We start from the raw sequence: 115,343 nt of genomic DNA on the forward strand, positions 1-115,343 counted from the left end.
TTTGCAGGCTTCGGTATTGCCGCGCCGGAAAACGGTATGACACCTGAATACGCCGATGGAGGTTATACCTGGTGGACAGATTTCCTCTTTCAGGGCATGTTTGCCGCCACAGCTGCCACTATCGTTTCGGGAGCTGTTGCCGAAAGAATTAAGATCGGCCCCTTTATGATTTTTACCATCTTTTATGTAGGCCTGGTATATCCTATAGTCGGATCATGGCAATGGGGAGGTGGATTCCTTTCAACACTAGGAGGTGATGACGCCGGATTTTATGATTTTGCAGGATCTACCCTGGTTCACTCCGTTGGAGGTTGGGGAGCGCTTATCGGGATTTATCTCCTTGGCGCACGAATTGGAAAATTTGGAGACAAGGGAGAAATAAAAGCAATTCCGGGACACAATATCCCAATGGCTACTGCCGGGGTTCTTATCCTGTGGCTGGGCTGGTTCGGATTTAACGGGGGCTCTGTTTTATCAGGTGATCCCGAACTTACTTCCCTTGTACTTGTCACTACCAGTTTAGCGGCAGCTGCGGGAGGTGTAGGCTCCCTTATCCTTTCAACCATACTCTATAAAAACCTTGACCTTACCATGTTCCTGAACGGAATCCTGGGCGGACTAGTCGGAATAACTGCCGGAGCAGATCTGATGTCTCCTAATGAAGCAGTTGTTATCGGTCTGATTGCAGGGTTTATCATCGTCCTTGGCGTTGCCCTTATCGACAGGCTCAGACTCGACGACCCGGTTGGTGCGGTAACTGTCCACTTAATCTGTGGTATATGGGGAACACTCGCCGTTGGAATGTTTGGTGCAAAAGCCGGAGGAGAACAATTTCTCTATCAACTGGCCGGTGTAGGTGCAGCAGCTACATTTTGTTCTCTAACAGCATTTATAATCTTTTACAGCTTAAAGAAAACTATTGGAATTAGAGTATCAAAAGAAGAAGAAATTGAAGGACTCGACCTTCACGAACACGGGATGGACTCCTATGCAGATTTCAGAATGAACCAACATTAATAAAAAGGTGACGGAGCGTTTGGCAGAACGCTCCGTCTATAACCTTTTCCAAAATTTCAACTTAAAAGAGTAATAACATCCTCTAAAGAGGACATACAAACACAGAAATATGAAAACGATTATAACAACAAATTTCGCAAAAAAAATAGTTTTTCTCTTTCTCCTGACCAGTACTTTTTCGGTTTTAGCTCAGGAAGAAGAGGCCGCGGAAGAAAAGAAATTCACAATTAGTGGTACCGTTGATGCCTATTACAGGGCCAACCTTAATTCAGCTAACTCAGGTGTAAATTATTCCGCTCCCGGCTCTTCATTTGCCAATCTTCCCGGCTTTGCCCTGGGCATGGCCAATGTAATTGCCAATTACGAAGGCGATGATGTAGGTTTTGTTGCCGATCTTGTCTTCGGCCCAAGAGGAACGGATGCCATTTTTGCATCTCCGCTGTATTCAGCTACAGGGAATATTGTCAACCAGTTATACGTATACTGGAACGTAAGTGAATCTGTAACCCTGACCTTTGGTAATTTCAACACCTTCCTGGGCTACGAAGTAATCTCCCCTGCAGGTAACTTCAACTACAGTACCTCTTATCTGTTCTCTTACGGACCCTTTAGTCATACAGGGCTCAAGGCCGATTTTGATCTGGGAAATGACTGGTCATTAATGCTTGCTGTAATGAATCCCACGGATATTACTGAGTTTAATCCCAACGGAAAATACGCCTACGGAGCCCAACTCGGTTACAGCGGACAATATTTGAACCTCATTGCCGACGACGGAAATTTTGAAATCGACTATACCGGGGGATTTGATATCGATGAAGATTTTTACCTCGGGATTAATGCAGCTTATTTTGACGGTGCAGACGACACCGGATTTGCAGGTGTTGCGCTATATCCTCAATACCAGACCTCAGACACTTTTACCCTGGGTCTGAGAGGAGAATACTTCACAGAAACCGGAAACTTCGGAGCTATCGGCACAGGAGTTGAGGATTCCAGCGTACTGGCCCTTACACTAACAGGAAGTGCTACAATCGGAGACCTGGTTATCAAACCAGAACTCAGACTGGATAACGCTTCTGACGATGCCTTCCTGGACTCAGATGGAGCAAGCATGAAAAGTTTGTCGTCTTTTGTCCTCGCAGCAGTATACTCTTTCTAAACAGGGAGTAATTATTAGTTTTGTTTAGTTCGTTGATAAGCCCTGGCAACCTTGCCAGGGTTTTCTTTTTGTCTATTTAAACGCCTTTACGCCGGCTAAAATCCGGGTGCTGATATGATTCTGACTGGGTACGAGCGGACAGGAGTATTTTTTGTTGTAAGCACAGTAGGGATTGTAGGCCTTGTTGAAATCAATGACCAGTGTATCTTCTTCCGGGATCGTAAGATCAATATACCTTCCTCCCTCATAGGTGAGTTCTCCGTTGGTTTCATCGGTAAAGGGAAGAAAGAGATAGTCTTCAAAACCTTCCTCCGATTTCAATTCTTCATTCTGATAAACCTCCAGTTGATACTCTTTTCCATTTAAGGAAAAGGTGACAACACCATAGACCACTTCCTCAGACAATCGATCTGTATTGGTTGGCATCATGAAGGGAATCGCATCTGGTGTCCTTACAAATTTGGCCCGAACACTGTAAAGCGTATCAGGCTCAAAAAAATCGAGTCCCTGAAAGTCCTTTCTGTATCGGTCTGGAAGAGGAGATACCTCTGGATCTGAGAATTCTTCATTGAGGGAATTCTGGAATTCAATGATCGAGGCCAGTTTTCGATCGGAAGGAATTTCCTTTGGGGCTGCCTGGTCGTGATATTTTTTTCCATCACCACAATTTACTGATAACAGAAGTGCACCAATAGAAAAACAGACTAAGAAGAAATCCTTCATGAGAGGTGGTTTTATGTCAAAAGTACAACTTAGGGCATTTTTTAGCTAGATTTAACACTATTTACTCGCGGAGCAAACCCTGCAACTAACAGGACCAAAGTAACCATCCATTTATGAAGCTGCTGTACACTTCCTATATGAATTCCTTTAAGGGTCTCTCCAGGGAAGTTTGGTGGCTGGCCCTGGTTACGCTGATCAACCGTGCGGGAACGATGGTGATCCCTTTCCTGTCGCTCTACCTGACACAGGATCGCGGATTTACCCTGGAAAATGTCGGTGTGATCATGAGTTGCTTCGGCTTGGGATCACTCGCAGGAACCTGGCTGGGTGGAAAGCTTACCGACAGAATTGGATATTATAAGGTAATGACAGGAAGTCTGTTGCTCACAGGCCTTTTCTTCTTCTGGCTTCAGCTCCTTGAATCATACTACGCTATTTGTGCAGGTGTTTTTGTACTTATGGTAATCGCAGATGCTTTCAGACCGGCTACCTATGTGGCCATGAGCGCCTATAGCAAACACGAAAACAAAACCCGTTCAGTCACGCTGATAAGACTGGCTATCAACCTCGGTTTTTCTGCCGGACCGGCAATTGGCGGAGCGATCATAGCCGCTGCCGGATACTCCGGACTATTCTGGATTGACGGCACCACATGCCTTCTGGCAGGGGTGCTATTGCTCTTTGTGCTCCATCCGGCTAAAGCAAAAGAACTAGACATCGTGTATAATCAATCGCCAAAATCTGCCTATCGAGATTCTTCCTACCTCCTTTTTATTGTTGCCATGATCCTGCTGGGCTTTATTTTTGTGCAGTATTTTTCTACGGTTCCACTGTTTTACAATGAGGCCAGATCATTAAGTGAATTCAATATTGGCTTGTTACTGGCGATGAACGGACTTATCATCTTTGTTTTTGAAATGCCCCTGATCAAATTCCTGGAATCCCGACCTATGTCACAACTTAGCCTTATGATCCTCGGATTCCTGCTTACCGTGCTGAGTTTTGTTTTCCTTACGTTTGGGAGCTGGACAGGCCTGTTGATCATTGGCATGATCCTGATGACCTTTGGTGAAATGATCATCTTCCCGTTTTCAAGCGCTTTTGCCATGAATAGATCCAGGACCGGGAAGCAGGGAGAATATATGGCGCTCTACAACATTGCTTTTTCTATTTCCCATATTTTCGCACATAACGGAGGTATGCTATCTATCTCAAAATTCGGATTCAAATCTACCTGGTTTATTGCCATGGTTATTGGAGTTTTAGGGATCCTGTTTTTAGTGATATTGCAGAACCGTTTAATTAAAAAATCATCGAAATGAAATTTAGGATCTTAATTCAATCACTCGCCCTGCCTCTGATATGCCTGATGTGCAACTGTTCGGGACCAGAAAGGAAGTCGAATCAAAAGTCTGCAGATAAAGAATCTCCCACAGCAGATCAATCTGAGTATTACAACGTCGCCTTTCTTCTTATGGAAGGCACCTATAATACGGAGTTTACAGCTCCCTATGATATTTTTCAACACACCGTATATCGCGAAGGCATACGCCCAATGAAACCCTTTACCGTTGCGAATACAAAAAATCCGGTGACCACTTTCGAAGGCGTCCGTATCCTTCCCGATTTTGACTATACCAAAGACTCCCTTCCCCCAATTGACATCCTGGTAGTTCCCAGTGCTGAACATCATCTGGATTCGGACTTAAAAGATGTACAAATGCTCGATTTTGTAAAAAAGGCTGCCAGGGAAGCAAAATTCGTAACCTCTCATTGCGACGGGGCATTTGTTTTAGCAAAAGCAGGATTATTAGATTCTGTGGTTTCAACGACCTTTCCTGATGATATTGTGGCCTACCGGAAGATGTTCCCTATGTTAGACATCAGGGACAGTGTTCTTTTTGTACATGACGGAAAATACATTACCTCAGCGGGAGGGGCCCGAAGCTTTGAAGCGGCCCTTTATCTATGTGAATTTCTTTACGGGAAAGAAATAGCGAAATCGCTGGCAAGAGGACTTGTCATAGAATGGGACCTAGAGCAGTTGCCTCACCTCATTCATCAATAATATCGTAACGGGCGTCTTTAAAATACTTTTCGATGATCTCATTAAACTCAGGTGTTATGCGGAGGAGAGCTGTATTTTCCAGACTGTAAAGTTCAGCCTTATCCGTATACCCGTTTTTCAGTAATTCTTCCAGATAAAACAGGGCCGTACCAAAATCTTCATATTTAGCACTGTCTGATATAATATTGAGATAATTCTTATACTCTTTGGGTGATGTAATCGTCTTCACCATCCACAAGTAGCTCAATGCTTCTTCATTAACGGGATTCTGAGCTTTTTCCAGCGCTATGTTATCCTCCACCAGAGCATTGATAAATCCTAGGAGGCGATTCCCCATTTCTTTTTCAAAAGGGTCAGCGCTTTTCATGAATTTTTTTATCTCCCCCATCTGGTAATTCCACCACCCCAGGTTGTTGTAATTGAGTGTCAGGACATCATCATTGAGGTTGAAGTCATATTCATTGCGGATAAAAAATTCTTTCTGCATATATCGCCTTTGCTTTCTCAACTGAAGGTCATATCCCTTTTCTCTTGAGATAACTTTTCGCCTTTTTTTCAATTCCTCCAGATCAATTAATCCTTTAAACTTGGTGACCATTTCTTCTGCCATATATGCGGCAGCCAGGTAATTATTCTCCAGGACGAAATTGTTCAGGGTTGCAAAATTACGGTTGTATATACTTCTGATATAATCATCGTCTTTTGGCACATTGCCTTTATTCATGGATTTCAAGGTGAGAATTTCGACTGCCCGCTGAAGGTAGGAGGCATCTGGCCATTCCTGCCCTCCCTCAAAAACCAGGAGGTTATCAATAAACTTTTGCTGACCCAGAGCCCGTCTGGCACTACCTGTCAGATTAAAATCTGCAATAAGGTCGTTAAAATGATAGTCGGATCTCCCCACAACACCTATATACTGAAATGGATTTTTAGGATCAAGCAACTCCTTAAAAGGCAAATCTGAACCAAATGAAATAACTCCTTCAATAGGTCTGATTACAGAGGGAAGTATAGATGCGAATTGGGCGCCCACACCCAGACCTGCGGTATACGTCCTTTCTTTATGGATAGGAAACAACGAAAAGACAGTATTGAACATTCTGCTCGTAATCAGCGTATTCTGAACAATAGACAGGCTATCATTGATGTTATTGGAAGCAGCAAGAATATAACCTTCCTTTTCTGCAATCTCGCGGAACATATGTACAATTTGCTTCCCCCTCCCCTGCATATCCATAGCAAAAAGTACCGGCCATTTCCCTCCCGGTTCATAGGAAGTAGGAAGATAAAGTGCGAAAGTTTCTGGAATGGAATCGTTGATACGGATAGAATCCCGAACAACTCCTTTTCTGATAGCAATTTCCTGTCCCTGTAAGGCGGAAATACAAGTTCCCACCATCACTAGAAAGACTAAAATCTTAAATTTCATAGCAATCTATTCCTCAAAAATCCGGCCAAAATTAAACACTGAGACCGCGAATCTTCAAATCATATGTCAAATTTCAGGAAAATGACGAAAATAAGAGATGAAGAATTACTTCTGATTCTAAATTACGGAATAATTCTTATCCTTTTCGCTTTTTTATCGGACCATCTGCAACCACATCAGACAGGATGATGTGTGTACGTGTCTCCCCATACAAAATGAGCCTGTCGATAAATTGTTCAAGGTGAAACTGATCCCTCAGGACCACTTCCATTATTATATTTTCATTTCCTGTGATTCTATAACAATTAACTACCTCATCAAGGGTTGTTACCATTTCAAGGAATGGTTTTAACTTCCCCATAAAGGCCTTTAAGGTGATGATAGCTTTTAATTGGTAACCAGCCATGGCATGGGAAACCCTGGCATAATATCCTTCGATTATTCCGAGGTCTTCCATTTTTTTAACACGTTCAGCAACTGCCGGGGGAGTAAGTCCTACCTTCCTTCCAATGCTGGCAAAGGATTCACGGGAATTTGCCTGTAATTGTTGCAATATTCCCCAATTGAGATGATCTATCTGTGATTTCAATTTTTTTAACGTTGAAAATTTAACTTTATTAAGCAAATATACTATTTCTCTTTATTTAGTAAAGCAATTTTGGGTAAATAGCATGTAATTTTAAGTTTCTAAAGCCTTGAAAAAGAATGATGTCCCAAAATCATCTCGGATCGCTACCGATCTACAAAAAAGCAATTGAATTAAGCACCCTTAGCAGGGAGTTGGGTTCTTTTGTGTGTTATAATAAAAACATATTGAGTTTATATCAATCTGATAGTTTGAGAGATCACATTGCAGATTCATTAATCACCGATGCAACTTTAATTCCTCAACAGATCGCAAGGGCTGAAACTTCCAACTCGGTTGAAGACAGAATGAAAAGCGCAACTTTCATTGGAATCATGCTCCGAAATATCAATTCGTATTGCAATGGCCTTGAGCAGGACGGTCTGAGAGAGAAGGAATACCTGAATTTATTAAGAAGGGAAATCCGGATTTTCCGGAGGTCATTTAAGATCTGGCGAAAGTCGATCGCCAAGTATGGCCATAAAAAAGAAACCTGGCACTTCCGGGAATATCTGGGGTAACGCCTCCCCTTGCTTCTTGCTCTGACGAATTTCTTTTAAAAACAACTGTTACATATTACGGCGGTATTGCCCCCCAACTTCAAAAAGGGCATGGGTAATCTGCCCAAGGGAACAATATTTGGTTACTTCAATGAGTTTTTCAAAGATGTTTTCGTTGTGAACTGCCACATCCTGCAATTCCTTTAATCCTTGCTCAGCCCTCGACTTATTTCTTTCTTTAAGGCCTTCAAGGGACTTTAACTGTCTTTGTTTCTCTTCATCTGTTGCCCTTATGACCTCCTTGGGAAGAATGGTTGGCGATCCTTTTGAACTCAGGAAGGTATTCACACCAATAATTGGGTATTGCCCATTGTGTTTTAGGGTTTCGTAATGCAAACTTTCTTCCTGAATCTTAGATCGTTGATACATTGTCTCCATGGCTCCCAGGACTCCTCCCCTTTCTGTTATCCTGTCAAATTCGAGCAATACGGCCTCTTCTACCAGATCAGTGAGTTCTTCTATGATAAATGACCCCTGAATGGGATTCTCATTTTTGGCAAGACCCAGTTCCTTATTGATGATCAGTTGTATGGCCATCGCCCTTCTCACCGATTCCTCGGTGGGTGTTGTGATCGCTTCATCATATGCATTGGTGTGAAGGGAATTGCAATTGTCATATATGGCATACAAGGCCTGCAGGGTGGTGCGGATATCATTAAAATCAATTTCCTGGGCATGCAGACTTCGCCCTGAGGTTTGGATATGATATTTGAGCATTTGGGCCCTTGAATCGGCCCCGTATTTCTCTTTCATAGCTTTTGCCCATATCCGCCTGGCAACCCTGCCGATGACAGCGTATTCCGGATCGACACCATTGGAGAAAAAGAAGGACAGATTGGGGCCAAATTTATTAATGTCCATCCCTCTGCTCAGATAATACTCCACGTAGGTAAACCCATTAGATAAAGTAAAAGCTAGCTGTGAAATAGGATTGGCTCCTGCCTCCGCGATATGATATCCGGAAATAGATACCGAATAAAAATTGCGGACCTTTTTCTGAATAAAATATTCCTGTACGTCGCCCATTAGCCTTAAGGCGAATTCGGTAGAAAAAATACAGGTATTCTGTGCCTGGTCTTCTTTCAGGATGTCTGCCTGAACGGTTCCTCGTACCTCCTTCAACGTACGGGTTTTGATTTCCTGGTACACCTCTGCCGGCAATACCTGGTCACCAGTTACCCCAAGGAGAAGAAGGCCCAATCCATTATTCCCTTCAGGGAGGTCACCAGCATAGGCTGGTCGCCTATTATTGTCATTCTTAAATATGGAATCAATTTTCTTTTCCACTTCTTTTAACAGGCCCTTCTCCCGGATATATTTTTCACAGTTCTGATCTATGGCGGCATTCAGGAAAAATGCCAGTAGCATAGGTGCCGGACCATTGATCGTCATACTTACCGATGTCATTGGGTTGGAAAGATCAAAACCCGAATAGAGTTTTTTGGCGTCATCCAGGGAGCAGATTGAGACCCCGGCATTGCCTATTTTCCCATAAATATCAGGGCGCTCTCCCGGATCATTTCCATAAAGGGTGACAGAATCAAAGGCCGTTGAAAGTCGTTTCGCCTTCATATCGAGGCTCACATAATGAAACCTTCGATTGGTACGTTCCGGTCCGCCTTCTCCGGCAAACATCCGGGTTGGGTCTTCTTCTGTTCGTTTAAATGGATAAAGCCCTGCTGTGTACGGAAATTTTCCCGGTACGTTTTCCTGAAGGCTCCAGCGCAGTAAGTCGCCCCAGGCTTCATATCTGGGTAGCACTACTTTTGGAATCTTCAAATGGGATAGCGACTCTGAATAAGTATCTATCTCCAGTTCTTTATCCCTTACTTTAAATTTGTAGACCGGTTGTTTGTAGCGTTGCACCTTGGCTTTCCATTCCACCAGGGAAACCCAGTGATGGGGATCAAGATTCAATTTCTGGATATTGAATTCAGAAATCAGCAGGTCTAATAAGGTGAGTTTATCCTCTTTGACATCTCCCTTCAAGCCCTTTTCATCAAGGCCCGATTCTAACAGGTAGGGCCAGGTCTCTCCATGGGTCGCTAAGGTATCTTCAGGAAGGAGGGTGAGAATAGACTTGTACAACCCATAAAGTGACTGGGCGGTTTTGCTCTGTGCCAGGGCCTCTTTATCATAAGCACGATTGCTTTCTGAAATCTCAGATAAATAGCGTGTTCTGGCGGGTGGGATGATGTAGCGCTTTTCAGGTTCATCTCCCGATACTTCGAAGGTAGAATTTAATAAGGCACCGGCCTTTTCGTGTAAAGCGTGCATCACAGCTTTATAGAGCGAATTCATCCCGGGGTCGTTAAACTGGGAAGCGATAGTTCCGTAAACCGGGAGCGAATCGGGATCTGCATCCCACAGGTTGTGGTTCCTGACGTATTGTTTTTTTACATCCCTAAGCGCATCCTGGGCACCCCGCTTATCGAATTTATTGATCGCCACCAGGTCGGCAAAATCGAGCATATCTATTTTTTCCAGTTGAGTGGCCGCCCCAAATTCTGGTGTCATCACATAGAGGGAAAGATCGCTGTGTTCTACGATTTCGGTGTCCGACTGACCAATACCGGAAGTTTCGAGAATAAGCAGATCGAACTGAGCGTGTTGAAGAATATCCAGGGCATCCCCCACGTATTTGGACAAGGCTAAATTAGACTGGCGGGTGGCAAGGGACCTCATATAGACCCTTTCGCTATTGATGGAGTTCATCCTTATCCGGTCTCCTAATAATGCTCCTCCTGTTTTCCTTTTAGAGGGATCAACCGAAATAATCCCAATATGCTTTTCAGGGAAATCAAATAAAAACCTCCTTACCAATTCATCCACAAGGCTCGATTTTCCGGATCCTCCTGTACCTGTGATCCCGAGGACAGGAACTTTCGTGCTTACTTTCCCAAGGGTGGTATAATGCTTTTCATATTCGTCCTGCTTGTTTTCGGCAAGACTGATCAATCGCGCGAGCGTGGTGATATCTTTATTCTTCAGGGAAGCAGCTAGATCTTTTCCCTCAGGCAACTCAAGTGGCAGGGTTGGGAAATCCGACTGTTCAACCAGGTCGTTAATCATCCCCTGCAGACCCATTTTACGACCATCATCGGGAGAATATATCCTGGTAATACCATAATTCATCAGCTCTTTTATCTCTTCAGGAAGAATGACTCCTCCTCCCCCTCCAAAGATTTTGATATGTCCCGCACCTCGTTCCTGAAGGAGATCGAACATATACCTGAAATATTCGTTATGGCCTCCCTGGTAAGAAGTCATGGCAATGGCATTGGCATCTTCCTGTATGGCGCAATCCACCACCTCAGAGACAGATCGGTCATGTCCCAGGTGGATTACCTCTACCCCGGTCGCCTGAATGATCCGCCTCATAATATTAATAGCCGCATCATGCCCGTCAAAAAGTGAGGCAGCCGTTACAATTCTGACCTTATTCTTAGGGATATAGGTTTTAATTTGCTCCATTTGTAATTATCAGTCCATTTATCGCATGCAATTTACGATAAATGCAAAAATTATTAGGTTCTATTTAGAATTTTATAATACTATGCCTTGCTTTTGAACGCCCATATGATTGTGGTATTTTTAATCTCTAAAACAGGAAGCCTTGAAAGCAACCTTTCTTATCCATTGTCCGGACCAGCCGGGAATTATTAGTACTGTAACGAGCTATATTCAAAATAAAGGGGGCAATATTGTTTACCTCGACCAGCATGTTGACAAGGAGGCTGAGGTATTCTTTATGCGATTAGAAGGGGAATTCCTAACAACCCTTAAAGCTAATTCTAATATAGAAGACGATTTTGAGAAGGAAATAGCGGTACCCTACGCAATGGAATGGAGTGTACATTATGGTGATAAAAAACCCAGGATGGCCCTTTTCGTCAGTAAATACAATCACTGTCTTTACGATTTGCTCATTCGATATTCTTCAGGGGAATTAGACGTAGATATCCCTTTTATTATCAGCAACCACGATGACCTAAGGTATATCGCCGATCAGTTCAAGATCCCGTTCCACCATATCCCGGTAACTAAAGAGCTCAAATCCAAGGCTGAAGAGGAACAGTTAAGGTTGTTGAAGCAATCTAGTGTCGACTTTATCGTCCTTGCCAGATATATGCAGATTGTAACCTCGAGATTAATTGCAGAATACCCCAATAAAATCATCAATATCCATCATTCCTTCCTCCCGGCTTTCGCAGGTGCCAAACCCTATCATGCAGCCTTTAACCGAGGTGTGAAAATCATTGGGGCTACCAGCCATTACGTAACAGAAGAACTGGATGCCGGGCCGATCATAGAACAGGATACCACCCGGGTTTCCCATGTCCACAAGGTTCGTGATTTTATTGAGAAAGGAAGGGATTTGGAAAAACTAGTTCTCTCCAGGGCAGTTCATCTGCATGTGAACAGAAAAACCATGGTCTACAATAACAAAACGGTCATATTTACCTAAGTCATTGAGCATAAACAGTATATCTCTCAAAGAATAAATTAGTTCTTTCCTAAGTTTATTTTTCATAAATTACTCTTGCATTGCTTAGTAAAAAAAGGTTTATATCCTGCCTGAATTCAGGATTTTAAGCTCAAAAGTTCCAGGAATCGAATGACAAAAATTGCCATACTCGGACCCATACCCAGAGACACCATTGTAACCCACCACAATGAAACGATCAGGAAATACGGTTGTGTGTCCCATCCGGTTATAGCCCTGGCCAAACTGTTTGGGGATGAGGGAACAGTATACCCCGTTTCCCATGTACACGAGAAGGACTACGAGAATATCATCGATCTTTTTAAAGCCTATCCTAATATTGATACCAGTCATATCTCGAGCAAGCACGACCGGGGAACCGTTATAGAACTGAAGTTTATCGACCAGAACAATCGGCTTGAGCGACAGACTGCCTGTATGAAACCTATCATACCAAAAGACATAAAATCAATGGACGAGATGGATGCCTATGTCTTTGTTCCGATCACTGATTTTGAAATATCCCTGAGAACATTAAAATACATCAAGAAAAACAGAAAAGGTTTGGTTGTATTTGATGCTCACGGCCCCACAACTTCTATGGGTATGACAGGGGACCGATACAGGAAATTCTGGGTTGATATGGATCAGTGGCTGAAGTATATCGATATTCTCAAAATGAACCTTGAAGAATCTCAGGCATGCTGGATGAAACACGAATATTCATCAGAGGAAATGACCAGCTACGACGAAGAAAGGACAGATCATCTGGATGAAATGGCCGCCCATGTTCTGAAAAAAGGAGTAAAATACTTTTATGTAACCCTCGATGCAAAAGGCTGTGTTTATTACTTTAAAAAAGGCAAGGACATTCAAAAACAATTCGTAAAATCTATCTATATGGAAAATGTGGTAGATACTACGGGCTGCGGAGATTCCTTTGCAGGAGGACTGGCGTATGGCTTTGCTGTTTACGGAGATCCTGAGCAAGCTGCTAAATTTGCCAATGCTCTGGGAGCCCTAAGGACCCAGGGCAAAACCTTCGAAGTCTTTAAATCTAAAGCAGAAACTGAAGCACTTATTTCTGAACACTACGGAGCATAACTATTTTGTAGTTGCCTTTCGCAAATGCTGCCTCTGATTGTCTACCAGGCCTTTATTCTACCCCTGTGTATTCCGGGCACCCAAATACAGCTGCAATAATCTCAAAAAAGTACCGTTTAATAAATAAGAATGTGGTAAGGTAACCTTCTGGTAATCTTTACTTAACCACAATAAGAAAGAAATAAAATATTTTTATACCCTTACTATTTGAGTTAGTATTTTTGAGTTAGTTAGTTTAAAAAACCGGTGTAGTGGCCGGTTTTTTTATGGTTAATTCTGAAGAAATTTCCAACTGCTCATTCTACTTTACTGTACAGGCCATCAAAAAGGACATTGACCGCAACCCCATTGCGCAATACTTCCCAAACCTGGCGCACCTTCCCATCCTCCAGCAAGGTCCATGTGATACGCTGTACCGTAATACTTTCGTCTTCATTAATGACCTCATCAGACATCAGGATCATTTGATTATCAATGCGTTTTCCGCTTAATTTTAAAATCGTTCCTGCCGTATCAAGCCAGAGTTGTTCCCATAAGCCGGTAGTCGTATTGTAGAAGTTATAACTCGTGCCTGTAAAGTTTCCATTAGCGCCTTTCCAGTTCTCTCTCAACACACAGTCACCCTGTATCTTTTCAATCACATTTTCGCCCGCAATGTTACCATTGGGCAAGGTAACTTCCCATTTTCCAAGCCAAAAATCAAAAGCAGCGTGATCTTCGGTGCAACAGGCGCAGGGATTATTCTGTGCCACAAGGGGAGAAACAAATAGCAAACCAACTGCAAGAATTGATATTATTTTTTTCATTTATAAAAAGATTGAAGGCAGAAGGTACAAAAAGGAGCCCATATTTTTAATTTCTAACTTTTCAGCCACGGTTTTGTGAAGAATTCGCTACTACAATGTTAATTTTTAGATAAATAACATCATTTTTAGCTGAATACCACCAGACCCAAAAACTATTGTGCCACTTGCAACGTATCTTTGTATAAAAGATTATTACTATGGAAAATCAGTACTGCAAGGTGGGATCAACCACGCATATAACCAGCGGATCTCAAGCTTCTACAAGATTGGTAAGCTACTATCAGACATTTGTCAATATGGCGGCAGACACCCGATATTCAGGGACCCAACTAGGTGACTTTTTTGAAAGGAAGGCCAGAATTCTGAAAAAGACAATGGAAGAATTGGCTTAGTCTCCGGTTTGAATTTTTTTAATCTCCCTGCCCATAGCCTGCTGCAGTAAAGTTGCTTGTGCAGATGCAGCTTCTGCAAAGTCCTTATCCCGCGAAGCGTAAATTATACCTCTTGAAGAATTGATCAACAAACCGATATCATCGGTAATCCCGTGTTTACAAACTTCCTCCAAGCTTCCTCCCTGTGCACCAACGCCGGGAACCAATAAAAAGTTTTTTGGCACTATTCTTCGTATTTCCTTTAAAAACTCTGCTTTGGTTGCTCCGACAACAAACATGAGTTGATCCGGATTTTTATAAGTCAGGGCTGTCTCCAGTACTTGCTTGTACAATTCTTTTCCATCGATTTGCTTCGTTTGAAAATCAAAAGCACCGGGGTTAGATGTCAGGGCGAGTAATATGGTAAACTTGTCTGTAAAGTTCAGGAAAGGTTCCACTGAGTCCCTACCCATATAAGGAGCTACTGTTACGGCATCAAATTTAAGGTCCTCAAAAAAAGCCTTCGCATACCTTGTAGCTGTATTTCCGATATCACCCCTCTTGGCATCGGCTATAGTAAATATTTCAGGGTAGTTGGCATTGATATAATTGATCGTCTTTGACAAGGATTCCCAGCCTTTTATACCGTTAGCTTCGTAAAAGGCCGTATTAGGCTTGTAAGCCACACATAAATGATGAGTAGCGTCAACTATAGCCTTGTTAAAAGCAAATACGGGGTCTGGTTCCTTCAGGAGATGAGGAGGTATCCTTTCAGGGTCTGTATCGAGTCCGATACACAAGAATGAATTCTTCTTCCTTATCTGGAAAACTAGCTCGTCTGTACTCATTGTATTTAGAAGATTTCTGAGGCCTCTTTTAACTTCTCGGTATTCTCCACCAGCATGAGTTCATCTATGATCTTCTGAATATCCCCGTTAATGATGTTTTGCAGATCGTAAAGGGTAAGTCCGATTCGGTGATCGGTTACCCTGCCCTGAGGATAATTATAGGTCCTGATTTTAGCAGAGCGATCCCCGCTACTTACCTGGGAATTCCTTTTTGCAGCATCTTCTTCCTGGCGTTTTTGTAATTCCATATCGTACAATCGGGATCGCAGTACTTTAAATGCCTTATCCTTGTTCTTATGCTGTGATTTTTCATCCTGGCACTGGGCGACAATCCCTGTAGGAATATGTGTAAGCCTGACGGCCGAATAGGTAGTATTTACAGATTGTCCACCAGGTCCTGAAGAACAGAAAAAATCTATGCGCACATCCTTGGGATCTATCTGTACATCAAAGTCTTCGGCTTCGGGCAAGACCATTACGGTTGCCGCACTTGTATGCACCCTGCCCTGGGTTTCGGTCTGAGGCACACGCTGTACCCTGTGAACCCCGGCTTCGAATTTCAGCGTTCCATATACGTCCTCTCCGGAGACCTCAAAATGAATTTCTTTATAGCCCCCGCTTGTTCCTTCACTAAGGTCGATGATATTGGTTCTCCATCCCTTTGACTCGCAATACTTAGCGTACATTCTGTAGAGGTCTCCTGCAAAAATGCTGGCTTCGTCACCTCCTGTACCAGCTCGGATTTCCATGACTACGTCCTTGGCATCTTCAGGGTCTTTTGGAATGAGCATAAACTTGATCTCTTCCTCCAACTCAGGTAAAGCTTCCTTAGCTTCCTCTAACTGCATTTTTGCCATTTCCACCATTTCCGGGTCTGCTCCCGCAGAAAGGATCTCTTCGGCTTCTTCCAGGTTGTTCTTGAGTTCGAGGTAGGTTTTTCTTTTTTCTACCAAGAGTTTGAGGTCCTTGTATTCCTTGGTGAGTTGTACATAGCGTTTTTGATCTGAAATGACATCCGGCTGGATGATCAGGTCAGACACCTCATCAAATCGCTGTTTTATAATGTTTAATTTATCTATCATGGTCTATCTCCCTTGCGAAGCGAATTTACAACATTTAAGGCCAATGCGGTAGAATAAATTATAGGTTCAACAGCCCGGGCCTCTTTCACCCTGGAGTAGTCTGACAAGGAGAAGCCGGGTGTAAAAAAAGTTGCCTGAGGGATAAAGCCTATTCGAAGACCCTCAGGATATCGCCGTTTAGTTCGGTATTAAAAATCTTAAGGGGATTGTTGGTGATGGCGTTTAATGGTGTTCCTGTTTGCGAAAATCTTGAACCATGTGTAGAACAGAAAAAAATTCCCCCATCATCTTCTATAAAACGAACCTGATCTGTTTGCTGGTGACTGCAGATTTGACTAGCAGCTATAAAGTTTCCCTCCAGGTTTTTCACAACCACCACATCATTCTTCAAAATAAAGTCGCCATTATTCTGAAGCATAGCTCCTTCACTAGAGGTAAGGTCTATCGTAAAATCAACTCCTGTAGGAACTGGAAGCCCGGGACCATCTTCTTTGGAGCATCCCTGGACACAGGGAAAAGTTAAGGCAAAGGCCGCTCCGGCTCCAAGGGTTTTTAAAAACGCTTTTCTTTCCATAGCATATCGGTTTTTCTGTATATAGAAAACGTCGTTTCAAAAAGAATCGTATATCCTAATACGTAAAGGAGCCAAATGGGCTTTCGATGGTAAGTTTTTTCTCCGGATGAGCCTCTATTCTGCCGATAACACGCGCATCGATCCCAAAGCTTTCCGAAATAGCGATTAAATCTGCTGCCATTTCCTTATCCACATAGAGTTCCATCCGATGGCCACAATTAAAAACCTGGTACATTTCTTTCCAGTCGGTTCCCGACTGACTTTGGATAAGTTGAAATAAAGGAGGAACGGGAAAAAGGTTATCCTTGATCACATGGTATTGATCGAGAAAATGCAGGATTTTGGTCTGGGCTCCACCACTGCAGTGTATCATGCCGTGTATTTCTGAAGCTGAATGCTCCTCCAGCATCTTCCTGATAACCGGGGCATAGGTTCTGGTTGGTGAGAGAACGAGTTTACCAGCATCCAGGGGTACATTATCTACTGTATCCAGAAGGTTCATCTTACCCGAGTATACTAACTCTTCAGGAACCGAGGGATCAAAACTTTCCGGGTATTTCGCGGCGAGGCCCTTAGAAAATACATCATGTCTTGCCGAGGTAAGTCCGTTACTGCCCATACCCCCATTGTATTCCTTCTCATAGGTTGCCTTACCATATGAGGACAATCCGACAATAACATCCCCCTCCCGGATATTGGCATTATCGATCACCCTATCGCGACGCATTCTGGCGGTAACTGTCGAATCCACAATAATTGTCCTCACCAGATCACCCACATCGGCCGTTTCGCCTCCGGTCGACTTTATATGAACACCGTGGGCAGACATTTCCTCTATGAACTCTTCGGTGCCGGAAATGATCGCTTCAATAACTTCACCCGGGATCAGGTTTTTATTTCTTCCAATGGTTGAGGAGAGGAGAATATTCTCTGTTACCCCAACACATAAGAGATCATCCAGATTCATGACAAGGGCATCTTGGGCAATCCCTTTCCATACAGACAGGTCTCCGGTTTCCTTCCAGTACATATAGGCCAGCGAAGACTTAGTGCCTGCGCCGTCTGCATGCATAACAAGGCAGTAATTGTCATCCCCAGTAAGGGTATCCGGGACAATTTTGCAAAATGCTTTTGGAAATAACCCCTTGTCGAGGTTCCTGATAGCCTTATGAACATCCTCCTTGGAAGCAGAAACTCCTCTTTGATGGTAGCGTTTACTAATGGGCACGTTGAATAGTTCTTAATTTATCGCAAAAATAAGGGAATGATACCACTTCCCCGCAAGGCTCGGGTAATATAGTCTCTTTTTATCGGATAAAGAGCAGTTCCCTGTATTTAGCCAGCGGCCAGCTCTGGTCTTCCACGAGTTGTTCGAGCTTGTCGCAGTGATATCGGATGTCATCAAAATAAGGTCGAACATCATAACAATAAGCCATTGCTTTTTTATGTACTTCTTTTTCTGCATTTGCCTTTTTCCTGGCTTCGGTCATGGCTTCCGACTTTTTCCTTGTAGCCTCGAGATGCCCCGAGATATCTTCCAGGATCGCCAATTGGGCCGAAGCCTGTTTTTTAAATCCTGCCCCGTATATTTCCTTAATACCCTTAATGTTATCGATTACCGAATTCTGATATTTGATAGTAGCCGGGATAATGTGGGTATTCACCAACTCATTAAAAACGCGCCCTTCTATCTGCGTCTGCAGGATGTATGTTTCCAATTCCACTTCCTGTCTGGCTTTGATCTCTACTTCACTCATTACCCCCATCTCATTAAATAATTCCAGTGTCGATTTGGAAGAGAGGACATTCAAGGCATCGGGAGTTGTTTTGTTGTTACTCAGCTTACGTTTTGCCGCCTCTTTCGACCACGCCTCACTATAACCATCTCCATCGAATCGTATTCGTTTGGAAGATTTGATATATTCCCTGAGGACATTAAAAATAGCCTCGTCTTTTTTAAGGCTCTTTTTATTGATCAATGCATCTACTTCTTTCTTAAAACTGATCAACTGCTTCGCCACTATCGTATTGAGAACAGTCATGGGTTTAGCGCAATTCGATTTCGATCCCACTCCCCTCATTTCAAATTTATTCCCTGTAAAAGCAAAGGGAGAGGTCCGGTTCCTGTCTGTATTATCAAGGAGAATCTCAGGTATCTTCCCCACCACATTGAGTTTTAGTTCAGTTTTTTCCTCAGGCGATAACTTGCCCTTGGACACCCCTTCGAGTTCATCGAGGACCTCACTGAGTTGTTTCCCTATAAAAATGGAAAAGATCGCAGGTGGAGCTTCATTAGCTCCAAGGCGATGATCGTTGCTTGCTGAAGCGATCGATGCCCTTAATAATTCCTCGTAAGAATCGACGGCTTTGATGGTATTAACAAAAAAGGTAAGGAACTGAAGGTTTTTCATAGGGGTGGAACCCGGACTCAGCAGGTTTACCCCGGTATCTGTAGCCAGCGACCAGTTGTTGTGTTTCCCTGAGCCATTGATTCCTGCAAAAGGTTTTTCGTGAAAAAGTACTTTGAGATCATGCCTGTCGGCTACTTTTTCCATAACATCCATTAGCAGTAGATTGTGATCAACCGCCAGGTTGGCCTCTTCGAAAACAGGAGCGAGTTCGAACTGATTCGGGGCGACTTCATTATGCCTTGTTTTGACCGGAATACCCAGTTTGGTGCATTCTACCTCCAGGTCCTTCATATAATTGATAGCCCGGAGCGGAATCACTCCAAAATAGTGATCGTCTAATTGCTGCCCCTTAGCGGCGGCCTGGCCTACCAGCGTTCGTCCGGCAAGTACCAGATCGGGCCTGGAACTCGCAAGGGTCTTATCAATGAGAAAGTATTCCTGTTCCCAGCCAAGAGTAGCCAAAACCTTATTCACAGTTTTATCAAAGTATCTAGCGACACCAGTAGCTGCCTCATCAACTGCGTGTAATGCACGTAACAAAGGAACTTTATTATCCAGGGCCTCTCCGGTATACGAAACAAATACAGTAGGAATACACAAAGTGGCACCGTAAATAAACGCAGGTGACGTAGGGTCCCATGCCGTATATCCCCTGGCTTCAAATGTATTCCGGATACCGCCACTTGGAAAGCTGGAAGCATCTGGTTCCTGCTGTACCAACTGGCTGCCACCAAATTTCTCAATAGCCCTGCCATTAGGCAGCAGATCAAAGAAGGCATCGTGTTTTTCCGCAGTTGCTCCTGTTAATGGCTGAAACCAGTGCGTATAATGAGTAGCCCCCATAGATAAGGCCCAGGCTTTCATCGATTCTGCAATCTGATCGGCCATTTTCCTGTCGATTTTAGATCCGGTAAATATGGCATTCTTAACACTTTGAAAGGCATCTTTTGTAAGGTACTGAGTCATTCGATCCTCATTAAACACATGCTTTCCGAAGATTTCTGATCTTCTGGTTTCTTCAACAATAGCTATAGCTTTTCTCTGAGCACTAAGGCTGATGGCATTCAATCTTTGAGTAGACATACTATGGAAGGATTTTTATTCCGGGAGCTAAATTAAACATTTCGCAGATATACCCCTATAATTAATAATAATTTACAATGAACCCCCATAAAAATAGGGGTGTTGATAATTATGTCGAAATTTTTGATAATTACCCCCTGTTTTTTTATGCATGTATGGAAAAAAAATTATTTTTGGGGGTCGAAAAAATTAACAAAGAAAGATTATGAGCAAGACAAAATTGGAATACATCTGGTTGGATGGACATGAGCCAACACAGGAACTGAGAAGCAAAACCAAGATTGAGAACGATTTTGGTGGAAAACTAAAAGATTGTCCTCTCTGGTCATTTGATGGAAGTTCAACGGAGCAGGCAGAAGGTGGATCTTCAGATTGTTTATTGAAACCTGTTGCTATTTATCCTGACCCGGAGAGAGCAAATGGATTTTTGGTGATGTGTGAGGTAATGAATGCCGATGGCACTCCTCACGAATCAAACCATCGTGCCCAGATTGACGATGATGACAATGATTTCTGGTTCGGATTTGAGCAGGAATATTTCTTAATGGACACTGAAACCGACTTACCACTTGGATTTCCAAGGGGTGGTTTTCCTGGTCCGCAGGGAAAATACTATTGCTCCGTAGGTGGAAGGTACACCTGGGGAAGGGATTTTGTGGAAGAGCATATGGATTTATGTATTGCCGCAGGAATCAATATCGAAGGAATCAATCAGGAGGTAGCGCCAGGACAGTGGGAATTTCAATGTTTTGCCAAAGGAGCTAAAAGAGCCGGTGATGAGATATGGATTGCCCGCTATCTGTTAAACCGGCTCACAGAAAAATACGGATACTATATTGAATTGCACCCAAAACCAGTGAAAGGGGATTGGAACGGTTCAGGTATGCACGCGAACTTCTCCAATACTACATTGAGAACCTGTGGTTCCAAAGAAGTTTATGAAGCCATTTGTGAAGCCTTCAGACCGGTTGCTCAGGATCATATCGGCGTTTATGGTGCCTATAATGATGAGAGATTAACCGGACTTCATGAAACTGCGTCCATCAAGGATTTCAGTTATGGTGTTTCCGACAGAGGAGCCTCCATCAGGATTCCGATCATCACCGTTGAGAAAGGTTGGAAAGGCTGGTTGGAAGACAGACGCCCTGCTTCTAACGGCGATCCCTATAAGATTGCAGGAAGAATAATTAAAACTGTGAAATCTGCCAATATAGGAGTTTCAGCATAAAAGTTTAATTAGCTCTTTAAAAATAAAAACCGTTTTCAGAGAAATTTGAAGACGGTTTTTTTATGCCTTAAAAAACTAAGTTACCCGAGCGTAAAGAATACAAAAGCAGCATACCCAAGAAGGAGTATTAATCCATCGCGCCATCCCAGCCTCAGGCCTTTTGGAAAAAAAACGAGTGGAAGTACTAAAAAAGCAAATCCCAGCATCCAGAATATATCACTGGTCAGCAATCCCCGATCGATAACATAAATCGGACTTACCATTGAAGTGATGCCCAATACGGCAAGTAGATTAAATATGTTAGAACCAAGGAGGTTCCCAAGACCAATCGCTTTCTCTTTTTTAAGAATCGCAACCACGGAAGCCGCAAGTTCAGGAATACTTGTACCTACCGAAACCACAGTTATCCCAATAATTCGCTCACTTACCTGGTAAAACGTAGCAAGGCCTACAGAACCGGTTATAAGAAATTCGGATCCCGCCCAAAGAGCCAGTCCTCCTATCCCAAGAAAAAAAACAGCTTTGTAAAGTGGCAATGGAATGATGTCCTTATCGAAATCCTCTACAACCGCCGGTTTCTGGAATCGGAGAAGAAATATAAGGAAGAGAAAAAGGCAAGAAAGCATAATTGTTCCTTCCACCGCACTTATCACACCATCGAAATAAACCAAAAAAAAGAAAAGAAGAGACGCTGCCATCATCACAGGCCAGTCTGTAGTGTAAAAACTTTTTCGCACCTCGATGGGGCCTAAAACGAGAATGATCCCCAATACTAAACCAAGATTGGCAATATTGGATCCAACAACATTCCCAATGGCCAGATCCGGAAATCCTTCCAGAGCGGCATTAACACTGACAATGAGTTCAGGGGTAGAGGTGGCAAAAGATACAATGGTCATGCCTATGATAATCCTCGGTATACTCAGTCGCAATGAAAGGGCCACGGATGCCTTCAGAAGCCAGTTTCCGCCAATAATGAGCAATGTCAGGCCGAGGACAATAAAAATAAAATTCTGCAAATGTGAGGTTTTAACAAATATAATAGAATCTCTGAGGAGACCAGACTCCTACAATATGCAATTTCAAAATATACCCATTTATGTCCTAGAAAATTTAAATTTCACTGTCACAGAAATGTTAAATAACTACAAAATTAGTTGTATAACTATTTTTTTAGTAGTAGGTTTGATTTAAGCAATTCTTCATCGCAATTAATCGGTTTATAGCAAATAAAACTTGTATGGTGAAAAAAGAAATATGGTACGGATTGTTCAGTTTTCTTCTGCTTTCAGCCTGTGAACAGAATCCATCAGCTAAGCAAACTGCTTTCGATAATGAAGAACAGAAAATCGAATTTGTATCCGAGATAGAGCCGATAATACAGGATTATATTTCCCTGGATATTTTTTCTGGCGTGGTGTTGGTAGCCGATAACGGCCAGAATATATTTCACAAGGCATACGGCCTTACTGACAGGGAAACGGGAAAACCCAATGAGCAGAACACCCTGTTTGATATTGGGAGTATGAACAAGACCTTCACCCGGATTGTGGTCAAACAACTTGAGGAAGAAGGCCGCTTAAAATTGACAGACAAATTGATCAACTACGTACCGGGTTTTAAAGATGAACGGGCTGGAGATATTACGATCAATCATTTACTGGAACATCGTTCTGGTTTCGGGGATTACCACAACCCGGATTATTTTGACCTGACCTTGGAGGAGCGAAAATTGAATGCCATTGTTGAACGGGCTAAGGACTATGAATTACTTTTTCCTCCCGGAGAAGACGACGCTTATTCTAATCTTGGGTATGTAATATTAGGTAAAGTCATTGAAGTAGTGTCAGGCGAGTCTTATTTTAAAAATGTTCAGGACCGCATCGTGGACAAACTGAAACTAGAAAATACCTACCTCAAAGATTTTAACGGATTGGAAAACAGGGTTGCCAAAGGCTATCTATATACTCCTCTCGGAATACTAGAGGAGAATTCCACCCTCCAGGACATTCCTAACCCAGATGGTGGGTTTTTATCCACAACAGAGGATATCCTGAAATTCTATCATTCCTATTACTACGATACCTTGTTGATGTCGGAAGCCAGTAAAGAGGCCGATCCGCATTTTCAGTATTTAAGGCAACTACCCTCAGGGAAAGCGGCCAGTGCTGCCGGTGGTTTCGATGGTTTTAACTCGGTATATCTGCAGGTCATGAACAAGGACCTTAGCATTATCGTATTCGCCAATATGGATGAACCGGTTGCTGAAAGGATAGGGCTCGACATCCTTGCGCTTTATCGGGGTGAAGATGTACGCAAACCTTCTTTGCCTGCCATACAGAACGTGAGGATAAATTTTGAAAAAAACGGATTTGAATATGTAGAGAAACACTTCGACTCTCTTACGGTAAACTTTCATCCCACAGATCCCAAAGATTTTATCCTCAATGATTTGGGCTATGCTTATCTTTATGGGGCCAACAATCCTGAATCGGCTCTACAGCTCTTTAAACTTAACACAAAACTATTCCCGGATGTTGCCAATTGCTGGGATAGTTATGGGGAAGCCCTGCGAATGAAAGGGTTAAAAAATGAGGCCATTGCTGCCTATGAAAAAGCATTGGAAATCAGGCCCGGCCTGGAATCGGCCCAGGAGGCTCTTAGCGAACTAAAGAAATAATTCGATTTACAAAAACATGAAAAAACTAACGAACAAGGAGGAAGAGATCATGAAGATTCTGTGGAGGCTTGAAAAGGCTTTTGTGAAGGAGATCCTCGCCGAAATGGAGGACGATCGACCTCACTACAACACCCTCTCCACTATAGTGAGAAACCTCGAAGATAAAAACTACGTGGGTCACGAAGCTTTTGGGAATACTCATCGTTATTACCCTCTGATTTCCAAGGAAGACTATCGCAAGCGATTTGTGAATGCCAGAATTGCCGACTTCTACGACAATTCCTATAAAAGTCTGGTGTCCTTCTTTGCTAAGGAAGAAAAAATATCAGTGGAAGAGCTGAAGGAAATAATTGAACTCATTGAAAAAAATAAATGATGGAAGCATTCTTTGAATACCTGTTGAAATCATCGGGAATTTTGCTCATCTTCTTTACAACTTATCTATTATTGTTGCAGAAGGAAACGCTTTTTAAAGAGAACAGAAGATTTCTGATTGTTGGCTTGCTATGTGCCGCTTTTTGCCCCCTGATCAGTATTCCGGTTTATGTAGAAATGACTCCGATAAGCATGGCATCGACAAGTTCGGGAATTGTGGGGGAAACTACTCCAATTTCAGAATCCAGGATCGATCCATGGATGATAGGCTTTCTCCTTTATCTCGGCGGTTTGATTTTCTGGCTGTCCAAATTCGGACTTCAATTGTGGTCACTGCGCGCAACCCTGAGCAAAGCTGTAACCATAAAGAAAGACAATAACATCCGGTTTATGGAAACCGATGAGCCCATTGCTCCCTTTTCCTTCTTTAATTATATCGTCTATAATCCGAAGTTGTACAATGGAACAGAACTCAAATCAATTCTGGCACATGAAAAAGCCCATTGTGAACAGAAACACTCCTTCGATATTCTGATCAGTCAGGTTTTCACCATCCTTTTATGGGTAAATCCATTCAGTTTTATGTATCACAACAAGATCCGACAGAATCTCGAATTTCTTGCTGATGCCTCTGCCATGAATCGTATCCCTTCAAAGAAAAGTTACCAGTACACATTGCTTAAAGTATCGGGACAGGAAATCCCTATTAGTATCATAAATCATTTTTATAATTCATTAATCAAAAAACGAATCGTCATGTTACAAAAATCACAATCAAAGAAAGCGCGAATTTTCAAAGCTGCGCTGGTAGTCCCGGCCTTAGCCCTCTTTCTCTTCAGTTTTAATACCAAAGAAATTTACATTCCTTCAAATGAGGCTTCTGATCTCAGTTGGTGGGAACTAAATACAAATAAGGAAATAAAAATCAAGATCGATAAGGACACGTCTGATGAGGAATTGGAAAAATTAAAGGCTAAGATGGCAGAGGAGGCTATCGACTTTTCCTATACCACAGTTCGAAATGAGAAAAAAGAAATTATCGGCCTCTCCATTGATATGAATGGAAAATCAGAGGATGGGAAGCAATTTAGCGGATCTTCCGATTTTGACAATGACGGTGAGCCAATTGACCCGGTTACGGTGGTTTTTGATCCCAAAGGTAATATGATGTTTATGGGGGGTGAAGGTGATATGGAATTTGGCAAAAACCATGGTAAGAATAAAATGACATGGGTGATGGATAAGGATTCTGAGATTTCAAAAGAAGATTTGGAAGAAATGGAGAAGGACGGAATTATCATCATCAATGTAACGGAAGATGAGGAGGAATGGACAGACAGCAAAGGGAATGTCACCAAAAAAATTAAAGTTCATAAAGGGAAGGGGGATAAGGACCACAAAATTATTATTAAGAAAATAGATGGGGATGATGATCTTGATGGTGAGATGAGAATTATCGAAAAGAAAATTATAAAATCCGGGGATGGTGAAATGGTGATCCATGAAGGGCACGAAGATTCTGATGAAAAACACATTGAGGTTCTAAAATCAAAGAGTGGGAAGGGCAAAAACGTGTTTATTATAAAAGATTCTGATGATGATGAAGATATCGAGGTCATGGAAGGGGATGGATTCTTCTTCGTAGATTCAGAATCAGGAGAAAAACCATTGTATATTGTTGATGGCAAAGTGGTGAAGGAAAAAGTAATCAAATCACTTTCCCCGAAGGACATCGCCACAGTAAATGTTTACAAAGGTGATAAAGCCATCGAAAAATATGGAAAAAAAGCAAAAGACGGAGTGGTAGAAATTACCACTAAAAAGAACTGATCTCAGATTATTTTCAATTAATTACTGACCAACATCAAACCGGCCTGTTTCAGGTCGGTTTTTTTTGGAAAAAAGATGAAACTGTCCAAAATCGGCCAAAAGGATCAATTATACGTCTACGTTATTTAATTTCAGCTCTAAAAGGCCCTACAATTATTACATATTATTACCATATATAAAATTTAATATTATTTACTATAACTTGTTTGTAGACATACACTTATAATATATTATATTATTTATTTTTTTTCTTACAATTGTGTATTCACTTTTATTAATATTTCAACTTTTCCTTGTGGGCATTTAACAGCCTGTATATCTTCTCGAAAAATTAACAAAACGAGGAAATTCTCCTCTTAAAAAAGAACATATGATTGCACTAGTTAAATTAGTATTACAATTATTTATTTTGCTTGTTGGACTATTATTATAAGTATTTAATGTTCAAGTGCTGAAAAAGGACTGGAGAGATAGAGAGTCTGAGGATTTACGAAGAGAATTGCTACATTTAGAGCATGAAAAAAATCTTTTTCAAAGTCCTGGCGTATATAAATCGAATGATACTGCCCTCCTTTTCCAGGAAAGCTATTGATCTTTCCAAGGCGAGCAAACTTCAACTAGCAATAATAGGATGGAGGTATTATATTACCACCAGGGCATTAGATTAGAACCGCATTAAGGATTTTACCTTATAACCAACCAACTTTGAAGCTCCATGTAGTGCAGTTAATTCCAACAGGAAATTACACTGTATGACATCCCCACCTAGGGCTTCAATAAGCTTACAGGTAGCCTTTGCGGTTCCCCCGGTGGCAAGTACGTCATCGTGAACTATGACCCTGTCTCCCTCACTGATAGCATCTGCGTGTATTTCAAGAGTGTCTGTCCCGTATTCCAGATCATAGGTATGGCTTATTTTCGTGTGGGGCAATTTGCCAACTTTTCTAACCGGTACAAATCCTGCTCCCAATTCCAGAGCCAGAACGGGACCGTAGAAAAATCCTCTGCTTTCCATACCCACAACTTTATCGATTTTTTGGTTTCCAATAAACTGCAACAGTGCTTCGGATGCTGCTTTAAAAGCCTCGGGATCCTTAAGTAATGGAGTAATATCCTTAAATCCCACCCCTTGTTTTGGAAAATTATCGATATCTCGCACATACTTTTTAAAATCCATATTTGGTTTTCCTTTATTTTGTCCATAAATGTAAAAAGAAATATATTTGCAACCCGAACTTGATCCCTGCTCCGGAATTCCGGGAATTCGTGTCTAGAGATCTAAAAAAATGGCCTCGTGGCGCAACTGAATAGCGCATCTGATTACGGCTCAGAAGGTTACAGGTTTGAATCCTGTCGAGGTCACTAGGAGGAAACTCCAAACGATTAAAAAACCTTGCAAAATCTATGATTTGCAAGGTTTCGTTGTTTTTGGACTGATAATGTTTATTCTTAACATTCAATCTGACTAAAGCATTCAGTGTTAAGAGTTGACAACAAGTACAAAGAGCCTTGTCAAAAAAACAAGACTCTTTTACAGAACACTATATAAAACTGATAAAATTTGGGTCTAAGTAATTATTATTATTTAATAATAGGTCCTTACTTTTACATTGAATAATTAATGTTGTGAAAGTTTAATAATGTGTAGTATTACTTGCTAATTTGTAATATTCCTATTGTCCAATAAAGGATTTGCAAAACATACTTCAACGATTTATTATAATGACCGTTTTATGACACGATTATATTAGAAATAAATTTTAATTGTCCAAAGGGACTCAATGTGTAACAAAAATTACTTAATGTAGACTTATTACCAAGTCCTTCAGACGCAATGAACCATTTTGCATTGAAGGAATCATTATCATCAAACAAGAACCGACCAAATGAACGATTATAAAAAAAAAGGAAGAATTGTAGGGTTACTTTTTTTGCTCATTTTTATTATCGGTGTCTCTATGTACCAATTTTTACAAGTTTCACTATATGGCGATGATTTCCTGTCTTCAACGGCATTAAACTCAGATAATATTATCTTATCGACCTTGCTGGGAATATTAAGTGGATTTGCATCTATTCTCGTAGCGATCATTCTACTACCCATTTTCAAAAGATACAGCTCTAATTTGGGATATTTATATGTTGCGCTTTGTATTATATATTCGGTAACTATTTTAATAGATAATATCAGTGTCCTCTCCATTTTGGAACTTGGCAAGGAATCTTTAAATAATCAAGGAGAAAATCTAGGCTCATTAGAGGTTATAGGAACTTTACTGTACGAAAGGCATATTTGGACACATTATTTAACCCTTCTGATTTCATGTTTCCCTGTATTTATTCTATACTATACCTTTTACATCTCCGGTTTAATTCCAAAGGCTATTTCTGTTTTTGGTATTATGGCCGTCATTCTGATGTTTATAGAAATATTACTTTCTATTTTTGGAAATAGTATTAGCATGAATATGCTACTTCCACTGGGACTCGTGCAATTGGTTCTTCCAATTTGGCTGATATTCAAAGGATTGAATCCTAATTCAGACAAGACTTCAGAATAATCCAATAAGATCAAATCCTGTAGAATTGAGAATTACTAATACGGAACTATGCACATTCCGGTAGAAGAAAAATAGTGCAGTAATTTATGGTCATAAAAATCTTTTTAAAGTTACAGACACATTTGTTGTCAGTTATTTATGATAATGTTGATTTCTGGGTACTAATTTTAGGAATGTACTCACAGGATGCTTTTTCTTCAGTAAGTCTGGACGCTTAAAAAAGTACTCTGGGGCCACAGCATAGAATTCCGCCTTATTTGTTCCGCCATATTTTCTTATATCGGATTTATTGGCGTTTATTGCCTCCATTTCCTTGTGGATTAATTTTAACCATGGGATGGTATATTGGCGCTCCAACAACCTCTCGGGAATTCCATTAGTAAAATCGTCCAATTTGTCTATACGGTGCACAAATTCATGAATGCCCGTGTTGCTTTTGTCACTGGTATTCTTGAAACCGTGGTATAGTGCTTTTCTGGATAGTATCATCTGTTTCTCGAACCTTCCATTACCAACGATTCCCCCGATATTTCGATCCTGCCCTTTACTATGAAATTCCAAAATTTCATTGAAATGGTCTGGACATAATAGTATTCCGGTCAGGTTGGTATAGTGCCACTCCTTAAATCCAAAAACTGGAATGACGGCACTTGCTGCAATCCGTATTCTATCGAGATCCTGTAACTCCAACTGTACTCCGTCAATATAGACCTGACTTAAAAATTGCATCATCCTTTGTTGAAAAATGGACTGTTTATCTTTCGAAAGATGGCGATAGAAGCGTACATTATCCTTTATCAAGGGATGGAATGCCTTGGAAAAGGCTTGACTTTTTTCCCCTATTCTAGAAACGAAAAAAATAGGAACAGAATAATGAGCCCAAAAATTAAGGTATAGATCATCTGGAGTACAGTTGGTACACCCCTTAGACTTTATTTAGGCTCTCTACCTTAAAACCAATCCTGCCTAAAGTATCCTTGACATCCTGCTCCGTGGCCCCGTTGCTTTCAATAGTGAGAATCTTGTTCGGATTTACAGTGTCCACTTCCCAAGAATCTATTCCCTCATGTTCGTTCAAAAAAGGGGTTACTTTTGATACACACCCACCACAATTGATATTTGTTTTAAATTTTAAAGTTTTCATAGTATTGAATTTATTTATTATTAAAGTTTTACTCGTTTAAGTCTTAAGCTGTTTGCAACTACGGATACACTACTGAATGCCATAGCTGCACCTGCAATCATCGGGTCCAATAAAAACCCGTTTACGGGATAAAGAACTCCCGCTGCAATTGGAATACCGATGATGTTGTAAATGAATGCCCAGAACAAATTCTGACGTATGCCCAACACGGTTCTTTTTGACAGTTCCAATGCTTTTGGGATGGATTGTAAATCTGACGTTATCAGGGTCATTTTTGCTACATCCATTGCAATATCCGAACCTCTACCCATTGCAATACTCACATTGGCTTGCGCCAAAGCGTGTGAATCGTTGATACCATCGCCCACCATTGCTACTATCTTCCCATCCGCCTGTAATTTTTCGACAAAAGCCGCTTTGTCCGAAGGCAATACTTCGCCTTTATAATTAGATATTCCCACCTGATGTGCCACGGCAGAAGCCGTTTTATTATTATCTCCCGTTAACATATAGACCTCGATGCCTCTTTCTTGAAGCGTAGCTATGGCTTTTTTTGAAGTTTCTTTAATCTTGTCTGCAATGGCCAGTATCGCAAGCACTTGATGTTCGTTAGCAAAGAATATGACCGTTTTTGCCTTTTCTTCGAGACTTTCTGCTGTTTGCATTAAAGAAGCGTCGATTTGAATATCTTTTTCGACCATTAGTTTATGGTTGCCTACATAATATTTTGAACCTTTCTCTGATTGCGCCTTTACACCTTTTCCTGTAATGCTTTCGAAGGAAGTAATTTCTGCTTGTTCACTATTTTCTTCTTTCAAATGATTGACGACCGCTTCTGCCAAAGGATGTTCTGATTGTGCTTCGATAGCCAAAAGAATTTCCTTGTATTCCTTTTGATTTTGAAGTTTCTCCTTCCAGAGTATATCGGTTACCAGTGGTTTTCCTTCTGTAATCGTACCTGTTTTATCAAGGATTACTGCATTCACTTTATGGCCGAGTTCTAAACTTTCGGCATCCTTTATCAGAATATTATTTTCGGCTCCCTTGCCGATACCCACCATTATGGCGGTAGGTGTTGCCAAGCCCAAGGCGCACGGACAAGCGATAACCAACACAGCTACAGAGGTCAATAAGGCTTGTGAAAAGGCATTATCGCCTCCTACTGACATCCAGACGATGAAGGTTACAATGGAAATACCCAATACCACAGGAACGAAAATACTGGCAATCTTATCGACCAGTTTTTGAACGGGTGCCTTACTCCCTTGCGCTTGCTGAACCATTTTAATGATTTGGGAAAGCAGGGTTTCCCCACCTACTTTTTCAGCGGTAAACTGAAAGCTTCCTTTTTGATTAACGGTACCGGCGAACACCTTTTCCCCTTGGGATTTCTGAACTGGAACAGGTTCTCCAGTAATCATACTTTCATCTACATACGAACTTCCCTTGGAAACTTCGCCATCCACCGGAATTTTTTCTCCGGGACGTACCAAAATGGTCTGACCAACTTGTACAGATGAAATAGGGATTTCCTTCTCTTCCCCGTTCTCAATAATTTTAAGGGTTTTAGGCTGAAGCCCCATCAGTTTTTTGATGGCTGAAGAGGTATTTGATTTTGCTTTTTCTTCTAATAGTTTCCCCAAGGAAATAAAGGTGATAATCACGGTAGCCGCTTCGTAATATATGTGAGGCTCGATGCCACGACTTAACCAAAATTCAGAAAAAAAGGTATTGAAAACACTAAAGAGGAAGGCGATTCCGGTACTCAAAGCGACCAAAGTATCCATATTTGCTTTTCCGTGTTTGGCCTGCTTGAAGGCATTGATGAAAAAGCTGCGCCCAAACCAAAAGAGTATAGGAAAAGCCAATACCAAAGAAATCCATTTGCCAGGTTCCCATTGCATATAGAACATTCCCAACACAAAAATGGGCAACGTAAGGATAGCCGACCAGATAGTACGGTTCTTAATATCTTGGTAATGTTTCTGTTGAAGTTCTTGTTGTACTTCCGAAGGGTCTTCGGCATCAATTATAATATCGTAACCGACCTCACGAAGTGCGTTTTGAAGTTGATTAGGGCTCAACCCCTCGTCAAACTCTATCAGAACAGAACTATTTGCAAAATTGACACTTGCATCAAATACGCCTTCTTTATGCTTTAATACAGATTCAACGCTCGCTGCACAAGAGGCACAGGTCATTCCCGTAACAGGAAATGATTCCTGTACTCCTTTTTTAGTATTCTTTTCTTTGGTTTCAAATATGTTGATTGTCTCCATAAACCCATTCTTATTTGTAGACTACAAATTTCAGGATTTAAAGAAATTAATGTATTACGTAATATGCTGAATGATTTGTAGAATTTACTCTTCAAGAATTATTATTAACCTATTGGAATAAGTCGTTAACGATTTATGTTTTTATCATCGCAATGGGAAGGTGTCTATCTGTCTTTACTATTTGTAATCAAATACCCATTGGATTGAATGACCTTTTTTATCTCATCGACTTTGTTTACAGAATGGTTGATATTTTCTGTACAACCCGAGCATACCATTCCTTCAATATTCAACTTTATAGATTGAATATCGGTATTGTTTGTTGCAACATTTCCTACTTTCTCCGTTGAATGAAATATTTGTGGATAATAAGAAACCAATGTCATTACAACAACAAACACTGTAACCAACCACAAATAGAATTTCGACTTAAAAAATGATGGCTTAGCAGTATCACAGTTGCCACAATCGTCCACTCTCTTTTTTTATAAACCTGATAAAAAGCCAATCCCAATGACAAAAATGCTTTGGCCAATAGATAAGGTTTCAATGCAATAAGCCAAGAAAAATAGACAGAACTCCCACTAATACCAACTACACTTGTAAGTAGTAAAGGGCCCCAGCAGCATAGTTTGAGGGAAACTGCTGAAAATACAGCAGTCCCCATAGATGTTTTTTTGTTCAATTTAGTAATTGTAATCCCTAACAGCTTCCTATGCCTGCATTTACCAAATCATCTGTTGTGATTTTGATGTTGGTGCAGCAATTCAATAGTTTTCCGTTAACAGCAATGGCAGGAACTCTTGTAACCCCAAATTCCTTCATTTTTGAAACACAGAATTTACTTTCGCATTGCTCGGACAGATTATGAAATGACATTTCGCAGTCCTTTCCTGCTGTCTCCTTTACTAATTGCACCACAGGCTCGCAAAACAGGGAAGCCTTCAACTATGTTCCTTTTGTTTTGATTCGTGTTTTTGCAAAAACTAAAACTACCGAAATGCACATCTGTTGTTTTAGCTTGTTGGAGAAGGTAATGCTGGCTTTTCAGTCAATTGTCTTTTAAAACTACAAAACAGAAAATTCTGTATGGTGTTAAACGGTGTTATGTGGTCCTCTGTTACACAGCGAATTTTGTCAAATCCATTTTTTAATTCCGATGTTAATTCCTCTTCATTGTATTGTTTTATTTCAAGTCCGCTACATTTTTTTGGTCCGTTTTGTGAAAAGGTTCCTATTATTAAATAACCTCTTACAAATTTTGTCGCTATGTTAGTATATTTTATAATCTGGACATCTGTTGTAAGAAAATGAAAAGTTGCCCTGTCGTGCCAAACATCGAAAGATGTATCAGGTTCAAATTCGGTAATGTCGCTTACAATCCAATTTACTTTACTCGCCTTTTCCCTCAGTCTTTTTTTAGCTTTCGTAATTGCTTTTTCAGAAATATCAAGCACGGTAATGTTCTTATATCCTTCTTCAAGTAAATAGTCAACAAGTTTACTGTCGCCACCACCAATGTCTATAATTCTTGCCTTTTTATTTAGTTTGAACGAACACATAAACTCCAGTGAAGTTTTTGGTATTTCTTGCGTCCAACTTACCTGGTCTGGATTTTTAGTTTCGTAAACTGTTTCCCAATGTTTCTTTCTGTCTAATGTCATTTTGATATCTCAATTCAGTTTATTGGCAACTCGTTATATAGTCTAATGATTTAAAATATTCCACAAAAATTAGTAAAAACACCTTACACCTCATCCAAGAATTTTCGGTTTTTGTCCACAGATTTCTTAAACTGCGTAGGTGTCATTCCAGTTACTTTTTTGAACTGATTGCTTAAGTATGCAACGCTACTATAATGTAGTTGAAAAGCTATCTCGCTCAAGGTCAATTCATCATACACAATAAGTTCTTTTACACGTTCAATTTTTTGGTTGATGACGTATTGCTCGAACGTGATACTTTCTACCGACGAGAATAGGGAACTTAAATATTTGTAATCTAAGTTCAGCTCATTACTTATAATATCGGCCCATTTTAATTCGGTCTCTTCATTGGAATAATGTATTTTCTCAATTACCAAATTCTTCATTTGCTCGATAAGCTGGCTTTTACGGTCGTCAATCAAACTAAATCCTGCATTTTGTAGCTTTTTTGACAAAGATTTTTTTTCGAATTCATTGAGTGTCGAAACCAATTCTACCTCTCCTAACTTGACAGCTTTGTAATCAATGTTCAATACCACCAAAATTTCGGAAACTGCGGATATACATCTCGGACAGACCATATTTTTTATGTACAATACTTCTTTCAATATACCGGATTAAGATCCATACTTCGCTCTGAACTCCCACCATGCTTTTAAAAAAATCGCCACTATCACTATTATAAAAATCAACACTAAGGCTATAATACCGTAGATTCGCACCCTTTTGTCTTTTTTTTCCTCCTCTCGGTTTGATTTAATTTTCTTTGATTTCTTCTCTTCCTCTCTTCTTCTCCTTCTTAGTTCGCTCATCGTCATAATTTTAAGTAGTTGTATCTTGCCAAAAATTCTTTTGTTAGATTTGAATTGTACAATTTCTATTCAGTACACCACAGCAATTCAAGACTATTAATTCTGTGATAAGGCAAGCAGAACGAGTGTAATCACGATTTGTATCCTACACAGAATTATTTTTGAAATAAAAATATATAAACCTTCTTTTCGCTAAGAAAAATTTTCAGAAGGCCGCATTCTCGACTCTATTCCCTTATCCTAATTCTTATTTTTCACCATAGATGTTCTTTTATATCTTTGTTTTTCACTCCATTTGGCTAACTTTCACCAAGCTGTCAATCAATTTTTCTTACTTTTTAATCTTCTTACCGTAGGTGAACTGATAAACCATAACAAGAATCCGCTGAGCACAGTTATCAGCCCTAGAAGTGAAAAGGCCCTAAGTAATAGGGTATTGAAATTGTCCCTAGTGTCGTAATCCATGGTATGGGTCATCCAAAGAAAATCGAACCACCTCCAATTACGGTATCGAACCGTTTGAAACGCCCCATTTTCAACCGCTACGTATGCCTTTAGGTTCTGTGGGGTATCATATGATATTTCATAGGCGGGCAGAGGCCTACCCCTATACTCATGGTGATCGTCCACGGTGTTTATAAGTTGGATGTCAGCTACTTCAAGCTCTCGCAACATATATCTTTTTGCAACCTGTAGAGCTTCTTGCTGAGTAACCTTTGTTTTTAATTTTCCCGTTTTTGCATTGTACAGTTCGGATTCATTGATCCAGTAATAAGGTTTTCCGGCAATTTCAAGCAACTCCAATGATTCTATGGATCTTCGTAAGTCCAGGTTGTGCGTGCCCATTAAATTGGTGAATCCCGTTTGAATTGCTTTCTCTTTCTTAAAATGGTCACCATGTATTTCATCAATGTCCGTCCAACTAAAGTACATGCCACTGATTGTCCACATTAGAAACTGGACACCTAAAAAGACACCTAAGTAGCGGTGTGTTTTTCTAATCCATTTCGCTTTTTTTCTGTTAACCATATTATTTTATTTCGAAAGGAAATTCAATCGTTACTTTTTCCCAACTCATTGAAATTGTTCCGGAAGTCTCTGTTGTTTTTTTCACTTTGTATTCCAGATGTTCCTGAATTTCTTCGGAAATTTTAGGGGTTACTTTAAACCTTAATACATCATCGCTCGAATCATAGTCGTCCTTTCCGTGCTGGTTCCAATTCCTGTTGAAAATAACTGTCCATTCTTCTTTATTGGGAATTACAAAAAACCCATATTTTCCAGATATTAACACTTTACCGTCAATGGTTAAATCTTTGTTTGTTTCCAGCCAAGTAGCCATATGAGCACCAGCCTGCCAGACTTGATCATAAGCCAACAGACCACCGAAAATGATCCTATTCCTTACGCCTGGCGACGAATAATTGATATGAATATGAGCATCACCTATCATTGCCATTGTTTCGGTAGGTGGACTTAATGGCTTTTTCTTATCAGGTTCAGCGGTTTGAGAACTTGTTTCTAATTCTTTCGTCACAACTTCTTTGTTCTCTTTCACTTCTTGTTTGCAAGAGACGATTAGAATAATAATTAATACTGCGGAAAGAAGGATATATTTTTTCATTATATTTTATTTTGTATTTCTGGACGAAGAGTGCGTTTTAATGATTTTCCATTTACCATCTATCTTCTCGAGGATAGAAGTTGCCACTCCTTTTTTCTTTATCGTTCGGGAATTCCCTTTTTCGTCTGGTTTTAGGATAATAGTATAAATGTAGGTTTCTGTAGTAAAGGCATAAGGCATATGCACTTCTGCATCAATTTCATAATCTGAAAATTCAAACTTCTTGAAATGTCCTAATTCTGGTCCCAAGTGATGCTCTATATAATCAGAATAAGTGCCCTCAATGCCTCCTTGCTCATAGACTTGGGAATTATCCGCAAAAAGTACGAAAGTGCGATCTATTGTTAGGTTTTGTAGGGCTTCTTTGTATTTCTTCATTACTGTGATCACAGCATCTTCTTCTGAAGTTATCACAGGTTCTTGGGCGTTGACCGCCACAAAAGCCAATACCGTCATAAATGGTAAGAATATGGTTCTGGTCTTTTTCATTGTTATCGTTTTAAAAGTGTTCATTATTTTTCTTTTCTTTGTAAATATTAGTTCTTCTAAACCTTGCCGGTACTCGGTTTTTTCCCTTGATAATAGCAGTAGCTTCCAATTTTTGTGTTTACATGGCCTACTTCTGCCACGTCTTCAAATCCCGCCCATAACATTAAATCCGGTATGAGACCTTTTACGTTGTCGGCGGTGGTGGCAAACCCGTCAAGAATTTGGACCGCATAAAACATGAATCTCATAAGTTTGGATTTGGGCTTTCCCCAGTCCCCTATAACTAACTCTCCATCAGGTTTAAGCACTCTATTGATTTCATTTAAACAAGAAATCTTTGTGTTCTTATCCAATTGGTGGAACACCAATGAGCTAAATACCTTGTCATAAGTTCTATCTGGATATGGAAAAACATCTCCCCCATAAAGATCAAGTTTGATATCAACTTCATTTTCAGCGAACTTCTTTTCCGCAATATATTTGACCTTTGGATCAATATCCAAACCGGTATAGCTTGTGTTTCTATTTCGGTCGTTGGCAATAATTAAATTCTGGCCGGTACCAAATCCAAACTCAAGAATTTGTTCGCCATCTTGTGGATTTAAGAGGTCAATCAATTTATTTCTAAATTTCTTCTCCGGCATAGTAACTGAAATGGTCAAGTCATAAAACTTGGTCAACCAGTCATAGCCCAAGGCGGGAATAAATTCTTTGTTCTTTTTCTTTACCATGTTAATCCGTTTGGTAACATTATTCCTGTTTTAATAATTAATTGTTACAGATCTGTATGACCAGTGTCCAGATGACTATCGATCCAATGATGATATAAAGCAAATAACTAAACCATTTCTTAAGCTTAGACTTATGTTTCTTATGCTTTCCACAATCCTTACAACAGTCTTTCATAACAATGTAATTCTCTATATTGTGCCTGTCAAGGGAAGGGTTCTAAAGACAAACCATTAACTAACAATCCCTTCCCAAAACAGGACTTTGTCCTTTATTATTGTCTGGACGGAAATGGGAATGATTAAATAATTATTGTTATAAAGCACTCCCCTACCGTACCCAAAACTTTACTCTACTTTCATTCTCTTCTCAAATAACTTTATACTAATCAAAAAAATCAGCCATGGTAAAATTGTAAACTGCAGTACTGGCGAAATCCCCACATCGACTACTGGTAGCATCGGCATTGTCTCAGTGTATGACCAGTCGCCTCGCATAGTATGTAAAACTTCTGCCAGTATCGAACCCGAAAATCCGACAAAGGCCAAAAGTAATACTACGTTCACATCCGTATTTTTAATCCAAAACACGTTTTTATGAATCAGTCCGAAGACAAAGAATAGTATAAACACCATCAACATATCAGCAACAGATGCCAAGGCGCAAAAGGAAATATGTTTCAAATCGTATTCGAACCCTTCATACAGTGGGCCTTGTACTAGCTCCCATACAAAATTCAAGGCAAATGCTGTTACTGCCACAACAACTATGAACCTCCTATAGTTTCGTCTATCCGCTACCCGTTTGGCAAAATGTAGATAGCCCAAAATAACCAAAGTCAACGCTATGGTAGGAACAACGAAAATGCCAGGGCTTAATTCTTCCATTCAAGTTCTACTTACGTTCTTATTTATAAGGGCGTATGATTTTCAAAACCCTTAAAATCACACAATGATTTTAATAACTAATTATTGTTACCTGAAAAGGGGAGGTATATTAAACACTAACCATTAACTAAATCAACTCCCCCCTTTAGGTTTTACTTTTCCAATACCTCAGTCACTTTTCCACAACTGAGCATTTTAGCTCCATAATATGGGTTGCGGATGTCCTCAATAGCGGATAACCAGTAGGCACCACCCTTCAAGGCCATGGGGCAGAAATCCTTATAGAGCTTACCAGATGTAATAGTTCCTCTCAACAGGTTTTCCATTTCATTGCTCAAGTCGGAAAAAGTCTTTCGTTGTCTGTCTAAATTATCGGAAGAAGCGATCTTTTGCGAGGCCACTAATGCAGCATCGGAACCCTCGACTTTTTCTAGTGCTTCATTCAACATTACCGCTCCCTTTTGTGCATCGTCCGGATTTGAACCGACCAGATCATTTTTAATGTGCTCATAATGTTCATAGGCATTGGCCAGATTTTCATTACTGAATTCAAGTGGAGTTTGTTTCATTTCCATCTTACTATGGTCATGGTTCAACTTAATCTTTTCCTGTGCGTAAGAAAAAGTAAAGGTCAGTACCAGTAGGGCTGAAATCCCGTTTTTCAAATTTTTCATTGTTATTTTTTTTAGTTATTCAACTATAAACTATCCTTTAGTTTTGACACCCAGTCCAATACAGTTTTCTTTTCAGTATCTGAAAGTTTTGCATCCCTATGGATAAGGGTGTAAGATGCAAGGGGCATTTCATCATCCTTGATCTGGCTGATGATGGACCTTAACTTGCTTTTCTTCTTTCGGCCCGAATAGGTGTCCCATTCGTTAAAGTTCAATTCTTCCTTGCCATTTTCTATATGGCCTTCCAAAAACCAAGCGACCGGTTGTACCCTATTGTACCAGGGATAATCTGTATTGTTGCTATGGCAGTCATAACAAGAGGTTTTGATGATGTTCTCGATATTTTTTGGCACCTCGTTTACGACCATAAAGTCCGTTTTCGGTACCACATCGCTTTTATTGCGTTCGGTGGGAACAAATTGGATGCCCACCAACGCAACCAGCAAAATCCATCCTGTAGTCTTTACCGCATTCACTTAATTGATCTGCTTTTGTACACTACCACAGGTCATCATTTTGCTTCCGTAATAAGGATTCTTGATTTCTTCAGTGGCACTTAACCATTGTGCTCCCTTATTATTGTTGTACATTGGGCAATAGGCTTGGTAAAGTGTTCTTTCCGAACCTGTTATGGCCAAAAGGTCAATTACATCTTTGCTCAAGATATCAAAGTGCTCACGTTGGTGCCCTATGTCGCTTTTGGCGATATGTTCCGCATGTTCTGTGGCATCTTCAATAATGTCTGTTAATTCGGCCTGTTGTTCGTCTGAAAATTTGCTCGTGTCAAAGTCCTTAAGGCTACCCTCCAGCTTTTCCCCTGCCGTTGCTGCACCGTCTTTATCATCTGATACAAGGGCGTTTTTGAGCGTAAGGTAGTCCGCGATGACTTCCGATGACATCATTGCCATTTCATCATGATTCATGTTATCATGATCCATTTGTGAATGGTCTTCCATGGTGCCATCCATGTGGCCACTGTCTTCCATTTGTTCGGTATGTTCACCTTCTTGGCTTTCTTGCTCTTTTTTCTTGTCTTTACAAGATGTGACCGTTAGGGCTATAATTCCCATGGCCAAAATTCCAGTTGTTACGTTTGCTTTTTTCATTTCTGATTTGATTTATGATTAATAAAGGTTATTGATGACGTTTCTCAACTTTTCGGTTATGTCTTCCGCTACTTTGCCCAAATTTTCGTTATGGACAGCTTGCATCGAGGCCATCGGGTTTACTGCGGCAACTTCTACCGTACCTTCCTCTATTTCCTGCACGATAACGTTACACGGTAGCATAGTGCCTATCTTATCTTCGGCCTCCAATGCTTTGTGTGCATAAGGCGGGTTACAGGCACCGAGTATTTTGTACTTCTTGAAATCGACATCCAGTTTCTTTTTCAAGGTCTCCTTCACATCGATTTCGGTCAGAATACCAAAACCTTCGTTTTTTAGTTCCTCGGTAACCTTTTCGATTACTTTGTCAAAGTCTTCGTTCAGCGTTTTATTGAAATAATACTTCATCATTTTAGTTTTTAGAGTTAATCGTTCGTTTTTGTTCTTCGTATTCCTCTTTTGATATTTCGCCCTTTGCGAAACGGTTGTCTAGGATATCCATAGGATTTTCCTTGTTTTTAGAGCTTCGCGGACTTCCTCCTCTGAAAAGGAATAGGGCCAATATCAAAATAACCGGTATCAGTATCCACCACCACATCATCATAACTGTATCTTTTTAATTGTTACATAAACTGTTCTCATTATCGGTCGTATTTTTTCTTTTACTGCTTCTTGTTCTTCATTTTATCTTTCATTTTTTGCATCATTTCTGGATTTTTTTCCATCATCTTCTGCATCATTTCTTCCATCATTTCCGGATTCTCTTCCATCATTTTTTTCATTCTTTCCTTCATTTCCTTTTTCATCATTTCATTATTGTGCATTTTTTCCATCATCATCTTGCGGCCCTTTTCGCTTTCCATCATTTTATCCAGCATTTTGGAATGCATCTTTTTTTTCATTTCAGGGTTCTTGTCCATCATTTGCTGCATATGGGCCTGCATTTTTTCTTTCATTTCCGGATTCTTGTCCATCATCATTTTCATATTTCCCGACTCCATCTGTTCCATATGAGTCTTCATCAATATCTTTTTAGCATCTTCATTCTTTCGTGCCTCGCTAATGAAATTTGTGAACTGAACAGGGTTTGAAATGATTTCCCGATAGATGGCATTCCTATTTTCCTCGACCTGCATTGTCTCGGAAGCATTGAAAGTTGATTTGCATCCGGTAATTGTTCCAATAAATCCAATTACTACCAAAATCTTTACTGTTGTTTTCATGTTTTCTAATTTTTAGGTTAATAAATCATTTATACTGTGTCCGACTTTTATATCAGACTAATCTTTTCTTTTCAAAAACCATTTTTCCCCCGTAAATATGAGTACCATCAGTACTGCCGCCACGACTACCACCAGTATATCGCTCGATGCCTTTATATATAGAAAAGCTCCCAGAACGATAAAATCCAGGAAAATGGCAGTTGCGATTATGTAGGTGTTTGCCTTTATATCCTTTTTCAGGTTTTTTAAAATGCCCCAATGGATTCCGATATCCATAATCAAATAAAATATGGCACCCAAGGAGGCGATTCGTGTGAGGTCGAACAAAACGGTCAACGTGATGGCCAATACAACGGTATATACCAACATATGCCTTTGGACACCGCCCGACATACCAAAATGGTTATGGGGAATAAGCTCCATATCAGTAAGCATGGCCGTCATTCTAGATACCGCAAAAACACTTGCTACGACCCCAGAAATTGTAGCCACAATAGCGATGCCTACCGTAAACCAAAGACCATACTTGCCAAAGGCCGGTTTTGAAGCTTCTGCCAAGGAATAATCTTTGGCTTTGATAATTTCTTCTATGGAAAGATTGGATGATACTGCAAACGCGACCAACAGGTATACCAAGGTGCAAATGGCCAAAGAAATGATAATGGCCCTACCTACATTTTTTTTTGGGTTTACAATTTCGTCCCCGCTATTGGTTATCGTGGTAAACCCCTTGTACGCCAATATAGATAAGGCTAAAGCCCCCAAATATCTTGTAATGGGATATTCCGTCAAATCACTCGAAGGAATTACTTCCCCAATAGAAAATCCAGCAGCCCAAAGGCCACCAATGGCAAAAATGGAAATGCCGCCAATCTTTAAGATGGCCATGACCAAGGATGATTTGCCGATAATATTGTTTCCTGAAATATTGATCAAAAAGGCTACTACCAATAGTAGAACACCCAAAATAGGAACCCAAATACTATTATCTCCCACATCGAATAATTGCAAGGTGTACGAGCCAAATGTTCGTGCGACCAGACTTTCATTAATGACCATTGAAAAGGCCATCAATAATGCTCCTGAAGCGGTTAATGCGCTCTTGCCATAAATCTTTTTCAGGTAATTGGCTATTCCACCCGCTGATGGATAAGCATTTGACATTTTTATATAGGAATACGCACTAAACCCTGAGATAATGGCACCGACCAAAAATGCGATGGGAAACCATTGTCCGGATAGCTCGGCCACTTGGCCCAAGAGGGCAAAAATTCCCGCACCTATCATTACACCGGTACCCAAGGATACGGCTCCGGTCAAGCTCAGGCTATTTTTTTTGTATTGTGCCATTTCTTAAAATCTAACTAACAGACCGCCACCCCAGCCATAACGATTATTGTAATTTCCTTGTATGGAAAAGTTTCTGGAAACGATGTATGCGAGCCCTACCAGCCATTGGGTTTCACTTTCAAAAGATTTATTGTTTTGCAAATCATTAACCCAACCAAAATCCGCTCTGTACTCATATTCTCCCTCCAAAAAAAATCTTGGAAAAATCAATAGTTCTCTATCCAAACGCATTCTTGGGCGCAGTTGATGGTCCATACTAACATCTACATTAAATCTGTAAGGCGTAAAGTATTTAATCCCAACCAATCCAACGGTATTAAATGTATCGTAAGAATCCGGTGTTGAAGTTTCGGTATTTACCCCTGCATACACGCGTACCCAATCATTAAGGTATCGATTATAGTTCACCTCTATCTCGGCATTTTGGTTATAATCAAACTCGGCACGTAGTCCAAATTCATTTCGGATGTTGCTCGAAATCAAAAAAAGCTCATTAAAATTTGAACCTATGCGCCCAGCTCCCCAAGAATAATAGTGGTCTGTCTCGTCAATTAGTTTTTGAACTGGATAATCCTTCATTCTTTCATCCCTTGGTGTATCATAACTAAATACGCGTGCCATACCACCCATCATATGATATAATACGTGACAATGAAAGAACCAGTCACCATATTCTTCGTTATAAAATTCGATGACCACTTTTTGCATCGGTGGTACATTAACAGTATGTTTTAAGGGCGAACGTTCCCCGTTTTCGTTGATTACCCTAAAGTAATGTCCGTGTAAATGCATTGGATGGTGCATCATAGTAAGGTTGTTCAAGGTAATTCTTGTGACCTCTCCACTTTTGATTTTTATTTTATCGGTTTCTGATAAGGGCACGCCATTCATACTCCAAACATAGCGTTGCATATTTCCTGTCAGATTAAGCAAAATGTCATTAACAGGTAAATCTGCTTCATATGTGTTTTTTTCTTTTGCCTTTAAAAAATCATAGTTGAAATAGGTTTTACGAGTACTGTAATCAAATGAAGTGGAGTCTTTTTGCTTCATTGGTCCAATATGGTTCATATGGTCATCCATATTCATTTTATCACTCATTGCACCATCCTTCATCGACATGTTGTGGTTCATATTCATTTGTCCATCTTTCATATCCATCTTCATTCCGTATTTCTGCATTAAAACCTCGGGTGTATTTTTCTTTTTGTTGCCTACCATAGAAGGGGCGCCCATTTTCATATCCATTTTGGCCATCTGTTTCATCATTACCACTTTGTCAGGCCTGTCAATGCTTTTAGCAGGATAAAGCGTTCCTTTACCTAAACGTAACGAGGTATGGCCAGAGCCATCTTGTGCCGTAGCAGTAATTTCTAAAGTGCCTTCAGGGATGGTAACGATTACATCGTAGGTTTCGGCTATACCAAATAAAAATCGGCTTTTAGAGACAGGTTGCACATCAATACCGTCACTTGAAACGACTATTGGGTTACCTCCACCAAATTCCATCCAATAATAGGTTGATGCCGAAGCATTGATAAATCGAAGCCGTACCTCTTCACCTGGCTTAAAATCTGGATATTCTGCAAGGTTTTTACCATTGGTCAAAAATGCAGGATAGTAGATATCTGCAATATCTGCGCCCTCCATACGGTCTCGCCAAAATTTGAACTGTGCTCCCAGAGCACCTTCTTTAATTACCCTACTCAACGGTACTGCTGTACCCTTTTTAACTTGATACCACTCGTTACCCCTTTTTAGGTTACGCAGTACGTTCATAGGTTTTTCATTGGTCCAATCAGACAACACCACGACCAAATCTTTATCATAATCCAATATTTTCTCTTTAGGTTGAATGATAATGGAACCATATACACCCTTTTGCTCCTGTAACATGGTATGTGAATGATACCAGTAGGTACCGGACTGATTGATTGGGATTCTGTATTGGAATGTCTCACCTGGTTCAATAGGTGGTGTTGTTAAATAAGGAACACCGTCGTAGAAATTTGGAAGTATCAATCCATGCCAATGCACTGATGTTTCCACATCCATTTCATTAGTCACATTGATTATGGCAAGGTCTCCCTCGGTAAATTCCAAGACTGGTCCAGGAATTTGGCCGTTTATGGTCATAGCCTTGGCAGTTACACCACCAAGAGTCAATTTATTTTTTGCGATAGTAAGCTCATATTCCTTAACGGGTCGTCCTTCTTCTTTCCTGTCATCACCGTTTGTCCCGACTTGGGCAAATGTGATTGAGGTAAATAGTAGTATGATAATATTTAATATTCTCATTGTTATTGTGTATATTTTGTATTAATCGTTCGGTCTCAAATTACGCTTTACCAAGTTTGTTCGTTGACCACATCGGTTTATACTTGTGCTTATACCGTTTAGAATGGATAGTGGCCTTCAATTAAGAAATTGTACAATCAATTTTGGAACAAATCAATTTTAGGTATTCAATCGTCATTCAACTCTTTTTTTCCATCTTCTTCCATTCTATAAGGCACACAGATTGCTTTTAATCTTTCTCAGTAAAATGTCAGCCACTGTCGGGATCGCCCTGATTCGCAGATCTTCCAATTCCTGTATCGGTGGGCCTATCCCCATCATAAGCCTTTCCCCTTCGATAGTGGTTTAACCAACTCTTTCGTCTTCCCACTATCAATGATAGTGCGAATACCAAAATACCTATGCCCAATGCCCACAAGTACATATCCATCACTTCAATATTTATTTTCTTCTAAAGTCATTTTGAAATCAACTTTATTATCATTTTTTTGCAAGTTTAACTAAGCAAGTAATCGAGATAACATTTATCCATTTGTTATATAGAGTTGCCTTAATGCGTCATTCGATTGCGCTTCTTGAACTTTAAAAAACTCTCCTCTGACTCAAAGTAGGCCACTTTGCCGTCGACTGCCATTACTACGATGAACGCTTCGGTCTTATCGACCTTTTGATTGCTAAATGGGTCGATGCCCGTTCTTGCTTGTTCATTTTCGTTCAAGGTCTTAACACACATTTGGCAACAGCCATAATAGGTCTTCCCGTTGACGGGAACCGGCATCTGCAACTTGCCCATATAGGCATCGTTTACCATACAAACCAGTTCATTGGGCACTTGGGAGCCTACCTGATAATTTTTGGTAATCTCCATCTTAGGTTGCACCTCTTCCACCTTGATCTCGGCCCTTGCCGGCATTGGGGCCTCAGTAATCTTTGTTTTCTTAGCCTCAGTTTTACAGCCCATTAGGGCAAAGCCCGCAAATACAATAACAATTACATGTTTTATCATGACTTTTGGTTTATGTTAAAAACTTATTGATCTATGGTCGATTCCGTTGTGCCACAGGTCAACATCTTACTCCCCATGTAGGGGTTTTTTATCTTTTCGTTCAAACTAAGCCAATAGGCGCCTTTGTTATTGTCGGCCATTGGGCAGAAATTCTCATAAACCTTTTGGTTGACCCCGAACAGCCTGACACCTTTTGATAAATGTGCCGATAAGTGTTTAAAATGTCCTCTTTGTTTTTCAATATCCGATGTTTCGCTAATTGATTCCGAAGAACTTTTTACTTCATTAGAGATTGTCATCCAATGATTGTGAGCTTCATCATCGGTCAATAATTTCATATCGACTTTCTTCAGGGAAGTCAAGAGTCCGTTGGCCTGCTTTTTCGCCATATCCTCATCATCCTCTGCAAGGGCATTCTTAAGGCTTATATAGGTATCGAACACCTTTGCCAATTGCTCCTTAAATGTTCCGGAGACCTTTAGGCGCTTTTCCATAGCCGTATGGTCCGTTTCGGCCTCCATTTTGGAATGGTCCAAAGTGTTATCATCTGTCATGGCTCCCTTCTTGTCAACTCCATCACCCATATCCATTCCCCCATGGTTATGTCCGGTCATTACGACTCCACCCTCGGGATTCATCATACTTTTTTGGCCAACCAACTGGGCAGAAGCATCAATTCTAAAGACCCCGTTGGTGGCAACTACTTCACCTGCTTCCAATCCGGATTCAACGATATAATAATCGCCCATGTCCGCCCCCAGTTCAATTTCCCTGAATAAGAACGATATGGTTCTTTCATGGGGTACCTTAACATATACAACGGCGCGTTTACCGGTCCAGAGTACCGCCGATTTTGGTATAATTATAGCGTCTTTAACATCCGACATCTCTGCCGCTATAAGACCATTGGCATACATTTCGGGCAATAATTTATTATTAGGGTTTTTTACTTCTACCCTTACTTTGGCTACTCGGGTGCTGGAAGAAACAAAGGGGTCGACATAGGTGACTTTTCCAGTAAAGGTTTTTCCGGGGAGTGCCTGTATCGTGAAAGTTACCTTGTCATTGATGTCGATCCAAGGAATATCAGATTCATAGGCTTCGAACATAACCCAGACCGTACTCAAGTTGGCAATCTCGAACAGCGTCTGTCCTTCCATGATGTAATTTCCCAGTTCGACGTTTCTTTGCATGACGTAACCTGAATGGTCGGACAAAATATCTATCTGCTCCTGAACCTTTCCGGATTTTTCAATGGCCTCGATTTGGGCATCCGACAGCTTCCAAAGCTTCAGTTTGTTTCTTGAAGCCTTATAAAGTTGGGGATACACATCCTTGGATTTTATGGTCTCAAAGAGTTCTTTTTGTGCGGAGATCAGTTCTGGGGAATAAATGCGTACTATCTTTTGACCCGCATATACTTTTTCCCCTGTAAAGTTCAAGTATAAACGCTCTATCCTGCCAGGAATATGTGATACTTGGGAAAATAAAAGTCGCTCGTCCGGTTTTACCCGGCCCAATAAATGAATCTCTTTTGCAGCATCGGACTCTTTAACGACCGTGGTCTGTATGTTCGCCAATTGTATGGCTTCTTCCGTCATCACAATTTCATTGGACGCAATACTTTCAGAAGAACTGTTGGATCCTTCTTCTAATGGAATCAGTTCCATACCGCAAATGGGGCAATTACCGGGTTTTTCCATTTTAATCTGTGGATGCATGGAGCAGGTCCATACTTGAGTCTCCGGATCCTGGACATATTCATGTTCGCCATCTTTATGGGAACCCTCGGAACCTCCTCCCGAAAAAATATTCCCTATAAGTATACCAACAATCAGAATGCCGGCAGCGATTATATAATTTTTGTATTTCTGAATGTATTTCATGTCCTGTTTTTTTAGCGTTTAATTTCCTAGTAAGTAATTTATGAATGCCACTGCGGCATTTTTATCCGTCAATGCCTTTTGATAGGCCAGTTCATATTGCAACAATTGCCTTTCTATTCGTAGGACCTCTTCAAAATCCTCGGAATCCGTGGAATAGGAAGTAATGAGTATGTCCAATACCTTTTTGGCGATTTTCGATTGCCTATTGTTCAAGGCTATTCTTCGGTCTCCGTCGTTGAAGTCCTTGGAGGTGTTCTCGTAAATGGTATTGAGACTGTTTTTTTTGTCTTCCTTTCTTAAGGTCTCACCTTCCTGTAAATATTGAGCTTCATTGACCATGGCCTTGTACTTTTTACGGTACAGGGGTATGGAAATGCCGACTGACGGGAACAAAAAGGCATCTTGCCCATTGTCCGTGGCCGTTGACAAGGGGTTTTCACCAACAATGGTGTAGCTCAATCCTACATTGAATTTGGGCAAACCCTCTTTTTTTGCCACTACCTCTTGATTTACAAAGGCGTTCATCCGGTGTTCAATAGCCTTCAATTGGTGATTGGACGCATAAATCTCATCAATGATATCCAATTGGCCCTCAGGCAGCTCTTCTTGCCACAAGGTGGCCGGTACGGCTATCGCTGCGTGTTCATCCGTATTCAACAAATTATTGAATTTTACCTGTAAAGCGTACTTCGTATCTTGGAACAGGGCCAATTGGTTCTCAAGGTCGTTCAATTCCAGTTCTACCCTGAGCTCATCCACAACAGAAGCGTTTCCCGCCTCTATTTTCACCAAGGATAAATTCTTGAAGATCCTGAGGATTTCCATGTTCTCCTGAGTGATCTCAATGGCCTTTTCGATAAAATAATAATTATAGTAGGCTGTCCTGACCTCAAAGAAGAGATTGGATTTTGTGTTCTCAAAATCCTCATATTTGGCGTTGGCTAATTCCGTGGTCACATCCTCCCTGGCGCCCAATAGGCCAAACCATGGAAAACTTTGTGCCAGGTTGAAACGCCATTCCTGGGGACCGACCCTTGTTTCTACCGGTTGTATGAAATAGCCAAATGCTATACTTGGATCGGGCAAGGCTCCCACTTGGGGCACTTTCTCCATCGCGGCCATATAGTCATTGAACTTTGCCTTTAGTCCGGGGTTGTTCTCGGCCGCAAATTTTAGATACCCATCAAGGTCAGCCTGACCAAAAAGGTGGGATCCCATCATTAATACGAATACCAAGAAAACAATAGTATCCCTTTTTGAAAATATCTTCGTTACGCTAAGCATCGATTTCTTTTAATTGTTTTTTTAATTTTTTCTCTTTCCACATACTGTACAATACCGGTACAACGAACATGGTCATTACCTGCAATAACATGCCGCCGAAGGTCGGAATGGCCATAGGGATAACCACGTCGGAACCTTTACCGGTAGCCGTAAGTACAGGGATCAGGGCAATAATTGCCGTGGCCGCCGTCATCATTGCCGGACGGACTCTTTTGGAACCAGCGTGCAGAACGGAAGTCCTTATTTCCTGTATGGTTTTGGGCTTCTCCTTTTCAAAGGTCTGCATCAGATAGGTACCCATAATGACACCATCATCGGTAGCGATGCCAAATAGTGCTATAAAACCGACCCAAACGGCAACGCTCAGATTTATGGTGTGAAGCTGGAACAGGTTCCGCATATCCACCCCGGCAATACCGAAGTTCAAGAACCAATCCTGACCGTATAGCCAAATCATGATAAAACCACCTGCAAAAGCCACAAATATCCCCGTAAACACCATTAAGGCCGGGGTTATGGATTTAAACTGGAAATACAATATCAATAAGATAACAATCAATGAAATAGGCACTACGATCATTAACCGTTTTGAGGCCCTTATCTGATTTTCATAGTTACCCGTAAAACGATAAGTTACCCCGGCAGGCAATTGGAACTCTCCACTTTCCATTTTTGCTTCGATCAGGGCCTGGGCATCCTCGACCACATTGGTTTCCGCATACCCGTCTTTCATATCGAATATAACATAGCCCGTTAAAAAGGTGTCCTCACTTTTAATAACCTGAGGTCCTCGTACGTATTCTATATCCGCTAATTCTCCCAGTTCAACCTGAACACCTGCAGGTGTGGGGATCAGAATTTTCTTTAAGTCGTCCGGATTGTCCCTAAACTCACGAGCATAGCGAACCCTAACGGGGAACCGCTCCCTACCCTCTACGGTAGTGGACAATTGTCTACCTCCGATGGCCACGGACAGTTGCATTTGCATGTCTTTGATTGTCAATCCATATCGCGACATCGCCCGTCTGTTCAACTTCATTTCCAAATAAGGTTTGCCAACGACCCTATCGGCAAAAACCGTTTGTGGATTTACACTGGGGACTTCCTTTAAGATATTCTCCAGTTCAAAACCTACTTTTTCGATAACCTCCAAAGTAGGTCCAAATACCTTAATGCCCATCGGTGCCCGCATGCCTGTTGACAGCATGATCAATCTCGTTTGGATGGGCTGGAGTTTAGGTGCCGACGTAAGCCCGGGAAATTTGGAATGCTCCACAATTTCGTTCCAGATGTCGTCTGGCTTCTTGATCTTTTCCCGCCATTGCCTGAAATTTTCTCCATCCTCATCTTCAATGAGTTGTTCAACACCAATTCTTCTGAATTCATCTTCCCCGTATTTATAGGTGGAACCATCTTTCAGGACAAAGGCTTCATCATCGTTTACCTTAAAGCGCATACGATGGCCATCCTCGTCCAAAATGTATTCAGGTAGATAGTTGATGGTGTTTTCGTACATGGAGGTGGGTGCAGGGTCCAATGCAGAATTTACACGACCCCATTTGCCCACGGCAGATGCGATTTCCGGTATGGAGTTCAAATGTTTGTCAACTGTTGCAATGACCTCCATATTTTCGGTAATACTGGAGTGTGGCATGGTGGTCGGCATTAATAGGAAAGAACCCTCGTCAAGTGCCGGCATAAACTCTTTGCCCAGTCCAGGGAATGTTTCGTCCAATTTATTCCAAACAACATTATTTTTGGCAAATTCAGGCATAAAACCAAGGATTTGCCCAAACCCTAACCAAATGTTCATCCCCAGGAAAACGACCAAAATGGGGATAAACAAAAACTTCCATTTATTGTTCAAACACCAGATCAATATTCCTTTATAGAAATGCACTATTGCCATTAGTGCCCCCAGTACCAATCCTATTACGAAGACCACAAATATGAAGTTGACAAATGTTGAGTTTGCGACACCCAAAGGCATCCATTCGATGGTCAATAGGTACACCAAAACAATGATGGCTATGGCAATATTTATGTAATTGGCCAGTTTTTCGGAATAGGGTAATCTGACTTTCCCTTTAAACCCGTTCCAGTTCGGGACTTGGGTAAGCAAATTATTTATACCGACCGCAATAAGGGCTATTGAAAGGAAACTGCTGTATGCAATAAGGGAAACAAGCCCAAAACCGATTAAGATGGCATTGAATATTCTGCTTGTTCTCTTTGTATCTAGTCTAATCGAAAACAGAACTTTTGCCATAGCGGGTATGAACATGATTCCAATGAACAATGCTGACACCAAGGCGAAGGTTTTAGTCCATGCCAAGGGACTGAACAATTTTCCCTCCGCGGCCTGCATCGCAAAGACCGGCAAAAAACTCACGACCGTAGTTGCGAGCGCCGTAATTACCGCCGTTGCTACCTCCACGGTGGCCACATAGATAATTTGAACCAACCTCTTGCCCTTGGCTCCGTGGTTTTCAGGCATTTCTAAATGCCTGACTATATTCTCGGTAAAGACTATTCCGACATCGATCATTACACCAATCGCAATGGCTATACCAGAAAGAGCCACAATATTGGCGTCCACATTAAAATATTTCATCAGGATAAACGTCATCAATACGCCCACGGGCAATATACTGGAAATCAATACTGATGCCCTGAGATTAAGTACCAGTACGATCACCACCAGAATACTAATCAATATTTCATGGGAAAGGGCCAATTCCAAAGTTCCCAGAGTTTCTTGGATCAGCCCCGATCGATCATAAAAGGGAACTATGGTTATTTTTGAAACCGTACCATCCGCCAGGGTTTTTGATGGCAGACCGGGAGCTACCTCTTCGATTTTATCCTTAAGGTTGTGGATTACCTCCTGGGGGTTTGCCCCATATCTGGCAACAACGACCCCACCTACTGCCTCGACACCGCTTTTGTCAAGACCTCCCCTTCGTCCTGCTGGTCCAAATTGTATTTTGGCAACATCTTTTAGACGTATGGGAACATTGTCCCGAACAGAGACAACACTTTCCTCAAGATCGGACAGGTTTTTGATATACCCCAAACCCCGAACCAGATACTCGGCCCTGTTAAACTCCAAAGTTCTGGCACCGATATCAAGGTTACTGTTTTTTACAGCGTTCATGATCATCCCCACATCGACATTGTTGGCCTTCATGGCATCGGGATCGATTTCAACCTGATACTCCTTTAAGAAGCCGCCGATGGAGGCCACCTCCGAGACACCGCTGGCCGCAGTAAGGTAATAGCGAACATAAAAATCCTGGATCGTTCTTAGTTCTTGAGGGTCCCATCCGCCTGTAGGTTTTCCGGTTTTGGGGTCTCTACCCTCCAAAGTGTACCAGTATACTTGACCAAGGGCCGTGGCGTCTGGTCCCAAGGCAGGTGTTACTTCATTGGGTACGGTACCCGGAGGAAGCGAGTTCAGTTTTTCCAATATCCGGGTCCGACTCCAGTAAAAGTCCACATCATCGTTGAAAATGATATATATACTTGAAAGGCCAAAAATGGAATTGCTCCGGATGGTCTTTACCCCCGGAATACCGAGCAAGGCCGTTGTAAGCGGATAGGTAACCTGGTCTTCTATGTCCTGTGGTGATTGCCCCATCCATTCCGTAAACACAATTTGCTGGTTCTCGCCTATATCGGGAATGGCATCGACAGGTACTGGGCTCCGGTCCATCCAAGACAGTTCCCAGTTAAACGGGGCAGTTACGATTCCTCCAAATATAAAGGCGAAGAGGAGCATAAATGTTATCAGCTTGTTCTCAAGAAAATAACGGATCGTTCTATTTAGCATGATAATGGATTATTAAATAATTGAAACTTGTATTGAAAAATTCAACAAAAAATGGATTTAGCCCAAAACGATTGATCGCAGGGCTAAGAATTCAACTATTTAAAAATCAAATAAGGAAAGTCTGGTCTAGGATCAAAATATCCTTGACCAACAATGGTGGAGGGTAATCACTAAAAGAAACTATGTTCTCGGTTAACCCTTCAAAAAAATTGAGATAGGAAAATACAAAGGAAGCAAAGAACTGTAACTGTTCAAAGTTCAGATTTTCAAAAGATATATTTAATTTGTCCTGTCCATCGACGGCAAGTAATTCATCATCACAGCAATCTTTTTTTGATAAACTGGATGCATCGGAATACATCATATTTTGACCATCCATGTCACAAGATTCAGCCTCGCCGAAGAAGGAAAAATCTACCAAAACATCACAACAATAATGTTGCTCCAGCGCAAAAGAAAAGGTAGAGAACAGCACGACCAGTGCCATTAGAAAAGATGATATTTTGAAAAGAAATTTCTTCACTTCAATGACAAAACTACAAAATTTTTAACATTAGAACGTTGTTTAACAGAAATTTAGAATATTTCCAGAATGAATATTTGACTGTACCAAACTAGTCAAATGCCCTAATATTTGTGATGAAACCGACCAGTACTCTTATGGCCACTGGAGGGTCTCCATGATCGAAACTGCTTGATTCATAGACCTTTCCCATGAAAATAATTTTTAATTTTGCATGTACTGCGCCATCATGTTTCTGCTTTTCGGCAGGGGCTTCCAAATATGGTAATTCCTTCAACTTCAGTGTCTGTATCAAATCAGTTATTCTTTTCCATTTTTTCCCATCCATTCTTAATGTGTCAATGGTTTTATCACCGCTTTTTCTGGTGAATACTATCATGTCATTCTTCAGCTTCAAAAGTTGATATGAACCCTTGGTTATGGTGCGATACTCTATCACTATACCCTTTGTATTTGATTGTGAAAACAAAAAATTGACCAAGAGCATCATTCCGATTGCAATATAAATAGACCGATGTTTATTATTTTGATTCTTTGGCTTTTTCCATTTTGAAGACTGTTTTTCCATTTTACATTTATTGGTTGGAGGGTATATCAACAATTTTTATTCCAGCACTTGTGCATTCTATTCAATAAATTGGAGCAAGCTACCGTTTAGCTCGATCCTAAAATTTTTTAATGGGTTGCTTGTGATGCTGTTCAAGGGGGTTCCTTCTTGATCGAATCTGGCCCCGTGGGTTGCACAACGGCAGATGCCCCCGTCTTCGGTAATAAAACGCACTTCTTCGGTCTGTTGATGGCTACAGATTTGACTAGCGGCCACATACTGTTCCTCCAGGTTTTTGGCCACAACCACAAATTCCTTTAGGATAAACCCGCCATTGTTTTGTAACTGCGCCCCTTCCTGGGAGTCAAGGTCCACGGTGAAATCAATTCCCGTGGGGACCGGAAGGCCCGTCTGGGACTCATCTTTAGAGCAACCGTTCAAACATGGAAAAAAAGGGCAAAGGCCGACCCAGCACCCAAGTTTTATAAAAATCCTTTCGTGTCATAAAATAGCCTTTATGGTATTGAACGTTTATTTGTGATATTTTCTTGTTCTTGAATCCGCAATTCCAAGAGATTTGCTGCGGCTCCTAATGAGGAACTATACCAAAGACATTGTATAATTTGACATTATGAATCTTTTGTACATAGACATGACAAATATCATATTTTTGTTTAGCTCTCTTGGCTACTTTTGGAGCGAATACTTAACAGGTTTAAACATAAACATTTAAATAACAGGTATTTACAAATTTATTCAAATCAAAGTTGTTTACAATAGACTAAACAAAAATTTTATTGTCTTTAAGATGTGAAGCGAATTTATACTAAAATATTATCCATATTTCTCACCTGTGCGGTATTATTTACCACCACGTCTTTTACTGCAAATATGCATTTTTGCTGTAGCAAGTTGGTAAGCCTTTCTGTGACTGGTGAGGCAAAACCGTGTGATGAAAAGCTTCAAAACCTAGAAAACACCACAAAGAAATGTTCTTTAGGACAAAAAGATTGCTGTAGTACCGATTCCTTCGTTAATATTGGTAAGGATGATTTAAAGAAGGTTTCATTTGAGCTCGATTCTCAAACTATTGTTTTTTTAAAAGCCTTTCTCTACACCTATATAAACCTTTTCGAAGGGCTTGAGGAAAATGTAATTCCTTTTAAAAACTATGCCCCCCCGTGGATTCAGAAGGACTTACTCGTTCTTCATGAAACATTTTTAATTTGATTTTTATTTAAGCGGATTGTTTTGCCAATAGTCCGTTCTACGCATTGGCCATTACTCTTTGATGGCCTCCTTTTGTCGTACACTATCCCCACGACAGAACATTCAGATAGATTGCCAAACAGGGTTATAACCCGTTGAATTTTCATGTAAACCATAACACGAGCGTCATGGATTCCATAAGGGAATACTGGATAAAGAACATGGTTTGTAGGCGTTGCCTAAAAGTCATAAAACAAGAATTGCACGATTTGGAAATTACGGTATTGTCCCTTGAATTGGGGAAACTAACGGTAAAGGCCCAAGAAATAGCAATTGCTGGAGTAGACCGAAAAGTATTGGACGTCCTCCATTCCAATGGCTTTGAAATAGCCAAAAGTGAAGAAGAGATGCTAGTCGAGAAAATAAAGATTGCCTTGATATCATTGGTTTCTGATGTTCCTATTGATATTAAGGAAAAAATCTCGGACTATCTGACAAAATCGTTGCATAGAGAGTACAAAGTGCTGAGTAAAAATTTTTCAAAAAATGAAAATACCACTATCGAAAAGTATTTCATCAAGTTGAAGATTGAAAAGGTAAAAGAGCTCATACAGTTGCGGCAACATACTTTTTCTGATATCGCATATATGCTCGATTACAGCAGTGTCAACCACTTATCAAGACAGTTCAAGGAAATCATGGGCATGAGCATGACCGATTACAAGAATAGCCAAGTGTGGCAACGGGGCTTTCTTGATGAAATTATATAGATATAAAAGAATATTATGAAGATATATCTGACCTATAAAAAATAGTTTTAACCCAACGACTTAATTGATTCAAAATATGAAAATAACTAGAACATTAACTGGACCTATTGCACTTACGGTGCTTCTGCTTCTCGTTGTAATACCAAGCGTGAATGCACAAGAAGAATGGAAAGCACCCGAAAGTGCGGATAAATTGACTAATTCCTTGAAAAATGATGTCTCTGCTGTTGCCAATGGCCAAAGGACCTACAAAATGCTGTGTGTGATTTGCCATGGTGCAAAAGGCAAGGGAGACGGCATGGGAGGAGCGGGATTGACACCAAAACCTACCGATTTGACCGATACGAGTGTTCAGGCCCAGACCGACGGAGCACTTTTCTGGAAGATAACTGAAGGGCGTCCACCCATGGCCTCTTATAAAAGTGCATTACCAGAAAAGAAAAGATGGGAATTGATTAACTATATCAGAACATTAAAAAAATGAAAAAACTACTAGTATTTATAATTGTTTTGGCGTTTGGGTCTTCGGCATTTGGACAGACCTACAATACCTTTGAACCAAGTAAGACCCAATTTATGCTGCGTGGTTACGGCCATACAGGATTCGAATATATGGATTCGGGCGACGAAACAGAATCTACATTTCTGGGTTCGGCCTTTGCCCCAATTTTTCTCTATAAACATTCGGATAGGCTGATGTTCGAGGCCGAACTGGAGTTTGTGTTGGAAGGGAATGACTTAGAAACCGGTTTGGAATATGCGGATATCATGTATGTGCTCAACAAGAACATGACCGTTCGGGCAGGAAAGTTTCTTTTGCCCTTTGGCACTTTCATGGAAAGGTTGCATCCTGCATGGATAAACAGATTACCTAATGCCCCTTTGGGCTATGGGCATGACGGCATCGCACCCTCTTCAGGTATCGGTGTAGAACTTAGGGGGGCATTTGATCTAGGCGGCCCCAAGTTGAACTATTCGGTGTACTCGACCAACGGCCCAAGAATAAAAGATGGATCTGAAGAACCGGAGGAAGCAGGTATTTTGAAATTTGAGAACTATGAGGACACCAATTTGGCCAAAGCTTTTGGTGGCCGAATCGGGTTGTTGCCTTTTTCAGATTCTTCTACGGAAATTGGTTTTTCAGCCTACTCAACCAGCGGCACAGGGGAAGAGGATTCAGAATTTGAGGATATCGGTGCTTTTTTATATGCCCTGGATTTTTCCTTGGTGAAACAAATACCGGGATTGAGTGGCATAGTGGATGTTAAGGCACAATACAACAGTTCCAACGTGGATACGGCCACATTTATCGAGATGCATGAAGATGGTGATGAAGAAGAATACTCTTTTGACAATCAAAGCAACTCTTTTTATGCCCAACTGAGCTATAGGCCCACAATGGCCAGTAGTGACTTCGTGAAAAAATTGGAGCTTGTTGGAAGGTATTCAGACTTCAACGCACCTGAAGGCGCTGAGTGGGAGGAGAAATCGACACAATATGCCTTCGGTCTTAACTATTGGTTGAGTTGGCGGTCGGTAGTGAAGCTTAGTTATCAGACCACAGAAACTGAAGGAGGCCATGATGGAGATGGAATCACCAATACAAACGGTTTGTTTTTGCATTGGGCCATAGGATTTTAATTAAATTATAAAAATTAGAGAAATGAAAATAGTGTTTAAATTATCAATCGCTTTGGGGCTCATGGTTGCATTTGGACTTACGGTCGTTGCCTGTTCATCGACCAAGGACAAATATACAAATGTGCCAGCTGATACAGTGGCAGAAGCTTCCGAAGAATTTAAGATAGAGAAATCCGGGGCACAACTATGGGGAGAGACCTGTAACCGGTGTCACATTGCCCCGTCACCGGCTGATTACAACGATACGGACTGGGAAACAATAAGCTTACACATGCGGGTGAGGGCAAACCTGACCGAACATGAAAGTAAAAAGATAGAAGAGTTTCTTAAGTCAGCTAATTGATAGAGATCATTGCTCCCATGGCCGCTGCGTCATTTTGGTTATGGGAGCAAAACTCCGAGCATAATAAATAGGATAAGCACCTAAGGACGCTTACATTTTAATAATTAAAAATAAGAACCAATGAAAACAATATTAGTAATGCTCTCAATGATTGCGCTGATAGCTCTTGGGAGCTGTAACCAAAATGTAGATGCCGGCGCGGTACTTGAAAATGCCGAAACAAGAACTGAAATCATGAACACAATAGCGGGCAATCATAGTTATATGACCGAATTTATGGATGCCATGCAGAATAATAACCATGCCATGCAGATGATGCAGGGCAACCAGAAGATGATGGGTCACATGATGCAAGGCGATGGCATGCAAAAGATGATAAAAGACAGTACGATGATGAAGAACATGATGCAGAACATGATGAAGGACGGGAAGATGATGGGCAATATGATGCAAATGATGCACGAAAAAGGAATGATGAGCGAGGATTGTATGCAGTCCTGCATGAAAATGATGAAGGATAAGGGAATGGACATGGAAGGAATGAGTATGATGGGCGATGGCCCTATGAAATCCAATGGAGGTGACCATTCCAGACACCATTGATAAGAAAAAATGAATTCTAAAAAAACCAAAAAAATGAAAGGACACTGGATTTGGATGGTCATCGGATGTGGCCTACCCTTATTGCTAATTTTTTTCGCTCCCGTATTCGGAATCAAAGGCAACCTGACCCTGTTCACTTTTATTGTAATCATGTTTGCTGTCCATTTGTTAATGCCAATGCGACACCGTGGCCACAGTCATGGTCTAACAGAGGATAACCTGAAAAGGAAAAGTGAAGTAAAACAGGACAAGGACAAAGAACAGCACCAACATTAAAATCGAAAAACTTATGAAAAAGAAGTTTCAAATAGACGGGATAAGCTGTGGAGGCTGTATCATGAGGGTCAAGAAGGTTTTGGAAGCCCATGAGGCTATAGATGAAGCCAAAATATTCTTGAGTCCAAAAGGAGTTGTCAAAATCAATATGAATGATAATCATTCAGTAAATGATTTGCAAAAACAGCTCGATCAGCTCGACCGTTATACAATATCGGAAATAGAATAGAACAAATAAATACTAATAATTAAAATTAAAAACTATGCATTATTTCGACGGACATTGGGGCGGTATGCATTTTATATGGTGGATCATATGGCTGAGTCTATTAATCTGGATATTTTTTGTACCGTATGACATTCCCTATCGAAAAAACCAAAGAGAGAACCCACACGATATTCTTAAAAAGCGATTCGCCAAAGGCGAAATCACAAAAGAAGAATATGAGGAATCCAAGAAAATTTTAAACTCTGATATTTAATTTAAAAACAAGAATCATGAATCGGATCAACTTAAAAAAAATTGGTTTTGCAATCGGCCTAACGGGGAGTTTGGTCTATTTGGGCTGTATAATTGTAATGATGACCGCCGGGCAAGAAGGTTCTGTAAAATTCTTTAACAGCCTATTGCACGGGCTTGATACCACGAGCATTATTAGAATGAATGTTCCATTATGGGAGGCTGGTCTCGGAATTATTCAAACGTTCATCCTAGGATGGCTTGTTGGTGTTTGCATCGCAGCTTTTTATAACGCTCAAATTAAAAATTAATAAATGCAAAATAACTATATGATAACAAAAAATTATTCTGGAGATATATAATGCTTCAGGTTTTTGTTTTGAACTTTTAAAATATAAATGAAATGAAAAAAATTAGATTGATTAGCGTCACAATCGCTATGAGTTTGTTTGTTTTTACAGGTTGTGACAGACCAGAATTGCCATATGACAATAAAATTGAAGGAATTTATGTAGGAACAATCACTAGTCCCAATGGCCAAAGTAAGGAAGAGAGAAAAATCACTGAGGATGCCATGGCGGAAATAACCAAGATTGGAAACTTAATGATTGAGGTTCATTTATTCAATTCTGAATTAGATACTACCCTTATATTGAATTACTATGATGATATGAACTTTGTAAGGGTTTGTTTTACCGGAGATGATTTTGAGACCGCTTATGGACATAGGCTATCAGAAGATCATATTAGTAGAGGTATGATGGGGCATATTCAAAATAATGAAACCGAATGGATGCATCATCTCAATGACGAACATCAGGGAGATGGAGATGAAGAGCATTTTGGCGAGTTTGATATTCAAGACCATAGTTTTCGATATCGCTTCGATAGAATGGTAGACGGCATAACTACTAAGCTCGAATTTCAGGGAACAAAATTATAGGTTTAATAGGGCTATAGTTTTCTCCTTTTGAACAGATAAAAAATGATTTGATTGGATTTGTAGAGCCTTTACAAAAAATCAGTGCTTTTACTTAGAGGTAGTATTTTGTAAAGTGTTGTTGAGTATAGTGATGACTTTTATTCTAGAATGGATAATAGTAGAAAATTGCAATGTTGCTCTTATTCATTCACAAATAATAAATAGGTGCATTACGTATGGTTTATATGGTCCCTTATTATTCTAGCCCTTTGGGGCGTGGTTTATCTTATGAAGAAAGATTCTCGAAGAGAAATGCTGAAGATGAGCTGGATAACCATGCCCTTTGGGCTTACCGAGCCGCTGTTCGTTCCCGAGTATTGGTACCCTCCATCTCTTTTCGATTTGGCTATAAAAACAGGTTTCGACATTGAAAGTCTCATTTTCTCCTTCGCCATTGGTGGTATAGGAACGGTGTTGTACAACCTTATCTTTAAAAGAAGATTTATTGAAATGCCGCATACAGAAAGAAGCCACCAGAGGCATTCGCTTCATGTTTATATTCTTTTTGTTCCTGTTCTGATTTTTGCGGCACTAAGCCTTTTTACAGGGCTTAATCATATTTATTGTGGGGTCATCGCCTTGTTTTTCGGAGGTCTGGCAACCCTGTACTGCCGCCCCGATCTAAAGGGCAAAATCTGGGTCGGTGGTATGCTGTTTACAGTACTCTACTTTGTCTATTTCGGGAGTATCCTTCCGTTTTACCCCCAATATGTGGAGCTGTACTGGAATCTGAAAAACCTAACACATATTCTTGTTCTGGGCATTCCAATTGAAGAGCTTTTGTTCGCCTTTACTTTTGGGATGTACTGGTCCGGGCTATACGAGCACTTGTACTGGAAAAAAGTAATGAAACCGATAACCATTGATTAATGGTTATTTAATACGATCATAAAGTATCACTTATAAATACAATGTCATGAAAATACTAGTAGCAATAGACGACTCTGACTACAGTAAAGCAACAGTAGAAGAATTTTCAAAGTTACCGCTCCCCACCAATACAGAAGTACAGATTATATCGGTTTTTGAGAATCTCTTGCTGGTTAATCCGCGAATAGCCCCCCACGCAGGTTCGTTGGGTAGTTATTCTGAAGAAGCCATGTCCAACGCAATAAAAACCGCGGAAGCTATTGTTAGTGATGCCTCAAATTCACGAAAAGAAAAGAATGATGCATTGTCGATAACTACTGCCGTGGTCAACGGGCTTCCCAAAAGTGCATTTTTATAAAAGGTGGAAGACTTTGGTACCGACCTCATTTTGGTGGTGTCATGGGGCCATCAACTATTTTACCAATGAAAAAGGCAATAGGGTAATCAAAAGAAGTAAGAAAATTGATGTGCAACGCGCATCAATTGTAGAAGAAATGTCAAATCATTAAAAATAATTGAAAATGAAAAATATAGCAGTAATAGGATATGGGGTAATCGGTAAGCGGGTGGCCGATGCCGTCAATGTACAAGATGATATGAAACTTTCAGGCATCTGTGATGTCATCAGCGATTGGCGAATTCAAAATGCCGTGCGAAAAGGTTATGCCGTATATACGGCCACGCCAGAAGCGGAAAAAGAGATGAAAGCAGCCAATATTTCAGTAGACGGTAGCATGGCAGACCTTTTAGAAAAAGTGGATCTCGTTGTGGATTGTACCCCCAAAAACATCGCAGCAAAAAATGTAGAAACGTATAAAAAGCGAGGTGTCAAGTTTATCGTGCAGGGAGGAGAAAAACACAAGACCACGGGCCATTCCTTTAGTGCTGAAAATAATTATGAATCGGCAGTTGATTTGAATGCCACAAGAGTTGTTTCCTGCAACACCACTTCCATTCTGCGAACATTGACTGCATTAAAAAGGGCTGATTTGCTCGATTCTGCAAGGGGCACTTTGCTAAGGAGGGCGACCGACCCTTGGGAAAGCCATTTGGGTGGTATCATGAATACAATGGTTCCCGAAAAAGAAATTCCAAGTCATCAGGGCCCAGATGCCCAAAGTGTGGATCCAAATCTCGATGTGGTAACTGCTGCTGTCAAAGTCCCGGAGACTCTGAGCCATTTGCATTACTGGAATGTAAAGCTCAATCGAAAATCTTCCAAAGAAGAAGTTTTGGAAGCTTTTAAGACTTCCACACGTATCCAATTTATCCGATATGACCAAGGCTTGGTATCTAATAATACCATTAAGGAAATGTATTTGGACATGGGCAGGCCTTGGGGCGATATGTATGAAGTGGCCCTGTGGGAAGATATGCTAAAAGTAGAGGGTGATGAACTCTTTTATGCCTATGTAGTGGATAACCAAGCTATCGTAATCCCTGAAACCATAGATGCAATACGTGCCCTTACAGGACTCGAAACCGATGGTATAAAATCTATCGAAAAAACAAACCAAAGTCTGGGAATCTTATAAAATATTGACATGAGCACATATGAAACAATCATAAAACACCTTGGAGACCAAACAGAGTACTTGTTGGACCATGTAAGCCAAAAAATTACCAAAGATGAATTGCAGATTCCAAATGGTGAAACGGTCGATCAGGTTTTTGCCAATAGCAATCGAAACGCCCAGACTCTCAGAAGCCTTTCTCAATTGTATGGTAACGGCAACCTAGGGGGAACAGGTTATCTAAGCATCTTGCCTGTGGATCAGGGCATTGAGCACAGTGCATTATTTTCTTTCTACAAGAACCCCGATTATTTTGACCCTGAAAACATCATTAAACTGGCTATCGAAGCAGGGTGCAACGGAGTGGTCTCGACTTTCGGGGGCTTGGGTCTTTACGCACGGAAATATGCGCATAAAGTTCCGTTTATCGTAAAAATAAATCACAACGAGCTTTTGACCTATCCCAGCAAATACGACCAAACGCTCTTCGGTACAGTGAAGGAAGCTTGGAACATGGGTGCCGTGGCAATCGGGGCGACCATTTATTTCGGTTCCGAGGAAAGTAATCGGCAGTTGAAGGAGATTTCCGAGGCATTTGCGGAGGCGCACAGTCTTGGAATGGTCACCATTCTCTGGTGTTACACCCGAAACGAAGCTTTCAAAACCGATACAGAAGATTATCATTCATCGGCCGATTTGACAGGGCAGGCCAATCATCTTGGGGTTACTATACAGGCGGATATTATCAAGCAAAAGTTGCCAACTACCAATTATGGATTCAAAAATATTGGATTCGGTAAATACGACGATGTCATGTACAAAACCTTGACCACGGAACATCCCATTGACCTATGTAGGTTACAAGTGGCAAATTGCTATATGGGAAAAATCGGGTTGATTAATTCGGGAGGTGGCTCTAAAGGCGAATCTGACTTGGCCGAAGCAATTACCACCGCAGTCATCAATAAACGAGCCGGTGGCTCCGGTCTGATCTTGGGAAGAAAGGCTTTTCAGAGGCCGTTCAAAGAAGGGGTTGAACTGTTACATGGCGTACAGGGCGTTTATTTAGAGAATAAAGTAACTATAGCATAATGGATAATAAGGAATGTTCGATACGGAAATAAAATCACTGAAATCCCTTAACCACTACCTGCAAAAATTGGTGGAAGATAGGTTATGGCTAAAAGTTATCGTTGCACTGTTCCTTGGGGTAGGTCTCGGACTGTTGTTAAGTCCCCAAAATGGTTGGATAACCAAAAGTACTGCCGATGTTCTTGGCAATTGGTTGGCCCTGCCGGGCATGCTCTTTCTCAAATTGGTACAGATGATCATGATACCCTTGATTGTTGCCTCCATCATAACAGGTATAGCAAGTAATGACAAAGAGAATCTGAAAAAGCTAGGTGGCGGGGTCCTCTTATATTTTATTTCCACAACAATTATTTCGGTAACTATAGGTACAATCCTTGCCTTAATCTTTCGTCCGGGTAAATATCTACATCAACAAGCCGTTGTGGATCATGAGGAGACATTGGCCAATACTTCCGAAAGCACTGAATTATCATTCGGGATAAACGATATTCCGAATGCTATTACAAATTTGTTGCCCGACAATCCTTTGGCATCCATGGTAAGTGGCGAAATGTTGAGTATCGTCATTTTTACTATTATAATAGGTGTTGCCGTATTGTCCCTTCCCGACGACTTGCTAAAACCTGTAAAATTATTATTGAGTGCCATTCAGGAAATCTGTATGACCGTGGTCAAGTGGGCCATGTTACTGGTTCCCGTTGCCGTGTTCGGCTTGATGGCACAGCTGACCTCCAGTGTTGGTCTAAATTCACTTTCAGGTCTGGGCTTTTATGTGCTCGTCGTCTTGATAGGGTTATTGTTGTTGGTGGTAATTTATCTGATAGGTGTAAGCCTTTTGGGCAAAGGAAATCCGTTACGGTTTTTACGTAAGATCAGGGATGTCCAGCTGCTGGCCTTCTCGACCACAAGCTCTGCAGCGGTAATGCCCCTCTCCCTCAAAACCGCGGAGGAAGAACTAGAGGTAGATCCTACAATCAGTAATTTCATAATACCTATCGGAGCTACCGTAAATATGGACGGTACGGCGCTTTACCAAACCATAACGACCCTGTTTATTGCTCAAGCTTACGGACTGGAAATGGGCCTGTTGAATGTCATCGTGGTGGTGGTTACCATCGTTGCGGCATCTATAGGGACACCTGCAATACCCGGAGGGGGCGTTGTGATTTTGGCTTCTGTACTATCCGGTGCAGGCATACCGGCAGAAGGAATAATCATCATTATAGGGGTGGAACGGTTACTTGGAATGTTCCGGACGGCAGTTAACGTTGCCGGCGATCTTACTGCCTGTATGGTATTCAATCGATTTTATGGAAAAACACCCCAGCTGATTACCTCTAAACTTAAAACTACTGAATCATGAACACTACTATTAAACATATCGGGGTTTTTACTTCCGGAGGGGATTCCCCAGGCATAAATGCGGCTTTATTTGCGATCGCAAAAGCCGCCGAAGCAAACCACATAAAAATACGTGGTTTTCTCAAAGGTTATAAAGGTCTTATTGACGGTGATACAATCAATCTGAAAACTCGTGAACTTCAAAAGCTGATGCATAGAGGGGGTACTATTCTTAAGACCGCACGTAGCGGGAGATTCCTTCCCGAAGCTGGAAGACAACTCGCTTTGACCAATATTGCAGATATCACAATCTATAATTTGGATTGTTTTGAGAAAGGCATGGACTCTGGAAATGAGGTTACCAGTAAAAATCCTCGAAATATACCCTAGAACTCATATGAACCTAAAACTATATCACCATGAAAAATATACTAGTACCCACGGATTTTTCCAAGAACTGCAAGAAGGCAGCCGAGCTCGGAATCGAGATGGCCAAAAGTTACAATGCGGAAATCCACTTTTTACATCTGCTCAAGACACCAGTGGATTGGGTAAAGTTGGACAAGCAAAAGGAAAAAAGATATCCCGAAACCCTCAAAAAAATTGGAGAAGCAAAAGCGTCGTTACGTAAATTGGAAAAAAAGGCCGAAAAGGAAAATCTGAAATGCCAGACATTTTTGCAATTTCATGTTGACCAAGACAACATATTGAAGCACTCAGGCCATTATGACCATGACTTCATAATTACTGGCAGCAGTGGAACCAAAGGCATAGTTCGCGAACTCTTGGGAAGCAAGGTCGAACGTTTGGTGAGAAAATCTGACGTACCAGTCATTGTGGTAAAAGAAGATAATGTAAGGTTTCCTTTTAAGGATATCGTTTTCGTTTCAGATTTCAGGGAAGATGTCAGCAGTGCCTTTACAGAAGTGCTTTCCATCGCAGAAAAATGTAATGCGAAGATTCACTTTCTGCGTATCAACACTGAATCAGACCGTAATAGTATAGCCCTTGGTCTCGACCCCATAAAGAGCTTCGTTGAGAAGTTTCCTGAACTCAAGAACTTCTCTATGAACGTGTATAACGAGAACCATGTTGAAACGGGCATCAACACTTATTTGAAGCACAATAAAGGTGACCTAATCGCCATGTGCACCCATGGCAATACAGGTTTTTTGAGTTTGTTCTCCAAAAGTATCGCAGAGGGCGTGGCCAATCATTCCATGCTTCCGGTAATGACAATTAAAATTTAAATAAAGCATATTACAATGTCGGGTAGCTTAAATCAAATAGGGGGGAAATCCTTTTACAAATTATTGTTGGGAAAAACGACCTTGCCCCTTGTTAGCATTGTGGGTATTGGCATTTTGTATGTTGCTTTAATGACAATGGTCGACCATAAATCGTTGCCATTCCACATTATCATTGTTACAGCTGCATTGGGCAAGACCATCGTGATTACGATGACCACTTTAAAACGATTATCAAAACTGATAAAAATCTGTCATTCGTTGGAGCGGTTGCTTTGGGTTTTTGGTTTGATAATCATTATAAGCATTTTTTCTTTTGCAACCGATTATACCTGTCTTTACCAATTCGATCAAATGGCATTTGAAGGTATGTCCGTTCATTCAAATTCATATGTGTATAATCTGTTCCACTTTTTTTACTTCAGTGTAATTACTTTTTCAACAGTCGGATATGGGGATATTGCCCCAATCTCCGAAGCGGCCAGATTCGTAGTCATGCTCGAAATATTTTTGAGCTTTTTCTTGGTCGTTTTCGCATTTGCCAACATAAAAAAAATACATCTCAATGAATAGCATAGAAGTAATAAAGGCAAATGGGGAGAAAGTACCCTTTCAAGTGGAAAAATTGATACGCTCTTTGAAAAGATCGGGTGCCGCTAGCAAAATTGTTGAGCAAATCATTCAGGATATTGAAAATACGCTTTATGATGGAATCAGCACCAAAAAGCTTTACCGGATTGCCTTTAGCATGTTAAAAAACAAAGCAAGGGTAAGTGCGTCAAGGTACAAACTAAAAAAAGCCCTTATGGAGTTGGGCCCATCAGGCTATCCATTTGAAAAATTTGTAGGTAAGGTGTTTGACCATGAAGGTTTTGACATAAAAGTCGGGGTAATCGTACAAGGCAACTGTGTACAGCATGAAGTGGACGTGATTGCCCAGAAGGACAATAAACACTATATGATTGAGTGCAAATATCACAGTGACCAAGGACGGTTTTGTAATGTAAAGATTCCGCTATACATCCATTCAAGATTTTTGGATGTCGAAAAGCAATGGGAGAAACAAAAAGGCCATGAAACCAAGTTTCATCAAGGTGGTGTCTGCACCAATACCCGCTTCACGAGCGATGCCATCCAATATGGAACCTGTGTCGGATTAATGCTAACGAGTTGGGATTATCCTAAAGGACATGGTTTGAAGGAGCGAATCGACAGACTCGGCCTACATCCCTTAACCTCTTTGACCACATTGACCAAAGCTGAAAAATCTAAATTATTAGATAAAGGCATTGTGCTCTGCAAGGAAATTAACGAAAACCCATCACTATTGGAGCAAATAGGTATTCCCAAACAAAGACAAAAAAACATTCTCAAAGATTCGGAAGAATTATGTACAGCACATTAAAATAATTAGTAATCCTAAACAATAATACAGATGAAAACAAAAGAATTGCAAAAACAGAAGAGTATCGAGTTAGAGCCATTTTACCAGGCAATGGAAGACGATCCATTGTTGCTGGAAGAAGCCTTTGAAATTCTCTTGGAGATGGTAAATTCCGAGCCTAAATCCGCAAAGAAACTAGCTCTTCTTATCAAAGAGGACTTTCACGATTTATATAAAGAAATAGCGACGTTGTGCAAATCGAACGATACCAAAGGAAACACCCCTTCATGCTGCAATGAACTCTAAAATTCGACAAATATGAAGACCTCAATGACTGTTTTGATTAAGCGGGTCAATAGCCCCATACGGTCGGAACTTGCTGGATGCGATGAAAGGGTTATCAAAATGAATAATGATAAAAATATAATGTTGATTCCGGAGATATTCAGGAAAGGGATTTTAGTGAACCTACAGAAATTGGGTCACCAGCTTTAACAAATAAAAGCAATGGAAAAAGGTACAATACAAATTCATTTTTTAGGTGCGGCGGGAACCGTTACAGGCTCCAAATACCTTCTGGATACTGGGGATAGAAAAGTACTGATCGATTGCGGGCTATTTCAGGGAATCAAGGAACTACGCCTAAAAAATTGGGAATATCCGCCTGTCAACGTCAACGACATTGATGCCATATTGCTTACCCACGGCCATTTGGACCATGTCGGCTATCTGCCAAGGTTGGTAAAGCAAGGTTTTAAAGGGCCAATTTATGGCACCTACCCCACTCTGGACATCGCCAGAATAATTTTGAACGATAGTGCCAAAATTCAGGAGCAGGAGGCCGAACGAGCCAATAAAGAAGGTTATTCAAAGCACAATCCTGCAAAACCCTTATATAATTTGAAGGATGTTGAAAAAACCATTCCCCGCTTCAAAGGACTACCGCCGGGCCAGTGGATGCCTTTGTTGAAAAACGTAAAAGCAAGATTTCAGTATAACGGACATATTCTCGGGGCAACCTATATTGAATTGGACATGCAGGGTAAACGATTTGTCTTTTCGGGCGATATTGGTAGAACAAACGATTTGCTCTTATATCCCCCAATAAAACCAAAAAGGGCCGATGTGGTCTTTATGGAATCGACCTATGGCGGAAGGTTCCATTCCGAAGAGAAAGAGGCCATTCCCCTTATAGAAAAACTGGTCAACGAAACCATATCAAGGGGCGGCAGTCTCTTTATTCCAAGCTTTTCAGTAGAACGTGCCCAATTGATGATGTTAATACTCTATAGGCTGTTGAAGGAAGACAAAATACCAAGGGTAGGTATGGTCATGGACAGCCCTATGGGGGTTGACGTCCTGGAACTGTTCTATCGAACCAGGGATTGGCACAAACTCAGCGAAGAGGAATGCGATGCCATGTGTTCCCACTTTACCATTGTGAGCAGCTTTTATGAAACCATGCAGCTGAGGGACGATGGAAAACCAAAAATTGTAATAGCCGGTAGTGGGATGCTCACGGGGGGACGCATGCTCAACTATTTGGAGACCCAGGCCCAGAATCCAAACAATACACTGTTGTTTATAGGCTATCAGGCCGAAGGCACCCGGGGAAGAAAAATATTGGAAGGTGAAAGAGAATTAAAGGTATATGGAAAAACAGTTCCTTTTAAAATGGAAGTGGTAGAAATCGAGGGCCTTTCTGCCCACGCCGACCATAGAGAATTGTTGGACTGGTTGAGCGATATAAACGAAAAACCCGAAAGAATATTCATTGTACACGGCGAAAAGGAAGGGGCGGAAGCATTAAAACAGGGAATCGAGGAAACCTATGGTTGGAACAGTGAGATTCCGACTTTGTACAACATTGAAGAAATCAACATAAAGTAAATAGTATGGTCGTGCTACTGATCGGAATCTTATTGGGAGGTGTCATCGTATTTGGGGCCAAGGTGACCGGTTCTGAAATAGACCGGAGCCTCTACCCTGCATTGTTGATCGTGATAGCCCTTTCCTATGGGCTTTTTGCCTTTCAATCCTATGACAGAGGCGAAATCTTGTTCGAGCTTGTTATGGCCTTGTTGTTTTCTGCTTTAGCGGTGTGGGGCCATCGTAAAGGATTGATAATAGTTGTACTCGGACTCCTACTTCATGGAATATACGACCTGGCACAAAGGAGTATTGAATTTTCGACGGATCCTCCCGAATGGTGGTCGTTGTTCTGTCTTGGGTTTGATCTGACCTTGGCATTGGGATTAATGGGAACTACTTACACTTTGAAAAAAGGAAAACTTAAAATTTAACAACAGACACTAGGCAAACAATATAGAAACGAATGAAAAATTCCAGTAACATATCCGCGAATGAAATACTCAGGCCCTTAAAGCTTTCCATCTTGTTTTCCATATTAGGCGAAGCCGTCATATTTGTCGTTTGGGGCGTCCTTTTATATCCCGAAGGCAACCTTTTGCACAAGTTTTTATGGACCATAGTCTTCTGTGGATTTGGTATGGGAGCTGCCATCGGGTCCATTATCGCTCTCTTTGTCGTGGGCAAATGGAAGGGGGTCTACGCAGTCATTTTTTGTGCCGAACTCTCCGGAATAGTGCTCGGCCTTTTCTGTAACTACCTCTGCTTTTATCTAGATATGCATTTTGACTATTTCGGAGGAAAGGAAACCCCGCTACTTTTTGTCATCAACGGTACGGTAATAGCCACGTTGGGCGGGGCACTGGTCGGGTGGCTATGTTTTACCGAAAAAGGAAAAAGAGTATTAAACAAACTCAATATGTAAAATGGAAGAAAAATCGAACGTCCTCAAATATAAATCGCTAGGTATCTACACACAAAATGAAAACGTCGTGTATATGCGGCAAGATTGCCATGTCTGTATTTCGGAAGGTTTCGAAGCATTGACCCGTATACGTGTATCGAATATGAGTACCTCGGTAATTGCAAGCCTCCATATCATTACTTCGGATGTACTTAGACAGGGCGAAATAGGGCTGTCAGAGGTAGCGGCAAATAAACTCAAAGTATCGGACGGCGAAACGTTATACGTGTCCCATTTGGAACCCATAGAGTCATTGAGTTTTGTAAGGGCAAAAATTTATAATCAAAAGCTCGATTATACAGCTTACAAGGACATCATCACGGATATCATCGAAGGCGATTATTCCAATATCCACCTATCGGCATTCATTACGGCCTGTGCCGGCGACCGAATGGATATCAATGAAATCTCAGACCTTACCAAGGCGATGATAAGATCGGGAAAGCAATTGAATTGGAACAAGGAAATAGTGGTGGACAAGCACTGTATCGGTGGATTGCCTGGCAATAGAACCACGCCCATTGTGGTTGCCATTGCTGCCGCCTACGGGCTGACCATGCCCAAAACGTCCTCACGGGCCATTACCTCTCCGGCCGGTACGGCCGATACCATGGAAGTATTAACGAATGTTAACCTTTCTGGCGAAGAAATCAAACGTGTCGTAGAACAGGATGGCGGCTGTTTGGTCTGGGGCGGCACTGCCGAATTAAGCCCAGCGGACGATATTCTTATAAAGGTGGAAAAAGCCTTGGATATTGATAGCGAAGGACAACTGATTGCCTCGGTATTGTCTAAAAAAGCGGCCGCTGGTGCTACCCATGTAGTAATCGACATCCCTGTGGGAGAAACGGCCAAGGTGCGCAGTGAAGAAGCCGCAAGAAAACTTAAGGAACATATGGAAGCTGTAGGCAATTCGGTGGGGCTCAAAATAAAAGTGGTCATTACCGATGGGAGTCAGCCCGTGGGAAGGGGTATCGGCCCCAATTTAGAAGCAATTGATGTTTTAAGTGTTTTGCAAAATGAAGAGGATGCACCACAAGACCTTAAAGAACGGGCATTATTGTTGGCGGGGCATCTCTTGGAACTATCGGAAAAAGTGAAACCCGAAAAAGGCCTTGAAACAGCGAAAGAACTGCTGGAAAGCGGAAAAGCCTACAAAAAATTCGAGGCCATATGCAAGGCCCAAGGAAGATTTTCAAAAACCTATGTTGCCCCTTATCAATTTGAGATGCATGCACCTAAACGTGGTACGGTCAAAAAAATAAACAATCGAAAGATTGCAAAACTGGCAAAACTATCGGGGGCACCACAATCTAAGTTGGCAGGTATTTCAATGAATGTACGCTTGGGCCATGAAATAGAAAAAGGAGAGTCGCTCTACAAACTCCACGCTGAAACAAATGGGGAATTGAACTATGCTCTGGAGTACTACCAGAATCACGATGATATCATTGTAATTGAATGAGCTATGGACGAAAAAGACAAAATATTGGTAATCGGGGGGTACGGTACCGTTGGGGCCATCGTGTCGCGACAGCTTGCTTTGAGATACCCTTCAAAAATTATCGTTGCCGGCAGGAACAAGTTGAAGGCCGAAAATTTTATTCAAAGGAAAGGACTCATTGCCAAAGCCATTTCCTTGGACATCGAAAATGAAAGATTCGAAAATGTAAACTTTAGTGAGATACATACAGTCGTGAACTGTATAGAGACCATGAATATTTCTTTTATTCTCGAATGTATCCAGCTTAATATAAATTACACGGAGGTTGGCACCTCCTTCATGACACACAAACGATTTTATGAAATATCGGATTATATTGACAATGCGGATTGCTTGGTTATTCCCAGTGTTGGTTTGGTGCCGGGTCTTTCCAACATTTTTGCGTTTAACGGTGCCAAACAATTTTCCGAAGTAGATGAAATACATACCTATGTGATGCTTGGCCTTGGAGAGGCCCATGGAGTTGATTCTATTCGATGGATGTTGGAAAAGGCTGCCAGTACCTTCAAGATAAAGACAAAGGAGGGCAGTGTTGCCGTGAAAGGTTTTACCCGACCAAAATCGACCAAGTTGTTGAACGAACAGAGGGAACGTACTTTTTATCTGTTCGATTTTTCGGACCAACATACCATTCCGCTCATTGTGAACACCGAAGCCATAGATACTAGAATTGCTTTTGATTCCAAGGTTGTTACCTATTTGTTCTCCCTGCTCCAGAAAGTGGGTGTCTCGAAGTGGTATAAAAACCTAAGCCCGAAAGGATTTAAAAAGATCTTGGATCTCGCTCAGATAGGATCGGAGCAATTCGGCTTGCAAACGGAGATTAAGGGAAAGGACGGTTTAGGGACCCAATGGGCCATGAAGTATTTGGCAACCGGCAAGAACGAGGCCATGGCAACCGCAACGGTTACCGCCTATACAGCAGAATTGATGTACTTGAAGAAGGGGCAAAAAGGATTCAAACATATTGAAGAAGTCTGCGATTTTGATGAATTGAAGGCCTATTTGGAAAAACATAATATTAGAATTTTAAATACTAACGATCATGAAAACGATACTGTTCAGCCTTCCAGGGAATCAGGAACTTACGAAACTTCTAGCTAAAAAAATGAATGCAGAGATCGGGGAATGCTCGTTGCGTAAATTCCCTGACGGCGAATCCTACACACGTATCCTTTCTGATGTGAAAGGAAAATGTGTTGTAATGGTCTGTACCCTGCACGAACCGGACGAAAAATTGTTACCACTCTACTTCTTGAGCCATACGGCCAAATCATTGGGCGCAATGTGCACCTGTTTGGTGGCACCCTATTTGGCATATATGCGTCAAGACAAAGTGTTTCATGAAGGGGAAGGGGTTACCTCTACGTTTTTCGGAAAATTGATTTCAGGATTTGCCGATAGCATCACTACCATTGACCCGCATTTGCATAGAATAAGTTCTTTGGGTGAGGTATACGATATTCCGAATAGGGTTATTCATGCCGCGGATGCCATCGCCAAATACATCAAGGAAAATATACACAATCCGGTACTGATAGGCCCTGATTCCGAAAGCGAACAATGGGTCTCAGATGTGGCAAAAAAAGCAGGGGTCCCGTTTACCGTATTGCAAAAGGTTCGTCACGGCGACCGCGATGTTGAAGTTTCCGTACCCGATGTGGAGAAATATAAAGAATCTACCCCGGTCTTGGTGGATGATATTATATCTACGGCCCGGACTATGATCGAAACTACAGAGCATTTGAAAAATGCCGGAATGAAACCAGCAATATGCATCGGTATTCATGCCGTTTTTTCCGGAAATGCATATCAAGACCTTTGGGATGCCCATATTGAGAATATCATTACATGCAATACAATTCCACATCAATCCAACGGCATTGACCTAAGTGATATCATTGCCAAAGAAGTAGCAGAACTGATGCACCATACATGAAAATAGGCTTTTGTATATCGACCCTTTTATTCGTATCCCTTTCGGCGCAAGCCCAGAAAGAAATGCTTATCGGCCAATTGGTCAATAGATCTGTGGTTCGAGAAAATTTCGATGAAAATGGAGTTTTTCTGAACAAGCAAACCTTTCAGGGGGGAACGTTAAAAGAAACGGATGAATATTATGAAATTGAAGTGGTAACCGAGCTATTCGACAGAGATGGAGATTCTACGGATAAATATTCTACCAACTATCGTTGTAGGCCCGATGAAGCCAGCGTAATGGTAATGGCTTTCCCCTTTTTCAATCCAAAATCAAAGGTAACCGAAATCAACACCAACTCCGAGAATTTCAATGAGCTGTACGATTTGGATAATTTGGAAGATGTCGAACTGGAAATGAGTTTCGATTCAGGGTTACTGGACTTCTTTGGCTCAAAAAGCAAGATCAAAATTTATGATCGGATTTTGGACTCTAATGGAACCGGTAAAAGCATCAGATCCAGACTCAATGTTAAGGCCTATGCAATAGGCATACGTTTTAAACAGCTAAACTATGTCGTAAATGAAGATCTGAACGGTAAAGGATTGCTGTCCTACCAGAAATTCACAGAAGAAGACGGCAGCTATTTTACAATGACCTATAAATAAGAATCAATGAAAAGTTATGATACACTTTCCGAAGCGATACAAGACCTTCAAAAAAGGGGCTATACCTATGATTTCAATCTAAGGCCACTTTGTTTGATATGCCCATCCCTAAAATTAGAGCTACACCCTGAAGACTTTGAGGTAGATGAGATACATCGTTTTGAGGGTATGAGCAGCACCGATGACAATAGTGTTCTCTACGCCATTTCTTCCAAGAATGGAGTAAAGGGAACTTTAGTGGATGCCTATGGTGTGTATGCCCGGAATATTTCAGAATCCATGCGAAAAAAATTGATATAACCCTAAAATAAAGCTATATGGAAAATCACGAACATCATGATCACGAAAAATTGAACTCCGGGAAAGAGGACCACTCCAAGATGGATCATTCCAAAATGGACCATGCAAAGAAAGAACACGGGAAAATGGACCACTCAAAAATGGATCACAAGGGCAACGATCATTCAGGTCATAACCCCGGCCACGGGCAAATGGGCCATGACCATCATAAGATGATGATTGCCGACTTCAGAAAAAGGTTTTGGGTGACTTTGTTACTAACGGTTCCCATCTTGTTTCTCTCACCGATGATCCAAGAATTTTTTGGATACGACTTTTTGCTTCCCGGCAATCCGTACATCCTATTCGCCCTATCCACCATAGTCTATTTCTATGGTGGCTGGCCCTTCCTGAAGGGATTTTGGTCCGAGATCAAAAAAGGTTCGCCCGGCATGATGACCCTGATAGCCATGGCCATAAGTGTTGCCTATTTCTATAGTTCCGCAACGGTCTTTGGCTTGAAGGGCGTCGATTTCTTCTGGGAATTGGCTACCCTGATCGCCATTATGCTCCTTGGACATTGGATTGAGATGAAAAGCGTACTCGGAGCATCAAAAGCTTTACAATTATTGGTCAGTATGATGCCTGCTGAAGCGCATCGGGTAAAAGGGGAAACCATTGAAGACATCAAATTGGAAGATTTATTAAAAGATGATGTCATCCTAGTAAAACCAGGAGAAAAAGTACCTGCTGATGGGATCATTGTGGAAGGCTCAAGTTACCTGAACGAATCTATGTTGACAGGGGAGTCAAAACCAGTTAAGAAGGAGTTGGACGATAAGGTAATTGGCGGTTCAGTAAACGGCAACAGTACCTTAAAAGTCAAGGTAGAACATACCGGTAAGGACAGCTATCTCAACAAAGTAATCAAGATGGTAGAGGAAGCACAGAAAACCAAATCCAAGATGCAAAACCTATCCGATAGGGCCGCTAAATGGCTTACCTATATTGCGTTGGCTATTGGTTTTGGCACATTGGCCGTATGGCTTATTTTGGGCTTCCCATTTGTGTATGCCTTGGAACGAATGGTTACGGTAATGGTCATTGCCTGTCCGCATGCCCTAGGTCTTGCCATTCCATTGGTGGTGGCGATTTCCACTGCAGTTTCCGCGCAGAACGGGTTGTTGATCCGTAATAGGACTGCATTCGAGGAATCCCGCAAGATTTCGGCATTGCTGTTTGATAAGACCGGCACCTTGACCAAAGGGGATTTTGGGGTTACTAGAATTGAATCGGTAGATATAGGGTATTCTTCAGCTGAAGTCCTGCGGTTGGCAAGTGCCCTGGAACAAAGCTCCGAACATCCCATTGCGGTCGGAATCATAAAAAAGGTAAAGGATGACAAGATAGCCATACCAAAACCTAAAAATTTCAATGCCATTACAGGAAAAGGAGTGGAAGCGATAGTGGAAGGCAAGGAAATAAAGGTGGTAAGCCCCGGTTATCTACGGAACGAAAAAATAACCATTCCCGAGGATGCCTATAGCGATGCGGCCGAAACGGTAGTTTTCGTTTTAATAGATGGAACGTTGGCCGGCTACATTGCCCTTGCCGATGAGATCAGGCCGGAATCCGCTGAAGCCATCAGAGTATTCAAAAAGAACAATATCAAAGTGTTGATGGCTACTGGGGATAATGAAAAAACCGCTAAGGCAGTAAGCGACAAACTTGGTCTAGACGGTTATTATGCCGAAGTACTGCCCCACCAGAAAGTGGAAATCGTAGAAGAATTGCAAAATAAAGGGGAATTTGTGGCTATGACGGGAGATGGGGTAAACGATGCCCCTGCATTGGCAAAGGCAAATGTTGGTATTGCGGTGGGATCCGGTACTGATGTTGCCGCCGAGACTGCCGATATTATTCTGGTCAACAGTAACCCACAGGATATCGCCAACCTGATCTTATTCGGGAAGGCCACTTATAACAAGATGATCCAGAACCTTATTTGGGCCACCGGCTATAATGTTGTTGCCATTCCGCTGGCGGCCGGGGTATTATATTCCTCGGGATTTGTTCTGGGTCCAGCCGTCGGCGCGGTCTTTATGAGTTTGTCTACCATCATTGTGGCGATCAACGCCCAATTATTAAAAAGGAAAATCGGTAAAAAATAATGAACAGAAAAGAAAGGCTCAACAGGATATTTCTGGTTCTATTGAGCCTGTTCGTGGTAATGTTGGGGTATGGTATTCTACTGCCCATTCTTCCCTATTATACGGAAAGATTGGCATTAAAGGATAATCTGGATACCGACCTGATCAACTTCCACGTAGGGATGTTAACCAGCATTTATCCATTTTTTCAACTGGTATTCGTAATCGTGTGGGGCAGACTCTCCGATAAATATGGTCGTAAGCCCATAATTTTGGTGGGCCTCATAGGATTTATGGTGATGAACCTGTTAACGGGTCTGGCCACTTCGCTTGCGATGCTATATGTAGCCCGTATCTTGGGGGGAATATTTACTTCCTCGGTGATCCCTGTCTGCAACGCCTATCTAAGTGATATTACCTCGGAAAAGCGCAGAATCAAGATAATGGCATGGTCCGGGGTCGCGATCAGTTCCGGTCTTATTTTTGGACCTGTGCTAGGGGGCCTGTTGTCCCGGACAAACGTTCACTTGAAATTTTCTTTTGGGCTATTTCATTTTGACCGATTTTCTGTTCCATTTCTTTTTGCCGCGGTATTGGGTTTGATCGTATTGTTCGTTATTCTAAAATGGTTAAAGAATACAGTGATCGTAAAGCAGCTCAGGGATAAAACGATAAAATTCAATTTCACCTTTAGTAGCTATTTTGTGATCTTGTTACTGCTATCATTCGTAATGCAATTTGTGGTTACCCTATTTGAAACCGTCTTTTCGATTTATGGCAAGGACAAACTGGCCTTCAATAGTGGCCAAGTCGGGATTGGATTCATGTTATGTGGTTCGGTGATGGCGGTCTTACAGCCTGTTTTTGCCACTTATGGTGAAAAGATAATGAGCTCGAAACAGCAAATTACAGTAGGCCTATTGATAACCGGACTTTCGCTTATTGTGTTCCCATTTTTGAGCAATGAGCTAGCGGTATACGGCCTGATAGTAGTATTTGCTAGTGGTGGGGCAATGGTAACCCCAAATCTGCTTTCATCGGTCTCTCTGATATCCAAGGAGAATACAGGAAGAAACATTTCCATACAAAGCTCCACGAACAGCGTCGGACAGATTTTGGGACCCGTATTGGGCACATGGTTGCTTTCGGGCGGTTTTTATTATCCTTTTATGATGGCTGGAGTTATAGTTTTGTTTGCTATAGGATTGGTGTATTATTTAAGAATTTGAAATAAAGGTAGTCCTAATGATGTGATCAAAAGTAACTTTATACTATATGAGATATGAAAACTAGAGCAATTTGTTTATGGGTCTTGACCATATGGATTGTGTTTGCTTGCAATAGTGATGACCAAAGTTCTCAAGAATCTGATAATCTTGCTTTTACCGTTGATAATTTAAAAGGCGATTGGAAAAGGACGGCTCAATTCATTGGTCAAGCAAACGATACCTTAGGAAATTTGGAACCAACAGAGGATTTGTTTTCCCAATTTGAAGTTTGTCGTAAGGATGATATGATTCGCTATCAGAAGGGAGATGAGCAAACGGAAAATATGTATTTCTGGGGAATTGGGGAAATTGCATGCCATAGCCAGATAGCCAACTCCTTTCTTGAAATAGGTACTTGGGACTTAAATGAATCCGGGAAACTCACCCACTCATATTTGGATGTTAACGAGCCCTTTATGGTGGTTAAATTAAGGAGTCAGCAACTGCAGGTTAGAAGGGAATCGGGAGTGGAATCAGCCGAAGGTACAATCTATGAGTTCACAGAATATATACGTGCTAGATAAAATTATTTGCATCGGTCGAGCCATTAAATTAAAAGGAGAAGCTAAATAGGGGCCATCTTTTTCTTAGCACTCCATTTCGGTCTATCAACAGAAACAAGTCACCTCTTTTGATAGACCGAAATGGAATTCTCCTTAAAATTTGTAATGTATAGATATTCCATATCCAATAAAACATCCGTAGGATAATTTATCCCTTCTTCCAAAACTTGAAACAGTTGCCCATCATAACCATAAATCAAAACACGATCGTTCTCTTGATCTGTTACCGCTATTTCCTGACTATTCAAAGCAATACCAGAGGCCACGTTTATTTGGTCATTTAGACCAATCGTCTTTAAGTGTTTTCCACCAAAACCAAAGACCTGAACCCTGTGATTATAGGCATCCGCTACATATACTTTCGCCTCTTTTAGCTTAACATCTATTGGATAGTACAGTTCGTCCTCCTTGTGGCCCTGCTTGCCAATGGTAAAACTTTCATTCGGTGTCTGTACTAGAATCCGATGATTGTAAAAATCCGCTATTAGAATACTATCCCCATATACCGAAACACCGGCCGGGGCCTGTGGTCGTTTATTGATTTTCAAGGGGCGGGAGTTTCCCATTTTATATTGCCAGATGGTGTCGGTCAAAAATTCGGGGATATATAGTGCTCCCTTGTCAAAATGTATGTTCATTGGCCGTTGGATACCGGTGATTGAATCTAATACCTGCCCATTCATGGCAATTTTATATAAACGAAAATGATCAGGATCCGAAAACCAAATGGTTTCCCCGTCCTTGGCCAATGCCAAGGGACGGGATTCTATGGGTAGCATAATTTTCCTTTCGAAATGCCATTGTTTTTTAACCTTTTTACAACTAGATATGACAAGAAGCAAAAAAACAACGGGGAAGATGTACACCTTTCTAAAATTCATACCAAAAATTTACTATCATAGAAATTAAAACCAGGGATGTAATTATCCATAGAGACCAGGAGTTGATACCACGATTGATTTTACCATCTTGGCACGATTTCCTCCGGCAAAGCCTCTTCGAACCTTCAAAATTTTTATAGTGTGCGACTCCAAGGCTGCCAACCGAAAATAGGGTCAGATAGATCTCAGCGGGGTGTACCCATTGAAAACCTCTACTTATAAATCCCAATCCGGCCACCACAGAAAGCAATGCGGGAATGAAACAACACATCAAGGGAAGAACGGCAGCAAGCAAACTGGAGCTCACTAACATTTTGACGAAAGACTTCATAAAAACTTATTTAACTTTTGTGAGTATTATGGCCCATCGGCCCGAAAGGTTTCCATCCTCCTCATCTTCTACCGTACCACTTACAGTTGCCATTCCAGGAGTCAATGCTTGCACTAGTTCAGTCGGTGAATGCTGCGATATATCAAATAGCTCTTGGCCGGTTTCAATTACCCACAGCCCGTTTTCCTTCTTCACGGTTCCTGAAATGGTGATTTGGGCTTTCTTTGCTGAAAATCCATTTTTTTTCACTTCTTCCTGAATGTCTTGTAATGTGAGTTTATTTTCAGTTGCCAGTTCCAAGTAGGCCTTCCCGTCGTTAAGACTTACACGAACATATTTAAGACCTTCCATCTTTTTCAACCCCCGCTCCAGGCCATAGGCACAAGGGGCACAATCCATTCCATATACTTCTTGGTCAACTTTGGTGATCTGTGCATGCGATGTGCCGATGCCAAATAACCCAATTATTGCCAACATTGTAATATCCTTCATTTTTTTGCTCTTTTAGATTTTGTCTTTATTTATAACCAGTAACTTAAATTTATCGCTATCCGATAGTTTTCCTTTATGGTTCCTGGTGTCAAATCCTGTACAACCGGAAACAAAGCCCCGAACGATACTCCCCAGGCCCCGTACAGTCCCAAAAATGATGGGCCTGCCAAAACCTTCGTACTCCGCGAACCGGAATAATCCTGTTGCCCCGAATATTTATTATTACCCGGGAATTCGACCAGCGATTCGATGAAGATGCGCCAATCAGGTTTCGGGTAATCGCCCATAAAAATATTGGGGCGATATCCTACCACCGCACTTGCGTAGGGTAAGTCGCCCAGCCGTTCGTTGTTTTTTTTGAAATAGTACTGATATCCTCCCCCTATCCAAGCATACCATATGCGGGAGGCATAGCCCGTTGAAACGGCGGCGTGTACCGAGTTGCCCACATTGACCTGCCCACGCTCGTTATCGGTCGGAGCGGAAACGCCCACAATGGCGGTGGACTCGAAACGCTTGCCCACTCCGAATGCATTGGAAAAGAAACGGTACCAAAGTGATGCCTCGATATCGCCGTTGGCAGGCATATTGCTGTTTCCCCGTGTTCTTGGGGTATTGTCATGGCGTTCGATCATTGTAGGGGTTGTCAAATTTACCTGTAGATCTTCCGTAATACCATAGGAGAACAAGTAGCGTAGCATATACGAAGTTTCGTTTTCCGTACCTAGGCTCATACCGGCCACGTTCAAATCGACACCACCCTTTGCAAGGGTCGGTGTCTGCAGGCCGTAAAGCGGCCCGTGGCCCTGGGCCATCGCTGTTCCCGCTATAAGCAATAACCCTATTGTTGCCGAATACTTGATATTTCTTGATAGCGATATAAATTTTTTGAAGCACATGGTTATCTAGGTATTTTATAAAGATTGCCCTATTCCGGCTTCTATCAATTTTTCCTTGGAAATCGCTGAATCCTTACAGCATTCGAGCAATTTTCCATTTACTGCCACGGCAGGTATTTTGTTGACCCCGTATTCGTTCATCTTGGTAAGACACGTCTTATCATCGCATTGTTTTACCAAATCGTATGTTGTTACTTCACATTCATCACAGGCCAGTTCCTCAATCATTTTAACCACTGGGTCACATACGGGGCAGTTGGCTGTAAAGACTTCTACTTGACGTTTCATAATCTCTTTTTTTTTATTAATATTTCATTTATAATGGCTTATCAATTAAGCACGGTACAAAGGTAGGTGGGTGCCTGGGGTGGTCTCCAAATAATATTTCAAAAAAAATGACCCATAGTTTTGGGCCATCAAACGGGGGTTGTTTTTTCGCGAGTTCTATTCTTCGTTAAAGTCTTCCAATTTGGATTTGAGCATGGCAATTTCTTTCATTTTGTCGGTAAGACTGTCCAGCTCCAAATCAGGGAACTGTTTCCGTATAAATTCAATACGGTCTTCATTACCACAATCTCCAGGACAAGCTTCCACGGTTTCTGAAATCTTGATTGCCAAGGCTTTTCTGTAAGTTTCGTCCAGTAACAGGAAATGGGCCTTGTCCAAACCCTTTTGTGCTGCTTTGAACTGTATCAGTATCTTTTCAGGGTCGGTATCCTCGTCCAGCATTTTAATGAGGCCGCTAAGTTGCCCATTGATACTTTGTAACCTTGTTTTTATGTCCTTACTTAAATCCCGTGGTATCATTGATTAAAATTTTATTGCAATGTAAGTATGCTCGTAGGGTGGTCTCCAAATATTTTTTCAATTTTATTAGCAACATTTTAAACCTTCCTGAATAGGTGGACAGGCCACAGTTCCGTAAGAACAGAATACGCAGCAATGGCCTTCTTTTGGTTTTAGTATTTGTTTGCAATTATCACATTCATAAAAGAATTGACAGGCGGTGGTTGGCATTTCTTCTGCCTTTTTGTGGCCGCATTCAGGGCAGGTAATCGTGGATTTTAATATAGTAGTTTCCATAAATAATAGTTAGAGCATATAGGTTAGGTCGGATGCCATTGTAGGGTATGAAAATATCATTGTCCTTAAATCGCTTATGGTCATCTTGGCCTTTATCGCCATTGCAAAAAGATTTATTGTTTCTTCACAGTAAGGTCCAATAAGATGCGCGCCCAAAATGGTATTGTTATTTTTATCGATGATTGTTTTAAAGGCATACTCATCCACATTCAGGCGTCTCGCATTGAACCAATTATCCACTTTTTCAAAATTGACATTGACATCATATCCCTTTTCTTTGGCTTCATCTTCCAATAGGCCAACGGTTGCCATAGTGGGCAAAGTAAAAACCACGGAAGGCATTGGGGGATAATTGACTTTTTTCTGGTTCCCCTTGATGATATTTGAAGCCACGACGTGTCCTTCCAATACAGCTACGGGTGTTAGGGGCAATCCTCTTGAATTCGCTGCATCGCCAGCTGCATATATGTTCGCGTTCGATGTGCTCTGAAGGTATTCGTTGACCTCTATGCCCTTTTTTGAGAAGGATATACCTGCTTTTTCCAATTCTAAATCAAAAATGGCTGGGGGACGACCAGCGGAATTAAATACTGCTGCCGATTTGTAATTAGTTTCCTTTCCGTTTGAAATTCCTGTGGTTATGTAGTTGCCATCTTTACGTTCAATTTTAGAGACTTCGGTTTCAAGAACAAGCTTGATACCTAAATTACGTGTGGCAGCGACCAAATGTTTTACAATATCCCGGTCAAAGTTTTCCAACGGACGTTTACCTCGATGTACTATCGTTACCTCGGCACCGGAACGTGCGGCAATATGAGCGAATTCAAAAGCAATATATCCACCACCGATGAAAAGCAGGGATTCTGGTAATTCCTTTAGGTTTAGGAAATCCGTACTCGTTTGAGCAAGCTGTCCGTCATCAAAGTCTAAAACTTTTGGTTTTGAACCTGACGCAATTACAACTTTATCAGCTTGAATGGTCTCGTCACCTACACTTAAGGTATTTTCATTTATAAACGTAGCGGAACTGTGAAAGGTATCGATGCCGTTCTTCTCATACCCTTTTTCTATTTTCTTCGGCATTTCATCGACAAAGGTCTGTTTGAACGCAATTATATCCTTCCAGTTGATATTCGGAATGGTATCAATGCCTTTCCCTTTAAGTCTTTTAGCAAAGTCGCGTACTTCCGTGGCACCGATAATCACTTTTTTTGGGTCACAGCCTCGTAGGGCACAGGTGCCACCATAAGGCAGTTCATCTGTAATGCCCACCGAAAGACCTTTTGAAGCGCATTTATTGGCGATTGTCATACCTGACATACCCGAACCAATAATGAAAACATCATATTTTTTCATCTACTTATTTTCTTTAGTGGTTTTCTCGACAACTTTATAGCCGGTGCTTTCTATAGCTTTTCGGATTGCAGGCAAACCGGTTTTGGTCTTGTCAAATTCCACTATGGTATTGGCATTTTCGTAGCTGGCTTTGACCGAAATAATTCCATCCAGCTTATTGACTTCGTTTTCTACGTGTGCCTCACAGCCTGCACAGGTCATTCCAGCGACTTCAAAAGTCTGCTTTTCGATATTGGATTGAGAGACATAGACGATATCCTTGGTGGGTTGTGCATAAAAAAGGTTGGAATAGTACGGGAAGGCCAGCATCAATGCGGCGAATAGTGTTACTATCAATAAGAACCGTGTGGATTGCCAAAATGATGGGTTCGAATCATCTTCACAGGCGCAATCTATTTCTTCCTGTGTTTTCGGTCGTAGTTTCTGATACCAGGCAAACACCAAGACAATAATGGTCAAGCCGATAAGGTAGGGTCTAAATGGCTCGACCCAAGAAAAGGTAGATGCAATTCCGCTTGTTCCAGCAATTAATGCCAAGACAGGGGTTATACAACATATTGATGCTGCAACTGCGGTAAAAATGCCGGTATAGGCCGCGGTGTTTAAGGTTTTATTCGGTGCCATAATGTAAACTTTCTAAGCTGTTTTCTTTCTTGCTGAAATTGAATTGAAAATTCCATTCAAAACATTGTCCTCACTCTTTACCAGCGAATAATATAATGTTTGCCCCTCACGTCTCGATAAAATAATTCCTGCATCCTTCATTTTACGGATATGTTGGGATACGGCAGGAACACTCATTTCAAGAATGTCAGCAATATCGCAAGGGCACAATTCATTCTCTATATTCAATAGGAATAGAATTTTCAGTCGTACCTCGCTTCCTGCAAGAGACAAAATTTTGCTTATTGCTTCTAAGCTACACGAAGAATTCTCTATGGTTTCCTTGCATCTCGATATTTGCTTCTTGTCTGCTTCGTTCCGTGTACAAATTATTTCCAAGCTCATCTTTTTTGATTTAAAGTGTTCACAAATATATCATTATTATATTATTTAAGCAAATACTTAAATATATTTTGTTGTTACACTTGAATACATTGTTCAAGCGCGATATGACTGCTTTGAAATCAGGCGGATTTAAGTTGATAAATAGGATATCACTTTAAAAATAGGTGCTGATCCCAAAATACCATGTTGCAGTTTTTGAGGCAGGATTGTTTAAAATATCCTGCTGCCATTGGTATCGATAGTTAATCCTTAGAACGGTCTGGGGTGACGGCCTGAAGCTCAAGGCAGGGGTCAAAGCGAATAGGTCATCGCCAATATCCGTATTGGTCTGGGCAAACCTGCCGATATTGTAATCCACATAATCCGTCCTGAGCGAAAGGTTCAATATCGCATCTTCCCAATCCAATATTTTCGTTTTTAACACCGGTTGGATAATGTCGACAAAAAAGCCCGCCTGTTGATTTCCAAATTGCTGTGTGAAGGTATCCGGTACCCCTATCCAAATGTAGGCCATCTCACCTACGAGCCTTGTTCCGGTTTTGTTGATGGTCGTATTTAGGTCTAAAGCCAGTACATCGACCCGCCTTGATTCAGTGTCAACTTGAAGTCCATCTATTTCTTCCCTGTTGTATGTGCCTCCCATATAAGAGATGCCCAGTTCTCCTACTTTACGATGTTTAATTGCCAATTTTCCATTTAAGAGCGGGCTCCCACTAAAATTATCTTCAAATCGCGCAGAATTTTCCTTGACAGCCACTAAAGAAGTCCTTTCTTCTTCGTTATTGATAATGCTAGTGTCAAAACCATTGGTTAGATACCCTTCATATCCCAAGGTCCAATCTCCCTTATACGTCTTTCCATATATGCCAAATCCGGCATTGGAGAAAGTGGCGGGCAACAAATTGGTGCTAACATCCGGTCGCTCCACGAATTCCCATTTCGGACCGTCATGATTTTGATTAAATGAGCCGATGGGATTCAATACAATTCCACCTCGAAGATTGAGCAAGGGATGTAAGGCGATATCCATTGAGGCAAATTCGATGGCGATTTCCTCGGTTCCGTTTTCAAATTCCAACTCAGTCAAAAACTTAATGCGCTTCGATATGGATGCCGAAACGAAAAGAGTCAATCTCCTAGCCTGAAAAGATAACCCTTCTGACAATCCATCCTCAATGCTATAGATTGAGTTCGCCTCCAGATAACCACCCAGATTGACCGGAAATTTATCAAAAGTCAAAAAGGGGCGGTCATAGACTGCATCCATATTCATCGATGCCCTGATACTGTCTTTATCGCTGATTTGGGCGCTAATGGTCAAAACGCAAATATTCACTATGAAAAGAGCAGTATATATTTTAGGAGACATGTATATAGATATGTTCATTATCGGTTGTTATTAGGAATGACTTCAAGTTTTCTTCTGCGGGCCCTTGCATGACCCCGCCCGAGCGATCAAATTCACTGCCATGACATGGACAATTATATATGCCCCCACCAATGTTGAGTTCGCAGCCTCTATGGGTACATTGCATTAAACTGGCCGTATAGTCTTGATTCAGAGTTTTGAATATGCCTATGGGATATTGCATGGAATCGCTTTGGATGACCACAAAATCCCGCTCTATTTGTTTCCCACCTTTTATCTGTTTAAACTCACCCTTTGATATTCTTAACATTCCCTCTTCCTCAGCAAAGGAGGCATAGTATAGGCCCGCACAGCTGTGGAGTAAAAAGGAGGAAGCTGGGAGGACTGTCGCCAGATATCCCAAACGCTTGATGAATTCTTTCCTGCGCATCTATAGGGAACTAATGAATTTTATCAATTGTGATTTTTCTTCGGGCGTTAATGAGAGGTACTGAGCCTTTGAATTATTTGCCTCGCCACCGTGCATTTCTATGGCCTCCTCAATACTTGAAGCCCTTCCGTCATGTAAAAGGAATAGTTGTCCGCCTTGGGAATTGGGGGACAGGCCGATTCCCCATAACGGTGGAGTTCTCCATTCGGAGGTCTCAACATTGCCCTCTGTGAATCCATCATCAAGACCAGGCCCCATATCATGTAACAGTAAATCCGTATAAGGATGGAACTCCTTAAAGGACATAGATTCAATGGGAGAAAACCCCGTTGTCAGGGTCGGTGTGTGACAAGCTGCACATTGTATGGATTGGAAAAGCTCTTTTCCGGCTATAACATCCGGATCTGTCTGGTTTCTAGGAATAGGAGCTTTAAGAGTTTTAAGGTAAAATACCACGTCATTCAAAGTCTGGGTACTTATCTCTGGATCTTCTTCAAGACCGCTGAAGGGGTCAATGGGATCAAAAAGAGAGGTTATGCCTATATCTTGATTATACGCACCTACGGTCTGGTGCAACAAATCATAGCTATTGGCCTTCTTACCAAACCTGAAGATGTAATTGTCTCCAAGTGAAACACTATTTTCCCGGATTTCAGTGAATTCAGGAGGAATATTATAGTGGGGCCTTCCGCTAATTCCATCTCCATCCTCATCCATTGGGTCGGCCAAGGCCAGAATATCCCCATCAGGAACTGCATCCAACAGGCCCAATCCAGTGACTGCAGGGGCCACCAAAATAGAAAAGGGCACACCATCGGGCACGGTTTCAGGCTCAAAACCTGGTATGGCCTTATTTTGAATTTGGTTCCTGCCATCGCCGATAGTTGGCATTGAGGGTAGGACCACATCATTGTTGCCAAACCTGATAAGTTGGTTGAAAGGATGGCCCTTGCCATCCCCTGAATGGCAGCTAACGCAGCTAGTCCCGACAAATAATGGGCCAAGGCCATTTTCAACGGTAAAGACGTCATCGTTAAAAGCTATGTCGCCAGCTAAAAACCGTTTTTGCTCGCTTATGGACAGGCCATCGATAGGTCCATCCAACAGCTCAAATTCCATAGGTTCCTCGGGTCCCAATTTTTCACAGCCACAAAGCAGAAGTAAAGAGATCCCAATAAAAATATAAATTATTTTAGACATTACTATAAAAATATATATACGAATATAATTATATTTTTAGATAAGTCTAAATATTTCTATGTAATTCACAGAGCAAAACTTATGGAATCTTTGGAAGTTCTGCGTTAGTGGATTATGCAATTAATATATTTTATTAGATACTATCAGTTGTCCCGAATGAAAAAATGATTTCTTTATTTAGATTTAGTATGACCTTAATCCCACGTCATCCGCTGCAACCGAACCGCATTGAAAATTGCCAAAAGTGCAACCCCCACGTCGGCAAAAACGGCTTCCCACATCGTGGCCAGGCCACCTGCACCTAGAATGAGTACTATTACTTTTACTCCGAAGGCCAAACCAATATTCTGCCAGACAATTCGTCGCGTTGAACGACCAATTTTAATCGCTATTGCAATCTTGCTCGGTTGGTCGGTCTGTATGATAACATCGGCTGTTTCAATGGCAACGTCGCTACCCAAACCACCCATCGCAATACCCACGCCACTTGCTGCCAAAACTGGTGCATCGTTTATGCCATCGCCGATAAATGCGACTTTTGTTTCAGGTTGTTTTTTAAGCTCTTCGACTTCATTCAGTTTATCTTCGGGTAACAACCCACCTTTTGCCCAATCGATGTTTAATTCTTTTGCAACCTGTTGTGTAATTGAGTCCTTATCACCTGATAGCATTATAATCTTGGAAATTCCGGCATCCCTAATCTGTTTAATGGCTTGGTGCGCATCATCCTTTAGTTCATCTGCAATGGTTACATAACCTGCAAACTTTCCATCAATGGACACCATAACAATTGATTCTACAATACCATCTGTTGCCGAAGGGACTTCTATATTGTTTGAGGTCATCAAAGCTTTGTTTCCTACAAGCACCGTCTTCCCGTTGACCGTTCCTTTCAAACCCTTTCCGGCAACCTCTGAAACATCAGTAGCCTCATAATCCGAACCGTCAGCTTTATATTCGAGAATCGCTTTTGCAATAGGATGTGTGGATTGTTCTTCCATCGCCATCAGGTACTTCATAAATTCGGCTTCCTCAAATGTAATTGAATTGATTATCTTGATTCTAAAAACCCCTTTGGTTACAGTTCCGGTCTTATCCATTACGACCGTGTCCACTTGCGTCATTGTATCTAGAAAGGATGCACCCTTAAACAGAATACCGTTTCGCGATGCCGCACCCAATCCGCCGAAATAACCCAGGGGAATGGAAATGACCAGCGCACAAGGGCACGAAATAACGAGAAATATCAATGCTCGATATAGCCAATCCCTAAATACATAATCATCCACAAAAGAGGAGGGCAGAAACGTCAGGCCGATTGCCAAGAATACAACGATAGGCGTATAAATCCGCGCAAATTTTCTAATAAACAATTCCGTCTTTGATTTTCTGGCAGTTGCATTCTGTACCATTTCCAGAATTCGTGCAATGGAACTGTCCTTAAATTCCTTAGTAGTCTCGATTTCGATTACCCTATCGAGATTAATACTACCTGCAAAAACAGTATCGCCTTTAGCAATAGTATCAGGTTTGCTTTCGCCTGTCAAGGCAGCAGTATTAAAAGAACCCTTTTCGGAAAGCAGAATGCCATCAAGTGGAACTTTTTCACCTACACGTACCTGTATCTTTTCGCCAATCTCAACAGTCTCGGGATTTACTGAAACAATATCGCCATCACGATATACCAATGCCTCGTTCGGACGGACATCAAGTAACGCTTTGATGTTTCCTTTTGCCCGGTTGACCGCTGAACTTTGGAACAGTTCGCCCACGGCATAGAACAGCATCACGGCCACACCTTCCGGATATTCCCCAATGGCGAATGCTCCCAGAGTGGCAATCGACATCAAGAAAAACTCGGTAAAGAAATCGCCTTTTTTGATGCTGTTCCAACCTTCCCTGATAACTGGAAATCCTACCGGAATATAGGCCACCGTATACCATACGATCCTGATCCATCCTTTGAAAAAGGGGAATGCCTCAACGTAATCTATGGCAATCCCTGCAATCAGCATCACAAAGCTGAAAATAGATGGCAAATAGGTTCTAAAATTTGATGCTTTTTCAGGATTGCCATGGTTATACCCGTCCTCGTGTGTATGTTCGCCCTGATGTTTTTTTGGGTCTATGTCCCGTAGGTTTACTTTTTTCTTTTTCATAATTTTTGCAATGTCATCCTATTTTTGATGCAACGGAAGTGCATTTATTGTCCACTACACTTTTCGCAAATACCTTTGATGACCAAATTCGCATCTTCAGCTATATACCCTTCCGGCAAATTTATATGAGGGATTTTATGTTCTGTCAAACACATCGTTTCATCACAGTTATCACAATGAAAGTGCAAGTGTAGATCTTGTTCTAGTTCACAATTACAACCTGGTTCGCACAGGGCATATTTTGAAATATTGGTGCCATCATCTATTTGGTGTACGATGCCTTTTTCCTCAAAGGTTTTCAGAGTTCGATACAAGGTAGTTCTGTCCGATTTCGCAAAAGCGTTCTCGATATCCGCAAGCGCGACCGCGATGTCCTTTTCGGCCATATACTTATAGATCAATATGCGCATTGCCGTTGGGCGAACCTTTTTATCTTTTAGTAATTTTTCTATTTCGTTCATAAGTATTTAATCATCGTTTTCGTTCTCCCCTTTTTTCATTTCGGCCATAAGGTAATAGGCATTGTTGAATGCGAATTTTGTCTTGGGTTCCACGGATTCCAAAAAATCAATGGCTACCCAATCCCCGTTGTTTGTGCCAGTCACTATTTCCAAGGGCTTGAAATGCCATGCCCCATCTTCTTTTTCCGCAGTAAAAACAAAGGATTTTTCGCCATCCTTGGCAATCGCACTTTCCGGCAAGGCCATGGTTCGGGTATTGTCTATTTCGATACGTCCCCTGATGTACATACCGGGAATCAGATCGCCCTCTTTGTTCTCTATCTCGGCGTGAACGTGTATCGCCTTAGGATCTTTTTCAAAAGTCTTGCTGACCGAATAGATTTCGGCTGTCAGTTCCTTTCCGGGAATGGACTGCACATTGAAACGTACCGTTTGGCCTTCCCTGACCTTGTCCACATCCTTTTCAAAGACCATCAAATCGGCATGGACATGGTGCGTATTGACGATTTCGAAAAGGTCGGTTTGCGGTTCTACGTACTGCCCCGTTTTTACTTCCACGCTCTGCACGAAACCTTCAATGGGACTTTGCAAACTTATCCGCTGATAAATCGTACCGTCTCGAACTCCGGAAGTATTGATGTTAAACTGTTTTAGTTGAGCTTCAAGTCCATTGACCATGGCCTTGGAAGCCTGATAATCCGCCTCGGCCTTTTGGAAGTTCATCCCCGAACCGACCCCGGCCTCATAAAGCCTTTTTTGGCGATCGTATTCCTTTTGCAAAAACTGGCTATTGCTGTACGCATTTAGATAATCGGTCTGCTTCTGGATGATATTGGGATGCGAGAGATAGGCCACCGTTTGGCCTTTATTGACCTTATCGCCCTCGATAACCTCGATAGAAACTACGTTTGCACCCACTACGGAAGTAATGGTGGCTTCGTTCTGTGGGGGTACTTCCAACTGCCCATTGGCCTCTATATAGCCGCTCATGTTTCTTTGTGCCAGCGTATCGATCCTCATCTGCAACGCGTCGTATTGTTTTTCCGTCAGCATAACTTCGTCGCCTTCGTTTTCCACGTGCCGCATTGCCGATTCCGAATCTTGGCTTTTGGGGGCGTTTTTTTCTTTGGAATCCCCACAGGCCGATAGGCCCAAGAGCAATCCCATCGAGACCAGTACTGTATGTTTTATTATATTTTTCATCGTTTATAAGGTATAATATTGAAGTTCGAATACGGATTTCAAGTAATTGTCAAGTGCTTCCAAAGCGTCCATTTCGGTCTGTATGGCATCCCGTATGATCTGGGTAAAAGCCGCATAGTCCACCGCACCTTCGGTATAGGCGAAAAGCGCGCCTTTTCGCTGTTCCTTGGCGAGCGGTATGGCCTCGTCCCGATAGAACCGCCAAGAGCTTCGCCATTTTTGATAGGTCCGCAATGCCTGTGCGTACTCGGATCGCAGTTGTTTTTCCTTGAAAGCGGTATTGGTTTCGGCAATTTCCCTTTCGAGTTTTGCTGCCTTTTTACGCCCTCGTTCGGGACCCGAGAACAGCGGAACAGATACACCTGCCTGATAGGTGTAAAAGCCGCTTTCGCCATTTACCTTTTGAAGTCCGCCCTGAAGGTTGAGTTTGGGCAACAGATCGGCACGTGCGGCATTTAGCTCCGCTTCGGTTTCCGATAGGCGCAGTTGCGAGAGCATCAGACCTGGATGTTCCTCCAACTCGAAATCTGTTTCCAGGACCGTAAGTCCGCTTTCGTTCAATTCGTCGGGAACGGAGTAGACCGTTTCGGAGACCAACCACAGGTTTAGGCGTTGCAGGGCAATTGCAAAGTCGCTTTCAGCCTGTCGTAGACTATTGCGAATCTGCAAAGCCTGATTTTTGGCCGAAGCGAATTCTAATCGCGATATGGCCTCGACTTCGAGATTGAGTTCAATGGCGGTCGAGAACCTTTGGTAGATAGAATCCAGTTCCTTGTACAAAAGGAGTTTTTGCTTTGCCTGATAGGTTTCCGACCAGGCTTTTTTCACTTCCCTTTCCACTTGAAGTTCAGACAGGCCATAGGCTGCTTCAGCAAGCTGTACCCGCTGTTTTTGCAATCGTTTTTTTGCACCGATGCCGAACAAATCAATATTCTGTTGGCCCAACCCGACCGTCGTATAAACGCCCTGACCCCCGTTGACCTCCTCCCCGCCCGTAAAAACTTGGGTGTTTCCGAAATCGTAAGCGTTCGCTTTTAGGGCGGCCTGTTTGTCGATTTCAAGACGGTTGGTCTTCAGCAACGGATAATTCTTCTTGGAAATTGCTACGGCCTGTTCCAAAGTAACGCTTGGTAATGAATCCTGCTGTATACCCTGTGCGCCCATCATGCCTGAAGTAAACAATAAGCACACGACCGCGGTTGCCGTAATCCATTTTTTCTTGACCTTAAACGTCGCCGATCGCTTCTCCACCCATTGGTACAATATGGGAAGTATGAACAGGGTCAATAGAGTGGATGTTATCAAGCCGCCGATGACCACCGTTGCCAAGGGTCTTTGCACTTCCGCTCCGGCCGATGCGGAAATGGCCATGGGAAGAAAACCTAAAATATCGGTAAAAGCCGTTAACATTATGGGGCGTATCCTACGTTTTGTACCTTCCATGATACGGTCTTTAAGGTTGGTCACACCTTCGTCCTTCAGCTCGTTGAGTCCGCTGATCATGACGAGGCCGTTGAGTACTGCTACCCCAAAGAGCACGATAAATCCGACCCCTGCGGAAATACTAAAGGGCATATCGCGCAGCCATAGGGCAAAAACCCCGCCTATGGTCGCCATTGGGATGGCGAGATAGATCATAAACGTCTGGGGAAGGGATTTAAGCGCAAAATAGATGAGGATAAAAATAAGTAGCAACGCTATTGGAACGACTGTTTGCAGTTTCTTGCTGGCACGTTCTAAATTTTCAAAAGCCCCACCATAGCGAATGAAGTACCCGGATGGAAGCTCAAGTTGCGCATCCAGTTTTTGCTTGATTTCATTGACCAACGATTCTACGTCACGCCCCCTGACGTTCACGCCTACATACGTCCTTCGGTTGGTGTTGTCGCGGCTTATCTGCATCGGTCCCGGCCGGTATTCGATGGTTGCGAGTTCACGCAGGGGAATTTGACTGCCATTGGGCAAATTGATGAACAGGTTGCGCACATCGTCTATATCCCTACGGTTGGCCTCGGTCAGCCTGACCACCATATCGAAGCGTTTTTCGCCTTCAAAAATGACACCTGCGCTTTTTCCCGCAAAGGCCATTTGCACTGCAATGTTCAGCTGGCTGATACTGACCCCGTACTGCGCGATTTTGCTACGGTCATATAGAATGGTCATTTGGGGCAGTCCGGTCGTAGCTTCGGCCCGCATATCGCCTATACCGGGCGTACCTGCGATGATTTTGGTAACTTCCTCGGCTTTCGCTGCAAGTATATCGATATCCTCTCCATAGATTTTTATGGCCACGTCCTCGCGGATACCTTCCAACAGTTCATTGAAACGCATCTCGATGGGCTGCGTAAACTCATAATTCACTCCCGGAACGATACTCACGGCTTCCTTCATTTTCTCGATGAGTTCATCTTTGTTATCGGCACTTGTCCATTCATCCTTTGGTTTGAGTATCACGAACACATCCGCGAAATCAAAGGGCATGGGGTCGGTGGGTACTTCGGCCACACCGATTCGGCTTACTATCTTCTCCACTTCGGGAAAATCGGCCTTTACGATGCGTTCGATTTTCGTGGTGGTCTCGATGGTTTCCGTTAGGGAACTTCCCGGTTGAAGGATAGCGTGAAAGGCAATGTCGCCCTCGTCCAATTGCGGGATGAATTCGCCCCCCATTCGGGTAAATGTAAAAACGGCCAGCGCAAAAATCCCCAATGCAACTACTACGACCATTTTACTTTTATGAAGTGATTTCATCAGCAATGGTTCGTATTTGCGTTCTATCCAATGCACAAACCTATCGCCATAGGATGCTTTAGCGGATTTTGGTGCCTTAATGAACAGGGCGGACATCATCGGAACGTAGGTCAAACAGAGTACCATCGCCCCTAACATGGCAAATATGAACGTTAATGCCATCGGCTGGAACATCTTGCCCTCGACCCCTTCTAGGGCAAGGATGGGAAGGAAAACGATAAGTATGATGAGCTGCCCGAAAAAAGCGGCGTTCATCATTTTTTTGGATGCGTTGGCCGCTATTCCATCCTTTTCTTCCTTTGGTATTTCCAGCGCGGTATTCCCGTTTTCGACTTTCTTTTTCCTTGCGTAACCGTACATCATGAAAACGGTGCTTTCGACAATAATGACCGCCCCGTCCACGATGATACCGAAGTCGATGGCCCCCAGACTCATCAGGTTTGCCCATACATCAAAAACGTTCATCAGGATAAAAGCGAACAACAGGGCCAGCGGGATCGTAGATGCCACTATAAGACCCCCGCGCCAATTGCCCAAAAGGAACACTAACACGAAAATCACGATAAGGGCACCTTCGATAAGGTTGTTCCTGACCGTTCCGGTCGTTTTGGCAATAAGTTTGCTTCTGTCGAGCAAAGGTTCGATACGAACTCCTTCCGGCAGGGATTTCTGTATTTGTCCCATTCTTCCTTTGACATTTTCTATAACTTCATTGGAGTTTGCACCTTTGAGCATCATGACCAATCCGCCGACTACCTCGCCCTGTCCGTCCTGGGTCAATGCACCATAGCGAACCGCGGCACCATATTGAACGGTGGCCACATCATTGATGGTAATGGGTACCCCGTTGCTGTTCTTGATGACGATTTTTTTGATGTCATCGAGGTTGCGGGCCAGACCTTCGCCACGGATGAAATTGGCCTTACGGTTCTTTTCTATGTAGGCACCACCCGTATTCTGGTTGTTCAGTTCGAGGGCTTCGAAAACATCGCCGATGGTAAGGTCAATAGCCTTCAATTCATTGGGGTCGATAGCCACTTCGAACTGTTTTATCTTGCCGCCGATGGCATTGATTTCTACCACCCCCGGCACCATCGCCATCTGGCGTTGCACGATCCAATCCTGCATAGTCCGAAGATCCGTGATGGAATAATTTTCCTTAAAATCGGGTTCTACCTTCAGGGTATATTGATAGATTTCCCCCAAGCCTGTTGTAATGGGGCCCATAGATGGTTGGCCAAGACCCTCGGGAATCTGCTCCCTCACTTCGGTCAGCTTTTCGGAAACCAATTGCCTGGGAAGGTAAGTACCCATATCATCATCGAACACGATGGTAACTACCGAAAGCCCAAAGCGCGAAATCGAACGGATTTCCTTGACATTGGGAAGATTGCTCATTGCGATCTCTACGGGATAGGTCACGAACTGTTCGATATCCTCGGTTCCTAAATTGGGCGATTGCGTGATGACCTGCACCTGATTGTTGGTAATGTCTGGCACGGCATCAATGGGTACTTGGGTCATACTCCATATCCCTCCGCCAACAAGGGTAAGTGTGAGCAGACCGATAATGAATTTGTTATTGATCGAGAAATCAATGATTTTATTGATCATGGATAAGTATGTTAATTCAGTTTAAAGTAGCGTCAGGTGCATTGGCCAAATTGCAATACACGATATTGATATATCCTAAAAAGGAATACATCTAAACAGGATATAGCTATCCTATAAAAACTGAATTAAACCTGCGGGGGCTGAAAGAGGGAAAGAGAAATATCTTTGCCTGCCCTATCAAAATGGACAAAGTTGGCTTGAGAAATTAATGGTTGCAATGGTTCAAATAAAGCAAGTCCGAAATTGATAGTGTGAGCGTGGCAACAATGGCACTGGCAGAAAGGCGAGCACAATTCACAGTCCTGATCGTGGTCTCCATCAAAATCAACTGTAATGACAACCTGGGAATCATCATTAACGTTTCCTGCATCGCTACAAGGCAACACATTGAGAGCCAAGAAGTAAATCGACAGTATGGTTGCCAAAAGTTTCACGAAGCAAAGGTAAAAAGATTTTTGTGCAACTAGGTTGCAAAGAACAGCTTTGCGGTAGTTCAATAAAAGGAACGATCTTCAGGACAATAACTAAAAGCAATTTCCTCAGTTGAATACTATTTCATAAATTCACGTTGAAAGTCAAATGACACCATTTTCATTTAAATAGACTGTCAACAATTCGGTCAACATATTTTGCAAGGCCTTTTAAACACCTAAGGACTCTGCTGATTTAAATTTAAGTTTGAATCCTGTCGAGGTCACTACAAGCAGAAAGTCCATTACGCAAGTAATGGATTTTTTCATTTATGGAAAACCGGAAACGCAGTTTCCAAGGTTTGGAATAAAGGGAAAAGTCATGGCAGTGCCATGGACTTTCTATTTGCAACACGGAGTTCAAAGGAAGTTCGAGCAAAGCGAAGAAAATCCTGTCGAGGTCACGAATAAATAGTTCAATAAGAAAAAACGCCAAGCTCGCTTGAGCGTTTTTTTGTTTGGACTATTATCAAAGCGGAGCTTTGTCAGGATCACGAGCTTAGCGAGTCATCCTGTCGAGGTCACTTAAGAATGAAAAGCTCGCCTAAATGGCGAGTTTTTTTGTCTGAACGAGGAGGTGGAAAGCTCGCTTGCCAACCGGAGGCTGGAGGCTTTTCATTTAGATTACGGAGCTATGTCAGGATCACGAGCTTCGCGAGTCATCCTGTCGAGATCACATCAAGCAAGAAACCGCACTCAAGGAGTGCGGTTTCTTTGATTGCATTATCCGGTGCAACCTCTTCATTTTTCAAAATCAATACTTTATTGATCCAAAAAAGTAGCAGTATGTTTCACGGGAATATCCCAGGCTTCTTTAATCTTACCTTCAATAATACACCATAGTACAACAGCTTCAATATTCATTTGTTTCCCACCTAATAACATCCTGTCCTTCACATGTGTTATGACCAATTGATCACCCAAAGGCGTTATGGAAATAGGATTCACCTTAAAGGAACCAACAGTTCTATCAGCAATTTCTTTAAAGAATTTTACTAATCCAGAGAGACCGTAATAATCTCCTTCCATCTCAGGTAGTTCAGGGTTAATATAATGCCATACGAAATCTTCGGCTAGCACTTTTGACGCTGTAGCCGGATTTGCAGGATTAAACCTCTTTAGAATACTGATATTTGGATGTTCCTTAGTCATATTATAATTTTTACGCCAGCTGTTTTTTAGGATGAAGTACATTTAAAGTCAGTGCCCCATAGGTGATTGATATCAAAATAACAGAGAACAAGATACCTGCATATGGAATCATTGTGATCACCCGTAATACAACTGTTATTAATAATGCTAAGAATGTAATGCTCCAAAAATTCCAATTCTTTTCATTTCTATATCTCAAATAATAGACTGCCAACAGAGCGGCCACCAAATGACCAAACAATAGACTAAAAACAAAAATTGCAGCTGCAAAGAGTCCTAACGGAATACCTATCGCCAAAACAAACAAAAGGATAATCGCCAGTGGAATTCCCAGTAGATAAATCAACCCGAATCCAAAGCTTTTTAGTAAGCTTTGTTCTAAATCGTCAACAGCGTTTGCAAATGCATTTCTGAATAATGCATGAAACACCAGGATGGCCAAAAACGAAGACAAAATATACGTTATCCAGGATTTAACGGATTTTGTTCCTATAGTGGTTAGAGATAACTGCGAATTATCTTCGGCAAGCTCTTCATTAAATTGGGCTTCGGTATTGACAAGGGCGTTGTTAAAATCTATTTCCTCATCGCTATGCCAATATTCAACTTCTTTATAAAATCTGGCATTAGTCCCCAAAGTAATATCTTCTCCTACTACAACTGAGGTTTCTCTTACAGTTCCGTCAATAAGAACATCTGTGCCTTTGATTTCAAGCTTTCCAAGAACTTCCCCCCGGACTTCAATACTTCCGCCAAAACATTTGAGATTTCCATGAATTAAGGCATTTTCAGTTAGAATAACTTCTCCGCCAAAAACAACTAAATCATCTCCTATTTCTGAGTTAATAGTTGCCCTTCCTACCGCTAAACGCACATCATCTGCAACATAACCGTTGAGGAACAATTCTCCCGCAGCAGCTGTTAAGTCTCCATTAACAGAGTCATTTACTGTTAAATTTCCCCCTGCTATTACCAAGTCTCCCTGTATAACGGCATCAATCTTGATGGTTTCTCCTGCACGATACGTATCATCAGGCTGCATCTTATTGATTAAAATTTCACCTTCATTTACGGTTTGGCTGAAAGAAAGTAATGAGCACAATGCAACAAACAAAATAGTTATAGTTTTCATAAGTACCGTTTTTTAAATTACAAGGGTAAATCTACTGGATATCAACTGTTTAGCAAATGATCTTGGTCAGGAAGTATAACTTTTTATGTCAATAAAAGCGGTTTTATTCCCTAACAATATTTAATGATTGAAGAGCAGATGAATTCAGGTACAGAAGAAGAATTAGTAATCGTCATAATCTGAAGTAATGACACAATTACTATAAGATGGATGACAAAGAAGAAATCGGTTCTTATCAAATAAAAAACCGCACTTATTCAGTGCGGTTTTATTTTCAATTTTGGGTCAAATTAGGATGACACCTGTCTTGTCAATTAACTAAAGAAATATTGTTCTACTCAAATCCAATCTCCTTTAAGGCTTGATAACTTATACGAATCGCATCAAGCGGTTTGAGGCCATCAAATGTCATATCCTGTTCCACAAAGTAATATTCCATTCCGGATAATTCTTTTTGGGCTAAAATTCGTTTAAAATCGATCGAACCCTTTCCTACCGGGGCAAAACGCCCCTGTTCATCCATATCCTTTACGTGCCAGGCTTTGAATCGTCCCGGATATTTTTCAAAATAGGCCACCGGATCGGCACCAGCCTTAGTAACCCAGAACAAATCCATCTGAAAATTTACATATTCCGGATCTGTATTTTCCAACATATAGTCGATTGGCACCACCCCGTCTTCGTCTTCCATAAATTCAAAATCGTGATTGTGATAGAGTAATTTTAAACCGGCTTTATTAGCCTTTTTTCCCATTTCATTGATGATCTCAGTCAGATTTACCGCACCACCTGTCATGCCAAGGGTATTAGTACTGTCATCGTAAGTAAAAAGGCCCATAGGAGGTACGGGTACTACAAAATATTCAAACCCGGCAGCTTTTACATCGGCCATCATCTGCTCCGCATTTTCCAAAGTTACCGACCCCTGATGTGTACTCACAGGATTCAGACCTAATTCCTGAAGTAATGACTTAAAGTCGGTTGGTGACATCCCGTAAAAATTTCCATCCTCATATCCGGCCGCTTCAATATTGAGGTAACCCGCATCGGCGACAGCCTTAAGTGTTTCCTTTGCGTCGACATTCATGTCCTCCCTTACCGTATAAAGGGCAAGTCCTCCAAAGGAATCTTTTTCTTCGGTTTGACAAGACATTGTAAGTAGTAATGCAATTAATAATACTTTGATTTTCATGTATTGAAGTTTTAGTCAAATAATAAACAGCAATTTTCAAAAAAAGATCAGCGGTTAATTTTTTGATACGTCTTCGTCCCTTTAAACTTTAAAGTCGAAATAAAATAAACGCCGCCTTTCAAATATAAGAATTCCCAACGGACAAAATTTTTAGAATAACCATCCACTCTTTACTTTCATCATTAGTACTAATATGAACTATATTGGTACCTTTGCTTTAAATTCATTTGCTATGAATGTCAAATCATATTTAACTGTTTTAGTTATAATTTTACTCTTCGCATGCTCCAAGGATTCCTCCAACCCGGAACCCAAAATCTCTCAGGATCAACTCAATGCAATAACAGGCCTGTATAATCTCTCGGAATACATTGTAAGTCCGGCACAAGACCTCAACAACGATGATGTCCTTTCACAAGACCTGATGGCAGAACTCGACTGCCTGAGTGCCAGTATCATCCTGCGGGAAGACCTGAGCTACAGCAAGTATGCCATACAATTGAATATTAGCCCTATAACAAACGATCAGTACGCCATTTCCTGCAGCTTTAACCAGTCTACCACAGGTAGCTGGGATCTGGTAAACGGACAGATCGTTTTGTCTGAAGAAAGAGAAAACTCATATTCCCTGGATGGTTCGGTCCTTACCCTTACCCAGGGCAAAGTACTTCCCGATTTTCAATCGCAGGTATTCGTAAAACAATAGATCTATTTCTCCCTTTCACAGATCAATAGAGGTATCCGCCAACTTCAGTTGGGATTTGTAACAAGGATTACATTGAAAGGGGTACATTGATGTATCTTTGCACAAAGTTTTATGCATGGAATTCTTACTTAAACCCTGGCCGTGGTATGTTTCCGGTCCGCTGATCTCTCTGGTCATGATTGTGCTGATATACTTCGGCAAAACCTTTGGCATGTCTAGTAACCTGCGCACCCTGTGTACCATCGGGGGTGCCGATAATTTTGCTTCCTTCTTTAAATTCGACTGGAAATCGCAGATCTGGAACCTTACCGTAGTAGTGGGAGCAGTTATTGGCGGATTTATCGCGGTTAATTTCCTCTCTGATGGATCGGCTATCGCCCTGAACCCCGAAACTGTTGCAAATCTCAATTCCCTGGGATTCGAAAATGCAGGGGCTTCCCTCCTGCCCCCTGAATTGTACGACTGGAGTTCGGCACTGACATTAAAGGGATCACTTATTCTGATAGGCGGGGGGATTCTTGTTGGGTTCGGTACCCGGTATGCCGGCGGGTGTACTTCAGGACACGCAATAACCGGTTTGAGTAACCTTCAGTGGCCTTCTTTGGTCGCTGTAATCGGATTCTTTATAGGCGGACTTATCATGGTTCATTTCTTGTATCCCTTAATCTTTACCGCATGAAACTATTGAAATTCTTATTGGTCGGAGTATTCTTCGGCATCGTCCTTGTAAAATCTGAAGCCGTTTCCTGGTACAGGATCTATGAAATGTTTCAGTTTCAATCCTTTCATATGTATGGGATCATAGGTTCTGCCATCGCAGTTGGTGTAGCTGCCATATGGCTTATTAAAAAATCTAAGCTCAATAGTATTGAAGGTCAACCCATAGAAATTCCCCCAAAGGACAAAAGTATCGCCAGATATATCCTCGGAGGTACTATTTTCGGATTTGGCTGGGCCCTGGCCGGTGCATGTCCAGGACCTATGTATATCCTTGTAGGTACGGGTGTGATGACTATGTTTTTCGTAATCGGTGGCGCAATACTCGGCACATTTCTATACGGTTTGCTGCGCGATAAATTACCGCACTAAGCAATCTTCGTATTGACTTGTAATACTACATTGGCACCATTTCTTTCGGAAGGCTGACATCGATCCGTATAATTTCTCCGGAACGCTGAAAGATTTTATTACTCGTCTCTGCATCGAGTATAAGGCCCTCTTTCTTTTTAGTATCACCGTTCTTGAAATAAAGTTTCATCCCTTCCTCTGATCCGAAATTATAGACCACAGGAATCTGGCAATAGGTAAAACCTAAGCTATCCGGACTAAGGCCAAGAGCTCGCTCCTCGCCCAGCAAATCTATATATGTAAATTCTACTTCTTCCTTCAGGATTTCCTCTTTTTCAATTAAGCCCGTACTGAAGGAGAGTTTTCCGTTTTGTACACTAACTCCCAATTCTGCTAATCGACTGAGGATATCTTCTTTAACCTGCCCTGTCATCCCAGGTTGTTGTGCCCCTTTGGTGGCAGGGGTGTGTGAATATGGGTCCGTTGGGAACGCTCCGTAGACCTCGGGCGACTTGTGTACCCCAATTCCTTCATTGATCTCGTGATAATGCTCCATCAAAGCTTTTACAACCGCATCTGATGCCCCTTCTGCCATTGCTCGTCTGCTGCATTCCATAACTGCCAATAAAAGTTTAGAGACCATATGCCAGTAAATAGAACCCAGCCCTTCGTAGCCAAAGAAAGTTCCCGATCTTCCTGTAAACGACTTGTGATCAAATACTTCTTCAAAAATATCAAGTATCAGCTCCCTCTCAGTTTCCAGCAGGGATGAAAATTCACCGTCATCCAGAACGTCTAAAACCTTGCTGACATCATTGGCGTTATGGAAATTTCCATTGAAATGATAGTTTCCATTTATATCCTTTTCGATTAAAGATTTATTTCCTGTTTCCAAAAGGTGAGTTAGCATGCGGGAATCCTTCACTCGAGCCGCAGGGATTACGTTTTTAACCATGAATCCCGGTAAATCCTTGTTGGGATAGAGAATATAGCTGTTCTGGTCCTGTCTGTACAACTCACTTTTCCTCAGGCTGTTAAGGAGTTTCAACACCTCTTCGGCTTGCAGGTATCCGGCGCTTAGTACAGCAACCTGCCCCTCCAGCATCACGCTTAGATAATCTACAGAAGTACCTTCCCCCGGTGCTACGCTAATCAGGTTGTAAGAGTGGTATAAATTGTCTTCCCGTTTATTTGCATCGATAGAATGTTCAAGGAAGGGTAAAACGGTTTCCGTAAAACGGAGGAGTTCATTTTTAGACAGACTCACTTTCTTCCCACTGTACCCCGATTTGTATATAAGTTCGCGATAATCACTTCCCGCTGTTCCCAGGCCGTCCATAACTTGTAACCGTTCATTATCGGTGAATGACCTTTTAAGTACTGTGCGGTTTTCTTCCAGGACCTGTTCAACCCTTGTCATAAAATCTGCGATCTCCGCTGAGATTTCAACCTTTTCTGCTTCAATGGATTCTGTAATCTCCCTGAACTTCACCATAAATCTCCTAAGATAATAAAGGGTCACCATAGAAACACCGTTACCCACAAGAGCGTTATTGGCATCATTCCATTCGGGTCGCTGGGTGTTGAGCCAGATTCCCGCCTCAGGGATAAAATTCGAGCATTTAGCAAGCAGGGTGGCCAGAAGTTTTTCCACCAGATTGACATGGATAATCTTCTCGTCCTGCCCGGTCAGCAGGGCACCATCTGCCCCAATATTATTCCGGGCTTCATTGATTTTGCTGTCAAGTTTATGATCAAAATCAATGGTATCCTTAGGATTCGCAACTATATCCTTATATCCTTTTATCTTATAAGGCACATTGGCGTATACAAAAAGATGTTCATTCCAGTAATTTCCGAGCCTTGAAGGATAATAATCCTCTATAAATTCGAGGAATTTTAAAAGGTATATAATCTGGTGATCTCCCCAGTATCCAATGTAAGACCAGGGGTCATCAGGTTCTATCACTTCCCAGTCGAACCCACTTTTTGTCACCCGGTAAGGATTATAACCGTCAAAGGTGGAAGCGTTGAGGAATTTGTGGATCATCCCATCGATAAAATCGGGATAGGAGTGTGCAAGTGCCTCCCAATTCTGGAAGATATCCCGCCAGTTTCCTTCGTAATCAAGGATCTTAGAACCGTCTATTTCACTTCGCGTATTAATAGAAAATCGATTCCATGGCCTGCTGGGATCTCCGTGTCTACGGCTGAATTTAAGAGGGAGGTATTCTAAGCACAGGCGCTTAAAGTCGGGATTCCCACTCTTGTGAGCAAGCTCTCGTAAAACAGAAACATCAAAGACCTCCGGAAGCTGCTCCAATTCCGGGGAAAAGGCTTTAAAGACCTCTTTATTGGCCTGTTGCAAATAGGTATTAAAATCTGATTTCTCAATGCGGTAGTCAGAATCAAAAATACCCCCTCTCATGATATTGTAGAGGACATTGGCATAATGCCTTGAAGTCTGCAGCTTATCACGACTGCATTGGAAGCCGTCAGCAGCTCCGGCCAGTTCTTTTAATTTTCTAGTACCCTCTGAAATATCCGCCAGTACTTCTTCTTTTAAAGTATCGGGCTTCTCCAACTTTTTACTTAATAAAGCAATGTCTGCAGCAGTTTGGTTGACATTAGCTGCAATCATCCATTCCAGGGTCTGCTTTGGTCTTATTGTAGTTTTGGAGAAAGTGAAATACGCTCCTTTTTCTGCTTTTATATCGGTTTCCTGATGGAGGTCCTTCCCTTCCCGAAAGTCGTCTAACTGTAAGGAAGACAACAGATAAGTGGCCTTTGGCATTCCCATAGACCAAACAACATTGGCCTTTAATGCCTCACTGGGCTCGGCCTTATCCACAATAATGGCACTGAGGGCATAGATCCCTAAACCGGCATGAGGTATCAATTCACTCCTTTTATATGCATCAACGAGATTACTTCGGGTATTCTGCATCTCGGTTGTAACCCCATGGGGGATAATATTCTGAAGGCCATCCAACAGAGAAACCTCAACATCAGACCCATTTGTGTTCTGAAGGCTGGCTCTTTTGACAAATCCGTAAACATTACTTGAATTCCACTGATATCGGAAGACGAGACCCAGGTCTTCATTGATTTCTTCAAATATCACCTTATTGCCAAAGGTATTCTTATAGAGGTTTCTGGTTAGCTGATAAATACCTTCATATCGATCTGAAAAGGGCTCCCATAGTACATCTCCATCTCCGGTCTTTACACGCATGATTGTCTTACTCCCCGTAACTTCGATGGATTCGGTAATCTTATCATCAGTATAATAAGGGAATAAAGCAAACTCACTATTCTTTCTCCCGGCCGTAAGTCCGCCATTACTAGAAAGGAACATCCAGTGATTAGAATCACTTACAATGCTCATAAAGAACGGGCGCATGGCATCATTGTTACTTATCTTGTAAAAGGTTTCATTTTCTATGATAAGCTGATTTCCAGTCACCTTTTTATTTCGCTGATGTAAAACATTTTTCCCTATTTTAATCCCTTGCTTCATGCTGCTTTAATTAAATTTTTATTCAATCATTTAATGACTTCCTTCGGATTTTCGATAACTAAAACACTCTAAAGGGAATATTAGCTGTTGCCGCCCGATTGTCACCGTCAACAGCATATACAAATAATCTAAAATTCCCTGCCCTTGGGACATTCAGAATCGCTTCATTTTCGTTTTGCTCATGTATGGCATCACTTATTGCCTCAGGCTTTTCTTCCGGATCTCCCCCCTCTTTAAGATCAGTACTTTCAGGCAGAACTTCCCACCGATAGCTAACTGATTTATTTGTAAAAACAGAAAGCTCTATTCTGGCAGGATAAGACTGATTAATATTCAGGTGTATATTATCTTCTGCAATCTTCCCGTCGAGCTTAAACGATATAATCCTTGGTGCCCTATTTTCTGGCCATGAACCGCTCCAGAGGAAATGCATTACATCAACCGTTTCCGTGGCCTCTCCGCTCTCCAGGAACATTCCGTACCAGGTGGGGGTACGTTCCTGTTTATCTCCCCATAAAAATACATATGATCCCACACATTGGGTAGGATCGGATGCTATTGTGGTTTTATATCTCTCCAGGTAGTTTTCTGCTTTTAGGGTGCTATTTTCCTCAATAGGTGCGCCCCAGGAGGTTTGAGGTACTTCCCAATGACCAGTAGCCCCCCATTCAGAAACGATGTATGCCCCTGTATAGCCAAACTTCCTAACCAGCCGTGGCAAAATAGAAAGGTTTCCATAAAGTTGAAAGGAGAGCAAATCGAGGTCGGGACATCGCTCTGCAATATGTTTTAATTCTTTTTTAAAAATGCCCGACAAACTCGTTGTGGTAAGATGATTTGGATCCACCTCGTGAATCATTTTTGAAATTTCATTAACTGCATCCCAAACTTTGGGGTTCGTATATTTGAGGTTGAGTTCATTCCCGATGCCCCACATTAAAAGCGCAGGATGATCTTTTAGTTCTTCAACTTCCCTTCTGATTCTCTCAAATTGCTGCTGTACCTGAATATCATCGTCATAATCAAAACCGTGGCGTTCCCTCCCCATATCGAGTCCCATACAAACCATGAGTCCGTTTCTCCGGGCCTCTTCCAGGATGTCTCTTGCCGACTGCACCCCATTATCAGTGCGCCAGGTCCGGAAGGAATTCCCATGGTGTTCTGCCAGGGATCCTATATCGCCATACTCCAGCCCCGCTCCTTTGATAAAAAAGGGTTGTTTGTTAACCATCAGGCGAAAAGAATCTGTTGTTTTTATCAGTTCAACCTCAGCCGGGCCCGTTTCGTTTTGTATATGTACAGATTTAGTTGATTCCATGGTGTCGGGGAGCTGATGTGCATTGCCCGATTCTATCTGTTTCTATTTAATTTCTTATAAGCAGTTCTTCAACTTCTTCCAGTGTCCTGCCTTTGGTCTCAATGACAAATTTGTAAACAAAGAGAATCGCACAGAACGAAAGAAGGGCGTAAATGGCAAAGGTCAGGGTTGGACCCAAATTCGACAATTCCCAGGGAAAAACCTGGGTGACACTAAAACTAACAAGGGAGTTAAAGAATCCTACTACGGAGATAGCAATCCCCTTGATCTTACTGGGAAATATCTCTGAAATCAGCGTCCACATTACCGGGCCCAGGGAAATGGCAAAAGAAGCCACGTATAAAAGGATGGCAATCAATACCAAAGTGGCATTGATCTGAATAAAATTAGTAATCTCATTCCTTTTAAAAACCAGGAACTGGGATTCATTCAGACGTTGCTGAACTGCTTCAAAGAGGACGGCCTGTCCGTCGTAACTGTTTCCTTCTAATTCTGCCAAAGCCATTTTTACATCCTGATCATTTACCTTTTCAAGGGTAGTTTCATTAAAATCATAGGTAGCACTATTGAAGGCATATGTGGCCATCAAAAGGGCTATCGTCATACATGTGGTACCAATGAGCAAGAGGGGTTTTCTTCCCAGTCGGTCTATCAACCAGATAGCCACCAGGGTAAACACCAAATTAGTGAGACCAACTACGATGGCCTGTAAAAATGAAGAGTCGGTACTCCCCCCTGCCTGTTCAAAAATGGTTGGGGCATAGTAGAAAATGGCATTGATCCCCGTTATTTGCTGAAAAAAAGCAATCCCGAGGGCGATGATCATAATAGTGGCGTACTTGCTTTTCAGGATATCTGCCAGCTTGCCTTTTTCTTCTTTTTTATCTACTCCTCGCCGTATCTCCTGAATGGTAATTTCGGCGTATTCTTCTCCCCCTATCCTGGACAGTATTTTTCGGGCTAATTCAATTTTATTCAATTTCTGGATAAGCCATCGGGGGCTCCTGGGTACAGTCCACAGACTTATAAAATAGATAAGGGCGGGGATAGCCTCTACCCCCAGCATCCATCTCCAGCTTTCCCCTTCCATATTGATAAGGAAGTAGTTAGAGAAATAGGCCACAGAAATCCCAATAACGATATTCAGCTGATTAAAGGAGACAAGGCTACCTCTTAATTTTGGAGGGGCGATCTCTGCAATGTAAATCGGCGCAATCAGGATGGCACCACCAATTCCAATCCCACCTATTATACGGGCAATAATAAACTCTGTATAGCCCGTGGCCAGTGCAGACCAGGTGGCCGAAATGGTGAATAAAGCTGCTACTACGATCAGGGTATTTTTTCTCCCAAACTTATCTGCAACTGGTCCGGCCAGAAGATTTCCAGCCATTGCACCAAATACCACACAGCCGACAGAAAATCCAAGCATCCATTCGGTCATTTCAAAGTAAAGGGTAATTCCCTTGACCGCCCCTGAGATTACCGCACTGTCAAAACCCAGGAGAAATCCACCCAGGGCAACAATTAAGCTGATTAGGATGGTATAGGATCTGTTCATCTTAACTGCTGTGTTGGTCTGCTCCATTTTTATGTTGGTTAGTTGTTATAAAGATGCATTGTACGCGGATATAATAAGCAAGAAAACTAAAGATAATGCAAAAAGACCGGCAACTGATGCCTCACTTCTTGGTGAAGGTTTGTTTATCAGCTGAACAATGCTCCTTCCTTAAAATCAGAATTTGAGTTTTTCGTCCTTGTCCCAAAGCCCCCAAAAAGCACCAACGTCGCCTTCGGCACCCACTTTCCACGATTCGTCAAAGGAGGAGAAATAAAAAATCTCAATATCATCTTCATCTGCCCATTTCTGGGTATTCATAAAGTACTTCAGGGCATTTTCAAAGGAGGGATAAGCCCCTTCCAGACTAGTGCCCTGAAATGGCCAGCCCGTTTCAGAAATGATGACCTTTTTACCGTTTGCCGCTTTGATGGCCCTTTGGTACATGTCTTTCATATACAGCAGGGAATAGTCGAGATCGCAGCCTTCCCAGAAGGGATAGCAATTGGCCAGAACAATATCACATGCTTCAGTGATTCTGGGACGTTCGGCAAATTCGTAATAGGCATCCACATAGCCAACGGGAATACCTGCCGGAATTGCCTTCTTAACCTGATCTAATTTTTCCAGTAATTCATCTTCGGTTAGATCACCCCGTAACATCACTTCATTTCCTACAGCTGCAATATCCACATAGCCGTCATTGGCTAACTGAATCAGGTTTTCCACTTCCTGAGCATTGATCTTCGGATCATCACCCAACCAGGCTCCTACCATGGATTTGATGCCAAATTCTCTGGCTATCCTGGGGATGGATTCATTCCCTTCTGTACAGGAAAAAGAGCGTATCCATTTGGTATATGGTTGAATGATCTCCATTCTTCTTCGTATCTGTTCCTCCCCAATCTGATCTCCGGGGTTCTGCCCTTCAATATAAGGGCTAAAACAGAGGCCGTGCATTCCACCCTCCAGTACTTTTCTACAAAGTTTTTTAAGTTGTTTAGTAGACTTCCCCGAATAATCAAGGGCGGCAAGTGCCAAATATTTTTCTTTCCTTCTTGAAGACATCTTAGTTCTTTCTATTTATCCAAATTACAATTACACTCGGAGGGAAGTTAAATTTCTCCCCTGCGTTTTACAAGTTCTGCCTTAATCTCCCTGGCTTTTTGTTCAGTAAGATCGTATTTCCACATGACCCAGACTGCGAGGGCAGCAGTTAAAGAAGGTATGACGATATCGGCTATCCGGAGCCTGTTCATCGTTTCCAGGCTTTGCTCTGTGATATTCGGATCAAAGCCTACGATCTTTAGAATTAGTCCTCCTAAAACCAGGGCGATAGCCTGACCCAGTTTTACCATCCACCAGTAGATCGCTCCGAAGGTACCTTCCTTCCTGGGCATTCCGTTCTCCAGTTCATCCAGATCGCAAACGTCTGCCGTCATAGACATCATCAGGGTAAATAATCCTCCCATTCCAAAGGCGAACAAGGGAATAGGCACAAAGATCAGCCATGGGATTTCACTTCCCGGATCAATAGAGAACCAGGACATTCCCACGCTTTCCAAAAAGGGATTTAAAGCTTCGAAAATTGAACCAACACCCGAAGTAAGCCCTTCGCCCAACCAGGTATCGTTAAATTTATTATTCAGTTCGATATCAAAGCCCCACCATTTCAGGAGATATCCAATAATTGAAAGTATGGTTGAAATGATAAAAGCTTTTTTCTTTCCCCATCTGTCAGACATTTTTGAGATAATAGGGATTACCAGAAATGCCGTAATCATAGCATTGATTGTATTAAACCATGCCGGCCAGGTACCCGCTAATTCATAGCTGCCGCTGTAGATATAAAAGACAATGATAAATACGCCAAATGCAGCTACAAGTTGAAAGCCATTAAAAACTAAAAAAGTGGCGCCGCATAATTTCATAAAGGGCTTATTTTTGGAAACCTGTACAATGCCGGCAAACAGGTCCTTCATATTACGGGCCAGGGTTTTAAAGTTTATTTCTTTGCGATTCTCCATATGTGACGAATCGATACCGCGGCAAAACAGGGCAGGAAGGATACCAAAGACCACACACATAGCTCCCACAATCAGGGCCATTGTCCTCACCCCTTCTGTTTGGGTATTAAAGGTGTCTGAATCTGGGATAATTACGTACAGCCATGGCACGATCATCCAGGCTATCTGACCCATACTGTTGGCAAAACTCATCAATCTCGTCCTTTCATTGTAGTCTGATGTCATTTCGTAGCCCAAACCTACCAATGGAGTGGCGAACATAGTATTCCCCACCAGAAAGAGAATCTGAAGAATCATCACATGCCAGATGATATACGACTGAGAGGCATTGTCATCAAGCTGCCACATCAAAAAGAATAAGATTCCACTAATTATTGCACCCAGGAAAATATAAGGTCTTCTGCGGCCCCATCTCGACTTGGTATTATCAGAGATGAATCCCATTATAGGATCCGTTATGGCATCGAATATTCTGGGTAATCCGCCAAGTAGTCCGGCCCAAAGTGGATCAACTCCCCATGCAGTCAGGAGAAAGAATTGTATAAAAACCCCGAGGGTCCCGGGCAGAATATTTAAGATAAAATGTCCTGCCCCGAAGGCAGCCTTCTGTCCAACAGGGACCTTGTCTTTAGCGGCGGTTTTTATAACTGACATATGATGTGGTTTTTAGTTAGTTTGTTCTTTGATAATAATGGTTTGTATTGCCTGAGCATCAATGGATAGTTTTTGAGAGCTTTCTCCAAGATTCAGCTCAAAATCTCTGGCCTCCATTTCCTGGTTTAATGCGACAACCACGATTGATCCGTCAGGATTCTTCGCAGCAGTGAGCAAAAGAGCATCATCCGGATTTTCAAAACCAATACGAACTGCACCGGGTCTGATGTATCTGCTGAAATGTTTAAGGGTGTAATAAATGGGTGTAAAATACACTTCATCTTTTTCCGGGTCCACGATCACAGGAGCCACGCACCAGTTCTTAAACCAGTTGGGGCCTCCCTGAGTGTCGAGCACCATATTCCAGTCGATCCACCCATCTACCCAATTATTCATACATCCGATGATATCACGGGCATAACGATACACCGGAGCGTATTTCGGATGCAGGGGTTTATCTTTTTCGGGAGCCCAGTCCCATCCCCAGTCTGTAGCTTCCTTAGACCAATACCATTGATCGTCCTGCCATTTAGGTATTTCGGCATCAACACAGGCCTCAGATTGTATCAGATACTTTTCAGGTGCCTTATTATGTGCGTACTGTAATGCATCCGGGAATACCTCATAGGTACTGGCATACCAATGAATAGCGGTACCGTCGAAATACCTGGATGTCTCTTCATTCCGATACATTTCATCAACCCACTCCTCCAAATGCTCACGATTCTGATCGTATCCCAGAATCTTTACATCGTGTCCGTCTTTCTCTAACTGAGGTCCGAGAAATTCCTTTACAAAATCAGTCATTTCCTCAGGAGTAAAATGCATGCTTTCCCAGTTATTATCATTCCCCAAAGGTTCGTTTTCAACAGTAAATCCCCAGATATCTATCCCTTCCTGCTTGTAAGCCGCGAGGTATTTTGAGAAGAACAGGGCCCAGGTATCTCTGTATTCGGGTAATAATTTACCGCCTCGCCAATCCTTGTTATCTTTCATCCAGGGCGGGGCAGTCCAGGGGGAAGCCAGTATTTTGAACCCTTCAGAAGAAGAAGCCATCGCTTCTTTTATAAAAGGAATGATATCCTCTCTGTCTTCCTCCACCGAAAAACTCTCAAGGTCCCTATCCCCCTCCTTCGGGGCATAGGAATAATTACTTAGCGAAAAATCACAGGAATTCATATGGGTTCGGGTGAGGGAGTATTTTGCGCCATCGTCACCGAAATAAGCATCAATAATTTTTTTTCTATTCTCGAGGCTAAGGGTATTGAGCAATGAAGCTGAAGCTTCGGTAAAAGAGCCTCCGAATCCGGTTATTTTCTGAAATTGTTGTTCGGGTAAAATCTTAATTACAGGAGCGTCCGCATCCACATTAAACTCGGTTACCGAACTCCAGTTTTTACCTGCTGCAGACGTTTCATATACTTCAAGGTCTAGTTGCTGTTTTGTGGAACAGGAACTTATAAGTAAGCTGATGATCAAAATGTAAATTGTTTGGTTAAACTGTTTCATTGTTTTGGTTTTTAGCTATTCAATGAATTAGGCTGTCAGGGCAGCCTAAAGCCTCATCTCTAATCTGCAGAGGGAGGCACCAATACTTCCTCCATCATTGCTGATTTATCTCCATCGAAAGTCTTTGTAATGGGATTACCATTCCTTGTAAGATTTTTAAACAAGCCCTGATCTACCAGAACCCATAGAGCGTATTTAGCCTTCCCATCCACCGTAAAGAGTCCGAAGTGATTTTCCGAACCTTTGGGATTGTGAGCATCTTTCCACGGCTCGTCGAAAGCTTCAAAATAAAAACACGATATTCCTTCAGCCTTGGTCCATTCCCTCATCTGACGATAGTAACTGGCCTCTTTGTATTCATCCGTGGCTTTTGAGCCTTTTGGGCCGTAATGTCCATCAGAAATAGTAGCCCAACCTGTTTCTCCAATATGAACTGGCTTGTCTACGCCCAGGCTCTTCATATGATCAGTTACAGCCTTAAATTGATTTTTTGCAAATCCCAGAGCGCGCATCATGGCAGCATCAATTTTTTCCTGATCAGGGAGATCTGCTTCTTCCGCAGGGACCCTCCAGAATTCAGGATTGTAATGGGAGTTATGATAGGGATAGGTGTGCATTGAAATATAATCTACAGCATTGATCAGTTTTTCCAGGTCTTCTGTATGGTAACTGTCATCTCCCCCACCCCAGGAAGCAAAATCGTCTGAACTCGTAATCCATAAGTCTTTTGGTAAAGCGCCTGACATTTTTAAGTCCTGCAGGTGGTTTACCCATTTAAGGATGACCGAGGGCTGTACATAGTAACTGGTGGCCCATCTTACCATAGCCTCATTACCTACCGCAAGAACCTTAACAATATCCGGGTATTTATTAGCTAGTTGAACGGCAGTTTCAATTTCCTTTTTATTTCTATCGCTTTCCTGATTGTGATCCGGTTCCATATCCGTGAAGGCGTTTTTACAATCGATCCAGGCACCTAACATCACATACATTTCGAAAGAGGGATCCTCTATCTTCATTTCCCGAATGGCTTTAAGCAGGTTAGAAGCCTGATCCAAATGCACATTGTAGGTTCGAAGGATCCTGATACCCATGGCATGCAAGATCTTCATATCATCTTTAAGTTCATCAATTGTGGGCTGGTTATCCCGGGTTTTGGTTCTGTATCCTCCGTATGATATGGCCAGATAATCAGGATTTCCTAAAATGTCTTTGGCTGTCACTTCTTTTTCTGTTTGGGGTTGATCTGATTCAGCATTCCTTTTTGTCTCCTTACATGACATACCCAGTGCCAATATAAGAAGAGCAAGTGTATATTTTCGCAAGAATTTCATAGTATTAAATTAAGTTTTACGCTTTCTGACTCGGCTGTTTACATTGCATTTAACATCATTTAGTATTGGAGGCCATATCCAAAGGGGAATAGTGGGTTAATGGATTCATCCCAGAAATTTGGTCCGTATTTCCCATGGTATTCTTCTACCGCTGCCGGCCATGAATGGGGCAATTTACCTTTAAAATTATAATCCCCAAAAAGGACTTCGGCAATTCCACCTCCTTCTGATCCGGGGAGCCATGCCGCCACAAAGGCATCCGACTGCTCAATTTCTCCAGTCACGACCAATGGACGTCCTGAGATAAGTATTACTACGGTCTTAATTCCTTTTTTTGCGTAGATATCCAGATAGCTTTTCTGTTTTTCAGGCAGATAAAGCTGAAAAGCATCCACTTCGCCCCCAATATCTCCAAAAAATTCTGCATAGGGCGTCTCTCCAATGACAACAATTGCCACATCCGCGTCAATATGTTCGCCCCTGGCCTCTTTATCGTACACGACATCCCCTTTAGCATGGTCGCGAATCCCCTGCAGAATGGTAGTGGCCCCGGTATAATTCTGGTCTGTACCCTGCCAGTTTATCGTCCATCCTCCCGACTGTAATCCGGCGTTATCTGCGTGTTCCCCTACGACAACAATCTTGCTAAGCTTTTTATTCAATGGGAGAATTTCTCCTTCATTCTTTAATAACACCAAGGACTCTCTCACGGCCTGTCTTGCCAGATCTCGGTGTTCCTGTATTCCGATTTCAGGAATCAAATCGGAATCTGGCAACGGGTTTTCAAACAGGCCCATCCTGATTTTTTGACCAACGATCCTGCGCACTGCATCATCTATCCTTTCTATAGGAACCGAACCGTTTTCAATTCCGCTCTTTAGACCATGACGGAACATCTCGAGATCCCCGTCTACAGCCATAACCATATCTATTCCGGCATTGACAATGTCATTTTCCCCAAAGCGTGAATAGGCTTTCCAGTCTGATACCATTATTCCTTCAAATCCCATTTGGTCTTTCAAAACTTCCTGAATCATATGTGTATTAGCGTGCATAGGGACACCTTCCATTGTATTAAAAGAAACCATAATGGCCCCTACACCCGATTCTATGGCCGTTCTGTACGGGG

Annotated in this window: 116 protein-coding genes and 1 tRNA gene (2 of these 117 cut by a window edge); 50 read left to right on the forward strand and 67 right to left on the reverse strand. The window is 41.8% G+C overall.

Features of this window, described 5'->3' with window-relative positions; genetic code table 11:
• Both ACA086_RS08145 and ACA086_RS08150 read left to right on the forward strand, forming a co-directional pair.
• Positions 1–1,017 carry the 3' portion of an ammonium transporter gene (locus ACA086_RS08145; RefSeq protein ID WP_371002838.1) on the forward strand. The gene continues 237 nt to the left of window position 1, outside the view, so only the last 1,017 of its 1,254 coding nucleotides appear in the window; its start codon lies off the left edge, out of view; the stop codon is at positions 1,015–1,017.
• Between the two features lie 109 nt (positions 1,018–1,126).
• Entirely contained in the window at positions 1,127–2,179 is a 1,053-nt protein-coding gene (locus ACA086_RS08150) for an outer membrane beta-barrel protein (RefSeq protein WP_371002839.1), read from the forward strand.
• A 72-nt stretch (positions 2,180–2,251) separates the two neighbouring features.
• Here the strand turns inward: ACA086_RS08150 and ACA086_RS08155 are convergent, their stop codons facing one another.
• On the reverse strand, positions 2,252–2,902 hold the full coding sequence (locus ACA086_RS08155) for a DUF1684 domain-containing protein (RefSeq protein WP_371002840.1): 651 nt from the start codon (positions 2,900–2,902) through the stop codon (positions 2,252–2,254).
• A 113-nt stretch (positions 2,903–3,015) separates the two neighbouring features.
• On the opposite strand from ACA086_RS08155, the gene ACA086_RS08160 reads away from it, so the two are divergent.
• Together ACA086_RS08160 and ACA086_RS08165 are read left to right on the forward strand one after the other, a co-directional pair.
• Positions 3,016–4,224: an MFS transporter gene (locus tag ACA086_RS08160; RefSeq protein WP_371002841.1), complete on the forward strand. Its 1,209-nt coding sequence runs from the start codon at positions 3,016–3,018 to the stop codon at positions 4,222–4,224.
• Positions 4,221–4,970 (forward strand): DJ-1/PfpI family protein, encoded by a 750-nt coding sequence (locus ACA086_RS08165; RefSeq protein ID WP_371002842.1) that lies wholly within the window; start codon positions 4,221–4,223, stop codon positions 4,968–4,970. Before ACA086_RS08160 ends, ACA086_RS08165 begins: the two co-directional genes overlap by 4 nt.
• Here the strand turns inward: ACA086_RS08165 and ACA086_RS08170 are convergent.
• Both ACA086_RS08170 and ACA086_RS08175 read right to left on the reverse strand, forming a co-directional pair.
• Positions 4,957–6,399, reverse strand: coding sequence for an alpha/beta hydrolase (locus ACA086_RS08170; protein ID WP_371002843.1), 1,443 nt, complete (start codon positions 6,397–6,399; stop codon positions 4,957–4,959). The genes ACA086_RS08165 and ACA086_RS08170 overlap by 14 nt on opposite strands.
• Positions 6,400–6,535: 136 nt before the next feature.
• Positions 6,536–6,988: an Lrp/AsnC family transcriptional regulator gene (locus tag ACA086_RS08175; protein ID WP_371002844.1), complete on the reverse strand. Its 453-nt coding sequence runs from the start codon at positions 6,986–6,988 to the stop codon at positions 6,536–6,538.
• 116 nt (positions 6,989–7,104) lie between these two features.
• Between ACA086_RS08175 and ACA086_RS08180 the strand changes: the two genes are divergently transcribed.
• Positions 7,105–7,545 (forward strand): hypothetical protein, encoded by a 441-nt coding sequence (locus ACA086_RS08180; protein ID WP_371002845.1) that lies wholly within the window; start codon positions 7,105–7,107, stop codon positions 7,543–7,545.
• Between the two features lie 48 nt (positions 7,546–7,593).
• On the opposite strand, the gene ACA086_RS08185 is transcribed toward ACA086_RS08180, so the two are convergent.
• Positions 7,594–11,058, reverse strand: coding sequence for a methylmalonyl-CoA mutase family protein (locus ACA086_RS08185; RefSeq protein ID WP_371002846.1), 3,465 nt, complete (start codon positions 11,056–11,058; stop codon positions 7,594–7,596).
• A 142-nt stretch (positions 11,059–11,200) separates the two neighbouring features.
• Here ACA086_RS08185 and purU point away from each other — a divergent pair, with 142 nt between their 5' ends.
• Complete coding sequence (gene purU, locus ACA086_RS08190; protein ID WP_371002847.1) at positions 11,201–12,052, forward strand: formyltetrahydrofolate deformylase; 852 nt, start codon at positions 11,201–11,203, stop codon at positions 12,050–12,052.
• A 150-nt stretch (positions 12,053–12,202) separates the two neighbouring features.
• Positions 12,203–13,174, forward strand: coding sequence for a carbohydrate kinase family protein (locus ACA086_RS08195; RefSeq protein ID WP_371002848.1), 972 nt, complete (start codon positions 12,203–12,205; stop codon positions 13,172–13,174).
• A 296-nt stretch (positions 13,175–13,470) separates the two neighbouring features.
• Here ACA086_RS08195 and ACA086_RS08200 read toward each other — a convergent pair whose 3' ends face one another.
• Positions 13,471–13,980 (reverse strand): hypothetical protein, encoded by a 510-nt coding sequence (locus ACA086_RS08200; protein WP_371002849.1) that lies wholly within the window; start codon positions 13,978–13,980, stop codon positions 13,471–13,473.
• A gap of 197 nt (positions 13,981–14,177) precedes the next feature.
• Here ACA086_RS08200 and ACA086_RS08205 point away from each other — a divergent pair, with 197 nt between their 5' ends.
• Positions 14,178–14,372 (forward strand): hypothetical protein, encoded by a 195-nt coding sequence (locus ACA086_RS08205; RefSeq protein WP_371002850.1) that lies wholly within the window; start codon positions 14,178–14,180, stop codon positions 14,370–14,372.
• Here the strand turns inward: ACA086_RS08205 and pyrF are convergent.
• The 5 genes from pyrF to ACA086_RS08230 all read right to left on the reverse strand — a co-directional run bounded on the left by pyrF (position 14,369) and on the right by ACA086_RS08230 (position 20,349).
• Positions 14,369–15,199 (reverse strand): orotidine-5'-phosphate decarboxylase, encoded by an 831-nt coding sequence (pyrF, locus tag ACA086_RS08210; protein WP_371002851.1) that lies wholly within the window; start codon positions 15,197–15,199, stop codon positions 14,369–14,371. The two genes, ACA086_RS08205 and pyrF, sit on opposite strands and share 4 nt — an antisense overlap.
• Positions 15,200–15,204: 5 nt before the next feature.
• Positions 15,205–16,281, reverse strand: a complete 1,077-nt coding sequence (prfA, locus tag ACA086_RS08215) for a peptide chain release factor 1 (protein ID WP_371002852.1) — start codon at positions 16,279–16,281, stop codon at positions 15,205–15,207.
• A gap of 148 nt (positions 16,282–16,429) precedes the next feature.
• Positions 16,430–16,855: a ubiquinol-cytochrome c reductase iron-sulfur subunit gene (locus ACA086_RS08220; RefSeq protein WP_371002853.1), complete on the reverse strand. Its 426-nt coding sequence runs from the start codon at positions 16,853–16,855 to the stop codon at positions 16,430–16,432.
• A 55-nt stretch (positions 16,856–16,910) separates the two neighbouring features.
• A complete protein-coding gene (locus ACA086_RS08225; protein WP_371002854.1) occupies positions 16,911–18,083 on the reverse strand; it encodes an AIR synthase related protein in 1,173 nt (390 codons plus the stop codon).
• 79 nt (positions 18,084–18,162) lie between these two features.
• Positions 18,163–20,349 (reverse strand): glutamine synthetase III, encoded by a 2,187-nt coding sequence (locus ACA086_RS08230; RefSeq protein WP_371002855.1) that lies wholly within the window; start codon positions 20,347–20,349, stop codon positions 18,163–18,165.
• A 205-nt stretch (positions 20,350–20,554) separates the two neighbouring features.
• Between ACA086_RS08230 and ACA086_RS08235 the strand changes: the two genes are divergently transcribed.
• Positions 20,555–21,577, forward strand: a complete 1,023-nt coding sequence (locus tag ACA086_RS08235; protein ID WP_371002856.1) for a glutamine synthetase beta-grasp domain-containing protein — start codon at positions 20,555–20,557, stop codon at positions 21,575–21,577.
• 80 nt (positions 21,578–21,657) lie between these two features.
• On the opposite strand, the gene ACA086_RS08240 is transcribed toward ACA086_RS08235, so the two are convergent.
• Positions 21,658–22,596, reverse strand: coding sequence for a calcium/sodium antiporter (locus ACA086_RS08240; protein ID WP_371002857.1), 939 nt, complete (start codon positions 22,594–22,596; stop codon positions 21,658–21,660).
• Between the two features lie 221 nt (positions 22,597–22,817).
• Here ACA086_RS08240 and ACA086_RS08245 point away from each other — a divergent pair, with 221 nt between their 5' ends.
• The 4 genes from ACA086_RS08245 to ACA086_RS08260 all read left to right on the forward strand — a co-directional run bounded on the left by ACA086_RS08245 (position 22,818) and on the right by ACA086_RS08260 (position 27,130).
• Positions 22,818–24,257 (forward strand): serine hydrolase, encoded by a 1,440-nt coding sequence (locus tag ACA086_RS08245; RefSeq protein ID WP_371002858.1) that lies wholly within the window; start codon positions 22,818–22,820, stop codon positions 24,255–24,257.
• A gap of 16 nt (positions 24,258–24,273) precedes the next feature.
• Positions 24,274–24,633 carry a BlaI/MecI/CopY family transcriptional regulator gene (locus ACA086_RS08250; protein ID WP_369748840.1) on the forward strand — a complete coding sequence of 120 codons (360 nt, stop codon included), beginning with the start codon at positions 24,274–24,276 and terminating at the stop codon, positions 24,631–24,633.
• Positions 24,630–26,462 (forward strand): M56 family metallopeptidase, encoded by a 1,833-nt coding sequence (locus tag ACA086_RS08255; RefSeq protein WP_371002859.1) that lies wholly within the window; start codon positions 24,630–24,632, stop codon positions 26,460–26,462. Before ACA086_RS08250 ends, ACA086_RS08255 begins: the two co-directional genes overlap by 4 nt.
• A 515-nt stretch (positions 26,463–26,977) precedes the next feature.
• The gene (locus ACA086_RS08260; RefSeq protein WP_371002860.1) at positions 26,978–27,130 is read left to right on the forward strand and encodes an SsrA-binding protein; all 153 of its coding nucleotides are present in this window, start codon (positions 26,978–26,980) and stop codon (positions 27,128–27,130) included.
• On the opposite strand, the gene ACA086_RS08265 is transcribed toward ACA086_RS08260, so the two are convergent.
• On the reverse strand, positions 27,127–27,639 hold the full coding sequence (locus ACA086_RS08265) for an adenine phosphoribosyltransferase (RefSeq protein ID WP_371002861.1): 513 nt from the start codon (positions 27,637–27,639) through the stop codon (positions 27,127–27,129). The genes ACA086_RS08260 and ACA086_RS08265 overlap by 4 nt on opposite strands.
• Before the next feature lie 111 nt (positions 27,640–27,750).
• On the opposite strand from ACA086_RS08265, the gene ACA086_RS08270 reads away from it, so the two are divergent.
• Together ACA086_RS08270 and ACA086_RS08275 are read left to right on the forward strand one after the other, a co-directional pair.
• Positions 27,751–27,824, forward strand: a tRNA-Arg gene (locus tag ACA086_RS08270).
• A 524-nt stretch (positions 27,825–28,348) separates the two neighbouring features.
• A complete protein-coding gene (locus ACA086_RS08275; protein ID WP_369748844.1) occupies positions 28,349–29,023 on the forward strand; it encodes a DUF4386 domain-containing protein in 675 nt (224 codons plus the stop codon).
• Between the two features lie 132 nt (positions 29,024–29,155).
• Here ACA086_RS08275 and ACA086_RS08280 read toward each other — a convergent pair whose 3' ends face one another.
• The 27 genes from ACA086_RS08280 to ACA086_RS08410 all read right to left on the reverse strand — a co-directional run bounded on the left by ACA086_RS08280 (position 29,156) and on the right by ACA086_RS08410 (position 54,863).
• Positions 29,156–29,824, reverse strand: a complete 669-nt coding sequence (locus tag ACA086_RS08280) for a zinc-dependent peptidase (RefSeq protein ID WP_371002862.1) — start codon at positions 29,822–29,824, stop codon at positions 29,156–29,158.
• Between the two features lie 124 nt (positions 29,825–29,948).
• Positions 29,949–30,167, reverse strand: a complete 219-nt coding sequence (locus ACA086_RS08285) for a heavy-metal-associated domain-containing protein (protein WP_371002863.1) — start codon at positions 30,165–30,167, stop codon at positions 29,949–29,951.
• Positions 30,168–30,187: 20 nt separating this feature from the next.
• Positions 30,188–32,446 carry a heavy metal translocating P-type ATPase gene (locus tag ACA086_RS08290; RefSeq protein ID WP_371002864.1) on the reverse strand — a complete coding sequence of 753 codons (2,259 nt, stop codon included), beginning with the start codon at positions 32,444–32,446 and terminating at the stop codon, positions 30,188–30,190.
• A gap of 1,016 nt (positions 32,447–33,462) precedes the next feature.
• Positions 33,463–34,110 (reverse strand): class I SAM-dependent methyltransferase, encoded by a 648-nt coding sequence (locus ACA086_RS08295; protein WP_371002865.1) that lies wholly within the window; start codon positions 34,108–34,110, stop codon positions 33,463–33,465.
• Positions 34,111–34,193: 83 nt separating this feature from the next.
• Entirely contained in the window at positions 34,194–34,760 is a 567-nt protein-coding gene (locus ACA086_RS08300; RefSeq protein ID WP_371002866.1) for a helix-turn-helix domain-containing protein, read from the reverse strand.
• A gap of 9 nt (positions 34,761–34,769) precedes the next feature.
• Entirely contained in the window at positions 34,770–34,964 is a 195-nt protein-coding gene (locus ACA086_RS08305) for a hypothetical protein (RefSeq protein WP_369748850.1), read from the reverse strand.
• A gap of 321 nt (positions 34,965–35,285) precedes the next feature.
• Positions 35,286–35,993, reverse strand: a complete 708-nt coding sequence (locus tag ACA086_RS08310; protein ID WP_371002867.1) for a PepSY domain-containing protein — start codon at positions 35,991–35,993, stop codon at positions 35,286–35,288.
• 1 nt (position 35,994) lies between these two features.
• A complete protein-coding gene (locus tag ACA086_RS08315; protein WP_371002868.1) occupies positions 35,995–36,588 on the reverse strand; it encodes a DUF2911 domain-containing protein in 594 nt (197 codons plus the stop codon).
• Between the two features lie 6 nt (positions 36,589–36,594).
• Complete coding sequence (locus ACA086_RS08320; RefSeq protein WP_371002869.1) at positions 36,595–37,077, reverse strand: nuclear transport factor 2 family protein; 483 nt, start codon at positions 37,075–37,077, stop codon at positions 36,595–36,597.
• 56 nt (positions 37,078–37,133) lie between these two features.
• Entirely contained in the window at positions 37,134–37,808 is a 675-nt protein-coding gene (locus ACA086_RS08325; protein WP_371002870.1) for a class I SAM-dependent methyltransferase, read from the reverse strand.
• Between the two features lie 345 nt (positions 37,809–38,153).
• Positions 38,154–38,693 (reverse strand): hypothetical protein, encoded by a 540-nt coding sequence (locus tag ACA086_RS08330; protein ID WP_371002871.1) that lies wholly within the window; start codon positions 38,691–38,693, stop codon positions 38,154–38,156.
• 152 nt (positions 38,694–38,845) lie between these two features.
• Complete coding sequence (locus tag ACA086_RS08335) at positions 38,846–39,367, reverse strand: DUF3347 domain-containing protein (RefSeq protein WP_371002872.1); 522 nt, start codon at positions 39,365–39,367, stop codon at positions 38,846–38,848.
• 23 nt (positions 39,368–39,390) lie between these two features.
• Positions 39,391–39,843, reverse strand: a complete 453-nt coding sequence (locus tag ACA086_RS08340; protein ID WP_371002873.1) for a heme-binding domain-containing protein — start codon at positions 39,841–39,843, stop codon at positions 39,391–39,393.
• Positions 39,844–40,473: a DUF3347 domain-containing protein gene (locus ACA086_RS08345; RefSeq protein WP_371002874.1), complete on the reverse strand. Its 630-nt coding sequence runs from the start codon at positions 40,471–40,473 to the stop codon at positions 39,844–39,846.
• 18 nt (positions 40,474–40,491) lie between these two features.
• Complete coding sequence (locus ACA086_RS08350; RefSeq protein ID WP_369749155.1) at positions 40,492–40,881, reverse strand: DUF302 domain-containing protein; 390 nt, start codon at positions 40,879–40,881, stop codon at positions 40,492–40,494.
• A gap of 4 nt (positions 40,882–40,885) precedes the next feature.
• A complete protein-coding gene (locus ACA086_RS08355) occupies positions 40,886–41,077 on the reverse strand; it encodes an SHOCT domain-containing protein (protein WP_369748859.1) in 192 nt (63 codons plus the stop codon).
• Between the two features lie 58 nt (positions 41,078–41,135).
• Positions 41,136–41,696, reverse strand: coding sequence for a hypothetical protein (locus tag ACA086_RS08360; protein ID WP_371002875.1), 561 nt, complete (start codon positions 41,694–41,696; stop codon positions 41,136–41,138).
• Positions 41,697–41,753: 57 nt separating this feature from the next.
• Entirely contained in the window at positions 41,754–43,046 is a 1,293-nt protein-coding gene (locus ACA086_RS08365) for an APC family permease (protein WP_371002876.1), read from the reverse strand.
• A 3-nt stretch (positions 43,047–43,049) separates the two neighbouring features.
• Positions 43,050–45,344 carry a multicopper oxidase domain-containing protein gene (locus ACA086_RS08370; RefSeq protein WP_371002877.1) on the reverse strand — a complete coding sequence of 765 codons (2,295 nt, stop codon included), beginning with the start codon at positions 45,342–45,344 and terminating at the stop codon, positions 43,050–43,052.
• A gap of 250 nt (positions 45,345–45,594) precedes the next feature.
• Positions 45,595–45,774, reverse strand: coding sequence for a hypothetical protein (locus tag ACA086_RS08375; RefSeq protein ID WP_369748862.1), 180 nt, complete (start codon positions 45,772–45,774; stop codon positions 45,595–45,597).
• A 120-nt stretch (positions 45,775–45,894) separates the two neighbouring features.
• The gene (locus tag ACA086_RS08380) at positions 45,895–46,350 is read right to left on the reverse strand and encodes a hypothetical protein (protein WP_369748863.1); all 456 of its coding nucleotides are present in this window, start codon (positions 46,348–46,350) and stop codon (positions 45,895–45,897) included.
• 23 nt (positions 46,351–46,373) lie between these two features.
• On the reverse strand, positions 46,374–48,236 hold the full coding sequence (locus ACA086_RS08385) for an efflux RND transporter periplasmic adaptor subunit (protein ID WP_369748864.1): 1,863 nt from the start codon (positions 48,234–48,236) through the stop codon (positions 46,374–46,376).
• A gap of 18 nt (positions 48,237–48,254) precedes the next feature.
• A complete protein-coding gene (locus tag ACA086_RS08390) occupies positions 48,255–49,520 on the reverse strand; it encodes a TolC family protein (RefSeq protein ID WP_369748865.1) in 1,266 nt (421 codons plus the stop codon).
• Positions 49,513–53,352: an efflux RND transporter permease subunit gene (locus ACA086_RS08395; protein WP_371002878.1), complete on the reverse strand. Its 3,840-nt coding sequence runs from the start codon at positions 53,350–53,352 to the stop codon at positions 49,513–49,515. The genes ACA086_RS08390 and ACA086_RS08395 overlap by 8 nt, the downstream gene beginning before the upstream one ends.
• A 106-nt stretch (positions 53,353–53,458) precedes the next feature.
• Positions 53,459–53,839 (reverse strand): hypothetical protein, encoded by a 381-nt coding sequence (locus ACA086_RS08400; protein ID WP_371002879.1) that lies wholly within the window; start codon positions 53,837–53,839, stop codon positions 53,459–53,461.
• A 127-nt stretch (positions 53,840–53,966) separates the two neighbouring features.
• Positions 53,967–54,443, reverse strand: coding sequence for a hypothetical protein (locus ACA086_RS08405; RefSeq protein ID WP_371002880.1), 477 nt, complete (start codon positions 54,441–54,443; stop codon positions 53,967–53,969).
• A gap of 57 nt (positions 54,444–54,500) precedes the next feature.
• A complete protein-coding gene (locus tag ACA086_RS08410) occupies positions 54,501–54,863 on the reverse strand; it encodes a Rieske 2Fe-2S domain-containing protein (protein ID WP_371002881.1) in 363 nt (120 codons plus the stop codon).
• 486 nt (positions 54,864–55,349) lie between these two features.
• Between ACA086_RS08410 and ACA086_RS08415 the strand changes: the two genes are divergently transcribed.
• The 32 genes from ACA086_RS08415 to ACA086_RS08570 all read left to right on the forward strand — a co-directional run bounded on the left by ACA086_RS08415 (position 55,350) and on the right by ACA086_RS08570 (position 79,298).
• Entirely contained in the window at positions 55,350–55,652 is a 303-nt protein-coding gene (locus ACA086_RS08415) for a hypothetical protein (RefSeq protein WP_371002882.1), read from the forward strand.
• A gap of 167 nt (positions 55,653–55,819) precedes the next feature.
• Positions 55,820–56,401: a helix-turn-helix domain-containing protein gene (locus tag ACA086_RS08420; RefSeq protein ID WP_371002883.1), complete on the forward strand. Its 582-nt coding sequence runs from the start codon at positions 55,820–55,822 to the stop codon at positions 56,399–56,401.
• A 76-nt stretch (positions 56,402–56,477) separates the two neighbouring features.
• Positions 56,478–56,885 carry a cytochrome c gene (locus ACA086_RS08425; protein WP_371002884.1) on the forward strand — a complete coding sequence of 136 codons (408 nt, stop codon included), beginning with the start codon at positions 56,478–56,480 and terminating at the stop codon, positions 56,883–56,885.
• Positions 56,882–58,042: a hypothetical protein gene (locus ACA086_RS08430; protein WP_371002885.1), complete on the forward strand. Its 1,161-nt coding sequence runs from the start codon at positions 56,882–56,884 to the stop codon at positions 58,040–58,042. Before ACA086_RS08425 ends, ACA086_RS08430 begins: the two co-directional genes overlap by 4 nt.
• Positions 58,043–58,064: 22 nt before the next feature.
• Complete coding sequence (locus ACA086_RS08435) at positions 58,065–58,385, forward strand: hypothetical protein (protein ID WP_371002886.1); 321 nt, start codon at positions 58,065–58,067, stop codon at positions 58,383–58,385.
• 120 nt (positions 58,386–58,505) lie between these two features.
• A complete protein-coding gene (locus ACA086_RS08440) occupies positions 58,506–58,988 on the forward strand; it encodes a hypothetical protein (RefSeq protein WP_371002887.1) in 483 nt (160 codons plus the stop codon).
• A 33-nt stretch (positions 58,989–59,021) separates the two neighbouring features.
• Positions 59,022–59,264, forward strand: a complete 243-nt coding sequence (locus ACA086_RS08445; RefSeq protein WP_371002888.1) for a hypothetical protein — start codon at positions 59,022–59,024, stop codon at positions 59,262–59,264.
• 13 nt (positions 59,265–59,277) lie between these two features.
• Entirely contained in the window at positions 59,278–59,493 is a 216-nt protein-coding gene (locus ACA086_RS08450) for a heavy-metal-associated domain-containing protein (RefSeq protein ID WP_371002889.1), read from the forward strand.
• 34 nt (positions 59,494–59,527) lie between these two features.
• Positions 59,528–59,746 carry an SHOCT domain-containing protein gene (locus ACA086_RS08455; protein WP_371002890.1) on the forward strand — a complete coding sequence of 73 codons (219 nt, stop codon included), beginning with the start codon at positions 59,528–59,530 and terminating at the stop codon, positions 59,744–59,746.
• 16 nt (positions 59,747–59,762) lie between these two features.
• Positions 59,763–60,035: a DUF5676 family membrane protein gene (locus tag ACA086_RS08460; protein ID WP_371002891.1), complete on the forward strand. Its 273-nt coding sequence runs from the start codon at positions 59,763–59,765 to the stop codon at positions 60,033–60,035.
• Positions 60,036–60,127: 92 nt separating this feature from the next.
• On the forward strand, positions 60,128–60,667 hold the full coding sequence (locus ACA086_RS08465; protein WP_371002892.1) for a hypothetical protein: 540 nt from the start codon (positions 60,128–60,130) through the stop codon (positions 60,665–60,667).
• 267 nt (positions 60,668–60,934) lie between these two features.
• A complete protein-coding gene (locus ACA086_RS08470) occupies positions 60,935–61,576 on the forward strand; it encodes a lycopene cyclase domain-containing protein (RefSeq protein ID WP_371002893.1) in 642 nt (213 codons plus the stop codon).
• Positions 61,577–61,622: 46 nt separating this feature from the next.
• Entirely contained in the window at positions 61,623–61,934 is a 312-nt protein-coding gene (locus ACA086_RS08475) for a hypothetical protein (RefSeq protein WP_371002894.1), read from the forward strand.
• A gap of 163 nt (positions 61,935–62,097) precedes the next feature.
• On the forward strand, positions 62,098–63,111 hold the full coding sequence (locus tag ACA086_RS08480; RefSeq protein WP_371002895.1) for a type II glyceraldehyde-3-phosphate dehydrogenase: 1,014 nt from the start codon (positions 62,098–62,100) through the stop codon (positions 63,109–63,111).
• Positions 63,112–63,120: 9 nt separating this feature from the next.
• Positions 63,121–64,182, forward strand: a complete 1,062-nt coding sequence (locus ACA086_RS08485) for a class I fructose-bisphosphate aldolase (protein WP_371002896.1) — start codon at positions 63,121–63,123, stop codon at positions 64,180–64,182.
• A gap of 13 nt (positions 64,183–64,195) precedes the next feature.
• Positions 64,196–65,545 (forward strand): dicarboxylate/amino acid:cation symporter, encoded by a 1,350-nt coding sequence (locus ACA086_RS08490; RefSeq protein WP_371002897.1) that lies wholly within the window; start codon positions 64,196–64,198, stop codon positions 65,543–65,545.
• Positions 65,542–65,913: a 6-phosphofructokinase gene (locus tag ACA086_RS08495; RefSeq protein WP_371002898.1), complete on the forward strand. Its 372-nt coding sequence runs from the start codon at positions 65,542–65,544 to the stop codon at positions 65,911–65,913. Before ACA086_RS08490 ends, ACA086_RS08495 begins: the two co-directional genes overlap by 4 nt.
• 29 nt (positions 65,914–65,942) lie before the next feature.
• Positions 65,943–66,773 (forward strand): universal stress protein, encoded by an 831-nt coding sequence (locus ACA086_RS08500; RefSeq protein WP_371002899.1) that lies wholly within the window; start codon positions 65,943–65,945, stop codon positions 66,771–66,773.
• 66 nt (positions 66,774–66,839) lie between these two features.
• Positions 66,840–67,343: a potassium channel family protein gene (locus ACA086_RS08505; protein WP_371002900.1), complete on the forward strand. Its 504-nt coding sequence runs from the start codon at positions 66,840–66,842 to the stop codon at positions 67,341–67,343.
• Positions 67,336–68,175: an ATP cone domain-containing protein gene (locus ACA086_RS08510; RefSeq protein ID WP_371002901.1), complete on the forward strand. Its 840-nt coding sequence runs from the start codon at positions 67,336–67,338 to the stop codon at positions 68,173–68,175. Before ACA086_RS08505 ends, ACA086_RS08510 begins: the two co-directional genes overlap by 8 nt.
• A gap of 30 nt (positions 68,176–68,205) precedes the next feature.
• On the forward strand, positions 68,206–68,460 hold the full coding sequence (locus ACA086_RS08515) for a hypothetical protein (RefSeq protein ID WP_371002902.1): 255 nt from the start codon (positions 68,206–68,208) through the stop codon (positions 68,458–68,460).
• Between the two features lie 201 nt (positions 68,461–68,661).
• On the forward strand, positions 68,662–70,044 hold the full coding sequence (locus tag ACA086_RS08520) for an MBL fold metallo-hydrolase RNA specificity domain-containing protein (RefSeq protein ID WP_371002903.1): 1,383 nt from the start codon (positions 68,662–68,664) through the stop codon (positions 70,042–70,044).
• A gap of 5 nt (positions 70,045–70,049) precedes the next feature.
• Positions 70,050–70,457 carry a hypothetical protein gene (locus tag ACA086_RS08525; protein WP_371002904.1) on the forward strand — a complete coding sequence of 136 codons (408 nt, stop codon included), beginning with the start codon at positions 70,050–70,052 and terminating at the stop codon, positions 70,455–70,457.
• A gap of 32 nt (positions 70,458–70,489) precedes the next feature.
• On the forward strand, positions 70,490–70,948 hold the full coding sequence (locus tag ACA086_RS08530) for a hypothetical protein (protein ID WP_371002905.1): 459 nt from the start codon (positions 70,490–70,492) through the stop codon (positions 70,946–70,948).
• Position 70,949: 1 nt separating this feature from the next.
• Complete coding sequence (locus ACA086_RS08535) at positions 70,950–72,452, forward strand: thymidine phosphorylase family protein (RefSeq protein ID WP_371002906.1); 1,503 nt, start codon at positions 70,950–70,952, stop codon at positions 72,450–72,452.
• Between the two features lie 3 nt (positions 72,453–72,455).
• Complete coding sequence (locus tag ACA086_RS08540; RefSeq protein WP_371002907.1) at positions 72,456–73,595, forward strand: hypothetical protein; 1,140 nt, start codon at positions 72,456–72,458, stop codon at positions 73,593–73,595.
• Positions 73,537–74,430, forward strand: coding sequence for a ribose-phosphate pyrophosphokinase (locus tag ACA086_RS08545; protein ID WP_371002908.1), 894 nt, complete (start codon positions 73,537–73,539; stop codon positions 74,428–74,430). Before ACA086_RS08540 ends, ACA086_RS08545 begins: the two co-directional genes overlap by 59 nt.
• The gene (locus tag ACA086_RS08550; protein WP_371002909.1) at positions 74,427–75,077 is read left to right on the forward strand and encodes a hypothetical protein; all 651 of its coding nucleotides are present in this window, start codon (positions 74,427–74,429) and stop codon (positions 75,075–75,077) included. Before ACA086_RS08545 ends, ACA086_RS08550 begins: the two co-directional genes overlap by 4 nt.
• Before the next feature lie 6 nt (positions 75,078–75,083).
• Positions 75,084–75,377: a phosphoribosylpyrophosphate synthetase gene (locus tag ACA086_RS08555; RefSeq protein ID WP_371002910.1), complete on the forward strand. Its 294-nt coding sequence runs from the start codon at positions 75,084–75,086 to the stop codon at positions 75,375–75,377.
• 17 nt (positions 75,378–75,394) lie between these two features.
• Positions 75,395–77,527, forward strand: a complete 2,133-nt coding sequence (locus ACA086_RS08560) for a copper-translocating P-type ATPase (protein WP_371002911.1) — start codon at positions 75,395–75,397, stop codon at positions 77,525–77,527.
• Positions 77,527–78,735, forward strand: coding sequence for an MFS transporter (locus ACA086_RS08565; RefSeq protein WP_371002912.1), 1,209 nt, complete (start codon positions 77,527–77,529; stop codon positions 78,733–78,735). Before ACA086_RS08560 ends, ACA086_RS08565 begins: the two co-directional genes overlap by 1 nt.
• A 53-nt stretch (positions 78,736–78,788) precedes the next feature.
• Complete coding sequence (locus tag ACA086_RS08570; protein WP_371002913.1) at positions 78,789–79,298, forward strand: hypothetical protein; 510 nt, start codon at positions 78,789–78,791, stop codon at positions 79,296–79,298.
• Positions 79,299–79,396: 98 nt separating this feature from the next.
• Here the strand turns inward: ACA086_RS08570 and ACA086_RS08575 are convergent, their stop codons facing one another.
• The 20 genes from ACA086_RS08575 to ACA086_RS08670 form a co-directional block, all read right to left on the reverse strand.
• Positions 79,397–80,116: a hypothetical protein gene (locus ACA086_RS08575; RefSeq protein WP_371002914.1), complete on the reverse strand. Its 720-nt coding sequence runs from the start codon at positions 80,114–80,116 to the stop codon at positions 79,397–79,399.
• Positions 80,117–80,555: 439 nt separating this feature from the next.
• Entirely contained in the window at positions 80,556–81,041 is a 486-nt protein-coding gene (locus tag ACA086_RS08580) for a heavy-metal-associated domain-containing protein (RefSeq protein WP_369748923.1), read from the reverse strand.
• 29 nt (positions 81,042–81,070) lie between these two features.
• Positions 81,071–81,940 carry a hypothetical protein gene (locus ACA086_RS08585; RefSeq protein ID WP_371002915.1) on the reverse strand — a complete coding sequence of 290 codons (870 nt, stop codon included), beginning with the start codon at positions 81,938–81,940 and terminating at the stop codon, positions 81,071–81,073.
• 15 nt (positions 81,941–81,955) lie between these two features.
• Entirely contained in the window at positions 81,956–82,228 is a 273-nt protein-coding gene (locus ACA086_RS08590; protein ID WP_371002916.1) for a thioredoxin family protein, read from the reverse strand.
• Between the two features lie 156 nt (positions 82,229–82,384).
• Positions 82,385–82,747, reverse strand: coding sequence for a metal-sensitive transcriptional regulator (locus tag ACA086_RS08595; RefSeq protein ID WP_369748926.1), 363 nt, complete (start codon positions 82,745–82,747; stop codon positions 82,385–82,387).
• Positions 82,748–82,813: 66 nt separating this feature from the next.
• Positions 82,814–83,023, reverse strand: a complete 210-nt coding sequence (locus ACA086_RS08600; protein ID WP_369748927.1) for a GDCCVxC domain-containing (seleno)protein — start codon at positions 83,021–83,023, stop codon at positions 82,814–82,816.
• A gap of 9 nt (positions 83,024–83,032) precedes the next feature.
• A complete protein-coding gene (locus ACA086_RS08605; protein ID WP_371002917.1) occupies positions 83,033–84,379 on the reverse strand; it encodes an NAD(P)/FAD-dependent oxidoreductase in 1,347 nt (448 codons plus the stop codon).
• On the reverse strand, positions 84,380–85,003 hold the full coding sequence (gene merTP / locus ACA086_RS08610; RefSeq protein WP_371002918.1) for a mercuric transport protein MerTP: 624 nt from the start codon (positions 85,001–85,003) through the stop codon (positions 84,380–84,382). It lies immediately after the preceding gene.
• Positions 85,004–85,015: 12 nt separating this feature from the next.
• A complete protein-coding gene (locus ACA086_RS08615; RefSeq protein WP_371002919.1) occupies positions 85,016–85,387 on the reverse strand; it encodes an ArsR/SmtB family transcription factor in 372 nt (123 codons plus the stop codon).
• Between the two features lie 154 nt (positions 85,388–85,541).
• Positions 85,542–86,708, reverse strand: a complete 1,167-nt coding sequence (locus ACA086_RS08620) for a hypothetical protein (RefSeq protein WP_371002920.1) — start codon at positions 86,706–86,708, stop codon at positions 85,542–85,544.
• A gap of 37 nt (positions 86,709–86,745) precedes the next feature.
• On the reverse strand, positions 86,746–87,186 hold the full coding sequence (locus tag ACA086_RS08625; protein ID WP_371002921.1) for a ubiquinol-cytochrome c reductase iron-sulfur subunit: 441 nt from the start codon (positions 87,184–87,186) through the stop codon (positions 86,746–86,748).
• Positions 87,187–88,386 carry a di-heme oxidoredictase family protein gene (locus ACA086_RS08630; protein WP_371002922.1) on the reverse strand — a complete coding sequence of 400 codons (1,200 nt, stop codon included), beginning with the start codon at positions 88,384–88,386 and terminating at the stop codon, positions 87,187–87,189.
• A gap of 194 nt (positions 88,387–88,580) precedes the next feature.
• Entirely contained in the window at positions 88,581–90,545 is a 1,965-nt protein-coding gene (locus ACA086_RS08635) for a heavy metal translocating P-type ATPase (RefSeq protein WP_371002923.1), read from the reverse strand.
• A 44-nt stretch (positions 90,546–90,589) separates the two neighbouring features.
• Complete coding sequence (locus ACA086_RS08640) at positions 90,590–91,006, reverse strand: Fur family transcriptional regulator (protein ID WP_369748935.1); 417 nt, start codon at positions 91,004–91,006, stop codon at positions 90,590–90,592.
• Between the two features lie 6 nt (positions 91,007–91,012).
• Complete coding sequence (locus ACA086_RS08645) at positions 91,013–92,209, reverse strand: efflux RND transporter periplasmic adaptor subunit (protein ID WP_369748936.1); 1,197 nt, start codon at positions 92,207–92,209, stop codon at positions 91,013–91,015.
• Positions 92,210–92,212: 3 nt separating this feature from the next.
• Positions 92,213–96,574: a CusA/CzcA family heavy metal efflux RND transporter gene (locus ACA086_RS08650; protein WP_371002924.1), complete on the reverse strand. Its 4,362-nt coding sequence runs from the start codon at positions 96,572–96,574 to the stop codon at positions 92,213–92,215.
• Positions 96,575–96,699: 125 nt separating this feature from the next.
• Positions 96,700–97,008, reverse strand: a complete 309-nt coding sequence (locus tag ACA086_RS08655) for a DUF6660 family protein (protein WP_369748938.1) — start codon at positions 97,006–97,008, stop codon at positions 96,700–96,702.
• 798 nt (positions 97,009–97,806) lie between these two features.
• Positions 97,807–98,196 (reverse strand): nuclear transport factor 2 family protein, encoded by a 390-nt coding sequence (locus ACA086_RS08660; RefSeq protein ID WP_371002925.1) that lies wholly within the window; start codon positions 98,194–98,196, stop codon positions 97,807–97,809.
• Positions 98,197–98,206: 10 nt separating this feature from the next.
• Positions 98,207–99,328: a hypothetical protein gene (locus ACA086_RS08665; RefSeq protein WP_371002926.1), complete on the reverse strand. Its 1,122-nt coding sequence runs from the start codon at positions 99,326–99,328 to the stop codon at positions 98,207–98,209.
• Between the two features lie 334 nt (positions 99,329–99,662).
• On the reverse strand, positions 99,663–100,520 hold the full coding sequence (locus ACA086_RS08670) for a sugar phosphate isomerase/epimerase family protein (RefSeq protein WP_371002927.1): 858 nt from the start codon (positions 100,518–100,520) through the stop codon (positions 99,663–99,665).
• 232 nt (positions 100,521–100,752) lie between these two features.
• Here ACA086_RS08670 and ACA086_RS08675 point away from each other — a divergent pair, with 232 nt between their 5' ends.
• The 3 genes from ACA086_RS08675 to ACA086_RS08685 all read left to right on the forward strand — a co-directional run bounded on the left by ACA086_RS08675 (position 100,753) and on the right by ACA086_RS08685 (position 102,315).
• A complete protein-coding gene (locus tag ACA086_RS08675; protein ID WP_371002928.1) occupies positions 100,753–101,226 on the forward strand; it encodes a hypothetical protein in 474 nt (157 codons plus the stop codon).
• Positions 101,227–101,341: 115 nt separating this feature from the next.
• Positions 101,342–101,905: a YeeE/YedE family protein gene (locus ACA086_RS08680; protein WP_371002929.1), complete on the forward strand. Its 564-nt coding sequence runs from the start codon at positions 101,342–101,344 to the stop codon at positions 101,903–101,905.
• The gene (locus ACA086_RS08685) at positions 101,902–102,315 is read left to right on the forward strand and encodes a DUF6691 family protein (protein ID WP_371002930.1); all 414 of its coding nucleotides are present in this window, start codon (positions 101,902–101,904) and stop codon (positions 102,313–102,315) included. Before ACA086_RS08680 ends, ACA086_RS08685 begins: the two co-directional genes overlap by 4 nt.
• 25 nt (positions 102,316–102,340) lie before the next feature.
• Here the strand turns inward: ACA086_RS08685 and ACA086_RS08690 are convergent, their stop codons facing one another.
• The 8 genes from ACA086_RS08690 to ACA086_RS08725 all read right to left on the reverse strand — a co-directional run.
• Positions 102,341–105,814: a hypothetical protein gene (locus ACA086_RS08690; protein WP_371002932.1), complete on the reverse strand. Its 3,474-nt coding sequence runs from the start codon at positions 105,812–105,814 to the stop codon at positions 102,341–102,343.
• A 58-nt stretch (positions 105,815–105,872) separates the two neighbouring features.
• Positions 105,873–107,132: a glycoside hydrolase family 2 TIM barrel-domain containing protein gene (locus ACA086_RS08695; protein WP_371002933.1), complete on the reverse strand. Its 1,260-nt coding sequence runs from the start codon at positions 107,130–107,132 to the stop codon at positions 105,873–105,875.
• A 46-nt stretch (positions 107,133–107,178) separates the two neighbouring features.
• Complete coding sequence (locus ACA086_RS08700) at positions 107,179–108,720, reverse strand: sugar porter family MFS transporter (RefSeq protein ID WP_371002934.1); 1,542 nt, start codon at positions 108,718–108,720, stop codon at positions 107,179–107,181.
• 147 nt (positions 108,721–108,867) lie between these two features.
• Positions 108,868–109,758, reverse strand: coding sequence for a glycosyl hydrolase family 17 protein (locus tag ACA086_RS08705; RefSeq protein ID WP_371002935.1), 891 nt, complete (start codon positions 109,756–109,758; stop codon positions 108,868–108,870).
• 47 nt (positions 109,759–109,805) lie between these two features.
• Positions 109,806–111,371 carry an MFS transporter gene (locus tag ACA086_RS08710; RefSeq protein WP_371002936.1) on the reverse strand — a complete coding sequence of 522 codons (1,566 nt, stop codon included), beginning with the start codon at positions 111,369–111,371 and terminating at the stop codon, positions 109,806–109,808.
• 12 nt (positions 111,372–111,383) lie between these two features.
• Positions 111,384–112,880, reverse strand: coding sequence for a glycoside hydrolase family 30 beta sandwich domain-containing protein (locus ACA086_RS08715; RefSeq protein ID WP_371002937.1), 1,497 nt, complete (start codon positions 112,878–112,880; stop codon positions 111,384–111,386).
• A gap of 59 nt (positions 112,881–112,939) precedes the next feature.
• Positions 112,940–114,214, reverse strand: a complete 1,275-nt coding sequence (locus tag ACA086_RS08720) for a glycosyl hydrolase family 17 protein (RefSeq protein WP_371002938.1) — start codon at positions 114,212–114,214, stop codon at positions 112,940–112,942.
• 59 nt (positions 114,215–114,273) lie between these two features.
• Positions 114,274–115,343 carry the 3' portion of a glycoside hydrolase family 3 protein gene (locus ACA086_RS08725; RefSeq protein ID WP_371002939.1) on the reverse strand. Its footprint extends 658 nt past the window's final position, so only the last 1,070 of its 1,728 coding nucleotides appear in the window; its start codon lies off the right edge, out of view — the gene reads right to left on this strand; its stop codon occupies positions 114,274–114,276.

The organism is Muriicola sp. E247, assembly GCF_041358175.1.
In the GTDB taxonomy this organism is placed as follows: Bacteria; Bacteroidota; Bacteroidia; order Flavobacteriales; family Flavobacteriaceae; genus Muriicola.

Bases quoted from the DNA above. Each gene is read 5' to 3' on its own strand.
- ACA086_RS08150 (WP_371002839.1), top strand. From the start codon at position 1,127: ATGAAAACGATTATAACAACAAATTTCGCAAAAAAAATAGTTTTTCTC.
- ACA086_RS08155 (WP_371002840.1), bottom strand. From the start codon at position 2,902: ATGAAGGATTTCTTCTTAGTCTGTTTTTCTATTGGTGCACTTCTGTTA.
- ACA086_RS08160 (WP_371002841.1), top strand. From the start codon at position 3,016: ATGAAGCTGCTGTACACTTCCTATATGAATTCCTTTAAGGGTCTCTCC.
- ACA086_RS08165 (WP_371002842.1), top strand. From the start codon at position 4,221: ATGAAATTTAGGATCTTAATTCAATCACTCGCCCTGCCTCTGATATGC.
- ACA086_RS08170 (WP_371002843.1), bottom strand. From the start codon at position 6,399: ATGAAATTTAAGATTTTAGTCTTTCTAGTGATGGTGGGAACTTGTATT.
- ACA086_RS08180 (WP_371002845.1), top strand. From the start codon at position 7,105: ATGATGTCCCAAAATCATCTCGGATCGCTACCGATCTACAAAAAAGCA.
- ACA086_RS08185 (WP_371002846.1), bottom strand. From the start codon at position 11,058: ATGGAGCAAATTAAAACCTATATCCCTAAGAATAAGGTCAGAATTGTA.
- ACA086_RS08195 (WP_371002848.1), top strand. From the start codon at position 12,203: ATGACAAAAATTGCCATACTCGGACCCATACCCAGAGACACCATTGTA.
- ACA086_RS08200 (WP_371002849.1), bottom strand. From the start codon at position 13,980: ATGAAAAAAATAATATCAATTCTTGCAGTTGGTTTGCTATTTGTTTCT.
- ACA086_RS08205 (WP_371002850.1), top strand. From the start codon at position 14,178: ATGGAAAATCAGTACTGCAAGGTGGGATCAACCACGCATATAACCAGC.
- pyrF (WP_371002851.1), bottom strand. From the start codon at position 15,199: ATGAGTACAGACGAGCTAGTTTTCCAGATAAGGAAGAAGAATTCATTC.
- prfA (WP_371002852.1), bottom strand. From the start codon at position 16,281: ATGATAGATAAATTAAACATTATAAAACAGCGATTTGATGAGGTGTCT.
- ACA086_RS08220 (WP_371002853.1), bottom strand. From the start codon at position 16,855: ATGGAAAGAAAAGCGTTTTTAAAAACCCTTGGAGCCGGAGCGGCCTTT.
- ACA086_RS08230 (WP_371002855.1), bottom strand. From the start codon at position 20,349: ATGTCTACTCAAAGATTGAATGCCATCAGCCTTAGTGCTCAGAGAAAA.
- ACA086_RS08235 (WP_371002856.1), top strand. From the start codon at position 20,555: ATGAGCAAGACAAAATTGGAATACATCTGGTTGGATGGACATGAGCCA.
- ACA086_RS08245 (WP_371002858.1), top strand. From the start codon at position 22,818: ATGGTGAAAAAAGAAATATGGTACGGATTGTTCAGTTTTCTTCTGCTT.
- ACA086_RS08250 (WP_369748840.1), top strand. From the start codon at position 24,274: ATGAAAAAACTAACGAACAAGGAGGAAGAGATCATGAAGATTCTGTGG.
- ACA086_RS08255 (WP_371002859.1), top strand. From the start codon at position 24,630: ATGATGGAAGCATTCTTTGAATACCTGTTGAAATCATCGGGAATTTTG.
- ACA086_RS08260 (WP_371002860.1), top strand. From the start codon at position 26,978: ATGAAAAAAATCTTTTTCAAAGTCCTGGCGTATATAAATCGAATGATA.
- ACA086_RS08265 (WP_371002861.1), bottom strand. From the start codon at position 27,639: ATGGATTTTAAAAAGTATGTGCGAGATATCGATAATTTTCCAAAACAA.
- ACA086_RS08275 (WP_369748844.1), top strand. From the start codon at position 28,349: ATGAACGATTATAAAAAAAAAGGAAGAATTGTAGGGTTACTTTTTTTG.
- ACA086_RS08285 (WP_371002863.1), bottom strand. From the start codon at position 30,167: ATGAAAACTTTAAAATTTAAAACAAATATCAATTGTGGTGGGTGTGTA.
- ACA086_RS08290 (WP_371002864.1), bottom strand. From the start codon at position 32,446: ATGGAGACAATCAACATATTTGAAACCAAAGAAAAGAATACTAAAAAA.
- ACA086_RS08295 (WP_371002865.1), bottom strand. From the start codon at position 34,110: ATGACATTAGACAGAAAGAAACATTGGGAAACAGTTTACGAAACTAAA.
- ACA086_RS08305 (WP_369748850.1), bottom strand. From the start codon at position 34,964: ATGAGCGAACTAAGAAGGAGAAGAAGAGAGGAAGAGAAGAAATCAAAG.
- ACA086_RS08310 (WP_371002867.1), bottom strand. From the start codon at position 35,993: ATGGTTAACAGAAAAAAAGCGAAATGGATTAGAAAAACACACCGCTAC.
- ACA086_RS08315 (WP_371002868.1), bottom strand. From the start codon at position 36,588: ATGAAAAAATATATCCTTCTTTCCGCAGTATTAATTATTATTCTAATC.
- ACA086_RS08320 (WP_371002869.1), bottom strand. From the start codon at position 37,077: ATGAAAAAGACCAGAACCATATTCTTACCATTTATGACGGTATTGGCT.
- ACA086_RS08325 (WP_371002870.1), bottom strand. From the start codon at position 37,808: ATGGTAAAGAAAAAGAACAAAGAATTTATTCCCGCCTTGGGCTATGAC.
- ACA086_RS08330 (WP_371002871.1), bottom strand. From the start codon at position 38,693: ATGGAAGAATTAAGCCCTGGCATTTTCGTTGTTCCTACCATAGCGTTG.
- ACA086_RS08335 (WP_371002872.1), bottom strand. From the start codon at position 39,367: ATGAAAAATTTGAAAAACGGGATTTCAGCCCTACTGGTACTGACCTTT.
- ACA086_RS08345 (WP_371002874.1), bottom strand. From the start codon at position 40,473: ATGAAAAAAGCAAACGTAACAACTGGAATTTTGGCCATGGGAATTATA.
- ACA086_RS08350 (WP_369749155.1), bottom strand. From the start codon at position 40,881: ATGAAGTATTATTTCAATAAAACGCTGAACGAAGACTTTGACAAAGTA.
- ACA086_RS08355 (WP_369748859.1), bottom strand. From the start codon at position 41,077: ATGATGATGTGGTGGTGGATACTGATACCGGTTATTTTGATATTGGCC.
- ACA086_RS08360 (WP_371002875.1), bottom strand. From the start codon at position 41,696: ATGAAAACAACAGTAAAGATTTTGGTAGTAATTGGATTTATTGGAACA.
- ACA086_RS08365 (WP_371002876.1), bottom strand. From the start codon at position 43,046: ATGGCACAATACAAAAAAAATAGCCTGAGCTTGACCGGAGCCGTATCC.
- ACA086_RS08370 (WP_371002877.1), bottom strand. From the start codon at position 45,344: ATGAGAATATTAAATATTATCATACTACTATTTACCTCAATCACATTT.
- ACA086_RS08375 (WP_369748862.1), bottom strand. From the start codon at position 45,774: ATGGATATGTACTTGTGGGCATTGGGCATAGGTATTTTGGTATTCGCA.
- ACA086_RS08380 (WP_369748863.1), bottom strand. From the start codon at position 46,350: ATGATAAAACATGTAATTGTTATTGTATTTGCGGGCTTTGCCCTAATG.
- ACA086_RS08385 (WP_369748864.1), bottom strand. From the start codon at position 48,236: ATGAAATACATTCAGAAATACAAAAATTATATAATCGCTGCCGGCATT.
- ACA086_RS08390 (WP_369748865.1), bottom strand. From the start codon at position 49,520: ATGCTTAGCGTAACGAAGATATTTTCAAAAAGGGATACTATTGTTTTC.
- ACA086_RS08395 (WP_371002878.1), bottom strand. From the start codon at position 53,352: ATGCTAAATAGAACGATCCGTTATTTTCTTGAGAACAAGCTGATAACA.
- ACA086_RS08400 (WP_371002879.1), bottom strand. From the start codon at position 53,839: ATGGCACTGGTCGTGCTGTTCTCTACCTTTTCTTTTGCGCTGGAGCAA.
- ACA086_RS08405 (WP_371002880.1), bottom strand. From the start codon at position 54,443: ATGGAAAAACAGTCTTCAAAATGGAAAAAGCCAAAGAATCAAAATAAT.
- ACA086_RS08420 (WP_371002883.1), top strand. From the start codon at position 55,820: ATGGATTCCATAAGGGAATACTGGATAAAGAACATGGTTTGTAGGCGT.
- ACA086_RS08425 (WP_371002884.1), top strand. From the start codon at position 56,478: ATGAAAATAACTAGAACATTAACTGGACCTATTGCACTTACGGTGCTT.
- ACA086_RS08430 (WP_371002885.1), top strand. From the start codon at position 56,882: ATGAAAAAACTACTAGTATTTATAATTGTTTTGGCGTTTGGGTCTTCG.
- ACA086_RS08435 (WP_371002886.1), top strand. From the start codon at position 58,065: ATGAAAATAGTGTTTAAATTATCAATCGCTTTGGGGCTCATGGTTGCA.
- ACA086_RS08440 (WP_371002887.1), top strand. From the start codon at position 58,506: ATGAAAACAATATTAGTAATGCTCTCAATGATTGCGCTGATAGCTCTT.
- ACA086_RS08445 (WP_371002888.1), top strand. From the start codon at position 59,022: ATGAAAGGACACTGGATTTGGATGGTCATCGGATGTGGCCTACCCTTA.
- ACA086_RS08450 (WP_371002889.1), top strand. From the start codon at position 59,278: ATGAAAAAGAAGTTTCAAATAGACGGGATAAGCTGTGGAGGCTGTATC.
- ACA086_RS08455 (WP_371002890.1), top strand. From the start codon at position 59,528: ATGCATTATTTCGACGGACATTGGGGCGGTATGCATTTTATATGGTGG.
- ACA086_RS08460 (WP_371002891.1), top strand. From the start codon at position 59,763: ATGAATCGGATCAACTTAAAAAAAATTGGTTTTGCAATCGGCCTAACG.
- ACA086_RS08465 (WP_371002892.1), top strand. From the start codon at position 60,128: ATGAAAAAAATTAGATTGATTAGCGTCACAATCGCTATGAGTTTGTTT.
- ACA086_RS08470 (WP_371002893.1), top strand. From the start codon at position 60,935: ATGAAGAAAGATTCTCGAAGAGAAATGCTGAAGATGAGCTGGATAACC.
- ACA086_RS08475 (WP_371002894.1), top strand. From the start codon at position 61,623: ATGAAAATACTAGTAGCAATAGACGACTCTGACTACAGTAAAGCAACA.
- ACA086_RS08480 (WP_371002895.1), top strand. From the start codon at position 62,098: ATGAAAAATATAGCAGTAATAGGATATGGGGTAATCGGTAAGCGGGTG.
- ACA086_RS08485 (WP_371002896.1), top strand. From the start codon at position 63,121: ATGAGCACATATGAAACAATCATAAAACACCTTGGAGACCAAACAGAG.
- ACA086_RS08490 (WP_371002897.1), top strand. From the start codon at position 64,196: ATGTTCGATACGGAAATAAAATCACTGAAATCCCTTAACCACTACCTG.
- ACA086_RS08495 (WP_371002898.1), top strand. From the start codon at position 65,542: ATGAACACTACTATTAAACATATCGGGGTTTTTACTTCCGGAGGGGAT.
- ACA086_RS08500 (WP_371002899.1), top strand. From the start codon at position 65,943: ATGAAAAATATACTAGTACCCACGGATTTTTCCAAGAACTGCAAGAAG.
- ACA086_RS08510 (WP_371002901.1), top strand. From the start codon at position 67,336: ATGAATAGCATAGAAGTAATAAAGGCAAATGGGGAGAAAGTACCCTTT.
- ACA086_RS08515 (WP_371002902.1), top strand. From the start codon at position 68,206: ATGAAAACAAAAGAATTGCAAAAACAGAAGAGTATCGAGTTAGAGCCA.
- ACA086_RS08520 (WP_371002903.1), top strand. From the start codon at position 68,662: ATGGAAAAAGGTACAATACAAATTCATTTTTTAGGTGCGGCGGGAACC.
- ACA086_RS08525 (WP_371002904.1), top strand. From the start codon at position 70,050: ATGGTCGTGCTACTGATCGGAATCTTATTGGGAGGTGTCATCGTATTT.
- ACA086_RS08530 (WP_371002905.1), top strand. From the start codon at position 70,490: ATGAAAAATTCCAGTAACATATCCGCGAATGAAATACTCAGGCCCTTA.
- ACA086_RS08535 (WP_371002906.1), top strand. From the start codon at position 70,950: ATGGAAGAAAAATCGAACGTCCTCAAATATAAATCGCTAGGTATCTAC.
- ACA086_RS08540 (WP_371002907.1), top strand. From the start codon at position 72,456: ATGGACGAAAAAGACAAAATATTGGTAATCGGGGGGTACGGTACCGTT.
- ACA086_RS08545 (WP_371002908.1), top strand. From the start codon at position 73,537: ATGAAAACGATACTGTTCAGCCTTCCAGGGAATCAGGAACTTACGAAA.
- ACA086_RS08550 (WP_371002909.1), top strand. From the start codon at position 74,427: ATGAAAATAGGCTTTTGTATATCGACCCTTTTATTCGTATCCCTTTCG.
- ACA086_RS08555 (WP_371002910.1), top strand. From the start codon at position 75,084: ATGAAAAGTTATGATACACTTTCCGAAGCGATACAAGACCTTCAAAAA.
- ACA086_RS08560 (WP_371002911.1), top strand. From the start codon at position 75,395: ATGGAAAATCACGAACATCATGATCACGAAAAATTGAACTCCGGGAAA.
- ACA086_RS08565 (WP_371002912.1), top strand. From the start codon at position 77,527: ATGAACAGAAAAGAAAGGCTCAACAGGATATTTCTGGTTCTATTGAGC.
- ACA086_RS08570 (WP_371002913.1), top strand. From the start codon at position 78,789: ATGAAAACTAGAGCAATTTGTTTATGGGTCTTGACCATATGGATTGTG.
- ACA086_RS08575 (WP_371002914.1), bottom strand. From the start codon at position 80,116: ATGCTACCCATAGAATCCCGTCCCTTGGCATTGGCCAAGGACGGGGAA.
- ACA086_RS08580 (WP_369748923.1), bottom strand. From the start codon at position 81,041: ATGAAGGATATTACAATGTTGGCAATAATTGGGTTATTTGGCATCGGC.
- ACA086_RS08585 (WP_371002915.1), bottom strand. From the start codon at position 81,940: ATGTGCTTCAAAAAATTTATATCGCTATCAAGAAATATCAAGTATTCG.
- ACA086_RS08590 (WP_371002916.1), bottom strand. From the start codon at position 82,228: ATGAAACGTCAAGTAGAAGTCTTTACAGCCAACTGCCCCGTATGTGAC.
- ACA086_RS08595 (WP_369748926.1), bottom strand. From the start codon at position 82,747: ATGATACCACGGGATTTAAGTAAGGACATAAAAACAAGGTTACAAAGT.
- ACA086_RS08600 (WP_369748927.1), bottom strand. From the start codon at position 83,023: ATGGAAACTACTATATTAAAATCCACGATTACCTGCCCTGAATGCGGC.
- ACA086_RS08605 (WP_371002917.1), bottom strand. From the start codon at position 84,379: ATGAAAAAATATGATGTTTTCATTATTGGTTCGGGTATGTCAGGTATG.
- merTP (WP_371002918.1), bottom strand. From the start codon at position 85,003: ATGGCACCGAATAAAACCTTAAACACCGCGGCCTATACCGGCATTTTT.
- ACA086_RS08615 (WP_371002919.1), bottom strand. From the start codon at position 85,387: ATGAGCTTGGAAATAATTTGTACACGGAACGAAGCAGACAAGAAGCAA.
- ACA086_RS08625 (WP_371002921.1), bottom strand. From the start codon at position 87,186: ATGCGCAGGAAAGAATTCATCAAGCGTTTGGGATATCTGGCGACAGTC.
- ACA086_RS08630 (WP_371002922.1), bottom strand. From the start codon at position 88,386: ATGTCTAAAATAATTTATATTTTTATTGGGATCTCTTTACTTCTGCTT.
- ACA086_RS08635 (WP_371002923.1), bottom strand. From the start codon at position 90,545: ATGAAAAAGAAAAAAGTAAACCTACGGGACATAGACCCAAAAAAACAT.
- ACA086_RS08640 (WP_369748935.1), bottom strand. From the start codon at position 91,006: ATGAACGAAATAGAAAAATTACTAAAAGATAAAAAGGTTCGCCCAACG.
- ACA086_RS08645 (WP_369748936.1), bottom strand. From the start codon at position 92,209: ATGAAAAATATAATAAAACATACAGTACTGGTCTCGATGGGATTGCTC.
- ACA086_RS08650 (WP_371002924.1), bottom strand. From the start codon at position 96,574: ATGATCAATAAAATCATTGATTTCTCGATCAATAACAAATTCATTATC.
- ACA086_RS08660 (WP_371002925.1), bottom strand. From the start codon at position 98,196: ATGACTAAGGAACATCCAAATATCAGTATTCTAAAGAGGTTTAATCCT.
- ACA086_RS08665 (WP_371002926.1), bottom strand. From the start codon at position 99,328: ATGAAAACTATAACTATTTTGTTTGTTGCATTGTGCTCATTACTTTCT.
- ACA086_RS08670 (WP_371002927.1), bottom strand. From the start codon at position 100,520: ATGAAAATCAAAGTATTATTAATTGCATTACTACTTACAATGTCTTGT.
- ACA086_RS08675 (WP_371002928.1), top strand. From the start codon at position 100,753: ATGAATGTCAAATCATATTTAACTGTTTTAGTTATAATTTTACTCTTC.
- ACA086_RS08680 (WP_371002929.1), top strand. From the start codon at position 101,342: ATGGAATTCTTACTTAAACCCTGGCCGTGGTATGTTTCCGGTCCGCTG.
- ACA086_RS08685 (WP_371002930.1), top strand. From the start codon at position 101,902: ATGAAACTATTGAAATTCTTATTGGTCGGAGTATTCTTCGGCATCGTC.
- ACA086_RS08690 (WP_371002932.1), bottom strand. From the start codon at position 105,814: ATGAAGCAAGGGATTAAAATAGGGAAAAATGTTTTACATCAGCGAAAT.
- ACA086_RS08695 (WP_371002933.1), bottom strand. From the start codon at position 107,132: ATGGAATCAACTAAATCTGTACATATACAAAACGAAACGGGCCCGGCT.
- ACA086_RS08700 (WP_371002934.1), bottom strand. From the start codon at position 108,720: ATGGAGCAGACCAACACAGCAGTTAAGATGAACAGATCCTATACCATC.
- ACA086_RS08705 (WP_371002935.1), bottom strand. From the start codon at position 109,758: ATGTCTTCAAGAAGGAAAGAAAAATATTTGGCACTTGCCGCCCTTGAT.
- ACA086_RS08710 (WP_371002936.1), bottom strand. From the start codon at position 111,371: ATGTCAGTTATAAAAACCGCCGCTAAAGACAAGGTCCCTGTTGGACAG.
- ACA086_RS08715 (WP_371002937.1), bottom strand. From the start codon at position 112,880: ATGAAACAGTTTAACCAAACAATTTACATTTTGATCATCAGCTTACTT.
- ACA086_RS08720 (WP_371002938.1), bottom strand. From the start codon at position 114,214: ATGAAATTCTTGCGAAAATATACACTTGCTCTTCTTATATTGGCACTG.